Genomic DNA, 112,248 nt, shown 5'->3' with positions numbered 1-112,248 from the left:
GGTAGGCGTCCTCCCCCGTTCCGGTGGAGAACAGGGGCAGCCTGATGTCGGTGTCGAGCAGGATCTCGGTCCGTGGGAAGTCGTCCTCGGCGGCGTGGCCCGGGTAGAGAAGTCCTACGGTCGTCATGTCCACCCTTCCTGTACGTCGACGGCTCGCCGCACGGTGGGCGGCGGCCCCGCCAGGCGGTCGCCACGGCCCTCCGGGCGCTCCGGCGGCCGTGACCGCGCGACCGGTCACTCTTGCCCCGGCGTCTTCCCAGTATTCCCCCGGGCGAGCGCGGGGGCGCGCGGCCGGGCCTCGTTGACGGAGGGGGAGCCTGCTGCGAGCGTGGGCGGAGCCGTACGTCCGTTCCGTCACGGAGGGCTGACCAGCGATGCCGGATCCCGTCCTGCTCGTCCTCGACGCCTCGCCCTCCCCGCGGCTCGGCCGGCTGACCGGCCGGGTGGACGTGCGGCACGCGGACGCCTCCTCGCTCGCCGGGCTGCTGCCGGCCGCCGACGTCCTGCTCGTGTGGGACCTCGCGTCCGACGCGGTGCGGAGGGCCTGGCCCGGGCCGGGGGCGCGGCCGCGCTGGGTGCACACGGCGAGCGCGGGCGTGGACCGGGTGCTCTGCCCGGAGCTGGTCGCGTCCGGCACCGTCCTCACCAACGCGCGGGGCGTCTTCGAGCGGCCGGTCGCGGAGTGCGTGGCGGGTCTGGTGCTGGCCTTCGCCACGGATCTCCCCGGCGTCCTGGAGTGCCGACGGCAGCGGCGCCCGCACGAGCGGGAGGGGCAGCGGGTCGCCGGTTCGCGGGCGCTGGTCGTGGGCGCGGGACCGATCGGCCGGGAGATCACCCGGCTGCTGCACGGCCTGGGGCTCACCGTGGCGCTGGTGGGGCGGACGGCCCGGCGCACGATCCACGGGGTGGCCGATCTGGACCGGCTGGCCGCGCGGGCGGACTGGGTGATCGCGGCGGTCCCGCTCACGGAGTCGACGCGCGGGATGTTCGACAGCCGGTTCTTCGGGCTGCTCCAGCCGTCGGCGCGGTTCGTCGGTGCGGGGCGCGCGGCGACGGTGGTCGAGGCCGATCTGGTGGACGCGCTGAACCGCCGCTGGCTCGCGGGGGCGGCGCTCAGCACCTTCCAGGAGGAGGCACCGGCCGCCGGGAGCCCGTTGTGGGACGCCCCGGGGCTCGTCCTGACACCGGCCCTGGGCGGGAACACCGCGGGCTGGCGGGACCGGCTGGGTGAGCGTTTCGTGGCGATGTACGAACAGTGGTCGCGCGGCCTGCCGTTGCCGAACACGGTCGACAAGGCCCTCGGTCACGTTCCGTCGACCGATCTCATCGAGGACGACCGCGCACACGGACGCGCGCGCACGGAGTGACCGGCATTTCACTGACTTGCTGTCATGAACCGTTCGCCACCAGGGAACACGCCCCGCACACTCTCGGTCGCGCTCCGCCTCCTTCGGGCACGGGAAGGTCACCTTCCGGCCACTGTTGGGTTACATGCCTCCGGCTTCCTGCATAGACGTACGGGATCGGGCAGGGGGTCACTCTGTCCGGACTGTTCGACCTCCAGGAGATTGCGAACCATGGCTGAATTCCCGAACCTGTCCCGCCGGGGTTTCCTCAACGGATCGGCGGCCGTGGGCGGCCTCCTCGTCGTTCCCGGCCTCCTCACCGCGTGCAGCAAGACCGACTCCGGATCCGCGACCGGCGAGGGCGCCCTGGACAAGCTCCGCAAGCAGGGCTTCGTACGGGTGGCCTACGCGAACGAGGCCCCGTACGGCTACCTGGAGGGCAAGGAACTCAAGGGCGAGGCCCCGACGCTGCACCGGGAGATATTCAAGGCGCTCGGGGTGGACGAGCTGAAGCCGACGCTCTCCGAGTGGGACGGACTGATCCCCGGACTCCAGGCCGGGAAGTACGACGTGGTCAGCGCGGGCATGGCCATCACCCCGGAGCGCTGCGGCAACGCGATCTTCTCCGAGCCGGAGTTCATCTCGCCGACCGCACTGATGGTGAAGAAGGGCAACCCGAAGAAGATCACCGATCTCGCCTCCGCGAAGGAGGCGGGGATCACCGTCGGCGTGATGTCGGGTGCGGTCGAAGGCAGTTACGCCAAGGGCGCCGGCATTGCCGAGGACAGGATCAAGACGCTGCAGAAGCCGCAGGACGGGGCCGACGCCGTCAAGGGCGGCCGGGTCGACGCCTTCCTGCTCACCGGGATCTCGCTCCGCTGGCTGGCGAAGACCAACCCGGACACCGAGGTCACCGAGGCGTTCGTGCCGCAGCTGGACGGCAAGGAGCAGTTCTCCCCCGGCGGCGCGGTGTTCCGCAAGGGCAACGAGGACCTGCGGGACTCCTTCAACCGCGAGCTGAAGAAGATCGTGTCGGACCGCTCCCGCTATGTGCAGCTGCTGGAGCCCTACGGGTTCGGGGAGACGGAGATCCCGCCCGCCGACCTGAAAACCGCGGATCTGTGCAAGGGCTGACGGGGCGGACGCGCACGCATGAGTGACTTCTTCTCCCTCCTCGTCGAGGAGTTCCCCCGGGTCCGCTCGGGCCTGTGGGTGACGCTCCAGGCCACGGTCCTGGGCGCGCTGCTGGCCGGCGTGCTGGCCTTCGCGCTCGGGCTGATGGCGGGCAGCCGGCTGCTCCTGGCCCGGGGGGTCTCCCGGGTGGTCGTGGAGTTCTTCCGCGGCACCTCCCTCTACATCCAGCTGTTCTGGCTCTACTACGCGATGCCGCTGCTGACCGGCTACGAACTGACCCCGGTCGTCTGCGGCGTGGTCGCGTTCGGCCTCAACTTCGGTGCCTACGGGGCCGAAGTGGTGCGGGGCGCCATCAACTCCGTACCGCGCGGGCAGTACGAGGCGGCGATCGCGCTCAACCTGAGCCCGTCCAGGCGGCTGTGGAAGGTGATCCTGCCGCAGGCCTGGGTGCAGATGATCCCGAGCTTCACCAACCTGCTGATCCAGCTGCTGAAGGCGACCCCGCTGCTGTGGCTGATCTCCGCCGCCGATCTGATGACGGTGATCCAGCAGCTGCGCGACCGTACCGGTGAGACCCTCACCGCCTATCTGACCCTGCTGGTCGCCTACTTCGTCCTGGCGTACGCGCTGACGATGCTGATGAATCTGCTGGAGCGGAGCGCCAAGCGGCGGCTCGGCCTGGACACCGGCGCGAAGGGCCTGTTCAAGAGCCGCAGCGCGGCCACGACCGCCGTGGGAGGTACCCGGTGAACGGCTTCGACTGGAACGCCGTCGGGGAGTCCCTGCCCCTCCTCCTGGAGGGGTTCAAGGTCACCCTGCTCGCCACGGTGCTCGGCACCCTGGTGGCGGCCGTGCTGGGACTGGCCGTCGCCATGGCCGGGCGCGCGCCCAGCAAGTTCGTGACGGTCCCGGTGCGGCTCGTCACGGAGTTCGTCCGCTCCACCCCGCTGCTGGTCCAACTGGTGGGTGCGGCAGCCCTGTTCAACACGGTGGAGCCGCTGTACATCGGCATCACCGTGCTGGGGGTCCACTACGCCGCGTACACCTCCGAGGTCTACCGGGCCGGGATCGACGGCGTACCGAAGGGCCAGTGGGAGGCGTGCCGCGCGCTGTCGCTGTCGCCCCGGCGCACCTGGCAGGCCGTGATCCTGCCGCAGGCGGTGCGCAACGTGCTGCCCGCGCTCGGGAACTACGCGATCTCGATGTTCAAGGAGACGCCGTTCCTCGCCGTGATCACGGTGCAGGAGATGGTCTTCGAGGCCCGGAAGTACGGGGCCGAACAGTTCGCGTACACCGAGGTGTTCACTCTCGCCGGCCTGATCTTCCTGGTCGCGAGCTACCCCACGTCGCTGTTGATGAGAAAGCTGGAGAAGCGCCTTGGCCACTGAACCCCTCCCCCTGAAGAAGACGGAGTCGCCGGGGCCGGCCGCAGCTCCCGAGGACGCCGCCCCGGCCGCCGCGCGCACGGGCGAACCGCTGGTGCGGTTCGACAAGGTGGTGAAGCGCTACGGCGACCATGTGGTCCTGGACGAGCTGGACTTCACCGTGGACCGCGGCGAGCACGTCACCCTGATCGGGCCCAGCGGCTCGGGCAAGACGACGATCCTGCGGCTGCTGATGACGCTGGAGAAGATCAGCGACGGGGTGATCTGGGTCGACGGCTCCCCGCTCTCGCACGTCCGCGCGCCGGACGGTTCGCTGAAGCCCGCGGGCGAGAAACAGCTGCGCGAGTCCCGGAAGAAGATCGGGATGGTCTTCCAGCAGTTCAACCTCTTCCCGAACATGAAGGTGATCGAGAACATCACCGAGGCCCCGGTCAGCGTGCTCGGCAAGAGCCGCGAGGAGGCCGAGGTGCGGGCCCGGGAGCTGCTGGACCTGGTCGGCCTCTCCGCCAAGGTCGACGCCCATCCCTCGCAGCTCTCCGGCGGCCAGCAGCAGCGGGTCGCCATCGCCCGCGCCCTGGCCATGGAGCCGGAAATCCTGCTCCTGGACGAGGTGACGTCGGCGCTCGACCCGGAGCTGGTGGCCGGCGTGCTGGAACTGCTGGGGGACATCGCCCGGAACACCGACATCACCATGCTCTGCGTGACCCACGAGATGAACTTCGCCCGGGACGTCTCGGAGAAGGTGCTGATGTTCGACGCGGGACGGGTCGTGGAGGCCGGATCCCCGGAAAAAATCTTCTCCGATCCGTCACACGAACGTACGCGCGAGTTCCTCAACGCGGTCCTGTGACCTTGCAGTTGCATCTGTACCCATGACGCTGGCATATGCCAGGCGGGTGCGCCCCAGTTGACAGCTCCGGGGCGCGCCCACCGACCCGTCAACTGCCGCCCCGCAGGGGCCTTCCGGCGGCTATCGTGGGGCGAAAGCTTGCGGTCACAACCTGGTAGGGGGACACCGTGGCGTTGAAGCCCGAGCCGACCGCGCCGTTCCACTCGGTGCAGTACGCCCTGCGCGTGCTCGAAACGGTTGCCCAGCACGGCAACGGCGTGACCGATGCCCAGATCTCCCGCGAGACGGGGTTGCCCATCGGCCACCTCGCCTCCCTGCTCCTCACCCTGCGCCGCGAGGGTTACGTGGAGCAGATCAGCGACGGGGCGTACGTCATCGGCGCCTCGCTGCTGCTGCTCGGCTCCGGGGCGGCCCGCCGCCAGGCCCTGGAGGACCGCCTCCAGCACACCCTGGCCGAGCTGCGCGACTCCGTCGGCGCGGCGGTCTACCTCAGCCGGTATGTCGACGGCGAGGTCAGCGTGACCCAGGTCGCGGACGGGCCCCTGACACCGGCGGTCAACGAGTGGGTGGACTTCCGCTCCTCCGCGCACGCCAGCGCGGTCGGCAAGTGCCTGCTGTCCCAGCTCGACCACGACGGGCGGCGCGACCACCTCTCCCGGCACCGGACGGCCCGGCTCACCTCCCGGACGATCACCAACGAGAAGATCCTCTTCTCCCAGCTGGACGCCCAGTCCGCCACGGTCCCGATGCTGGATCTCCAGGAGTACGCGGTGGGCACCGTCTGCGCGGCCGTGCCGCTGACGGCCGGCTCCGCCGCGGGCTGCCTCGCCCTGTCGCTGCCGATCGAGGACGCGCACCGGCTGCGGGCGGCGGCCGACACCCTCAGCCGCCGGGCGGCGCCGGTTCTGCTGTCGCTGGCGCTGTAGCGGCCGGACCGGGCTTCGCCCGCCGTAGGGGCCGGAGGGCCGGTGCTCACGGGCGGTAGCGTCACCGCCATGTACGCACCGATTCCCGCGCTGAACCTCCTCAAGGAGTTCGAGGACGGCGTCGACGACTACTTCGCGCCCGGCTTCGAGCTGATCGCCTTCGGCGAGGACGACGGCGGCTACCCACGGCTCTCCGACCGGATCCGCCCCTTCGCCCGGGCCACCGGTTCCGGCTCGACGTACGCGATCTGGCTGCTGGACGACCGGGCCGACCTGGCCACGCTGCCCGTGCTCCTCCTGGGGGACGAGGGAGGCGTCCACGTCGTCGCCCGCGATGTGCCCGAGCTGCTGCGCGTCCTCGCCTCCGGCTGGTCCCCGATGTGCGGCTGGGAGGACGTGGACTACTACGACGAGCGCGAGGGGGAGGGCGGGGGCGACGAGGGCGGATACGACCCCTGCCCACGGAACCCCGCGTTCCGGGCCTGGCTGCGCGAGCACTTCGGCCTGGAGGCCGCCGAGGACCCGAACGCGGTCGTCCGTGCGGCCGGGGCCGAGCTGGGGGACGCCTTCGCCGCCTGGATCGGCCCGCTGGTCCCGGACGCGGTAGCCGCCGGCAGGACGGCGTAGGGGGCGCGGGGCGGCGGGGCCTCTCCCGGGGCCACGGAAGGCGGGGCCCCGAGGGATGTCGTCAGCACTCATCCGGACCAGGTATTATTTTCGAGTCAGCAGGCGCCGTTAGCTCAGTTGGTTAGAGCAGCTGACTCTTAATCAGCGGGTCCGGGGTTCGAGTCCCTGACGGCGCACGACACGCAGTGGGCGGTCTCCTTCACGGAGGCCGCCCACTGTGCTTTGCGCCTCGCCTTCTCCCTGCCTTCTCCCTGGTCAGAGCGGTCTGCCGTGCTCGGCGTACCGGGCGAGCAGGGCCCCCAGGCCCTCGGCGTCGAGCGGCACGTACGAGCCGTCGCGGGCCGGGTCCCACCAGACCGGATCGGCGCAGCGGAAGCCCTCGCGGCGGAGCGCCACCCGGTGGATCTTGTTCGTCGCGGTGACCGGCATCCGGTCGAGGATCCGGACGAACCGGGGGGCCATCTTCGTCCCCAGGTCCGGCTGGGCACGCAGGAAGGCGGCGAAGCCCGCCGGGTCGAAGGCCGCGTCCGCCCGGAGCGCCAGGGCGGCCATCACCTGGTCGCCGGTGACCGGGTCCGGGACCGCGTAGACGGCGGTGGCGGCCACCTCCTCCCAGCGGGCCAGGATGTGCTCGATCATCGCGGCGGCCAGGTTCTCGCTGTCGACGCGGAGCCGGTCGTCGGCGCGGCCGGCGAAGTAGAGGAAGCCGTCGGCGTCCCGGTAGAAGAGGTCCCCGGTCCAGTACCAGCCGCGGCGGGCCCGTTCCGCGTCCGCCTCGGGGTTGCGCCAGTAGCCCTCGAAGGGCGTCGGGCCCCGGTTGACCAGCTCGCCGATGGCCTCGTCTCCGTTGAGCAGCCGCCCGCCCGGGCCGAAGCGGGCCGGGACCCGCTCCTCACCGGTCTCCGGGTCGACGACGGCCAGGTCGTCCGCGGCGGCGGCCCGGCCGATCGCGCCCGGCGGGGTGCCGGGGGTGCGCTGGATGGCGGCGCCGCCCTCGGAGGAGCCGTATCCCTCGACGAGCCGCACCCCGAACCGTTCCCGGAACCGGGCCGCGTCCACCGCCCCCGCCTCGGTGCCGAAGCCCAGGCGCAGCGGGTGGTCCCGGTCGTCGGGGCGCTCGGGGGTGGCCAGCAGGTACTGCACGGCCCGCCCGACGTAGGTGAAGTACGTCGCCCCGTAGGCGCGTACGTCGTCGAGGAAGGCGGAGGCGGAGAAGCGGGGGCGCAGCGCTATCGCGGCTCCGGCGGCCAGGGCGGGGGCCCAGTCGGCGAGGACCGCGTTGCCGTGGAACATCGGCATGCAGATGTAGTGGACATCGTCCGGCCGTACGCCGAAGTGTCCGGCGAGGGACGCGCCGGCCCCCGCGAGCCGGCCCTGGGTGCAGATCGCGGCCTTGGGCGCGCCGGTGGAGCCGGAGGTGAAGTAGAGGAGCATGCGGCTGTCGGCGCCGACCGGGGCGACGACGGCGTCGCCGGGCCGGGCCCCCGCGTAGGGGGCGAGCAGGGCGGTGTACGCCTCGGTGTCGGTGACCAGGACCCGTACCCCCGGCAGCTCCAGGCCGTCGAGGAGCGGCAGGTGGGCGCGCTCGGTGATCAGGACCCGGGCTTCGGTGTGCAGGATGTCGCGGACCAGCTCGGGGCCGCGCCGGGTCGGGTTGATCCCCGCGACGGCGGCCCCGGCCAGGGCCGCCGCGCTGAGCCACAGCGGGAACTCGGGGGTGTTGTCCAGCAGCAGGCCGAGATGCGGCTCACCGCCTCGCGGAAGAAGGTCCGCGAGGAGCGCCGCCCGTGCGGCGGCGCCCTCGACCACCTGGTGATGACTGAGCACGGTGGGGCCGTGCTTCAGGGCGGGCCGGTGGTCACCCCATTGACGTCGTACGAGCTCCGCGACGGTGCCGGTACCTCTCATGGCGCCGCACGATAACTGAAGGAGCGTCAGAACTTAATGTCGGAGCAGGCGTAGAACGCGTTCTGGGTGTCCGCCACGTTCCACACCGCGAGGACGATGTGCTTACCGCTCTTCTGGGTGGGGATCGTGCCCTGGTGGGTCAGCGTGGCCGGCGGCTGCTGGTTCCCGTAGGGCACGGTCATGAAGGGCTGCGATTCGAGCGCGGCCCGGGTGAGCGGCTTGGTGGAGTCCCAGCCGTCCTTGGTGATGTAGTAGCGGAAGTCGCTGGTGGAGTGGCGGGCGGTGAACTGCCAGCGGAAGCTGTAGCCCTGGCCGCCGGTGACCTGGGTGGCGGGCCAGTTGCCGCCACGCGGGTCGTCGAGCTGGGCGAACTGCCCGTTGCCGCCGGAGCAGATCTTGCCGTCCGCCGGTCCTGCCGCCGGGAAGCCCTTGAGCCCCTCGACGCTCTGCGGCTCCCACTGGATGTTGCCGCAGCCGGTCACCGTCTTGTTGGCACAGAGTTTCTGACGGCTGATCGGGGAGTCCGTGTAGCCGTGGCCGCTGGCGCTCGTGGTCGCGAGCACCGAGACGCCCGCTATCGCCAGACCGATCACGGCCGCGCTTGCCTTTTTCCGCATGGGCTGTCGCTCCTCTAGAACGTGGGGGAGGTTCCATGAGCATTGCTCGACTACTGCGCGCTTGGTGCGTGTGCGTGGTGCTGTGCATGCGAGGTACTGCGGTCTAGACCAAGTCTTAGATTATTGACGCGACGTGAACATGTCCAGACCAATGAGGGTCATATTCCAGCGGGTCGACGAACTGCCCCGGAGCGCCGTCCCGCCCCTCTCCGACCTCGCACGGCCCTCCCCCGCGCTCTCAGGCCCCGGCCCCTCCCCCGCTGCGGCCGGTATAGAAGGCGACGGTCAAGTCCTTGACGAGTGCCTTGCGTTCGTAGTCGTCGAGTTCGACGATGCCGCGCGTGGTGAGCCGGTTGACCGTGTCGTCGACCGCGTCCACGACGGAGGTGAGCACGCTGTCCCGGTGCCTGGAGTCGATCGCGGCGATCCGCCGCCGCTGCATCGCCGCCGCGACCTCGGGGGCGTACTCGATGCCGGTCGGCTGCGCCGAGTACACCTCGACGCCCACGGGTTCGCAGTCCGCCTTCAGCATCCGGGTCAGGGCGTCGCCGACCGCCTCCGCGTCGCGCAGGCTCGGGGCGTCCTCGTGGAACGCGTCGGCGGGCAGCTGCGAGAGGACCCGGGCCATCGCGGCCTCGACCTGTGCGCTCAGATACGCCTCGTGGTCCTCGATGCCGAGGACGGCCCGGACCGTGTCGTCGATCCGCCACACCACGAGGACCACCACGCGCAACGCGGTGCCGTTCGCGTCGACGGCGGGCAGCGGTTCGCTGCGCCAGTGCCGCAGCCGTACGTCGACGCGGCGGCGCAGCAGCAGGGGCGAGACCCAGACGAGGCCGGTGCGCCGGACGCTGCCCCGGTAGTCGCCGAAGAGCGTCAGCACCCACGCGTACCCGACCCGGCCCCGGCCGAGGCCGCCGAGCGCGAGGAGCACCACGGTGGCGAGGAGGGCCAGCAGGGCCCAGGCGCCGAAGCCGACGCCGAGGTCGGCCCGGGGGGCCAGGCCGACGGCCGCCTGCCAGGCGGCCGGCAGGACACCGCGCCACCACAGGACGGCCAGTGCGCCGGCGATTCCGGCCGCGCCGACGAGGAGGGCGGCGGAGCCGGGCAGGGCGGGGCCGGGCCGTTCGGCGAGGCGGGGGTCGGCGACCGGGGCGGGCCGGGTCGACGGCTGGACCCGCGTCCGCGGCGAACGCGGCACGGGGGGCCGCCGGGTGGCGGGCGAGCCGTCCCCGGTGGCGGGGCGGCGGATGACGGCCGCGGGCAGCGCCGCCGCGGCGCCCGGCCCGGCCGGCCGCTCCTGGTCGTCGCGGAAGAGGAGGTGTACGGGGATGGAGGCGGTGGTCTCGTTGGCGATCACGGAGTGGCGGCGGCCGGGGTACGAGGGCGTCGTCGCGGCGGGAGCGGGTGTCGCGGCGGCGGTCGGGGACGCGGGCAGGGGAAGGGATACGGGCACGGGCACGGGCACGGAGAACGTGGCGGAGGCGGTCCGGTCGCCGGAGGCCAGGTCCAGGAAGAGGTCCAACTCGGTGTCGGGCCCGGGGTCGTCCCCCTGGGGCCCGCGTCCGGGCGGGGCCTTCCGGGTGGGGCCCTTGCCGGCCGCCGGCTCAGCCCCGTAGGACGGATGCGGGGTCCAGTCCGCCGAGGGTTCCGTCCTCAAACGCCGGACGGGCTTGAGGTGGAGGTTCCCGTCGAGCGGCACGGGGGGCGCGGGTGTGGGGCGGTCACCGTCAGAACCGCCGAGGGCGGGGCGGGCGCCGACAGGATCGCCGGGGGCGGGGCGGCCGTCGGAAGGACCGCCGGGGGCGAGGCGGTCGCCGACAGGACCGCCAGGGGCGGGGCAGTCGTCGGAAGGACCGGCGGGGGCGGGGCGGGCGCCGACAGGATCGCCGGGGGCGGGGCGGCCGTCGGAAGCGGCGGCCGGGGCCGGCCCGTCCGTTCGATGGTCCGGGGTGGGGCGGCCGGAGGCGAGTCGCTCACCGGCACGATCACCGGCAGCGGCGGCGAGGATCGGCCCGCCCGTCCGGCGGTCCGGGGACGGGCCGAGGTGCAGGCTCACGTCCGGGGGCTCCGGGGCTCCGGTCCGGGGGGCCGCGGGCGGGGCCTTACCGGCGTCCGGCGCGGCGGAGTCCCGGCCCGCTCGGCCGGACCGGGGCGGCGCGGGCTCCCCGTCCGGCACAGGAGGCGAAGACGGAAGCGCATCGTCCGGCGGCAGGGCCCTGTCGACGGCGGGGCCGAAGAGCGGGGGCGGGGAGCCCTTGCCCGGTGGGGCGAAGAGGGACGGCGGGAGGTGGTCGTCCAAGGGGTGGGGAGTGGGGCTGGTCCGAGGGGTCTGGTCGGCGTTGGGGGTCACCGGTTACCGCTTCCTTTCCGTTCCGTCACGTCCGTCACGTCCGTCACGTCCGTCATGTCCGTCATGTCCGCCATCACGCCCATCACGTCCGTCACGCGAAGAGCCGGCGCCAGGTCTCCGGCCCCGGATAACCATCGGCCGCCCCGCCACGCCAGCCCTGGGCCCGCTGGAACGCCTCGACGTTGCGGCGGTCGGCCTCGGTCCAGCGCGGGTCGGGGCCCGACACGTAGTGCTTGCCGTACCCCTTCTTCACCAACTGTTCGCCGAGCCGGTCGACATGGCTGTTGGACTGACCCGGCTTGAAATAGCCGCGCCCGGGGAACGCGACGGCTGTATTCGGGCCTCCCCCCGCGCCGGCGGCCCGGATGTTCCGTCCGCCGCCGGTGGCCAGCAGGCGCCAGGTGTCCGGGCCCGGGAGGCCGTCCGCCTCCTCGCCCTGCCAGCCCTGCGCCCGCTGGAACGCCTGGGTCGCACGCCGGTCGGCCGCGCTCCACACGGGCCCGGGGCCGACCGCGTAGAAACGCCTGCCGCCCCGCTCGACCAGCATCCGCCCGAGCTGGGTGACGTACTCGTTGTCGGCGCCGGGGCCGAACCGCTCGGCCCCGGGGAAGGCGGTGGAGGATCCGGAGCCGGGCGATCCACCCGCGACCCCCTTGTACCGGTACGCAACGTAACGGTCGGAGTTGTTCCAGTACGCCAGGGGCGTCGACTGCTTCCGCGTCCGCGGGCGCGCCTGCTCGTAGGCGACGTAATGGGTGCGCGTGGCGTCGGTCCAGCCACCGAAGATCGTGACGTGCGAGCCCTGGGAGGGGTCGGCCGGGTTGTGGAAGAGGAGGATGTCGCCGGGCTGGAGGTCGGCGCGGGCGATCCGGGTCCCGTAGGCGGCGAGGCTGCCGGTCCACTCGTTGCTGCCGAGGTTCCAGGCCATCGAGACATAGCCCGAGCAGTCCTGGCGGTAGCCGTCCGACCAGTACTTCTCCATGCTGTACGGGACCTTCGCGCCCACCCACCGCTTGGCCCGGTCGATGATGTCGGCCCGGGTCGTCTTCGGTGCGGCCGATCCGGCGGACGGCGGGCCCGAGGCGCCGGTGCCCCGCAGCGGCCCCTTCTCTCCCTGCGGGGTCGCCGGTTCGGGGTCGGCTCCCCCGTCGGCGCGCGGGGGCCCGGGGGCATGGCCGGCGGCGGCAGCACCCGCGGCTCCGCAGGAGAGCACCACCCCGGCGGCGGTGGCCAGCACCAGGGCGCGGCGCGCGCCGTGCGCGGCGGGGTGGCCGCCGCGCCGTACCGGCAGGGCCCTCGCGGCGGAGCGCCGCCGCACGGCGCACCCCGCGCATCCGCAGTCGATGGCGGGTTCGTACTCCTCGAAGACCGGCACAGTCATGCGATTCCCCTCCGCACTCGTCACTTGTCACTCGTCATTCGTCGAGATTTTTGGGCGCAGCCGCAACGGGCGTCAGCGTCTCAACTCTCCCGACATATCGCATTTTGACGGAACAAAGGAAAAAAACGACTATCTGACGGGGTGTGGCGTCCGGTAAATGGTTCGGAGCACCTCGGGGAGTCGGGTAGAGTTCTCCAGGTCAGCAGGCGCCGTTAGCTCAGTTGGTTAGAGCAGCTGACTCTTAATCAGCGGGTCCGGGGTTCGAGTCCCTGACGGCGCACGCACAGTCAAAGCCCCCTCACGGTCAGTGAGGGGGCTTTGATCATTCCCCGTCCGGTATCCGGTGACACCCGATGGCCGCGCACGCACAGCCACCCGCGGGGCACCGGATCATCACAAATCGGTGACGGAGGGGAGGCGGAGGAGCGGCCGAGCACGGGTCTCCACTCCATCACACCGCCTCCATCAGGTGGTTTCAAATCGTACATATGGCCGGTAAATAGTCCGTTCCACCCTTGCGATCCCGTTCGGACTCGGACAATCTGTCTGAGGACCGTCGGGTCCAAGGGGGCTGCTGATCCGTACAGTTGGCGCAGCAGAGCGTGACGTTCCGGTTGTCCGCGCCGCGGGGTGGGGGTCCCGCTCAAGGGCGGACGCCGAGGGGGGCATCATGCAACCGCAAGGCGGCCGACCCATGTCCGTGGGGAGGCGGCCTTCCACCGTGTGCGTGCCCGGTGAAGAACGGGGACCCACCGCGCACGAAGAGACCGACCAGTCACGCACCACGCGTGCGGGGGGATGACCCATGACGTCGACGCCGCCAGGCGACCGGCAGGAGAACGACGCTTCCCGGACGGCGCAGCTCCGGATACCCGCGGGGCTGCGGGCCGGTGCGGCGCGACGGCGTGCCAAGCAGGAGCTGCCGCGCTACGACTACGAGCACTACAGTCGGCTCGCCGGACCGCTGACGCAGCCCCCCGCGGGCAAGCCGTACCAGGTCCGGTACCGCTCTCTCATATCGCAGGAGCCGCACCGGGTGCGCGCGACGCTCCTGCTCGGCGCGGCTCCTCTCGTCTCGCTCGGCCTCTTCGCCTGGCTGATGCAGCCCAGCCACTGGACGGACCGCGATCCGAACCTGGACAACGACCTCCTGCTGGTCCTCGACATCGTCATGCTGGTCTCGATCGGTCTGATCGAGCTGTTCCGCACGATGAACGTCCTGTCGAACGCCCATGCCACCCTGGTCGCCCGCGACCCGGTCCCGGTGATCCCGGAGTCCGGCACCAAGGTCGCCTTCCTCACCTCCTTCGTCCCCGGCAAGGAACCGCTGGCCATGGTGACGAAGACCCTGGAAGCGGCCGTGAGGATCCGCCACCGCGGTCCGATGCACGTCTGGCTGCTGGACGAGGGCGACGACCCGGCGGTCAAGGAGGTCTGCGCCCGGCTCGGCGTGCACCACTTCTCCCGCAAGGGCGTGGCGCACTGGAACCAGGCCAAGGGCCCGCACCGCGCCAAGACCAAGCACGGCAACTACAACGCCTGGCTGGACGCGCACGGCGGCGACTACGACTTCTTCGCCTCGGTCGACACCGACCACATCCCGATGGCGAACTACCTGGAGCGGATGCTCGGCTACTTCCGCGACCCGGACGTCGGCTTCGTCATCGGCCCGCAGGTCTACGGCAACTACGACACCTTCGTCACCAAGGCCGCCGAGTCCCAGCAGTTCCTCTTCCACGCTCTGATCCAGCGCGCGGGCAACCGCTACGGCTCGCCCATGTTCGTCGGCACCAGCAACGCGGTCCGCATCTCGACGCTGAAGCAGATCGGCGGCCTGTACGACTCGATCACCGAGGACATGGCCACCGGGTTCGAGATCCACCGCCACCGCAACCCGGCCACGGGCCGGAAGTGGCGCTCGGTCTACACCCCGGACGTGCTGGCCGTCGGCGAGGGCCCGACCGCGTGGACGGACTTCTTCACCCAGCAGCTGCGCTGGTCCCGGGGCACCTACGAGACGATCATCGGGCAGTTCTGGAAGGGCTTCGGGACCATGCCGCCCGGCAAGCTCTTCAACTACACGATGATGATCATCTTCTATCCGATGTCGGCACTGAACTGGATCCTCGCGGCCCTCAGTTGCGCCCTGTTCCTCGGCATGGGCGCCTCCGGCGTACAGATCGACCCGACGATCTGGATGATGCTGTACGGCAACGCCTCCGCGCTCCAGATCGGCCTCTACGTCTGGAACCGCCGCCACAACGTCTCGCCGCACGAGCCCGAGGGCTCCGGCGGTCTGGCCGGCATGGTGATGTCCGCGCTCTCCGCGCCGATCTACGCCCGTTCGCTGATGGACACGGTGCTGCGCCGCAAGAGCTCGTTCGTGGTGACCCCCAAGGGCGACTCGTCCAGCCCGGACACGCTGTTCGGCACCTTCCGCATCCACCTGTTCTTCATCGTCGTCTTCGGGGCGTCGATGATCTCCTCGTTCTTCCTGGGCCACAGCCACCCCGCGATGATCACCTGGGCCACACTGGCGCTGCTGATCACCGCGGCGCCGATCATCGGCTGGCGGTACACGGTCCGCGCGGAGAAGAAGAAGCGCCGCGGCCGGCGCCGGGCGGGCTCGTCCGGCCCACGGCCGCCGGCCGGGCCACCGCCGGGTCCGCCCGGACCCGGCTCTGACCAGACCATGAAGATCGCCCTGGGGGGACAGCAGTCATGACAAGCCATTCGGGCCGGGGCGCCCGCCGTTCCGCAGGTCCGGCCTCCCGCCGCGCGGGGGCGCGGGTCCGCCGCTCCGGTCTGCGTACGCGCCGATTCGCGATCGGCACGGTCGCCGTGGTCGCCCTCGCGGGGGCGAACGGACCGTGGCTCTACCGCTTCGGCACCGAGCGCTACCACCACTACACGATCAACAAGCAGTCCTACAAGGAGGCCAACGGCCACTGGGACTTCCTGGACATCCCCGCCGAGCACCGGGTCAACGCCGTCCACGCCGCGCTGCTGCGCACCGGCAAGGTGCTGCTCGTCGCGGGCTCCGGCAACAACGAGAAGAACTTCGACGCGAAGAGCTTCCGGTCCGTGCTGTGGGACCCGAAGACGAACGTCTTCAAGGACATCCCCACGCCCAAGGACCTGTTCTGCGCCGGCCACACCCAGCTCCCCGGCGGCAATCTCCTCATAGCCGGCGGCACCAAGCGCTACGAGAAGCTCGGGGGCGACGTCACCAAGGCCGGCGGCCTGATGATCGTCCGCAACGAGAACCCCCGCAAGCCGATCACTCTCCCCGCGGGCACCCGCTTCACGGGCAAGGAGAGCGGCAAGACCTTCATCTCCCAGGACCCGCTGCTGGTGGAGAAGGCCACCAAGGTCTTCGACAAGAAGACCGGTGAGTACCAGCGCAACGAGGCAGGCGTCGGCCGCATCTACGTGGAGGCCGAGAAGTCCGGACGGAAGCACGAGACCGGCACCGAGGACAACTACCGCGTCGCGGGGCTCTCCGCCGAGGACACCCGCAACGTCTACGGGATCGCGCAGAAGCTGGCGCTGGACAAGAAGGACTTCCAGGGCATCAACGACGCCTACGAGTTCGACCCGGTCGCGGAGAAGTACATCCCCGTCGACCCCATGGACAAGGCCCGCTGGTACCCCACCCTCACGACGCTTCAGGACGGCAAGGTCCTCGCCGTCTCCGGCCTGGATGACATCGGCCAGATCGACGTGGGCAAGGCCGAGGTGTACGACCCGAAGAAGAAGACCTGGAAGGACAGCGGCATCGTCCGGAAGTTCGCCACCTACCCGGCGCTCTTCCTGCTCAACGACGGCAGGCTGTTCTACTCCGGCTCCAACTCCGGCTACGGGCTCCAGAACGAGGGCCGCACCCCCGGGATCTGGGACGTACGGACGAACGACTTCGACGAGATCCCCGGCCTCGCCGACCCGGACCAGATGGAGACCTCGGCGACCGTACGGCTGCCTCCGGCCCAGGACGAGCGGTTCATGGTGATCGGCGGCGGCGGAGTCGGCGAGTCGGAGAAGTCCACCCCCAAGTCCCGGCTGGTCGACCTCCAGGAGAAGGACCCGGCGTTCACCGAGGGCGCCTCCCTGGACAAGGGCACCCGCTACCCCAGCGCCTCCCTGCTCCCCGACGACTCGCTGCTCGTGGCGGGCGGCTCCGGAGACTACCGGGGCCGCGGCGGTTCGGACGTGCTGGAGGCCCGGCTGTACGACGCGAAGACGGATACGTACCAGCGGGTCGCGGACCCGGCGGTGGGGCGCAACTACCACTCGGGGTCCGTGCTGCTGCCGGACGGCCGGGTCATGATCTTCGGATCGGACCCGCTCTACTCGGACAAGATCAACACGCGTCCGGGCACCTTCGAGCAGCGCATCGAGATCTACACCCCGCCCTATCTCTACCGCGACTCCCGGCCGGAGCTCACGGCCGGCCCCAAGAGCATCAAGCGCGGCGGAACCGGGCTGTTCACCACGCGCCAGGCCTCCTCGATCGCCTCGGCGAAGCTGATGCGGCCCTCGGCGGTCACCCATGTGACCGACACGGACCAGCGCAGCATCGATCTGGAGCTCGAGAAGTCGGCGGACGGGATCACGGTCACCGTGCCGGAGAACCGGGCGCTGGTGCCGTCGGGCTGGTACATGCTGTTCGTCACCGACGAGGAGGGCACCCCGTCCGAGGGGATGTGGGTGGAGGTGCCGTAGGCGTACGTACGCGGGCGCGGTAGGCGGCTGTGGCCCTTGCGCTGCTTGGTGGCTTGCGCTACTTGGTGGCTTGCGCTACTTGGTGGCGCGGGCCAGACCCAGGGCGTACTCCGGCCACCACTCGCCCGCGTGCGGTCCGCCCTTGCAGTCGCCGTCGGACTCCCCGGGGCGCTTGATCCACAGATAGGCGTCGACACGGTCGTCGCCGGTCTTCGTGGTCGGGGGCTCGCCGAGCGCGCGGCCGGGCGGGTTGCACCAGGTCTCGGCCGGGTCGCCGCCCTCGTAGGGGCCGTTGCCGTTGCGGCTGGTGTCGATGACGAAGGGCTTGTCGCCCACCTTCACCGACAGCCTCTTTCCGAACTCCGTACTGACGGCCGTCGTACGGAAGTTGGACACGTTGAGCGAGAAGCCGTCCGCCTTGGCGATGCCCGCCCGCCAGAGCGGCTCGTGCAGGGCCTCGGGCGACTGCCAGCCCGCGTTGCCCGCGTCCACGTAGACCTTGGTGGCGGGCTGCCGCTTCAGCCGCTCGATGGCACCCTTGAGCAGGTCGTAGCGCTCCTGGTGGTGTTCCTGGGGGGTGCAGCCGTCGACCAGGTGGAGCAGGGCGTCCGGCTCCAGGACCACGGTCGCCTGGCGGTTCCCGATGCCCTTGGCGACGCCGTCCACCCAGGCACGGTAGGCGTCGCCGTCGGCGGCGCCGCCCTTGGAGAACTGGCCGCAGTCGCGGTGGGGGATGTTGTAGAGGACCAGCAGCGCGTACCGGTCGGCCTTCGCGGCCGCCTCGGTGACGCGCCGCGCCTCGTCCTCCGGGGCGTCCGGGCCGATCCACTCCCCGACCGGTTGCTCGGCGATCCGCCGGATCAGGTCGGCCTTCTCCTGGTCGCCGTCCTCCTGGTAGGCGGCGACCTGACGAGCCGCGGTGCCGTCGGGGTTCACCCAGTACGGGTCTTTCGCCTTGGGCTGCTGGCCGACGGTCGGCGCGCTCCTGGTGTCGCCGCCGTCCCCGTCGCCGGAGCATCCCGCCAGCAGCAGGGCCGCTCCGAGCGCCGCCGCCGTACCGGTCGTCCGCAGGCCCGCCGCGCGCCCGCGCGTGCGGGACCGGCCGGTGTAACTGCCGTACATCCACTCCCCCTTGGGTGCACTGCCTGCACTGTTCTCGCTGGTGCACCGATGTGCTGCCGGTCCGATCCATCCTGGCACAGTCGGGGCGCCTCGGGTCAGCCGCGGCTTCCGTGACCCACGGCCTGTACGCGCTCCCCGGCGTCCTGCGCGTCCTGCGCGCCGGTGAGATAGGCGGAGACGACCACATTCGCCGTGTAGGAGCGGGTTGCGTGGTCGTACTTTCCGCCGCAGGTGATCAGCCGCAGCTCGGCCCTGCCGTCCTCGCGGGGTCCGTACGCCTTCTGCGCGTCGAAGCGTTCGCGGGTGACGAGCTGGACGTCGTCCACGGTGAACTCCGCGACGCTGCCGTCGGTCCGGGTGACCTCGATCCGGGCGCCCGGCTTCACCGCGCTGAGCCCGTAGAAGACCGCCGGCTTGGTGTCGGTGTCGACGTGGCCGACGAACAGGGCCGCGCCCTTCGCGCCGGGCTGGGTGCCGTCGCCGTACCAACCGGCGGTCTTCGGCATGCCGTACGGGGGCGGGTCGATGGCCCCGTCCCGGTCGAGGCCGCGGGTGATGACGGGGGCCGAGATCCCCACGGAGGGGACCTCGACGCTTTCGGGGGCCACCCCGTCGAGCGGGTCGTGGGCCGGGGGCAGTTCCGCCCCGAGGGGGCGGCCGACCGCGGCCACATCGCCGGTGGTGGGCCCCGACAGGCCGCCGAGCCCGCCGGCCTCCCGGCCCCAGATCCACAGGCCGAGCAGCAGCACGGCCCAGGTCACTCCGGTGAGCAGTCGCCCGTTGCCTGCCGGGCGGTTTGGGGCTCCCATGTCAGCTGCCGGCCGGGTCGCGGCGCCGGCGCGAGGTGCGCAGGGCGACGGCGACGGCCGCGACGGCGGCGAGCACCAGACCGATCACCGCGTGCCGGGTGCCGGGCCCCTCGGCCTCGGCCTCGGCGGACCGTTCGGCGAGGGTGGCGGCGCCTCCGCCGCCCGCCTTGACGGGTGCGGCGGGCGAGGGGCGCTTGTGGTGGACGACGGTGAGGGTGCCGGTCGCCTTCCCGCGGCCGTCCTTGCACGTCACCCAGACGTCGTAGGAGCGGGGTTCGGCGTCGTCCCGGATCCGGGCCTCGGCGAAGAGGCCCTGGTCGTCGGCGGGGCGGAAGCGGGCCTCCGAGGAGAAGGCGTCGGAGTTGCCGGTCGCCTCGCGGCCCTTGCCGCAGACGTCGACCCACAGATCCACCTTCCCGCCGGGGGCGATGGTGGACGGGGTGACCGAGACGGTGCCGGTGCGCCGGTCGTCGTCACCGGCCGGGGCGGCTGGGGATGCCAGAGCGGCGGGTGCGGGCACGGCTATGAGCGTGGCCGCCGCTGCGGCACAGAACGTGAGGGGCATGGAACGCATCGTGAACCTCCTACGGGAAGGTTCACGCCTGCGGCGGCGGCCCGCATCCGCAGTCCTCCATTCGAGCGATGCCCGAGCGACGCCCGGGGCGACCGTTCGGGCAACGCTTCGGACGACTGCGGATGCGTTCCGCGCAGATCAGCGGCTGTCCGACTAAGCGGACCTGTCGGCCTTGCCTGCCTTGTCTGCCTTGTCTGCCTTGTCTGCCTTGCGGGTCCCGTCCGCCTGCTTCCCCTGGTCCACCTGGTCGGGCAGGTCGATGAGGTCCACCAGGTCGGCGATGGACTCGACGACGTGCGAGGGGCCGTACGGGTAGCGGTCGATGTCGGCGACGGACGTCAGCCCGGTGAGGACCAGGAAGGTCTGCATGCCCGCTTCCAGGCCCGCGAGGACGTCGGTGTCCATCCGGTCGCCGATCATGGCGCTGGTCTCGGAGTGCGCGCCGATGGCGTTGAGACCGGTCCGCATCATCAGGGGGTTCGGCTTGCCCGCGAAGTACGGGTCCTTGCCGGTGGCCTTGGTGATGAGGGCGGCGACCGAACCGGTGGCGGGCAGCGGGCCCTCGGCGGACGGGCCGGTCTCGTCGGGGTTGGTGCAGATGAAGCGGGCGCCCGCGTTGATCAGCCGGATCGCCTTGGTGAGCGCCTCGAAGCTGTACGTCCGGGTCTCGCCGAGCACCACGTAGTCCGGGTCGTGGTCGGTGAGGACGTACCCGATGTCGTGCAGGGCGGTGGTGAGACCGGCCTCGCCGATGACGTACGCCGTGCCGCCGGGGCGCTGGTCGTCGAGGAACTGGGCGGTGGCGAGCGCGGAGGTCCAGATGTTCTCCACGGGCACGTCCAGGCCCATGCGCTTCAGCCGGGCGTGCAGGTCGCGCGCGGTGTAGATGGAGTTGTTGGTGAGGACGAGGAAGGGCAGCCCGGAATCCCGCAGCCGCTTGATGAAGGCATCGGCACCGGGGATGGGGGTGCCCTCATGGATGAGGACGCCGTCCATGTCGGTGAGCCAGGATGAGATGGGCTTGCGCTCTGCCATGTGTCGGGACTCCTGCCGTACGCACTGCGTGCTGGGGGTGCCCGGACCACGCCGTCCCGGCACCCCCAGCATAATTAGCTCGCGGTGACGGTGACCCCGTCGATCACCCAGTACCAGTTGTTGCTGCCGGTGTAGTGGAACCGGAAGCTCACGTTGGCGGCCCCGGACGGGACGTCCAGGGTGAGCGCCTGAGGCTGGGAGATCACGTCGGACGTGTAGCGCTTCACCTCGACGGGCGTGCCGCCGTTCCAGGAGGCGAGGACGCGGGCGCTCTGGCTGCCCTCCTGCCGGTAGTGGGTGGTGAGGCGGAGCGTGACGGTGGACGTGCCGCCGACCGCGTACGCCGGGGTGACGAGCGTGGAGTCGTACGGTCCTGAGGACGCCTTGTCGTCCCACTCGTCGGAGTCGGCGACCGCGAAGATCCCGCGCGAGCGGACGTTCAGCTCGCGGGACTGGTCGCGCTGGCTTCGGCTCCAGAACTCGTCGGTGGCGAAGGACCAGCCGCGCCACTCGGCCACGCCCCCGGTGCCCATCGCGGAGTTCACGACCGACCAGCCGCTGGGCGCGGTGTGGGTCCAGCCGAGGACGCCGGCCGGGACGCCGGTCTCGTCGGCGCGTGCGGCGAGGGCGGGGTACAGGGCCTCGAACGGGTCGGTGGAGCGCTGCTGGATCGGTTTGCCGTCCAGGCCCCAGGCGGGGTCGGGTGTGACGCCGAGCTGCTTGAAGACGGTGGCGGCGACGTCCACGAGGCGGGTGTCGGCGGGGCGGGCGCCGGCCGCGATGCCGGGGCCCTGGGCGAGGACGAAGGTGCGCCGCTCCTCGATCGCGCTGCCGCCGTGGCCGCCGGAGTCGGTGTGGCCGTGGTCGGTGGTGACGATGACGGTCCACCGCTCGGTGGCGTACGAGGGGCGGGCCCTGATCGCGGTCAGGAGGCGGCCGAGGTAGCCGTCCTGGACGTCGATCGCCGCGCGGTAGGCGGCGCTGGCGGCACCGGAGTTGTGGCCGGCGATGTCGGTCTGGCCGAAGTAGACGAAGAGGACGTCCGGGTTCTGGTTCCGGAGGATCGACTCGGTCTCGGCGGCGATGGTGGCGTCGTGGCCGGTGTAGCCGTCGGCGTCGCCGTCGAGGACGAGCTTGGCGTCGGCGCCCGGGGTGACCGTGCCCTGGGCGTCCAAAGGCTTCCAGTCGACGGCGGCGTAGGTGGAGAGCTGGGGGCGGACCTGGGCGAGGCGGGCGAGGAAGCCGGGGTACTTCCCGTAGTTCTTCCCGGCGAAGGAGTTGTCCTTGACGCCGTGCTTGTCGGGCCAGACGCCGGTCGAGATGGTCGACCAGCCGGGGCCGGAGGAGGTGGCGGCCATCGGGTTGGCGTACAGCAGCGAGGTGCCGTACGTCCCGTTCACCATCATCGACTTGAGGTGCGGGGCCTTGGCGGCGGCGATGACGTCGTGGCGCAGCCCGTCCATGCCGACGACGAGCACCTTGTCCTTGCTGGTGCCGTCGGGGAGGGTGGGCGCGGCGTGCGCGGGGGTGGCGGTGGCGAGGGGGCCGACGGCGGCGGCCGTGGCCGCGGCGGCGGTGGTGGCGAGCACGGAGCGGCGGGACAGGGACCGGGACCGGGACACGTGATCCTCCAGGGAGGGGGCGGGTCGGACGGGGCTGGGGCGTGAACTGCCTTCTGAACTGCCTTCTGGATCTGCTGGACCTGCTGGACCTGCTGGAGCTACTGGAGCTACTGGAGCTGCTGGAGCTGCTGGAGCTGCTGCAACTCCTGCTGCTGGAGCTGCTGGAGTTTCTTCCGGACCAGACCCGTTACCTTCGCGAGACAATCGGGCCGAGTCCAGACCTTCGCAGGAATCCGTGGCGGCGAGGTGGCCGGTCAGCTTCCGGTGGCCGACTTCCAGGCGTCGATGTACGTGTCCAGGTTGGCGCCGATGTCCGCCCAGTCGGGCTCGAAGATCTCCACGCCCTCCATCAGCCGGGCCAGTTCGACGGCGTTGGCGTCGGTGGCCTCGATGTCCTTGCGGGCGGCGAAGCCCCCGCCGACCGCGCTGACGTCGCGCTGGGCCTGCTCGGAGAGCATGAAGTCGAGCAGCTTCTTGCCGTTCTCGCTGTGCGGGCCCTTCGCGACGAGGCCCGCCGCGTACGGCAGGGCAAAGCTGGTGGGCTTCCCGTCGCCCTTGGCGGGGAACCAGATGCCGAGGTTGGGCATGTCCTTGGACTGGGCGAAGTTCATCTGGACGTCCCCGTTGGCGGCGAGGAGTTCCCCCTTGTCGACCTTGGGGGCGAGCTTTCCGGTGGAGGCGGACGGGCCGACATTGTTGGTCTGGAGCTTCTTCAGGTAGGCCATGGCCGGCTCCTGGCCGCCGAAGTCGTGCATCGCCTTGATGAGGACGGCGGTGCCGTCACCCGCGACGCCGGGGGTGGAGTACTGCACCTTCTCCTTGTACGACGGGTCGAGCAGGTCCTCCCAGGTCCTGGGCGGGCTCTTCAGCTCCTTCTTGTTGTGGATGAAGCCGAAGTAGTTGTTGACGACGGAGGTCCACTTCCCGTCGGCCGCCCGGTCGGCGCCGTCGACCTGGTCGACGCCCTTCGGCTGGTAGGCCGTGAGGAGGCCCTTGGCGTCGGCCTGCTGGATGAAGGGCGGCAGGGTGACGAGCACGTCGGCCTGGGTGTTGGACTTCTCGCGGACGGCGCGCTGCACCATCTCGCCGGAGCCGCCCTCCACGTACTTCACCTCGATGCCGGTCTTCTTCTCGAAGTCCTTGAAGACCTTGTCGTACCAGCCGTCGCCGTTCTCGCCCTTGAGGCCGTCGGCGCTGTAGACGGTGACGGACTTCTCGTCGGAGGCGGCGGAGGAGCCGCCGCAGGCGGTGAGGGTGACGGCGGCGAGGCCGGCCATGGGGAGGGCGAGGGCACGGGCACGGTTGTGGTTGCGGTTGCGCATGTGGAGTTTCTCCAGGGGAAGTACGGGGCGGGGATCAGCGGTAGGAGGCGCGGGTCCGGATGCGGGAGACGGCGGCCAGGACGAGGAGCGTCGTCGTCATCAGGACCACGGCGAGGGCGGCGCCGGTGAAGAGCGAGCCCCGGTCGGTGGCGGCGAAGATCTGCACCGGCAGCGGGGTCCAGTCCGGCGGGTAGAGCATCATCGTGGCGCTCAGCTCCCCCATGGACAGGGCGAAGCAGAGCCCGGCGGCCGAGGTGAGCGAGGGCAGCAGGAGGGGCAGCCGGATCCGCCACAGGACCCGGGCGGGGCTCGCCCCGAGGCCGGCGGCGGCCTGTTCGTACATCGGGTCCAGACGGCGCACGGCGGCGGAGACCGACTGGTACGCGAACGCGGTGACGAGGACGGTGTGAGCGAGGATCACGATCCAGCGCGTCCCGTTGAGCAGCACGGGCGGCTGGCTGTAGGCCACCAGCACCGCGAGGCCGACGACCACCGAGGGCACGGCGACCGGCAGGATGAACAGGGCGTCCAGGAGCCGCTTTCCGCGCTTGCGGAGAGAGGCGGCGGCGAGAGCGGCCCAGCCGCCGAGGGTGAGCGCCAGCACGCTCGCGGCCACGGCCGTGACCAGGCTGGTGGTGAGCGCCTGGAGGGAGTCGCCGCTCGTCGCGGCGGCGTAGCGCTCGACGGTGGGTCCGGAGGGGAAGGCGCCGGACCAGTTCGTGGCGAGGGACGCGGCGAGGATGACGAGCAGGGGCACCGCGAACAGCGGGACGAAGAGGAGGAGGAAGACGGCCCAGGTGGCCCACTTCCCGGCCCGGCTATGCACCAGCACGACGGCTCACCACCCGGTAGAGGCTGTAGAGGCCCACGGAGATCGCGATGTTGACGACGGCGACGACGCAGGCGGCCGGGTAGTCCGACTCCAGGATCGCCTTGCTGTAGACGAGCATCGGCAGCGTCGTGACGTCCTTCGCCCCGGTGAACAGGACGATCCCGAACTCGTTGAGGCACATCACCAGGACGAGGCTGCCGCCCGCCGCGAGGGCCGGGAGCGCCTCGGGCAGGATGACCTGCCGGATGATCCGGACGGGCCCGGCGCCGAGCGAGGAGGCGACCTCCAGCTGTCCGGTGTCGAGCTGGGAGAACGCGGCGAGCAGCGGGCGCATCACGAACGGCGTGAAGTAGGTGATCTCGGCGAGCAGGACGCCCCAGGGGGTGGTCAGGAAGTGGAAGGGCCCCTCGGTCGCCCCGGTGACGTCGGTCCAGAGCCCGTTGGCCATCCCGACGGATCCGTAGATGAACAGCAGGGCCAGGGTGATGAGGAAGGACGGGAAGGAGAGGAACACGTCGATGAACCGGGCGACCGCCTTCCCGCCGGGAAACGGGACGAACGCGATGATCAGCGCGAGGACGAACCCGAGGACGAGGCATCCCACGGTCGAGCCGACGGCGAGCCACACGGTGGTGGTGAGCGCGTCGCGGAAGACCTCGGAGGCGAAGACGTCGGCGTACGGGTCGAGCGAGACGCCGCCCTCGTCGGGGGTGACGGACTGCTGGACGACGAGGGCCAGCGGGTAGAGGAACGCGAGCGCGAGGACGGCGACGGGCGGCAGCGCCCAGACCCAGGCGGGGACGGAGCGGGACCGTGCGGGAGCGGGCTGCCCAGGCCCCGTCGTCGTCTGCTTCCGGTCGAGGACGGCGCTAGGCACCGGGCACCCCCGCCTTCTCCCGCGCCGGCGCGGAGCCCGCGGGGCCGGCCGCGTCCGCTGCTCCTGCCGCCGCTCCTGCCGCTGCTCCTCCTTCTCCCGCTGTTCCCGCCGCTCCCTCTGTTCCCGCCGGGAGCAGCACCGCGTCCTCGGCGGCGAAGTGCAGGGTGACCGGGTCGCCGAGGGCCGGGGGCTCGCGCAGTTCGCGGAGGTCGGCCATGAGGCGGTGGCCGTCGACGTCGGCGTGGACGCGGTGGGTGGAGCCGCGCCACTGGACCTCGGTGACGCTGCCGGTGAGCGCGTTGGGCCCGTCGCCGAGGCCGACCAGGTGCGGCCGGACGCAGAGGGTCGCGGTGGCCCCGGGGGCGGCGGTGTCGGTGGGGACGGCGAGCGCGTGGCCGCCGAACTCGACGGCTCCCGCGCCGGTGACCGTGACCGGGAGGAGGTTGGCGTTGCCGACGAACGAGGCGGTGAACTCGGTGCGCGGGCGGCGGTAGAGCTCCTGGGGGGTGCCGCAGTCCTGGAGCCGGGCCCGGTCCATGACGGCGATCCGGTCGGCGAGGGTGAGGGCCTCCACCTGGTCGTGGGTGACGTAAAGGATCGACACGTCCGGCAACTCGCGGTGCAGCCGGGCCAGTTCGGCGAGCATCCCGGAGCGCAGCCGGGCGTCGAGGGCGGAGAGCGGTTCGTCGAGGAGCAGGACGCCGGGGCGGATGGCGAGCGCCCGGGCGATGGCGACGCGCTGCTGCTGGCCGCCGGAGAGCTCGCGCGGGTGGCGCTCGGCGTACGCGGCCATGCCGACGAGTTCGAGGGCCTCGGTGACCCGGCCGGGGATCTCGGCCTTCGGGGTGCGGTGGGCCTTCAGCCCGAAGGCCACGTTGTCCTTGACCTTGAGGTGCGGGAAGAGGGCGTACTGCTGGACGACCATGCCGATGCCGCGCCGGTGCGGGGGCAGGGCGGTGACGTCCCGGCCGCCGAGGAACACCCGTCCGGAGGCGGGCCGGACGAACCCGGCGACGGCGCGCAGGGCGGTGGTCTTGCCCGAGCCGGACGGCCCGAGGAGGGCCATCACTTCGCCGGGTTCGACGGTGAGGTCGAGCCGGTCGAGGACGACGTTCCCGCCGTAGGCGACGGTGACGCCCTCGAAGCGGATGCCGCTGGGGGCGGCGGGGGCGGTCCGACCGGGGCCGCGCCCACCGGCGGCGGGGGCCGGGGCGCTCACGCCTCGGCCCGCGCGATGAGGTCGGGCAGCTCGGCGACGGACCCGAGCACGTGGGTTGCGCCGTGCCGGGTCAGCTGGTCCTTGTCGTGGGCGCCGGTGAGGACCCCGGCGACGATCCCGGCGCCGGAGCGTACGCCGCTGAGCATGTCGTACGAGGTGTCGCCGGCCACCACGGTCCGCCGGACGTCGTCCACGGCTCCGGTGCGCAGGAAGGCGGCCAGCACCATGTCCGGGTAGGGCCGGCCACGGCCGCCCGCGTCGGCGGGGCAGAGGGTGAGCGGGACGAGGTCCTGCCAGCCGAGGGCGGCGAGGATGGCGTCCTGGGTGGTGCGGGCGAACCCGGTGGTCAGGACGACGGTGCGGCCCTCGGACGCGAGCCGTTCGACGGCCTCGCGGGCGCCGGGGAGGGGGGCGATACGGCCGCCGTCGACGAGTTCCCCGTACGCCTCCTCGAAGGCGGCGTTGGCCTGCTGGGCCTTGGCCTCGGCGCGTTCGCCGTTCTTGCCGTCCTTGCCGTCCTCGCCGTCCTCGCCGGCGAAGAGGTGCCGGAAGACGGTGATCTTGGATTCACCCATGGTGGCGCGTACGTAGGCGAGTTGCCGGGCATGCTCGTCGGATCCGCGGCGCACACCGAGGCGTTGGGCGGCCACGGAGAAGGCCTGCTCGACGAGGCCGCCGTCGGCGACGGTGGTGCCGGCCATGTCGAGAACGACGAGGCGGTAGGGGTCGCGCGTGATGTCGGTCGGGGAAGTCATGTGGTTCACCAGCCCAGTTGGTCGGCGGTCGTTTCGGCGATGGCGGGCGAGCACGTCATGCCGCGCCCGCCGGGCCCGGTGACGAGCCAGACCCCGTCGGACACCTGCTGCCGGTGGACGACGCGCGAGGTGTCGGTGCACTGGGCGTAGACGCCCGCCCAGCGGTGGCGTACGCGCGGCAGCGGGCGCCCGAGGAAGGCCTCGACGACCCGGGTGAGGTGCTCGTAGGGCTCCTCGACGGTGTCGAAGGCGAAGGGGTGCTCGTACTCGTGGGTGTCGCCGATGGTCAGCCCGCCGTCGCGGCGCTGCACCATGAGGAGCTGCATGCGGTGCTCGGCGGCGACCGGGTCCTGGGCCTGTCCGGCGTTGAGGGCGTCGAGCGCCTCGCCCCGGTAGGCGGGGTAGTAACGGAAGCTGTCGGCGTCGGCGACGGAGGTGGTGAGCGGTTCGCCGAGCGGGTCGGTCTGCATCATCTGGAGGCGGACGCGGCGCACGGGCAGCTCGGGCCCGGCGAGTTCCCGGACCAGCCCGCCGAGCCAGGCGCCGGTCGCGAGGATCACGGCGTCACCGGTGTGGACGTCGCCGTGGTCGTCGCGCACGGAGGCGGTCCCGACGACGTTCCGCACCTCACGGCCGGAGAGGTAGGTGTACCGGCCGGAGGCCAGCAGGTGCTCCTTCAGGGCGAGTTGGGCGGTGCGTGGTTCGACCGCCGCGTCCCGCTCGCACCACAGGGCGGCGGTGAACATGCCGCGCAGGGCGGGGTTGAGCGCCCGGGCCTCGCCGGCGGTGAGCAGCTTGTAGCCGCGCGCCGCCGCGTCGGGCCGGGCGACGGCCGCCTCGGCGACGGCGACCTCGCGTGCGGTGCGCAGCGGGGTGAGGGAACCGCAGGCCCGGAAGCCGAGTCCGGGCACCCGCTCCCCGACGGCCTCCCACAGCTCGCGGGCGCGCAGGGCCGTCTCCAGCTCCTCGCCGCCGGCCCGGCCGCTGACCCATATCTGTCCGAAATTGCGGAGCGATGCCCCGCGCGCCTCGCTCTCGCGCTCGATCTGTACGACCTCGTGGCCGCGGCTGACTGCGTGCCAGGCGTGCATGGTTCCCACCACGCCGGCTCCTACGACGATGACTCTCACGACGGCCACGCTCCTCGGGACGGGTGTCCCGCACGCGTCCGTTCACCGACGGGACGGTGAACGACCCCGCAAGTTTGGACCAGACCCGTTATCTTCTCGTGACCTTGGGGAGGGTCGGGCCGTGGCCGGGCCGCGTGGTAAAGCAGGCGACGGCCCCTCTCAGCTCCGCTCCTCGCCTCGCAGACGGGCGGAGAAGGAGAAGCGGTCGCCCCGGAACAGGGTCCGCACGCGCTCCAGCGGCCGGCCGTCGGCGTCCCGGGAGAGCCGGTGGATCAGGAGCATCGGCAGGGCGGGCGGGGTCCCGATGAGCAGGGCCTCGCGAGGGGTCGCGAGTACGGTCTCGATCCGCTCGTCGGCGTCGCCGAAGGCGATCTGGAGGCGGTCGCGGAGGTAGGCGTAGAAGGAGGAGTCCGGGTCGAACTCCGTGTCCAGGTCCGGGACGCGGGCGACACCGACGTACGTGCTCTCCAGGCCGACGCGCTCGTCGTCGGCGAGCAGCACCCGCTCCAGGTGCCAGACCGGCTCGCCCCGCCCGACCGCGATCTCGGCGGCGAGCGCCTCGGGGCAGGGGAAGCGGTCCAGGCCGATGAGGTGGCGGCCCGGCCGACGGCCCTGGCGGCGGACGCCCTCGGTGTAACTGGCCAGCGAGAGCGGCTGCTCCAGCTTGGGCCCGGCGACGACCGTGCCGCGCCCCTGACGCCGCAGCCGCCCTTCCAGGAGGAGTTCGCGCAGGGCCTGGCGGACCGTCTCGCGCGCGACCGCGTGCCGCTGGGCGAGCTCCCGCTCGGTGGGCAGGAGCCCGCCCTCGCCCAACTCGTCCAGCAGCACCGCGATACGGGCCTTGACCGCGTAGTACTTCGGGATACGGCCGTGCTCGGGGATGCCGGAGCGGATCGGTGCGCCAGGTGCCTGGTCGTTCGGGTAGTCCACGGCCCGATGGTTGCAGACGCGGGTGAACAGGCTGCGTCACGGCCCGGATCTCGCCGCTCCGCCGCGGCCGGTCAGTCCGTGGTGCGGCGGACGCGGCGGGCATACCGCAGCAGGGCGGACCCGCCGAGCAGGAGCGCCCCGGCGGCGACCCCGGTCCAGGCCAGTGACTCCGCTCCGGTGCGGGCGAGTTCGGGGAGCGGGCGGCCCAGGCCGTCGCGGGGCGGGCGTCCGGGGTGGTCCTCGTCGGCACCCCTGCCCTGCTCCCCGGTTCCGGGGCGGGCCGACGGCCGGGGGCCGGGGTCGCGGTCCGGCACCGGGTCGCGGCCGGCGCCGGGGTCCGTGCGGGTGCCGTCGCCCGCCTCGGTACGGGGGCCGTCGCCCGGGTCGGGGCGTTCCGGGTCGGGGCGAGTTCCGTCGCCCGGATCGGCGCGCTCCGGATCGGGGCGCTCCGGATCGGGGCGTACCGGATCGGGGCGTACCGGATCGGGGCGTACCGACCGGGGGCTCTCCGGCTGCGGGCGCTCGGACCGGGGCTGCTCCGGTTCGCGGATGCCGCCCGTGGCGCCGTCGACGATCACGAAGGGGTAGCCCTTCGACTCCCCCACCCATTCGCCGTCCTCGCGTCCACCACCCTTGGCCTTGTCCTGGTGGCGGCGCTGGACGACGGCGGCGTGGGCGGTGACCGGGCCGGGGGTGGTGTCGGAGGTGAAGGCCATCCGGACGCGCACGGAGACGGTTGCGCCGGCGGGAACGGTGAACCCGCGGAACGCGTCACCGGAGTCATCGTCATCGTCATCGTCATCGGAGCCAGTGCCCGTGTCCGTGTCTTCTGCGGCCGTGTCTTCTGCGTCCGTGCCACTCGATGTCCCCGCCTCGCCCTCTTCCCCCCTCTCCGCCTTCTCGCGCCGGTCGTCCCGCTCACCGCCGAAGACGCCGATCTGCTCGTCGCGGTCGGTGCGCTCCCAGGTGACCCGGTGCTCGATCCCTGGGCGGCCGGGCTCGGAGAACTCCAGCTGGATCTGGTCCGACGTCAGTCTGCGGTCGCGGTCGGCGAGGACGAGGACCGGGTGCAGGGCCCGGCAGGACGTGTCGGTGGTGTTGGTGAGGTCGAGGAACCAGGTGCCGTAGCCGCCGCCGGAGGCGTATCTGTCCGGGGCGTCCTGGATGCGGGTCTCGATGGGGAAGTCCTTGGCCGCCGGGTCGCCGCAGACGGGCTGCTGGTCGGCGGCTAAAGAGGCGGGGGCGGGGGCGGCCGCCTGGGCGGCGGCCTGCGGGCCGCCCAGGAGCGCGGCGGGCACCGTGATCCCGGCGGCCAGCCCGAGGGCGGCGAGCGCACGGGCGTCACGCAGCCGTGCGCAGGAGTCGGGGGGCATGGGGGTCACCCTTCACTGCTCGCGGACGACCGGGGCGGGGGCCTCGGCGGTGGCCTCCGACACCACCACGCGCGCGCGGACTCAGAGTGTCGACATGCCGACTTGATTCATAGGATCACCCGACTGCCCGTCCGTCTTGTCCCCGTCTCGCCCCCCCGCCTCGATTCCCGTCTCGTTCCCCGTCTCATTCCCCGTCTCGTTCCTCCACCTGCCCCCCTGCCTGGCTCCCCCGCCTGGCTCCCCTACCTGCTCCCCCACCCGTCCGAACACCGGCGCGAGCACCAGCTGCGCCGCGCCCTCCGCGACCGGCAGGTCACCGCCCCGGGCGACCGTGACGGTCACGCCCGCGCCCGCCCCGCCCCGCGCTGACCGCTCCTCGATCACGGCCCGGACGCCCCGTACGTACGCGTCCTCGTCGGCGGCCACCACCCTGCCGCCCAGGACCACCCGGTCGATGCCGAGCAGGCCGACCAGGTTCGCCGCGCCGGCGCCCAGGACCCGGGCGGCCTCCCCCCGGTCGCCGCGCGCCTCGGCGGCCAGGCACAGCGCCTCGATGCAGCCGCGTCCGCCGCAGCCGCAGAGCGGGCCGTCCAACTGGAGGGTCTGGTGGCCGAATTCGCCCGCCTCCGTCCGCGCGCCCCGGTGCACCTCGCCGCCGAGGACCAGGCCCGCGCCGAGCCCCGTACCGAGGTGGAGGTAGGCGAAGTCGCCGCGCGGCTCGTCGAGCGACAGGGCCAGGGCGAGGGCGGCGGCGTTGGTGTCCTTGTCCAGCACCACCGGCAGCCCGGTCCGTTCGGCCAGGGCGGTGCGCAGCGGGTACCCGTCCCACTGCGGGAATCCGGTGACCCGGCGCAGCACGCCGTCCCGGTGGTCCAGCGGGCCGGGCACGGCGACGCCGACGCCGAGCACCGGTTTGTGCGGTTCGGCAGCGCACAGGTCCCGTACCGCGTCCGCCGCGTCCGCGAGGACCCGGTCCGCCGGAGCGCCGAGGTCGAGGGGCGCGCGGGTGACCGCGACCGGCCGGCCCGCGAGGTCGACGAGCACGGCGGTGAGCCCGTCGCGGTCCAGGTGCAGCCCGACGGCGAACTGCGCCTCGGGGACGAGCCGCAGCACGGTACGCGGCTTGCCGCCGGTGGAGGGGCGCCGGCCCGCGCCGGCGGCGAGCCCGTCCTCCCGCAGCCGGGCGGTGATCTTGCTGACGGCCTGCGGGGTGAGACCGGTGCCCTCGGCCAGCTCCAGCCTGCTGATGCCGTCCGCCCCGGCGGCCCGCAGCAGATCCAGCACCAGCGCGGCGTTGTGGTGGCGCAGGGCCGGCAGACCCACCCCGGCCTGGGCCTTCGTGCGGCTCCCGTTCACGGTTCGCTCCTCTTCACCGCCCCATTGTGCCGGTCGCTTGCACTTTGGCAACAGCGTTGCTTAAGTGGATCGCATGACCCCCAACGCCTCCGACGCCTCCGGCACTCCCCTCCGCGTCGCCCTCGTCGGCTACGGCCTGGCCGGCTCCGTCTTCCACGCCCCGCTGGTCTCCGCGACCGACGGGCTGGTCCTCGACACGGTCGTCACGTCGAACGAGGAGCGCAGGGCCGAGGCCCTCGCCGCGTTCCCCGGCGTCCGCCTCGCCGCCTCGCCGGACGAGCTGTGGGAGCGCGCCGACGAGCTGGACCTCGTCGTGATCGCCACCCCGAACAGGACGCACGTCCCGCTGGCGACGGCCGCGCTGAAGGCCGGGCTGCCGGTGGTCGTGGACAAGCCGGTCGCCGGGACGGCCGCCGGGGCGCGCGAGCTCGCGGCTTTCGCCGAGGAGCGCGGGCTCCTGCTCTCGGTCTTCCAGAACCGCCGCTGGGACAACGACTTCCGCACGCTCGCCGGACTGATCGCCGACGGCGAGCTGGGCGAGGTGCAGCGCTTCGAGTCCCGCTTCGAGCGCTGGCGGCCGCAGCCGAAGGGCGGCTGGCGCGAGTCGGGCGACCCGGAGGAGATCGGCGGTCTGCTGTACGACCTGGGCAGCCATGTCGTCGACCAGGCGCTGGTGCTGTTCGGCCCGGCGGTCCAGGTGTACGCCGAGTCCGACGTACGGCGTCCCGGCGCGGCGGCGGACGACGACACCTTCGTCGCGATCACCCACGAAGGCGGGGTCCGCTCGCATCTGTACGTCAGCGCCACCACGGCCCAGCTCGGCCCGCGCTTCCGGGTGCTGGGCTCGAAGGCGGGCTATGTGAAGTACGGCCTGGACCCGCAGGAGGCGGCCCTGCGCGAGGGCCTGCGCCCGGTGGCCGGTGAGCCGTGGGGCGAGGAGGCTCAGGAGCTGTGGGGCCGCCTCGGCTCCGGCGAGTCCCCGCTGACGGGCGGCGGCGCCCCGGTCCGCACGCTGCCCGGCGACTACCCCGCGTACTACGCGGCCGTCGCCGCCGCCGTACGCGGCGCCGGCCCGAACCCGGTCACCGCGTCGCAGGCGGCCGCCGCGCTGGACGTCCTGGAGGCCGCACGCCGTTCGGCGCGCGAAGGCGTCTCCGTCACCCTCCTCCCCCACCACGACGAGGACCAGCAGGCGCAGGACCAGCAGACGCAGGACCAGCAGACGCAGGACCAGCAGGCGAAGGAGCTGCCCGCATGAGCACCATCTCTCCCACCGTCTCCGAGCTGATCGCCCAGGAGCGCCGGCTCACCCTCCCGCACTTCTCCTACGACGACGCGTTCGCGCTCGGCAGCCTGCTGGTCACGCTGGCCAGGGAGCGGCACGCACCGGTCGCGATCGACATCCGGCGCGGCGCGCAGCAGCTCTTCCACGCGGCGCTGCCGGGCTCGAGTGCGGACAACGACGCGTGGATCGACCGCAAGCGCAGGGTCGTCGAGCGGTACGGCGAGAGCTCGTACCTGGTGGGCACCCGGTTCCGGGCGAAGGGCACCACGTTCGAGGAGTCCTCGCGCCTGGACCCGGACACGTACGCGGCGCACGGCGGTTCGTTCCCGATCGCGGTGGAGGGGGCGGGCGTGATCGGCACGGTCACGGTGTCCGGGCTGCCGCAGGCCGAGGACCACGCGATGGTGGTCGAGGCGCTGGAGCGGTTCGCGGCGACGCCGGGGGCCTGAGGAACGTACGTACGGGGCCGGGGGCACGGTTACAGCGCCCCACGGCCGGGGGCTCGGTTGCAGCGCCCCCGGCCCGCTCCGGGCTACGCCCCCTTCAGCTCCTGCCGCTGCCGGCCGAGCCCCTCCACCTCCAGCTCCACCACATCGCCCGCCCTCAGATACGGCTTCGGCTCGGGCTGCCCCATCGCGACCCCGGCGGGCGTGCCGGTGTTGATCACGTCGCCCGGGTAGAGCGTCATGAAGTGGCTGAGGTAGCGGACGACCTCGCCGACCGGGAAGATCTGCTCGGCCGTGGTGCCGTTCTGCTTCAGCTCGCCGTTGACCCAGAGCCGCAGCGGCAGTGCCTGCGGGTCGGGCACCTCGTCGGCGGTGACCAGCCAGGGCCCCAGCGGGTTGAACGTCTCGCAGTTCTTGCCCTTGTCCCAGGTGCCGCCGCGCTCGATCTGGAACTCGCGCTCCGAGACGTCGTGCGCCGTCGCGTACCCGGCGACGTGCGCGAGGCCCTCCTCGGCCGTCTCCAGGTAGCGGGCCGTGCGCCCGATGACGACGGCCAGCTCGACCTCCCAGTCGGTCTTGCGGCTGCCGCGCGGCACCAGGACCGTGTCGTCGGGCCCGACGACGGTGTCGGGGGCCTTGAAGAACAGGATCGGCTCCGCCGGGATCTCCGCACCCGTCTCGGCGGCGTGGTCGTGGTAGTTCAGCCCGATGCACACGATCTTGCCGATGCGCCCGAGCGGCGGGCCGATCCGCAGCCCCGTCGCGTCCAGGGCGGGCAGCACGCCGGGCGCGTCGGCGGCCGCCCGTACCCGGGCGAGCGCGGAGGCGTCGGCGAGCAGCTCGCCGTCGATGTCGGGGACGATCCCCGACAGATCACGCAGAGTCCCGTCGCGATCGAGAAGTGCGGGGCGCTCGGCGCCCGCCGTACCGACTCGAAGCAGCTTCAACGGTCCAACTCCTCTTGGTCGAGGTGGTGGCCCTCCGGCGGGTTGCGGCCGACGGAGGACTTGGCTGATCGTCCAAGAGATGCGATCACTCCGCAAGACCTCGTTCACACACTGGACCGGCGTAGCGGGCGGGCCGTTTACGCCGCCGTGGCCATGGCGCCACCGGCGACCGGCATGTCGCGGTACAGCCAGGCGCGCTCGACGGCGGTCCAGGTGGTCGTGGTGACGACGTACAGGGCGGCGGCCAGCGGCACGACGGCCACGGTGATCAGCGTGAAGAACGACATCAGCGGCATCACCTTCGCCATCGCGCCCATGCCGGGCACGGCCTGCCCGTCCGGGCCCGCGGCGGGCGTCATCGGGTTGGCGGCCAGTTGCCGCTTGGTGCGTCCGTAGTTGAACGTGGAGACGGCGGTGACGATCGCGAAGAGCCCCAGGTAGACCCAGCCCTGGCCGCCGAACACACCACCGTGCGCGAGCGCGTCGTGCCAGCGCGCGCCGAGCGGTGCGCCGAGCAGGTCGTGGCTGAGCAGCGCGTTGGGTTCGCCGCCGATGGAGCTGCTGGAGAACAGGTGGTAGAGCAGGAAGAACGCGGGCATCTGGAGCAGGCTCGGCAGGCAGCCGGAGAGCGGCGACACCTTCTCGGCGGCGTGCAGCTCCATGATCGCCTTCTGCATCCGCTCCGGGTTCTTGCCGTGCTTCTGGCGGAGTTCGGCGATCTGCGGCTGGAGCCGGCCGCGGGCTTTCTGTCCGCGTGCGGCGGCCCGCGACAGGGGGTGGACGGCCAGCCGGACGAGCGCGGTGAACAGGACGATCGCGGCGGCGGTGGACGCGGTCTGGAAGAACGGCTGGAGCAGGTCGGCGAGGGAGCCGACCAGGCTCGCGAAAGCGGACATGAAGGCGGACATGGATGAGCCCTCCGGGGGTCTCGTCGTGCCGGGAGGTACCTGCGAGGAGGTACGGGGTGATCACTCGGCATGACGACCGGCGCGGGGCGCACCGCCCGCACGGAACGTACGTACGAACGCGAGAGACGCGAGTGAGGCAAGAAATGCGAGAGACGCGAGAGGCGCGCGAGGTACGTACGGGAAGACGTGCGGGAGAGGTGCGGGTTCGCTACGCGGCGGCCGTCAGGAGGGCGTGCCCGGGTGCCCGGGGCCGCGTTCGGCCCCGGGCGTCGGGGTCGCGTTGCGGGAGGAAAGCGGTGCGCTTCTCCCGGTCCCTGATGGCCGTACGGACCCGGGTGCGGGGCACCGGGGACGCGCAGCGGGCGCTGATGACGGAGCAGGCGAGGAGCGCGGATCCGGCGGCGGCGGTGGCGGCGAGCGCGACGGCCGCGGAGAGGCTGCCGCCCTCGGCGAGGAGGACCTCGGTGAGGAAGAGGACGAGGAGTCCGGCGGGCCGGAGCAGCCGGGTGAAGGCGCGGCGCAGGGCGTTGGCATCCCGCACGGTGCGCACCTCCTGCCCTTTGTCAGGCTCATTCCTGCCGTACGAGGACGCGTACGACACTCCGTTCGTTATACACGATGATCGGCTTCACCTCCCCGGATCGTTCCCGCTGAAAGACGAGGCCACAGACCACCGCGACGCCGACGGACCACCGCGACGCCGACGATCAGCCCGCTGAACGCGCGCCCCGGCCGGCCCCGGCACGCCAGAGGGCGGCCAGGCCGAGCAGCATCGGGACGAGGACGGGACGCCGTACACGGGCAGGCACATGGCGTTGCGGCGCACCGCATCGGCGTTCCTGGCCCCGAGGTGTCCGGCGACGAAACAGGTCCGCCACCGGAGCGTGACGCGGCGGGCCGAGTGTCGACGCTCGTGGGGCCGACCTGCGGATATGGGCTGCTGTCAGTGCTCCGCGGACCCATCCTGCTGCCCGAGCGGTCACTGCTCTCCGCCCTCGCGTACCTGGCGCGGCCGGGGAGGCGGCGTGTATTCGTGGAGGGATACCCTTGCCCGCTCCGGAAGGCCCCGATGCGCCCGCTTGAACCAACCCCCGCACAGGACAGGCCGGGTGCCCATCGAGTACCTGCACCTGCACGCAACCCCGCGAAGGCGCCGGACGCAGGCCCCATGGGCGGGCCGCAGTCGCTCCTCGCCTTCCAGGCCACCACGGGCAACGCCGCCGTGGTCCAGATGCTCCGCGCGGCGGGCCACCCCTGGGCACAGGCGCGGGACCAGCACCAGCACGGCGCCGACTGCGGCCACCAGCAGGCCGACCAGCCCGCGGTGCAGCGCTCCGCCGTCCACGACGTGCTGCGCCGAGGCGGTCGGCCGCTCGACGACGCCACCCGCACCGACATGGAAGCCCGCCTCGGCAGCGACTTCTCCGGCGTCCGCATCCACGACGACAGCGCGGCGAAGGCCTCAGCGGCCGAACTCGGCGCCCGCGCCTACACCTCCGGCAACCACGTCGTCATCGGCGACGGCGGCGCCGACAAGCACACCCTCGCCCACGAACTGACCCACGTCATCCAGCAGCGCCAGGGCCCCGTAGCGGGCTCCGACAACGGCTCCGGCCTCAAGGTCTCCGACCCCTCCGACCGCTTCGAACGCGAGGCCGAGGCCAACGCGACCCGGGTGATGTCCGGCGCGATCCAGCGCGCGGTGCCGACGGGCGAGACAGCCCAGCAGCACGGAGGCACCCCCTCGCCCGCGGTTCAACGCATGGCGGAGGAGCCGGACAAAGCGTCTGTGGACCAGGCGGTCGCGGCCGCCGTGACCGCCTTCCTCGGGGAGGGCAAACCGCGGCGCAAGATCTTCAAGCGGGACGACACCGCCATCACCCAAGCCGTCGATGCCCACTACCTTCCTGCCCACGGCGACAGGACGAAGTTCGAAAGCCTGGTACGGCGCGATTCCGCCCCACCGCCTCCGGACCCGATGGCCGCGTACAAGCAGGGCCTCAACGAGGAGGAACAGGCGACCCTCATGAGGGAGATCGGCAGCATCCAGACCCAGTTGAAGGCCTGGAAGAACGTCAAAAGCACGAACGGACAGTGGCCCGCCGGGTGCAATCAACAAGGCACCTGGGGCACCAGCGCAGGCGGCGCCGGCGCCGCCTACCAGGAGTCCCACGTCAACCTCAAGGTGGGAGAGAAACTCCGCCGATGGTGGCAGGGGGAGAAGGGGGGATATCTCGGGGACAGTCGGACGACGAGCATCACCCTCAAGAAGGATCTCGCCGGAGGAGGGGGCGGCGACCGGAGTCCCAAGTTCAACTACCACGTCAAGATCAGCTGAATCAGGAATCAGGCGGGTTCGTAGGTCCGCAGGTCCGTAGGTCCGCAGGTCCGCAGGTCCGCAGGTCCGCAGGTCCGCAGAAGTTCGCCCCGGACGACGGTGCCGAGGGCCTCGGGGAACGGTCGAGGAGATGACTGAAGCTGGTGCGGCCCTCGCCCGCCATCAGCACCCGGACGGAGACGGGCCCCGGACTCCGCCCGCCCGGGGTCTCCGTCACCGCGGGCGCATCGAAGTGAGCTTCCCCCAGACGATGAGCCGGTAGCGGGAGCTGAACTCGGGGGTGCAGGTGGTCAGCGTGAGGTAGTAGCCGGGCGCGCTGTAGCCGACGGAGGTCGTGATGTTGCTGCGCGGCACCGGCGCGATGACCCCGCTGTCCGAAGGGGCGGTCCGCGCGAGGCGTTTGCCGACGGTGTACGTGTAGACGGCGTCCCGGGTCTCGACGGTGATCCGGTCGCCGCTCCGCAGCCGGTCGATGCGCCGGAAGGGCTCGCCGTGGGTGTTGCGGTGCCCGGCGAGCGCGAAGTTCCCGGCCTGCCCGGCCTGCGCGGTGCGGGCGTAGTGCCCGACGTACCCCCGGTCGAGCACCCCGCCCTTGCTGGTGCCCTCGGCGACGGGGGCGGTGAGCCCGATCCGGGGGATGCGCAGCACGGCGTACGCCTGGTCCCAGCGGGGGGCGGACCGGGGACGGGCGGGGGCCCCGGACGGTGCCGGGGCCTCGGCCTCAGGGCCGGAGGCCGAAGGTCGAGGGCTCCCCTCCCTCGCCCGGTCGAGAGAGCCCCCCTCCCCCACCTGGTCGTCGACGACGGCCGGCTCGTCCCACTCCTGCCGCAGGCTCTGCACGGTGCGCCCGGCCTCGGCGCGGGCCTCGCGGTTGGTCCACCACAGCTGGTGGGCGACGAGGAGCAGCAGCACGACACCGAGGGTCACGACGAGCTCGGCCGACGCCCACAGCCCCCGGGCGAGGAACCGCGACGCACCACCGCCACGGCTTCGCACGACCGGCAGCGCCCGGACCCTCCGCCCACGCCCCCGGACCCTCCGCCCACGCCCATGTCCACGCCCGCGCCTGTATCCCCAGCCAGGTCCCCGTCCACGCCCCCATGCACGCCCCCGAGCCCACCCCCGTCCCCGTCCCCGTGCCCGTGCCCGTGCCCGCACAGCACCCCACTCCCGCAGCATCGACGCCACCTCTCCGCATCGCCTCGGCGCGCACGGCCGACCCCGAGCAGTCCCGCACAGCCGCGCACAGCCGCGCACAGCCCCGCACAGCCCCGCAACGGGCACTCCCACGAGCCGCGCAGGTCCCGCCCGCCGTACCCATCCCGTACGGATGCCGCACGGCGGGCACGGCCTCGTACGCCGCGCACGAGCCCCCAGACGGCGGGCACGGCCCCGCGCACAACGCCGTACGGGCTGGCGCGCACGGTAGGGGCAAACCTCACAACTCTCCAGACTTCTCCCCCTTCTCATCCCTCCTTCTCATCCCCGCCCTCTTCTCCACGCCGTCGCCGTCCGGCAGTACCGTGTGATCCATGCGCCCCGACACGCCTGCCGACCACACCACCGAAGCCGAGCGTCTGCTCCGCACCGCGGCGCAGTACCCCGAGGACCACGAACCGCTGATCCTCCAGGCCGCGGCCCACCTGGAACTCGCGGGCGACCGCGCCCGCGCGAGCACGCTCTACGACGACCTGCTCGGGGCCCCCGAGGCCACCGTCGACCACCCGCACCTGATCAAGTCCCTGAAGGCGGCCAACCTCTGGGAGTACGGCCACGAGGCCGAGGCCCGGGCGATCATCGAGGGCATCCGTACCGCGGGCCCGCTGGACGCGGCGCCGTGGCAGGTGGCCACGGAGACCCTGGAGGCGCACGACGAGCTGGAGTCGGCCCACGACTTCCTCTCGACCGCGCTGACCCTGCTGCTGGCCCCCGGCGAGGAGGTCCCGTACGCCGTCCAGTCCCTGCTGACCGGCCGCCACCGGGTGCGCAGGCTGATGGGCCTGGACCACGACGCCTGGGACGAGCTGGCCGGCGAGCTGCACACGGCCCCGGTCCCCCTGGACGAGCTCCACGACCCCAAGCGCCTGTGGTCGCTGGGCTCCTCGGACCCGGTCGAGCTGAAGGCCGAGATCACCCGCCTCCGCGCGGAGCTGGGCACCTACCGCACGGCGCTCTCCCGCCCGTTCCCGGTCGCCGTCCTGCACTGGCCCGAGGACGAACTGCGGGAACTGCTCACCGCGTACCCGGCCTTGACCGAGGAGTACGTGGACCGCGCCACGCACCTGGACCGCCTGGAGACCGCGCTCCGGGACCTCCACGCGACGGGCACCCCGAATCTGGGCATCGTCACGGGCACGGTCCCCTCGTACGAGGCGTTCGCCGCCTCCGAGGCCGCGTCCCCGGCCGACCCGGGCCTCCTCCCCCAGTACGCCACCACCCTCGCCGCCCGGGGCCGCGCCATCCCCTGGCCCCCGTCGCGCACGGCCGCCTGCTGGTGCGGGAGCGGGAAGACCTACGGGGGGTGCCACGGGGTGTGAGCCCCGTGTTCGACGGCTGCGGCCCGGAACCGCGCACGACGGGTGCGGGGTTCCGGGCCGAGTGGTTCGCGAGGGCCGACCGACGGCAGGACCGGGCGATTGACGCAACGATTCCCGGACACCCGACCTTTCCCATACGATCACATTTCAACAATCAACTCAGGGCCGACGTCCCCACACGGGCCCCGTTCATGTGTGCGAGGAAGTCTCCATGCCGCCCTATCAGCCTTCCGCGGACTGGCAGTACGAGATCCCGACCGCGGGAAGCAAGCGCCTGCCGCCCGCGGCCCGTTACGTCGAGTCGCTGACGCACCAGGGATACGGCTTCGAGGCGGCCGTCGCCGACCTCGTCGACAACTCCATCGACGCGGGCGCCCGTAACGTCGTGATCAGCTTCCTCCGGGACGACCAGCGGCTCGTGGGGCTGCTGGTCGTGGACGACGGCTCCGGCATGAACGACGAGACGCTCGACACCGCCATGACGGTCGGCGGATGCCAGGAGTACGGGGACAGCGCGCTCGGGCACTTCGGCGCCGGTCTCAAGGCAGCCTCGCTCTCGCACGCCGACTCCCTCACCGTGATCAGCCGCACCCGACGCAGTCCGTCGACCGGCCGCCGCTGGCTGACCGCCAGCGCCCGGGCCGACTTCACGTGCGACATCGTGGACCCCCGCTACTGCCAGGCGCTCGTCGACCGCTACGACGGCCTGATCGAGTGGCACGGCACGATCGTGCGCTGGGACCGGGTCCGGGCCTTCGAGACGATCACCGCCGGCCAGGCCGACCGTTTCCTGAACGACGCCATCGAGAAGCTGGAGACCCACCTCGGCCTCCACCTCCACCGCTTCCTGGCCCGCGACGACTTCAACGTCGACATCGTCGTCGAGGACGTGACGACGCGGGAGGAACTCGATCACCGCGGCGTCGAGCCGATCGACCCGTTCGGCTACCGGGTCTCCGGCCGGCCCGGCTACCCGCGCACCTACACCGCCCCGGTGGAGGGTGTCGGCGAGGTCCCGCTGACCGCCCACATCTGGCAGCCGAAGTCCCCGCTGGTGAGCTTCCGGGGAATCGGCCCGCTCGCCGAGCGCCAGGGGTTCTACATCTACCGCAACGACCGGCTCGTCCAGGCGGGCGGCTGGAACGGCACGCGCAGCCCGGAGGGCCACCTCGCCCTCGCCCGGATCGCCATCGACCTGCCCGCCGAGGCCAACGACGTCTTCAGCCTCACGGTCAAGAAGGACGGCGTGAGCGTCACCCCGGCCTTCGCCCGCGGCCTGGAACAGGCCCTGGACAGCACGGGGAACGACTTCGCGTCCTACGTCAAAGAGGCGGAGGCGACCTACCGGGAAGCGGCCCGGCGCGCCACCGAACCCCAGCGCAAGGCGGTTCTCCCCGCGGGCAAGGGCCTCGATCCGCGGCTCAAGCGCACGTTGCGCGACGAGCTGCCCGAGCTGGAGGGCGAGGACCCGATCACGTTCCGCTGGGACAGCCTGCGCTCCGACGTGTTCTTCGAACTCGACCGCGAGGAACGGGTGGTGAAGCTCAACAAGGAGTACCGCCAGGTCTTCAACGGCGGGCGTCGGGGCGGTCTGAACGACGCCCCGGTGGTGAAGAGCATGCTGTACCTCATGGTCAACGAGATCTTCCAGAAGGAACGGGTCCGGGCCACGCACATCGACAACATCGCCCTCTGGAACAGCGTCCTCGTGACGGCCGCGCGCTGCGAACTCGCGCGCTGACCCGTTCCGTCACGACAGCCCCGTTCCCGCCGGAGAAGAGATCCGCCACATGACCGACCACCTGCTCCACCTCCATGGCGACGTCCTCGCCGCCATGCGCCGCGGGCCGAGGAACTTCGCCAGGCTCGCCTTCGCCCTCGCCGAGGAGGAAGAGCCCGCCGACACGGAACAGGGCCGGTTCCGGGACCGTGTCGCGGGCTCGGGCCCGGGCGACGAGCTGACCGCCCTGTGGCACCGGACGCTCACCGCCTGGGACCTCGCGGAGCAGGCGGACTGGTCGTCGGCCCCGCCCCGTACGGACGAGCGGCGTGCGGACGCGTACGACCGCCTCGGCTTCGACGCCGACCTGCGCAAGGTGCTGGACCACGCGGTCCCGGTGTTCAAGGAGCCCGGCCCCACGATCATCAGCACCACGCCGACCTTGTGGTACTCCCGCGACACGGCGGCGGTCCGGTCCTTCTACTGGACCGCGTACGAACGGCTCCTGCGCCGCAAGGGCTGGCCGGACGCCGCCGTGGCAAGCCTCGACGAGGCGAGCCACGCCGTGGTCGAGCGGCTCGCGGACCCGATGCGCCCCGACGCCTACGGCGCCCGGGGCCTGGTCGTCGGATACGTCCAGTCCGGCAAGACCGCCAACTTCACGGGCGTCACGGCCAAGGCCATCGACGCGGGCTACCGCCTCGTCATCGTCCTCGGCGGCACGCTGAACCTGCTGCGCGGGCAGACCCAGCGCCGCCTGGACATGGAGCTGATCGGCCGGGAGAACATCCTGCGCGGGGCGGACCCCGACGACCCGGAGGCCCTGATCGGCGTCGACTACCAGGACGACGAGGACTGGCCGGAGAAGTTCGTGAGCCACCACGGCCGTCCGTCCACGCTCGGCGCCTTCGACATCGAGCGCCTCACCACCCGGGACGACGACTACCAGAGCCTCGCCACCGGGATCCGCGCCCTCGAATTCGACAAACAGGTCCGCACCCAGCCCCTGCACGTGCCGGACAACCTCCACCGCGCCGCCGCCCGCGTGATGGTCGTGAAGAAGAACAAGTCCGTCCTGGGCAAGCTCATCAAGGACCTCAAGAAGATCGGCGGCCCGCTGCTCTCCGAGATCCCGACGCTGATCATCGACGACGAGTCGGACCAGGCGTCCGTCAACACGACGGACCCGAAGAAGTGGGAGGAGGGGAAGGTCACCCGTACGGCGATCAACCGCCAGATCTCCGAACTGCTGGGGCTCCTCCCCCGCGCCCAGTACGTGGGCTACACCGCGACGCCGTTCGCCAACGTCTTCGTCGACCCGGGCGACGGCGAGGACATCTTCCCGCGCGACTTCCTGATCTCTCTGCCGCGTCCGAAGGGCTACATGGGCGTCCAGGACTTCCACGACCTGGACCGCACCGACGAGTCGGCCGTCGGGGGCGCCGAGCGGGCGCACGTACGCGGCATCTACGACGACGCCCACGGAGACCGGCTCCCGGAAGCCCTCGACGCCTTCGTTCTCTCCGGCGCGCTGAAGCTGTACCGCGCGGCCCACGACCCGTCTCTGGAGAGCCACTTCCGGCACCACACGATGCTCGTCCACGAGTCCGTACGCATGGCCGAGCACGCCGCCCTGGCCCTGCGGATCAGCTCGATATGGCACCAGGCCGCCTACACGAGCCAGGAAGGCCACGCCCGCCTGGCGGCCCTCTTCACCTCCGACTTCCAGCCCTTCGCCGACGACGGGCTGCCCACGCCCGCCTCGTACGAGGAACTGAGGCCGTACGTCTCCCGCGCCCGCCAACTGATCAACTCGGGCGGAACGCCGGTGCTCGTCGTCAACGGCGACACCGAACGCGACTACGACCAGCCCGAGCTGGACTTCGACCGGACCCCCCACGTGTGGAAGATCCTCGTCGGCGGTACGAAACTCTCCCGCGGCTTCACGGTCGAGGGCCTGACGGTGACGTACTACCGTCGCAGGACCCAGCAGGCCGACACCCTGATGCAGATGGGCCGCTGGTTCGGCTTCCGCCCCGGCTACCGCGACCTGGTACGCCTCTACATCGGCCGTGCGGAACCCGCGGGCAAAACCAGAACGGTCGACCTGTACGAGGCCTTCGAGGCGATCTGCCGCGACGAGGAGACGTTCCGCGCCCAGCTCACCCGCTACGCCACCCTGATCGACGGCAAGCCGCAGGTGACCCCGGCCCAGATCCCGCCCCTGGTCTCCCAGCACCTGTCCTGGCTGAAGCCCTCCGCCCGCAACAAGATGTTCAACGCGGAGCTGGTGGAGATCCGCTCCCCGGGCGAGTGGGTCGAACCGACGGCCTACCCGACCGCAGCGGCGGACCTGCGCCACAACGCGGAGGTGTGGCGGCCGGTGCTGGCGTCACTGGATCCTGACCCCCAGGTGTTCGTCACCCTGTCCGAGGGAGACCAGGGCAGCTACATCCGCTATCCGGCCAGGACCGCCGTGCTCAGCCACAGCCAACTGCTCGGCGTCATGCGGGAACTGGTCTGGGGCCGGCCCGATCTGCTCGCCCCGCACATGGAGTACCTGAGCGATCCCAGCGACGCCGGCTGCGCGACGGACGACTGGGTCCTGATTCTGCCCCAGACTTCCGGGGTCACCAGCGTCCGGGCTGAGTTGCCTGGAACCGAGCCGCTCACTCTCGTACAGCGCAAGCGCAATGCGCTGGGGGTGTTCAACCGCATCTCCGGCGTCTCCCATCGTCAGTCCGCGGAGCGGATCGCCGGCCGTCGGCCACTCTGTGAAGACGACCCGTTCGCCACCCAGTTCCACCAGCCGCGACGCGGAGCGCTGCTCCTTTACCCAACGGTGGACCCCGCACTCGGAGCCCCAGCGAACCTGCTGGCCCATGGGGCTATCGATCCGGCGAAGGTGGTGATGGCAACCGCCCTGATCCCTGCCGTCGGCTCGGCGCGCAATCAGATGACCAGCGTCCGGTTCCGCGCCATCGACTCATCCCGCCCAGGTGATGCTGTCGTCAACACCGTGAGATACGGAGACCAGGCCCCAGGCCTGGCAGCCCAGACGGACCGGTAAGGAGCGCGCCGTGGTGCCCCACTCAGACGATTGGACCCCTCCAGAGGGTTCATGGGCATCATCGGCCGCGCGGCGGCGGAACATGCAGGCGATCCGGAGCAGGGATACGAAACCGGAACGTCTGATCCGCAGGCTCGTTCACGCGAACGGTCTGCGCTATCGGGTAGCAGCAAGGCCCTTGCCTGACCTTCGCCGGACCGCTGACCTGGTCTTCCGTCCGGCGAAGGTGGCCGTCTTCATTGATGGCTGCTACTGGCACGGCTGCCCGGAGCACTACGTTTCCCCGAAGACCAACCCGGGTTACTGGTCAGACAAAGTAGCCAGGAACGTCGCCCGTGACCGGGACACCGACGAGCGGCTCTCCGCTGCCGGCTGGCTCGTCCTGCGGTTCTGGGAGCACCAGAGTTCAGACGCCTGCGCCCTGTCGATCATCAGCGCTGTCCGCGAGCGCCGGAACGACCTGTGCGAATAGCGACTTCTGCTGCGGCGCACCATCCCTGGCATCCCGCTCGTCGGCCGCGCGCAACACGTCCGCGATGGCCTGGCCTACCGCAGCGGCGACAGGGGGCGGGAAGGCGTTTCCGATCTGCCGGTACTGAGCGGTTTTTCCGCCCGTGAACTCCCACTCCTTCGGAAACCCCTGAATGATTGCCGCTTGCTCCACCGTCAGCATGGGGCCGTCAGGGCCGAACAGATCCCGTCCCTGACTCTTCTTCTTCTCCCCTTGCTCGTGGTTGTTCGCCACCCCCATACCGGAGACGCCGAGAGTGTCCCAGGCAGCCTTGGCCCTACTGGGGCCGAGGTCAGCCCCGCCGTGCTTCTTCGAGCCCCCGACCAAGGTAGGAGCAATGCCCCCATCCTTCTTCTCCAGGGCAGCCTTGAGCGCCCTGTCCATCCAGCGATCACGCGAAGCCTTGGCGAGTTTCCCAATTTCGCCACCCATCGAAATGTACGGCGCATAACGCTCTTCCATGCTCTTCTCCAGGGCATGGAAGACGCTGCACACGTCCCCTACAGGAGTAGGCCAAACAAACTTGATATCACCGAGCACATCCGCGCGGATGGCTACAAGAACTGCACGCGGACGCAATTGAGGTACCCCAAAATTGCTAGCTTCCAGAACTTCCCACTCGCAGATTTCGTAACCCATGCCAGCGAAATCTTCTTCAAGCCCAGTTTCCGGCCTCTGCGCTCGGCCGCCCGCCAGGCGCGCCTCAATATAGGTCCTATAGTCCACAAATTTTGCGTCCTTGATCCCACGGACGTTTTCAATCATCACCGCTTTAGGGTGCAACTCGTCAACCAGTTCCAGCATCCGCGGGAACAAGTCTCGCTCGTCGTCCTTCCCTAGCCGCTTACCGGCGTGTGAGAAGGGCGGGCAGGGCACGCCGCCCGCAAGAAGATCTAGGTCACCGCGCCGCAACTGCCGTCCGAGAAAATTAACCGGCTTATTCAGGCCAGATCCAGGATGCCTCTCCGACGGAATGGGGCGGAAATTGTTGACGTCATCAGAAATGACATCACAGTATTCTCGTTCCCAGCTCCAGTTCTGTCGGCGCTCGATGTTCCATTCCAGCGTCTCCACCGCATGCTTGTCGATCTCCACGAGCGCGAGATGCTTGAAGCCTGCCTGGTGGAGGCCGATGGCCTGTCCGCCGGCCCCTGCGCAGATCTCGATGGAGGTCAGCGGACGATCTTTAGGGGCCACGAGGCGCCTCCCGGTGCGACTGATACAGACACGCAAGTGTCGCATCCGCCAGTGACACCAGGAGTCCCCCTAGGCGAGCCCCGCCCCCTGCGACCCGTTCAGCTCTCCATCAAGTCCCGCAGGTCCTTCTTCATCTCGTCCCTGAGCACGGCAGGCAGCTGCCTGTACATACCCCAGGCGCGGTCCACCGGCCGCAGCGGCCGGGCATCAGCCCCCATCCACTCCAGCAGCTCACGCTTCTGCGCGAGGGGCAGCGCCTTGACCCGGGTCCACACCTGACCAGCGTCCATCTGCACCCCGGTCAGGTTCTTGACCAGCTCGTTACACCGCGCGCACTCGGTGAGGAGGTCCTCAGCCCCCGCGGAGCTGCCTGAAGCGTGCGGATTGACATGCCCAAGCGTGAGCCGGGCCACGGAACCCGGCTCGCCCGGATAGGCCTCGGCCGCGCCGACCCCACATCGGCGGCACCGGTGAAGATCCCTTTCAAGAACGAAGCGTCTGGTCTTCGCACTGATCTGGCGCTGCCCGGCCGCCCGGTGCTCCTTCTCCCAGACCGGCGCCCCGATTTTCTCAAGAAAGAGCTGCTCGGGCTGGAGGCTGGGCTTGTCCAGGTTCGTCCTGATCACCCAGCCAGCGGGCCGGAGATCACGCATCCTGCGGTCGACCTGTTCGGTACCAGCGATCGCGGCACGCAGCGCCGCTTTCGAGAAGACGTTCCCGACACCGACCTCGTCGCGCAACCACAGCGCCACCCGGACCCTGGCCCCAAGCGACCCGTCGCGCCAGTCCAGACCATCAGATGCCACGTACTACCTCCATAAAATTCGAACGCAAGAACGAAACGTGCCCCTTTCGAGTGACGAGGCTACCTTGCCGCCACTTGCCGCGGCAAGTGGCGGCAAGCTCGCTCTGGGCGGAGCGCCGCTCGTCACCCGTAGATCGGACCTACATGACCACCAGGACCGCTAGCCAAGGGCCGCCGCCCGCCACGGCCAGCTGCATCGAGATCTGTGCCGGAGCGGGAGGACAGGCTCTGGGACTGCAACGTGCGGGCTTCGAGCACACGGCTCTCGTCGAGCTAGACCCCGACGCGGCCCAGACGCTCCGGCTGAACCGACCTGGCTGGAACATCACGCAAGCCGATGTCCGTGGCATCTCAGCGAAAGACCTCGCCGTGAACGGCCAGGCAGTAGGACTGCTGGCAGCAGGAGTGCCATGCCCGCCCTTCTCCCTCGCGGGTGAGCAGCTGGGACCCGCGGACGAACGGGATCTGTTCCCCGACCTGCTCCGGCTCGCTGGCGAGCTTCGCCCGAGCGCGGTGATGGTGGAGAACGTCAAAGGCATCCTTCAGGCGAAGTTCGCCGCCTATCGCGCGGACGTGATCAGCGTACTGACACGCCTGGGATACACGGCCGACTGGCGGCTCCTGCGCGCCTGCGATTACGAGGTTCCGCAGTTGCGTCCCCGTGCCGTCCTGGTGGCCATGCGACCGGAGGTGTTCAGACGATTCCGCTGGCCCTCCCCGACCAGCACCCCCGAGACAGCGCCCGCGGTGGGCAGCGTCCTCTACGAGTCGATGGCTTCCGCCGGCTGGGAACTGGCCCGGCAGTGGGCCGACGGTGCGATGACCATCGCACCAACGATCTGCGGAGGCTCCCGAAAGCACGGCGGCGCCGACCTCGGACCGTCGCGCGCCAGGAAGGCATGGGCGCAGCTCGGTGTGAACGGATCCAGTGTCGCCGATGAACCCCCGCAGCCGGGTACGACCCTTCCCGTCCGGCTCACGGTCCGGCACCTGGCCCTGCTGCAGGGGTTCCCAGATGACTGGTACTTCGTCGGCAACAAGACCTCCGTCTACCGCCAGGTGGGCAACGCCTTCCCCCCGCCCGTGGCGGAAGCGGTGGGCCGAAGCCTGGCTGCCGCTCTCGGTCAGACGGCCACCGCTTCGCGATCCCGCATGTCCCAGACCCCACGGCAGCCAGACGATATGCCGGGCAACACACTCTTCCCACCTTCCATGATCAATCCGGGCGTCAGAGCCTGAGATGGCACGACCAGCCGGGCTGACTCCCACCTGCCACGGGACGACCGGTCATGCGGAACAGCTGAGAGCAGCCACGACCGGCTCACGGTGGCGACGCTGAGCGCACCCCCCTGCTCACCTACGAGGACGGCGCCCATGATCCATCCCGGATCGGCGTTCATCACCTCACTCTCATGACGCGTGAGGTGGACGACGAGTCGGGTCGGATCCGTCGTCGCTTTCACTTCAATATGTATCCGCTCGTCAGACGGGTTCGTGGCACCGATGTCGTACCCAAAGGCGTCTGACACCGCTGAAACGTGCTCCACCGCCGTCAGGTCCGCTTCCCGCAGAAGCGCAAGCAGACACCTCTCCCCCGCGGCGCCGATCGCTCTCCTCTTTTCGTCATCGGCCGCATTCCATAAAAGGCGGGGAACAACGGCGCTGTTCAGCGGCGAGCGATCACCGACCTGTACGACCGGAAGGTCTGCTGCGGTGATCAGGCCCGTCCGGCGCAGCCATTCCAGAGCCTCGGCGTACTGGACAGGGGTGAGGTCGGCATAGCGAGGGTGGTGGGTAAAGAGCGTGCGGACCCGGGGAACGTCGGCGATCCACAGATATCTCAGCCAGCGCAGTGCCGCCTCGCGGGTGCCGTCACCGGGCAGCAACAGCATCGACATGCCTCAGCAGCGCTCGGACGTCCGCCATGTCCATCCCTCCAGCGACCGGAGCCTCCTCCTGGAGGTCAGCGAGCTGCTGGACGGATGGATCATCAAGGATCCTGCCCATGAACTCCAGTTTCTGCTCGAGGCGCAGAGCGACCACCTCGTCCACCGTTCCGCGCGAAGCCAGCACCGTGACGTTGGTTTCCGTGCCTGGCGCGAGCCCCAGCCGGTGAATACGGTCCAGGCTCTGCAGGAATCGGCCCGCCATGAAGTCGCGGTCCACGTAGACAGCGTCGTGGCAGACATGGTGAAGGCTGATTCCCTCTCCCAGGGTTGCCGGATTGGACAACAGCACCGAACAGTCAGGATCCTCACGGAAACGGCGGATCTCCTCCGCCCGGTCGGGGGTTCCTCCATGGACCACGGCCGGCTGGTAACCCGCGAACATCCGCTCCATGGTGCTGAGGCTGCGCACGAACGTCGTCCAGACCAGCGTCTTCCGCCCCTGTTCAGCGTTGGCCGCGACGATGCTAAGCGCCTCCTGGTACTTCGGAGACAACTCGTAGTTGGGGAGGTCCCTCATCAAGGTGTAGAGGGAGTCCCCGTGCGGCACGTCCAGCGGGGGCACCTGATAGGTCAGCGGCTCGTACCGGCTGGTGCCCTCAGCGAGCAGCGCGGGACTCGTCGCCGCCATCAGAAGCCTCAGCATGGCCTTGCCCAGGGCGTCGAAGTCATCACGCGCCGCCTCGGCGCGAGCTGAGTACCGCCCCACAAGTGCGTCGTAGATCTCCTGATGCAGGCTGGGCATGTCGACGTACCGGATCTTCGGGTCGAAGGGCGGCAGGCCCAGTTCCGATTTCGTGGTACGAGTGAACAACGGGCGCAGCACCTGGCTCGCGTACGCCAGGTCGCCGCCGGCCACAGCCCCTGTGACGACGCGGCGGCCGTGCCCGGGCCAGACGAAGGAGAGCAGGTTCTCCAGGTCCCGGGCGCCGTTGGGAGCCGGCGTACCCGTCAGGATGAGGCGGCGTCTGCTGAGCGGGCCAAGTGCCATGCAGGCGGAACCGTAAATGCCGCGCGTTCCCAGCTTCATGCGATGTGCCTCGTCCAGGATCACCATCGACGGCGCTGCTCGCAGCCAGGAGGCCAGCGCCGCCAGCGAACGGTCCAGCCGCTCGTAGTTGATCACCATGATCTCCGCGGTGGCATCGGGGCTGCTGCCCATCACGCCGAAGCGGAGCGGTTCCTTGAAACAGACGGAGTTCTCGAACTCCCATGATTCATAGGCCGATTTAGGGCTCACAACGAGCAGCCTGAAGGCTTCTCCGCGCTCTCTCATCGCGGCGAAGACCGCCAGCCCCACGCGGGTCTTGCCAGCCCCCGGCACGCTGAAGTTCGCTCCGTGGCGGAGGGACAGCAGCCGGGCGATGTCACGCTGCTGGAAATCAGTGAGCGGTGCGGCCCATTCAGCTCCGAGAAGTGCCGGAATCTCCTCGTGCGTGATGGTCTGGAGGGAGCCGTCGCCGGCCCCCTCCAGCTGTTGCTGAGCAGCGTCCGCGTCATCCAGGACCCCACCCACCAACTGCGCGAGTTCGTCATCCCACTCAACGTCCTCGGGCGATGGCCAGGTCCCGAGTTCGCCAAGACCGACCAGAAACGCCTCAAGGTCGATTTCCGCGGACAGCGGGCCTCGCTGCCCGCCACCGGGGAACCGGGCAGCCAACTGGGCGAGGTCGGACTGACGCCCCTCCTGCGCGCGGAGGACCGCCCTCGTGCGGGTCACGTCGAAGGCGATCCGCAGAGACGGTTCTGCCTGGCCTGTCACGCCCCGCCCTCCCCGCGTACGGCATCGAGCAGCCAGGTGACCCCGTCCCCGGGCTCCTTGATGCTGCGGGCCGCCTCCACCGCCAGCTTGCCCAGGCTCTCGCGCAGTTTGAGTACCGCTTCGTCGAAGATCTCCTCGTCGAGACTCCGCGAGGCGCGGGAAAGAACGAGGTCGGTGATGCACTGGTCGATGTCGTGGGAGGCATCGACGATCCGGTCAGGCGCAGCCTGCTTACGCTTCCGGACTCGGGCATCCTTTCCCGCAGGCTCCAGCGCCTCTTCCACTGCCGCCGTCACTGCCGTGATGGTCTTGGCAGCCTCGGCAACCTGTTCCAGCGAGGCGCTGTCGCCCGCCGCCTCCACCGCCTTCACCCTGAGAACGGAGTCGGTGAGCGCACGCGCTTCGGCTACTTTCGGATCAGCAGCACGAACCGTACGGTTCAGCCCCGGGATCGCCACCGTCGCGGCAGGAGCAGCGGGCGGCACCTGAGACCTGACGGCTTCGGGGAGACGGGTGTCGAGGTACCGCGATTTGAAGTCCGGTTCGATGAGCCGCACATCAGTCTTCGAGAATCCGAGGATGATCGCGGTCAGCCGGCTCTCCTTCATCAGGTCAGCCTTCTCCTGGCTGGACGCCGACTCCTTGATCCAACGCCGGTGAAGCTCTTTCAGCTTCTCCTGGTGGTCTTCGAAGTCGAGCAGCCGCAACTGCGCACCGCCGGTCCTGCTCCGCTCGACCAGATCGTTGAGCGTCGCGAGAATCCACCGGTCCTGCTCGCAGACGCGCGCGGTCGTCCGGAACTCCCGGGCAATATCGGCAACCGTACGGCCCAGGCCGATCTGCTCGTCGATGGCCAGCAGGCGGTTGATGTAGGAGTAGTCACGCCGGTGGTCCTTGCGCAGCTGAAGCGCCAGCTCTACGCGGTTGATGTCGTCCCACGTACAGGAAGAAGGGAGGACTCCGACTCGGATGTTGGCTTCGCCCAGATCCTGGAGGGCTGCCCGCCGGGTGTTGCCATTGACGAGAATGCCGTCCCGCGTGATGAGCCCGGGGTCGTTCTGCTTGAAATCGCGAAGGCTCTCCAGGAGAGCGTCGAAGTCAGGGTCCCTCTTGGACGGGTCTGACGGCAGCGCCTTCAGCAAAAAGTGGAGGTAGTCCTGGCTGTCCCTGCTGAACGCGTCCTCGTCCAGTCCTCGGTCGCGAACCGGGTCGTGGGTGCGCTGGGCACGGATCCGGTGCGTACCCGGGTTGTAGTACAGCATGTTCACCGGCATATCGATGACTTCGACCTGGGTCGGCTGGCCCCGCCATTCGATGCGGAGCGTTTCCTGGACACCGCCGGCGTCGAGCAGCTCCTTCAAACGGCTCTCCACCAGATGCTGGTTCTCGGCGGCCAGAGGCGGGCGCCCGAAGTCTTTGCTCATCGTCAGTTCTCTCTCTGTGCTGAGGGGAAGCAGCTCAGGCGCCGGCCAGCTTGGCAGCGCCGGTCGTTCGCCATCCGTCACGTTCAAGCGGGCTAGGACAGTGCCTCACGGAACTTGGCCCGCGACTCAGCCGGAAGGGTCCGGTAGACGGCCCAGAGTTCTTCGGCGGCGCTGAACTCGCGCTTGTCCTGATCGATCCAGCGCAGGAGAAGGCCGCGTTCCAGCGATCCAAGGCGGCCCGCACGGACCAGAATCGCACTCAGATCGGCTGCCTGCCCACGTCCACCGACACGGCACCGCTTGCATTCGGCGACCAGCTCGACTTGCTCGCCGCCGGTCAGCTGCTTCACCACCCGTCGGGCGATGTCCAGCTGTGCGGCCTCGTAACTGCCGGCGTACACCTCTCCGGGGGAGATGCCGCAGGAGCGGCACAGGTGTCCGTCACGCGCCAGAACATCCCGGCGCTGCGTCTGCGTGACGGCGGTTCCGGACTTCGCTGCTTTGCCGGGTTCCCAGACCGGCAGCCCCGGCTTCACGAAGCGCTGTTCGTGCTGCCCCAGGCCCGCGTCCTCACGATTGGTGTCGATCTGCCAGCCGTGGTCACGGAGATCGCGCACCCGCCGGTCGGCCTGGCTCACCCCCGGAAAGGCACCCTTTACGTCTTCCTTCGTGAAGACGTTGCCTTCGCCTACGACGGTGACCAGCCACAAGGCGGCGCGCTTCATGGTGCCGAACTTGGGGTCCGTCCACGACGGCAGAGTCATCGGGGTCTCCTCGCTTCAGACTTCAGGTGCTTCGACAGGCGTCAAGTCCCGAGCGGTAAGTCCGCGAGGGTCCTCGTGAGAAACACCATGGAGGTTGTGGGCACCCCAGGGCCAGCCCTGACGAGGTTTCGAGGGCAGACGGAAAACCCCTCCCGCTTCCCCAGCCGCACCGTGGCACGGACAATCGCACTGACCTGTACTAGCGGCCCGGCTGCACTCTTGAGGAGCAGAGATTGCCGAAGAGATCCCACAAGTGGAAAGAGCTGCGCAGCTCGGTTCCCCCCGGTCAACGCGCTTTCGTTCTGATGCTGCGAAAAGTCCGGGAGGTCAGCGACCGCACTCAGGCGCAGATCGCCGGGGACGTGTACCTGGCTCCGACATCGCTCTCGAACCACTTCAACGGCGGCCGGATTCCCGAAGCCGAGCACGTCGAGAAGCTCTACAAGATCCTCGACGACGAGGCGGCGACATCATCGAGACCTATGCCCTGCTCGTTGCCCTTGCTGTTGGAGCTCCGCGACAAAGCGCTGGTGAAGCACTGTGACTGCTGCGCTGCCGGTTCGCCCGCAGCCGCCGCCAGCTCCCCTGAGGCTCAGCCGACGGTGACGGGTTCGCCGGCCCCCAAGCCCGTCCGCCGACGACCGCGCCGACCCCGCGTCCGGCTTTCCACTCTGCGCCACAGCATTCCGCGGGCACCGGCACAAACAAAGGTGCCGGTCCCCCTCCGAGGGGGGGACCGGCACCTCACCACACCTGCTGACGCCGCCTGGCCTGAGATCAGGACGCTCGCCGCGAGCCTGTCTGATGGCCGGTCGCGAGACGCCGACATCATGATGTGGAGCGCCGCGACCACGCTTTCTGCCCGCGATGTCCAGATTTTCGTCGCCCACTGCCGAGCGGTCGGCATGGAGGAAGCGGCAGATCAAGTGATCACGAACGTGGCCCGACGCGACGCACAGGCGGTTCTCAATATCGCGTCCGCGCTCCACGACAGCGAGCAGTACGCAGACGCCGGCCTCCTGCTCGCAGCAGCCGCTCAGGAGGACTGAACTGGCCTTCCATCACCTCAGGCCGCCTCAGCTTCGTAGTGCATCTGAGCGCGGCCAAGGGCGCCGTCCGGGTCTCCTCCCTGGGCAGCAAGCCAATGGAGGAGGTCAGTAATGACGTCAGTAACCGTCTCATCGAGCGCGGCAAGGTCGAGACTTGAGGTGCCGCTGCACTGGCCGTACACCGACAGCACCGCGGCCACACGCCCCACGCGGGCCTCGCACCCTGCCGGCTTCAAGGAGAGCTCACACCAGATGACCTTCCCGGTTGACGTGCGGGCTGCCCCCCAGTCGTGCGCCATCGCGGCGATGAGGTGCAGACCTCTGCCGCTCTCAGCACTGTCCGCACAGGTCTCACCCAAAGGCGCTGTGGGCAGGGCACGACTCCGGTCATGGACCTCAAGCCGGACTCGTCCCTCCCTCAGTTCAAGAACGAGCGAGGCGGCAACGTCCCGACCGACATGCTTGATGACGTTGGCTCCAAGCTCGGTAGCGACGAGTTCAGCCTCCTCCGTCACGGCTGACGCACCCCACGAGCCGAGCTGAGATCTCACCGCCCGGCGCAGCTCGGACAGCTGGGCCGGCGCCGCTTCGAACGGCACCACATAGCGATGACAGGCATCCTCGCTCTCGCAGTGACACATGCCGACTCTCCCCTCGCACCATGACGGAGCTGCGCCCACCGCATCCGAACGGCGACGCTGCGTAGTACTCCGATGACGAGTATGGCAGCGAGAAGTCTCGCCATGTAACTTCTCACGCGCCTCGATCGGGTGAATGCACCGTGCCTAACCTCGCCTGGCTTTAGCCTTGTTGCACGCCCAGCACGTCGTTTGCAGCCAGGAAAAGAGCCTTCGATGCCCGTCAGGACGACCACCACGCGTCGCCGTCAGCTCGGCGCGATGATGCGGAAGCTGCGAGCTAGCAAAGGCATGACCCTTGAGGAAGCTGGCCGGCTGGTGGGCGTATCGAAGGCCACCGTCAGTCGGTACGAGACTCAGGAGGGCCCAGTGAAGTGGCCCATCGTCGACGCCCTGTGCCGGCAGTACGACGCGACGGAGGCCGAGCGGTGCACAGTCGTAGCTCTCGCCAAGGACGCGAAGCGGCAGGGCTGGTGGGGGCCGTTCAGCGACTCGATCCCCGCCGACATGAACCTCCTCCTCTCGCTGGAAGACGAGGCGGCGCGGGAGGACCACTTCTCCTGCATGTACGTACCAGGACTCTTGCAGACGCGGGGTTACAGCACCGCGATTCAGCAAGCCAATGAGATGCGCCTGGCGCCAGAGAAAGTCGAACGGCTCGTCGACATCCGCATGAAGCGCCAGGAGATCCTCTCCCGGGAACGTCCTCCGCACCTCTGGGCCATCCTGGATGAGTCGGTCATCCGACGTGTGGTCGGCTCGCCCGCGATCATGCGAGAACAGCTCGACCACCTCCTCAGGGCGAACGAGTCGCCGGGCGTCACCCTCCAGGTCCTCCCGTTCTCCAAGGGCGCACACGCGGCGGCTCTGGGAAGCTTCGTCATCCTGGGAGGGGCGGAACCCTCGCTCGATGTCGTCTACGTAGATCTCCATGTCGGCTCTGTTTTCATGGAGAAGGACCACGAACTCGACCGGTACCGGCTCGCGTTCGACTACCTGCGCGCGCAATCGCTGGACATGGGCGCGTCATCGGCTGTGATCGAACGCGTCTGCAAGGAGATCTGAAGCATGCCTTCCACCTCGTCTATCGATACCTCGATCTGGTTCAAGTCCTCACACAGCGGCGGTAATACAACTGAGTGCGTCGAAGCCGCGCGCCTCAGTGAGGCGACGGCGATACGCGACTCGAAAGCCGTCGAAGAGGGCTCTCTGCTCTTCCGGCCGACCTCATGGGCTTCCTTCGTGTCGGCCCTTCAGGATGGACACCTTGAGGCATGAACCGTTCTTGATCACGCCATAACGGCTGATCTGCGGACCCAGCGGGTGCCCTTCCGGATGCGCTGCGGGCGCGTTCCGTGCGTCTGCTCCTTCTGCCTTTACCCGCTGTCGCCTAGCTTCGCCGCGAACTCTTCGTACGGCACGGCGTGGTGCCATGCCGCATCTCGGATGACGGAGTATCGGACGACTTCGGTCGGCTCGGTGATCAACTCGACGTCCACGAGGTGGTCCTCGTCGTCGAATCGGAGCTTCGCGGCAAGCCGACTGTCGAACAGCCAGTAGTCCTCGGACGGGAGTTGGAGACGATCGGCATCCACTCGCCATACGTTCCGAATATCCTCCCCCAGACCACTGTTCCGCTTCGCGTTGTTGAGGAGGTAAAGCTGCCCTGTGGTCGGCGGCTGATCAACGATCCGCACCCGTTCGACACGCTTTCCCTGTGCGGTCTGGGAGCGGATCAGCTCGCAGTACGGATCCTCCACGGACCAGTCGACTCTGCCGGTCTCGACGAACTGACGGTACGTGTCCGTGGCTTCGTCACTGGCGAAGCGCCGCCGGGCCTCCAACCGCCAAGCCGAGTGCCGAAACGTACGGAACAGGCCCTCGAACTCGTCCAGGCCGATGATCCGAGCCTGACGGGTCGCGCCCTTCGGCGTCCAGTCGACCAACAGCTCACGCGGGACGACCACCGCCACCTCGCCCTCGCCCTCGGCCAGGCGCTGGAGCTGGGCGATATCGTCGGCAGCGGTCAACGGCGGTCCGTGAACGATGGTCTCTCCACTCGCCGCGTCCTCATGGACAGATGAGCTTCCCGTGCCACCGCTACCCGTGCCGCTAGGCCTCAACTGCCGCGCCATCACGGCCTCCTCTCACTTCGAAGGGTGTTCCGCCCGCCGTTCAAAGGTTGTAAGCATTCAGTGCGCGTGGAAGCCGAGCCGAACAACCGCAGTCGGTCATCGATCTACCCCTTCATCCCCGCCACCTGCCGCGACCGCTCCTGGAGCTCGCGTGCAGCCCGGATCTTGCCGTACGGCGCGATGCGTTTGCTCATAGTGGTGAAGTGCTCGTCACCGCGTGCAGAGGAGAGCCCTACGTAGTCGTCCAGGAAGGTGCCCCACGTGGTGCAAGCCTCCTCGATATGGCCGAACTCGAACTGCCGCTGAGCCATGACCGCATTGGCGTGGAGTCGCCCTTGCCTCTCCTGCTTGGGCTGCGCGCGGAGTGAGCTCTTCAGTGCTGCGATGGAGCCCGGCAGATCACGTGTCTCGTACAGAACGTGGGCCACGTGGAACTGGTAAGCGGACTGGTCGTAGCCTCCGATCGACTCCCGCCTGGAATCGGCTTGGGAGAGCGCGGACTCCGCCTCACGCAACCTCTCAAAGGCGGCGCGGCGGTCCCCGACCATCGAGGAGGCGTGCGCCTGCTGGCCGCGGAGGAAGGCCACCAGGCGGGGCCCTGCATCCGGTGCCGCCTCGGCTGCCGAGTCGGCGAGCTCCAGGGCTCTCCGGCCGTACCGCAGATGGGATGCCTGGAGGCTCATGCCGCGCAAGGTACGGCAGTACGTCACGTGGTCGGACGCTTCCTGGGCGAGGCGCAATGCCTTCACGTAGTACTGCTGGCCGAGACCGTGAGCCCGCTCGTACATGGCCATCCAGCCGGTGAGGTAGGTCAGGTCGGACGCGGCGGAGAGCATGTCGCGTCGCACCGGTCCGGTCGCGGATGCCCGCAGGTAGGGCGCGACGGTGTTGACGAGGAACGCGGCGGCCATGGGTCGCGCGTGTCCCGCGCCGAGCTCGTCGAGGATGTCCGCGATGCGGTCCGTCATCGTACGGACGGTCGCCACCTCAGCCGCGCCGATGCGCCCGGTCGGCCGGACCGAACGTTCCCGTTCCTCGGCGTAGGCCTCACCTGCGAAGAGGGGGACGGCAAGGGCAGCCGAGTACAGGCCTGCTGCGACAACTCCGCGCCGTGAGGGGTCCATGTCAGCCCTTCCGAGGTCCAAGAGGGAGTCTGTGGTGTCCGCGGAGTCTGCTGCCAGGTCCGGCTTCGGCGAGCGCAGGCCCGCTTCGGCGTAAGTCACCGGACGGCCGAGCTTGCGTTCGAGCACTTCGACGATCACCGGCCGGACCTGTGCTCGCGGCTGCGTGCCGCTCAGCCAGTGGGAGACGGCGGACTGGTCGTACCTCAACGCCATTCCCGCTTCAGCAGCCGTGCGATTCACGGCGTTCGCGAGCTGCGTCCTGGACCATCCGGCCTGTTCCAGAAGGTTCTCAAGGCCTGAGTTGCGGTCGCTCCCAGGTGCCACGGGCACACCAACTCCCCGGAAATTCATGGCTTTCACGGTTACGCCTGTCTCCAACGGTACCGGGATGAGCACGCCGCGCAGTTATCTCTACACAGAACGCGATCAAAAGCGGCCATGAGCGGAGATGCCTGGTGACCGACGTAGTGAAGACAAGCAGCGCCACAGGCGCAGGCCGCCCCAGGGCGGTAGCGGCAGGTGAGGAGGCTGACACGGAGCACGAGGTGCGGCGCGTACTCGCCTTCCGTCTCGGTACGACCACCCGCGCGGAACTCGACGACGCGGCAGTTTCCTTGCGCGGCCGGGCGGTAGCCCTCGTCGGCACTCTGTCGGTCGGAGCGCGAGCCATGAGTGGGGCTGACCGTGGCTACCTGCTGGAGGCGGCCCACCTCCTCGACAACCCTCCGGCTCCGGAAGCCCTGTCGCATCAGGTCCACTGCCATGTCCGAGCGCTGGCCCGGGTTCTCCGGAAGCTCGCTGCGATGAACGATGCCGATGGTGCGGGAGGAGCGATCTCGTCCCGACCTCCCCTTCCTGTACGGCCGGTACCGGGGCGAGGGCAAGGTACGGGGCGGTGAGCGAGCGGACCCGGCAGATCGGATACGTCGTCTGCCTCGCCGCCATCGGCTCGTCGATCATCGCGGCGGTGTGGTCAGGCCGGTAGCCAGGCACCGCGCCCCTCCACGCGCCGCAGGCCAGAACAGCACATCCCATCAGCCTCACAGACTCCCGCCCGGCTGTCTCCATGGACGGTCGGCAGCCGGGCGGGGCCAGGAGCACGACGGTGCGGAGACCGAATCTCCGCGACATCAGCACCGAAAGGGACTCTCCCATGAACGGAAACCTCTACGCACTGCCGATCCCGCCGGCCGACGCCTTCGCCGCCTACTGCGGCGGCAACGCCGGTGGCTCCAACGAGACCTGCGTGAGCCTCGCCGCCATCCCCGGCGCGGAGGCCTCTTTCGTCATCCGCGACAGCAAGCCCGAGGGCGCGGGCAAGGAGCTGCGCTTCACCGAGGCCGAGCTCGACGACTTCGCCACCGGGTGGGTCAGGACGAGGGGCCTGACGCTCTAACCTGGCTCCCTTCCTGAGCACGAAGCACCACGTAGTGGGCCGGCCCGGACAGGTTCCGGGCCGGCCCGTCTCCCCTAGCGAAGGGCGCAGATGACCTGGTCAGGGCACTGGCACGGATACGGTCCGTGGACCGGCAGCAGGGACGCGTACGGCCAGGAGGCCCTACGCCGTCCGGGTGCAGAACTGAACTACGAACACACCCGCGCCTTCGTCGCCTCGACGCTGCCGCCCCTCATGACCGGCCATTGGCTCATGCGGCAGAACCAGACGGCTACGGACCGCACCTGGACCCGTGTGGTGGCCGCCGTCACGTGGTTGAAGAGCACGTACGAGGCGAATCCCCCTGCGGAGAGGGACGACGGCGGCCGCGCCTACGTCACCCTGGAACACAAGATCGCGCACGCGATGGACTCCCTCCCCCGAGGGGTCGACGTCTGCTGGGTGCACTACACCAAGTCCCAGAGCCTGCTCTCCTTCTCGGTGGTGTGCTGCCTCAACCACCACCATCCCGGCCTCCCGTGCCCCCTCCCGCCCGCCTGACCTCCGTACCCCTTCGGTGACGTGAAGCGAGGAAGCCATCCGTGTCACTCAACCTCTTACTGCCCGAACCGGGCGTGACAGCACTCCTGACCTCCTGGCCGGACGAGCCATGCGTGTACGAACGCGAGGCCGGCGAGCTCGACCGTGTGATCAACGCGGAGGCCATCGACCATTACCTGGACACCGGGTGCGTGCCCGCGGACGAGATCGCCGTCGTGAGTGACGGCACGGCGCTGCACCCCGACCGCCACCGCACGGCGGGTCGGACCGACCCGGCGAAGCTGCGGAGCCTCTACGAGGACGGCCACACGATCCGGCTCGGCAACCTCCAGCGGGTCGTCCCCTTCCTGGCGGACGTCTCCCGTGGCATTCAGCAGGAGACCGGCTACAGCAACTACCTGCACGCCTTCGTGACCCCACCCGGCCGTCAAGGCCTGCTCCACCACTGGGATCAGCAGATGGCCGTCATCGTGCAGATCGCGGGCACCAAACGGTGGCAGCTCTGGCGCCCGATGTTTCCCTCCCCGATGCGGGAGTACCAGGAATCCTTCCGCGTCTGGGACCCCGGCTTCATCCCGCAGTGGGAGGCCGCGGGCCCCGATCTGGAGGTCGATCTCCGGCCGGGTCAGTCCCTGGTCCTGCCGAGAGGGTGGGTGCACCACCCTCATACGCTCGACGCGCAGGACCGCAGCATCCACCTGACGTTCGCGATCCGGGAACGCACGCCGGTCTGGATCGCGGAGAAGCTCGTAGGCGGTGTGATCGAGAAGGACGTCTTCCGGCGCGTCATCCTTCCCGGCGAGATCACGGGCCAGCACCTACCCCAACGTGTGCGGGACGTCCGTCAGGCGCTGATCGAGCACTTGACTGGTCTCGATCTGGACGACTTCGCTCGGTTCCTGGCCCGAGCCGCCGTATCGGAGAAGGAATACACCACCTGAGCCGCTGAGAGCTGAGCCGACTGCTCCGGGCGGCGTGAGCGGCAGCCACCTCACGCCGCTCCGGTAACACTGCGGCATCCTCAGAATCGGTCGACCTTCTCGCCGTCCGGGACCTGATAACAGCCGGACACAACCATCAGGTTCAGGCTTGGCGTCTTGCCCTTCGCGAAATGAGTGATCTTGACGCTGTGCTTCTTCTTGTCGTTGTCGGCTGTGAGCTGCATGCTCTTGTTCTTGCTCGTATTGGGCCCGTACTCGACGACTTTCCAGCCGTGCTTCGGGAGTTCCTCCTTGAGCCGCTCCATCACGCCATCAAGTTGGTCGACCGATGCCGGAGTGAAGCTCCACGGGTGGAAGATCTGGAAGTATTTGTCCGGATCCTTGTTTCCACACTCTGTGACGCCCGCTCCACTGTTGGACGCCTCTCCCTTGATTCCGATCAAATCGTAGAGCTCACTGGAAACCTTCTTGGTCGTTTCAACAGCTTCCCTCGACGTGCTGGTCCCAGCGGAGAGGGGCGGGTTGGAGTTCTTGTCGTCAGCCATGCTGCATCCGGTGAAGGTAGCGAGAGCCGTGGATACGAGGAAAGCCTGCGCGCCCAGTCTAGTCTTCACGTCGAGCAACCTCGGTCTACCGGTCCGGAGCATGGGTTGTAATCTACCTGGTCGGTCGCGCCGCATCCTGTGAGTGCGGCAAATAGTGCGGCACCCGGAAATACGCTACCGAAGGTTCCATTCCTCAATTTCCACCTATCCGCACCGGCCCGTCACATATCGTCGGACCAGAGACCCAGAGGGCAAGTCGGAGCGTAGAACCGCCTTGCCCTCTGGGCTCGGGTACTGAACTCAGAAGTGCTGGACCTTCTCACCCGCAGGGACCTGATAGCAGCCGGACACCACCATCAAGCTCAGTTTCGGCGGGTTTCGCTTATCGTAGTGAGTGATCCTTACACTGTGCTTCTTCCCGTCGTTATCGGCCGTGAGACTGATGCTCTTGTTCTTGCTGGTGCCAGGTCCGTAGTCCGTTACTTTCCAGCCGTGCTTGGATAGTTTCTCCTTGAGCCCTTCCATCACACCATCGAGCTGGTCGGCCGATGCCGGAGTGAAGCTCCAGGGATGAAAGATTTGGAAGTACTTGTCCGGATCCTTCCCGCTGCACTCCGAGACACCGGGGCCGGTGTCTGAAGCCTTTCCTTTGATGCCGATCAGATCGTAAATCTCACTGGAGACCTTCTCTGCCTGGTCGGCGGCGGAGAGCGATGTACTCGTGCCGGCGGAGGGGAGTTCGTCAGAGTCCTTGGCGTCAGTCATGCTGCTGCATCCGGTCAGAGTCGTAATGGTGAGGGAAACGAGGAGCGCCTGTGCGCCCAGTGTGTTCTTCACGTCGAGGAGCCTCGGTGGTTCTGGCCGCAATACAGGCCGATCGGTTCGTACGGGAGATTGGACCAGGCGTCACACTGTCTGACGACCGGCCCCGGCAACGGCGTCGGTCAAAAATGGCTATCGGCCCCGCTGGTGAGCTGGCGGCATCGGTTCCAAGTCGGCCTCGTCGCCATGACCCGCTACCACCAGGCCTTGATTCTGGAGGCTCTTGGTGTTCTCTTTCCAGTAGTCACTGTGGCCATCGGTGTCCGTAGTCATCTGGTTAGCGCCGAAGATTGGGTCGCTAGGGATGACCCAAGCGCCGTCCCAGTCCGTTCCGCCGTGCCCGAATCGCCCGATGTCCGGGACCACGTCCCAGTCCGCTTCCTGGTTCCATACGTGCCCTTCGGATACGTCCAGATGTTCAGCTTTGCTCACTTGAACACCGGGGCTGCCTGCGAGGATCACGTCGTCCACGTTCAGCTCGCCCTGCCGAGCCGCGGACCCGATCAGCGTCGTACCGTACGAGTGGCCGATTGCCGTGCGGTGCGGGTCCGAATCGGCGGTACGCGAGGCGTCGAGGCCATCGAGGAATCGGTTGTAGGCCGGCGCGCCGTCGTCCGCGTAATGGCTGAATGCCGCGTCTTTCACAATGCTCTGCGGCGCATCGTAGCCGAGCCAGGTAATGGTGGAAACCGTGCCACCGTCCGCCTCGTCAGTGGCCACACGCCACACGTTCGCCATCCGGTTGATATCCCCGCTGACACTGCTCAGGTTCGATGTCGTGCCCGGGACATAGACCGCCTGATGGTCAGCAGTGTCCGGGTTTCCGTTCGCGACGATCGCTCGCCCGTTTCCATCAGTGCTGAATCCGAGTAGGTACGCCTCCGGAAGGCCCTTGGTGCCCGTCGAGTCGAACCGTGCCTGAATGCTCTTCATGCCCTCATTCGACTTGGTGAGCTCCGCGTGCCGCTCACCGTGCTTCTCGTTCCACTTGGACCAGCTGTCGTTCTGGATGACGGCCGGGTACGGGCCATTGGGGTTGGGCGAATACCTCGGAGGCTCTGGAATCTTGGCAAGCTCCTGCTCCACATGGCCCCTGGTCTGCGCCAGCACCATACGGTTCGCCTCGTCACGGGTCACAGCGGGCAGACCGTCGAGCGCTCCGACCGAAGCGGCGTTCAAGGCGAGGTGGGCCGACTGGTCCTCCGCGCTGAGGCTCTTCCACCAGGCTGCGTTGTCCTTCGGGCTGCCGTCCTTCGGGGGCTCCGGCAGGGAGTCGAGATAGGCCTTGCCCGCCTCGCGGACTCCGCCCGTGTCCGACTGCGCGTCCGCCCAGTCCGGGTGGGAGACCTCCAAGTCGTCGTCGGCCTTCAGTGCGCGCAGCTTCGGCGCCCACTTCGTGTCCGCGTCCGTGGCCTCTTCCAGAGCGTCGGCGATCCGGTTCGCGTAGGCCATCGCCCTGCCGTAGTACGGGTTCGGGTGGATGTTCATCGCCTGGCGCTCCAGCGCGTCGGACGTCGGGCTGCCTCCCGCGCTCCCGGTCACCGTGCCGCCGTCCGCCGTCTTCTCGTCGCCGGGCTTCCTGCCCGCCGGATACGAGACGGAGCCGTTCGCGTTCACCGTGCAGCCGTCGGCCCGGGCGTCCTCCATGGCCGCTTCCAGCTTGCGCTTGGCCACCGCGATGTCGAAGGCGAAGCCGTTCAGCGCGGTGCTCACCAGACCGCACTCGGTCTGCGTGTAGTGGAAGTTCTTCGAGAGGCTCTTCAGTTCCTCGACTGCCGCCTTCGCCGCATCGCCCTCCAGCTGGTTGCGGAGTTCCACACTGATCCGGTTGTCGAGCGCGTCCTTGGCCTCGGAGGCCATGTCACCGGTCGTCCGATAGCCGTCCGCGGCCTCTTCGTACTCCGTCGGCTTGAAGGCCTTGAGCGTCGCAAGGTCCATGACCGGGCTCACTTCTCCTTCGCCTGGCCACCGACGGGCTCGGTGTCCCCGTATGTCACCTTGAGCTTCTCCAGCTCCGCCTGGGCCTCCTCGTCGGACTTCGACAGATCGTGGCCTGCTCCCCGCAGAAGTCCACCCAACGCTTCACAGCGGCCGCTCACATCGCTCACGTACTTCTTCCACGAGGCGTAGAGCTCCTTCTGTGCCGCCGCGCTCTGCGACCCGGTGGTGTCCCCCAGCCCCGCCTGACCGTCGGCAAGCTTCGTCAGCGCCTTGCCGACGCCGTCCTTGAGGCCGGTGACTCCCTCACCGGCCTTGACCCACGTCTTCCTGTTCGACTTCAGATCCCCCGAAGTCGAGCCGCCCGTGGTTCCGCCCTCCGCCGGGGCCTGGTTCAGCTGCATCTGCGCCGACCCATTCACCGCGACGTCAGCTTTGATTTGTTCCCATTCGTCCCACGCCACCGTAAGAATTCTCCCCGTTGTCCCCGATATCCCCGTTCCCCGTGGCCCCGTTTCCGGGTGCCTCGGGTTGAGCCGACATGATCTCCGGGGCCTGCGGGCCAAATCAAATGCGGACCTGCTCCCTGTGCCCTGCTCCCTGCTCCCTGTGCCAGATCGTGATGGGAGGTCGGAACCCTGTTCGCCCGGTCACTCGTCCTGTAAGCGGGACCAAGCGGATGGGACGACATGGTGGAGCAGGCAGACCCTGGTACGGAGTCGGCGGCGGGGCAGGAGGTCCCCGGCGCGGGCGACGGTCGGCGGGGGCGCGTCCTCGCCGTGCTTGCCGTGGTGCTGGCCGGGGTGATGGCGTTCCACCGGGGTGTGCCCAACGCCGTCGGGCGGGTCGGGAGTCTGGTGGAGTCCTTTCTGCCGTGGGCCGGCATGATCGTCGTTCTGCTGCTGGTGCTCGCCCTGGTGCGGCGGTCCGCCGTCGCGCTGGTGGCGGTGCTCCTGCCCGTGGGGGTCTGGGTGCATCTCTTCGGTGGGCTGCTCCTGCCCGGTGCGGGAGGCGGTGGGCGGTCGCTCGTCGTCGTGCAGCACAACGTCAGCGACGAGAACCGTGATCCGGCGGCGACCGCCCGGGCGCTGATCGAGGCCGGGGGCGACCTCGTCGCGCTGGAGGAGCTGGTGGTTCCGCAGCTGTCCGGGTACGAGAAGGCTCTCGCCGCCGAATATCCGCATCACGTCGTCCGGGGCACCGTCGGGCTCTGGTCCAAGTACCCGCTCAGCGGGGAGCGGGTCGTCGACATCAAGCCGCCGAGCATCGCGGAAGGGTGGAGCCGTGGTGTGCGTGCCGTCGTCGATTCGCCGTACGGGGACGTCGCGGCGTACGTCGCCCATCTGCCCTCCGTCCGGATCGGGGCCGGTGGGCTCGCGTCCGAACGGAGAGACGAGAGTGCCGAGTTGCTCGGGCGCGCCATCGCCGCCGAGAGCGTCGATACGGTGATCCTGCTCGGGGACCTCAACGGGACCGTGGAGGACCGGGGGCTGGAGCCTCTCACCTCACGCCTGAACGTGGCCGAGCGCGGCTTCGCCTTCAGCTTCCCCGCCTCCCTCCCGCTGGCCCGGATCGATCAGGTCCTGGCCCGCTCCGCCACCGTCGGCCACCTCCGCACCCTGCCCGCCACCGGCAGCGACCATCTGCCCGTCGCCGCCCGCGTCGTCCTGGGATGACTGCGCGGCCCGGAGCGCGTCGGCTCTCCGTACCGCCTCGACGCGTTGCCTCCAGTTCATGTCCTCGGGGAAGTCGTACGTGTCCGTGTCGACCATCCAGCTCGCGTACGCCGCCGCCCTGCGGCAGCCCACGCACAGCGTCTCGTCGCCCAGCGGGCGGAAGACGTGCTGCTCCCCCTCCCCCGCGCAGGCGATCATCTCCCTGACGGGCGGTGGGGGTGGCGGCGCCGGGAGCGGGGCCACCGGGCATTTCTCGATCAGGCGGTGGCGCAGGAAGCCCACCGCCGAGTGCACCCCTCCCTCGGGCCTGGCGGCCAGGAGCGCGTGCCGCACATCCTCTTCCGACAAGCCGCCCTCCAGCCACTTCACCGCCTCCACCGCCAGCCCGCGCGCCTCCCGAACCCCCAGCAACAGGTCGCGGCGCGTGTGGCGCAGCGACAGCAGCAGCCGTTCCGCCTTGGCCAGTCGGGAGGCGGGGTGGGGCGCCGGGTCGAGGCGCGACGTCTGGGCCGCGTGGGGTGCCGGGGCGGAGTCGGCCGCAGAGGGTGGGAGTTCCGGTGTCGGCTCCGGCTCCCGTGTCGGCTCCGGTTCCGGTAGCGGTGTCGGCTCCGGTTCTGGTTCCGGTGTCGGCTCCCGTGTCAGTTCCGGTTCCGGTTCCGGCCCGGGTTGCGGTTCCGGCCTCGGTTCCGGTTGCGCTCGGCGCTGTTCCGGTTGTTCCGCTTCGGAGGGTGGGTGGGGAGTGGTCTTATCACTGTGGTCTTCCTCCGGTTCATAGCCACCGGCCGTCCGGGGAGTCGGTCCACCGACCGTCGGATACCGCTTACCCGGTGGCGGTGGCGGTGCGGCAGGCGCCTCTTCCGGCGAGCGCCTGCCGCCCCCCTCCAGCGTCGCCCGTACGATCCTCGCCTCGGCGCTCGTCAGCGGCGTGTTCGTGAACAACTGGTCCGTCGCCCAGCGTCCGCCATCGGCCTGGGCCCGCCACTCGTGGACGAAACCGTGCTCCATCAGTTGTTTCTTGGCCAGTTGGTACGGGCGGCCCTTGATCTCCAGCTTCCGTGCCAGCTCGCCGAGCGGGCGGTTCGTGGCGGAGTCGGGGAGGCCCTGGACGTACAGGAGGAGGATTTTCGCATCGCTGTTCATCCGCCGGTCGCGTACGACCGTGTGCGGGGCTTTGGTCCAGCCCGAAGAGGGCGCGATAACATGACGCAGCATTTCTAGTGGGCTCCTGCCACTGGGGGTGTTAGGCCCTCGGGTGGGTGTTCGCGCACCTCCGGGGGCCGCCCTATGCCCGCCTACGTACGCGCACAGAGCGTGATGTCGCCGTCACGGTACCGCACGCTTTCGACCTGGTACGACGTCCGGGAAAAGTGCGCCCCCGCTCACCACCCAGCTCGCAACCGGACTACCGCCGTGCGCCGTTGCGCCAGTCGTTCCCTGTCTCCGTGTACGCGCGTCTGCCCGCCCCGGAACAGGTTCAGCGCCCAGCCCGCGGCCACACACCAGGGCGTGCTGATCCCGGCGAGCCGCTGCGCGACCTCACCCGGAGTCCAACTGGACGACCACCTGGCGGCGAGGCCTTCGATCTCCTCGGGTGGCAGTTCGGTGCCGTCGCCCGGCAGTTGCTCGCTCATCGCAGGAAGCTACCAGCGGACACCGACGCCCGGGTCAGGACGCCGGTGACGGCGCGTAGTGGTGGGCAAGGCCGGTGGCGAGGTCGCGGAGGTGAGCCCTGACTTCGTCGGGGCCGTGCACAGTGATGGCGCTGCCGAACGGCAGGAGTGCTCGCACGTCCTCCAGATGCGGGAAGCGGATCGTGACCCGGCGGCCGGTGGCGGAGTCTTCATGGTCGCCCCGGATGAGGCGTAGGCCGAAGATCCGTTGCGCTCGCCCGATCTGGCTCTCGTCGATGGTGGCGCTGACCTCTATCGCGTGGCGGTGTTCCCACTGCTCGACGAGCGCCTCGGCGACGGTGGCCAAGCTCTGGTTCTCGCGGATCCGTCGTGGTTGGTCGACTTCCGTCCACGTCGTGATGCGTTCGATCCGGTACATCCGTGCCACTCGGTCGCAGTCCGCGACGAGGTACCAGCTGCCGGCCTTGGCGAACAGTCCGTAGGGGTCCACGACAAGGTCGCGCCGGCACGGCTCGCGTGGGCTGTCGTACTCGATGCGCAGCCGACGGCCTCTCCGCACCGCGCCGATCAGCGAAGCCGGAGTCGTGCCGGAAGCTCGTATCTGACGCCAGGGGCGGCTGTCCACGTGCACTACGTCGGTGAGCGGCAGGTGCTGCTCCCGCACTCGACGTGACGGTGCGCCGGAGATCTTGGAAAGCGCGCGCCGGCTTTCCACCGACACGTCGAGCTCCGCACGTTGCCTCTCATCCAGCCCGGTGAGCGACAGATGATCGCGTTCGCCCGGTGTGAGTCGCGCGAGGTCGAGCCCGGACCCGGGCAGCATGGTCACGCCTCCGAAGCGGCCCCGCTGTGCGGATACCGGCAGACCCGCGTCACGGAGCCAGTTCAGGTCCCGGTTGATGGTTCGAAGGGACACCCCGAGCGCCGAGGCAAGCTCCTGTGTCGTCACGGCATCCCTCGATTCGAGGAGCAGCATCAGGGCGAAGAAGCGGTCTGGGGTCACGCACCGATTTTTTCAGGAATGGCGACAGGATGCGGCGCATATACCGATCAGGCTGGTGGATGCGTACCTACGACCCGGGAAAAGGAATGATCATGACCGCATCCGTCGTGTCCATCGTCTACGTGAACGACTCCGCCGCCGCAGCTCGTTTCTACGGCGACCTCCTCGGTATGAGCCCCTCGTTCGAGACGCCGGGATACATCGCCTTCGACCTCGGGCCGGGCGCCGACCTCGCCCTGTGGTCCGGCCAGTTCGAGGATCTGTCACCGGACGTCCCGCGCACCAGTGAGATTTGCCTGGCCATCGACGGTGGACCCGGCGAGCTCAACGCGACGTTCCACCAGTGGCAGTCCAAAGGGGTCACGATCCTGCGCGAACCCCATGACGCGGGGTTCGGGCTGACCTTCCTCGCAGCCGATCCTGACGGCAACCGTATCCGCGTCGCACCGCAGGACTGAGAGACGGCACTGCGGCAGGCGCGCACGCCAGGCGTCGCGCCTGCCGTCGTCCGACTGCGAGAGGTCAGCGACGGGAGACCACGGTCAAGACCTGCGGAGGGGAGCTGTGCCGACCCAGCGGTGGTAGGTGTCTACGTCGACGTTGCTGCCGCACACGATGGTGACAACGTGTCGGCCGGCGAAGCGATCGCGATCTTCGAGGATCGCCGCGATGCCGAGCGCGGCCGAAGGTTCGACGACGAGACCGGCGTGGTCGAGAAGCATCCGCATACCGGAGATGATCGACGACTCCTCGACCAGGACGGCGTCGTCAGCGACCAGGAGGAGATCGTCCAGGACGGCCGGAAGGGGACGCCGGCCGGCGACGCCGTCAGCGATGGTGTCGGTCGAGTCGGTGGTGACGACACGCCGCTGGTGCCACGAGTGGGTCAGCGCCGGTGCGCCCCGCGGCTGGACGCAGATCACCTCGACTTCCGGTGCCCATGCCTTCACCACATGACCCACGCCGGTGGCCAGTGCCCCACCGCCGAGAGCGATCAGGACGGTGTCGAACGACGGCGCGGTATCCACGAGTTCCAGGCCGATGGTCGCCGCGCCCTCACAGGTCTCGATGTCCAGGCTGTCTTCGACCAGCCGGATGCCGTCGTACCGCGCGATGTCCGCCGCCCGCTCGCGAGCCATCTCATGGTCGCCGTCCACCAGCTCCAACCCGGCGCCCAGTGCGCGGATGCGATCAAGCTTGGTCCGCGTCGCGAAGCGGGATGCCACGACCGTGACGTCGAGCCCCCGGCCGCGCCCGGACCAGGCGAGGGCTTGGCCCAGGTTGCCCGCGCTCGCGCACACCGCGGCTGACGAGGCACTGTCGGCGAGCAGGCTCGCGACTACCTCCGTGCCGCGGGCCTTGAAGCTGCGGACCGGGTTCGCCGTTTCGAGTTTGATGCTCACCGTGCACCCGAGGCCGGGCTCCAGCGCCTCGCAGCGGTACAGCGGAGTGTCGAGAAAGACCGGGTCGATCACCCGGCGGGCCGCCCGGATCCGAGCCGTGTTGAGACGCGTCTCCTGCACGACACAGCAGCGTAGCGCCACTTGCACGGGTCCTCTGAGCAATTGGCCGCGGTTGCAGGCCGGTTGGGGTGTCTCGCTGCGGCGGGTACCTCGGGGCGTTCGACGGGGTGACCGTTCTCGAAGCGGGCGCCGGCCCGGACGAGGGCGACGGGGTGGGGTGCGGTGGTCGAAGATCTCGCATGCGGCGGCGGTCTCCAGTGGCTGCTTACGCGTGCCGTGTGAGGGCGTCGCCCCCGAGCTGCCACATTTCGTAGTTGCCGCATTCTGCCGTGACCTCGGCCGCCGAGTGAGCCGCGGCGATGAAGTCGTCGACGACCGGTGAGGTGTGCGTTGCCGCTACCGCGAGGTGCACGTGGTCGGGTGCCAGGTCCGGGATGGGCACGTAGGCGATGTCGGGATGCGAGTAGAAGACGGACGCCGACCGGGCCAGGAAGGAGATGCCGCGTCCGGCCGCCACATGTTCGAGGGTTTCGTCGACCCCGCGCACCGGGTATCCGGCGTTGGCGAACGGGCGCTTGGTGGGCTGCGAGTTCACGTCACCGTCCCACAGCAGCAGCTCACCGGCCAGGTCGGTCTCGGTGACCTCCGCCTTACCGGCGAAGCGATGCCCGGCCGGCAGCACCGCCACCCGCGGCTCGGTGTACAAGGGCGTCAGGCGCAGGCCGGTTTCGTCGATGGGCAGGCGCACGAAGGCTACGTCGATGCGCCCGTCGAGCAGCATCACGGCCTGGTCGTCGCCCTCGATCCGCTGCACATCGACGATCACGTCGGGGTGCCTGCCCTCGAACGCGCGGGCCGCCGGGGTGATGGGAATGCCGGCGCGGAAGCCGACCATGAGCCGCCGGCCGCCGGCGGCCTCGGACACACGGCGGCGCAGCGCGTGGGCGGAGGCGAGCAACGGGCCGGCGTCGGCCAGCAGTTGCCGGCCCGCGTCGGTCAGTTCGACGCCGTGGCGGTCCCGGGTGAACAGTGCCGCGCCGAGATCCTTCTCGAGTGCGCGGATCTGTCGGCTGAGCACCGGCTGCGCGATGTGGAGTCCGTCGGCGGCGCGGCCGAAGTGGAGCCGGTCGGCGACGGCGACGAAGTACCGCAGTTTTCGCAGATCGAGATCCATACGGCCTCCGACGTGGTGAGACCTTCAGGGTATCACCAGGGTCTCAAGAGGTCTTGGACGTTTCCTGGGGGCGGTGGCAGCATCACATACGCGCCTCACGGCGTCGAAAGTGAAATCGATGCGGAAATTCCCCCGGCAGGACCGGAAATCGGAAAGCAGGAATACTGATGAGCAGTATCAGCATCGTCGGACTGGGCAATATGGCCCAGGCTCTGGCCGGGCGGGCGCTCGCCGGCGGTAACACCGTTGAGATCCTCGGCCGCGACCAGGCCAAGGCGCAGGAAGTGGCCGCCGCACTCGGCGGCGCCACCGTGGGCACGGCCGGTGAGATCCCGGCCGGGGACATCGTGATCCTCGCCGTGCCCTACGCCGGCGCGGTAGCGGTGGTGAAGGAGTACGGGGACGCACTGCGCGGCAAGACCATCGTCGACGTCACCAACCCCGTCACCCCTGACCTGCAGGGCTTCGTCGTGCCCGCTGACAGCTCCGGAGCACAGGAGATCGCCGAGGCCGCTCCCGACGACGCGCACGTCGTCAAGGCGTTCAACACGGTGTTCTCCCACGTGGTGGCCGCCGGGTCCGCCGAGGGCCGCCCGGTGGACGTGTTCATCGCCGGCCACGACGCGCAGGCCAAGACCCGCGTGTCGGCTTTCGTCGAGAGCCTGGGGCTGCGCCCCTGGGACACCGGCGACCTATTCATGGCGCGGGCGCTGGAAAACGTCGGCCTGCTGGAGCTGGGCCTGATGAGCCACTCCGTCAAACACACCGATTTCTCCCTCAACGTCACCCTGCTGCGCTGAATAGCGCTCCTCACCTCTTTCCGTGTCGTCCGGGAATGTCTCGCGAGCGTCACGGAAAGCCCCAGTCCACCCCTTTAAGGAATATTCCAGATGCATGTATTCGTCGCCGGCGGGACCGGGCATTCCGGTTCTCACATCATTCCCGAGCTCATCTCCGCAGGGCACGAGGTCACCGGCCTGGCCCGGTCGGACGCGTCCGCTGAGACCCTCTCCGCGCTCGGTGCGAAAGTGCGCCGTGGTGACCTGGCGGACCTCGACGGGCTCAAGGAAGCAGCCGCCGCCTCCGACGGCGTCATCCACGTCGCCCACCGACAGGACCTCCTGCCCACCGGCGGTATGGACGCCGTGGCCGCCGCGGAGCTCCCCATCCTGCTCGCCTACGGCGAGGCCCTCGCGGGAACGGGAAAGCCGCTGGTCACCGCAGGAAGCATCGGCTCACCGGGTGACCTGGGACGGCCGGCCACCGAGGAAGACCCTGCCCTGCCGTCCGGCGAAGAGCACCGGGGCACCCTGCGGGCCCGCAACGTCGTGGAGCGGGTCGTGATCGACCTGGCCGGGCAGGGGGTGCGTTCCTCGGTCGTGCGGATCGCCAACATCGCGCACAGCACGAGTGATGTGGCGGGCTTCCTTCCCACACTGATCGCGCTCGCGAAGGAGAAGGGGTTCGCCGGCTACCCCGGCGATGGCGCCAACGTGTGGAACGCCGTCCACATCCGCGACACCGCCGCCCTGTTCCGCCTGGCCCTGGAGAACGGGCCGGCCGGCAGCTACTGGCACGCGGTCGAGGACGAGGGCACCCCCTTCCGCGACATCGCCGAGGCCCTCGCCGACCGTCTGGGCCTGCCCGCCGTGAGCATCCCCGACGACTCCCTGATGACACCGGGCTACTTCGGATTCCTCACCAACATCGTCACGCAGAGCTACCCGGCGTCCAACGCCATCACGCGCCGCACCCTCGGCTGGGAACCCGCCCAGCCCCGCCTTATCGCCGATCTGGACAACGGCCACTACTTCCCCGCCGCCTGAACGGTTGGCCGTCCACCGCCCGTGCGGGAACGCCAGCAGGCCATCGGCACCGCCATCGCCGCCAGCGAGGACGGGCGATCGGGAGGAAGTGCCAAGCTGACGTGGCATCTCTGCTCCGGTCTGTCCGGTGATCCGAACGAAAGGACCTAGGCCGTTTCCTTCGGATCATCTGATCGTTGGTTGATGTGTGTCGTTGACTGACGCCCAATGGGCGAGGATCGAGCCGCTGCTGCCGGACCGGACTCCGAAGCGGGGCGGGCGGTGGCGGGATCACCGGCAGGTGATCGACGCGATCGCGTTCAAGTACCGCACCGGGACGCCGTGGATGGACCTGCCCGAGCACTTCGGATCATGGAAGGGCGCTCATAACCGGCTGCGGAAGTGGGCCACCGACGGCACGTGGGAGAAGGTCTTCACCGCCCTGCTGGCCCAGGCCGACGCCGAAGGCGACCTCGACTGGGTCGTCGCGGTCGACTCCACCGTCGTCCGAGCTCATCAGCACGCTGCCGGGGCCCGTCAAAAGGGGCCCCGGCCGACGAGCCGGACCACCATGCCCTCGGACGGTCCCGCGGCGGGCTGACCACAAAGATCCACCTTGCCGCGGACAGCCGCTGTCGGCCGCTCGCCTTCGTTCTCACGCCCGGCCAGGCAGGTGACGCACCCGCGTTCACCCAGGTAATGGCCCGGCTACGGGTGCCCCGGCCGACCGGCCGTCCCAGGACCACGCCGGAGGTGGTCCTGGCCGACAAGGCGTATTCGTCCCGCGCGGTCCGCGCTCATCTTCGCCGGCGCGGGGTCCGGGCGGTGATCCCACAGCCCGCCGACCAGGCCGCGAACCGCAAACGCCGCAGCAGCCATGGCGGCAGACCACCGGCCTTCGACCGCGACGCCTACAAACAGCGCAACACAGTCGAGCGGTGCATCAACAAGCTCAAACAGTGGCGCGGTCTGGCCACCCGATACGACAAGACCGCCACCATCTACCAGGCGGCACTCCACCTCGCGGGCATCTTCATCTGGTCCGCGCGCTGACTCGAAGCCGCCCTTGGCACAGAATGATCGTGTGCTTCCCCCTCGACTGCTGTGGCGCGATCCTCGGCCCATTCCCCGGTTCAACCGTCAGGAACCGGTGACACTGATCGTCCGGGACCCCGGCTTCCACGAGCCGACTGACGAGGACGACTGCGCGGTGTTCTCCTACTTCTGTCAGGCGCATGACCGCTTCTACCAGCGCGAGGCTTGCGGGGCGGGGCCGCATCTCATCGCTCTGCACTGTGAGGAGCACGGGCTTGAATACATGTGGCCACAGCCATTCACGCTCATGTTCCCTGCAGGTTTTGAGCCGCCGCTCAGCGGGGTGCAACTCAGCTGGCTGCAAGCAGAGTGGGATGCCGCCTAACCATGATCCGAAAGAGGCGCCCTAGCGCCGACCGTCCGCCGGCGCGGTCACCGCGTCGACCAGGCCCTCCCACGCCTGCCGCGTGTCGGCCGTGTCCGGGTGCCGGGCGCCGAAGATGTCGAGCGCGGCGGCCATGTCGTCCAGGGCCCAGCGGAGTTCGTAGTACGCGAGCAGCTCCGGGTCCGGGCGGTGGCCGGTGAGTTCGGCGTAACGGGACAGGTCCTCCGGGGCGTCGGTGGCGAGCCAGAGGTCGCGCTCCGGCGGTGCGAGAGCGACGGTGTCCCAGTCGACCAGGAGGGTACGGCCTCCGGGGTCCAGGACGTTGCCGGGGTGGGGCTCGCCGTGGGTGACCACCGCGGCGGTGGCGGGAGAGGTCGACGCCTCGGACGTGAGCCTTGCCGTGCTGCTGTCGAAACGGCCCAACGCTGCGTGCAGCGCTGTGCAGTTGGCTGCCAGCAGGGCTTGGCACCGTTGCGCGTACGGGCCCGCATCCGCGCGGAAACGCTGTGGATCGGCCAGGCCGACTTCGATCACCCCGCGAGCCGGCAACGCCGGGTCATGCACTGGGGTCGCCAACGGGGCTCGCGTGATGTGTAGTTGGGTCAGGCGCTCCACCAGCATTCTTCGCGCCCCGGGGTCCAGCACTTGGCCGAAGTGGCCGGCGGGCGCGTCCACGTACGGGAAGACGCTCACGGCGTACCGGTCGGTCAGGCGGAGCAGCGTCCCGCCACCGCCGGTGCGTAGTGGTGCCACCGACGCCGCTTCACCGAGGGCGGATTCGAGCATCGCGGCCGTGTTCATGGCGCGGCTCAGACCTGTCCACGCCCCGGCCGCATCCCGTCCGCAGTGCGGCTTGTGCGCGAGGTCGGCGACCGTGACGAAGGTCTGCCGTCCTTCCGCGTCGGCCGCGACCCAGTGGTGGTCGCCGAAGGCGACCGGGGCGTGGGTGAGCAGGACGGGTTCGATGCCCCAGGCCCCGAGGGTGGCGGCCAGGACGGTTTCGTCGATATCGGACGGCCGGTCCTTCATACGGGACGCCGTGGTGGCTTGCCGTGAAGGACCGGGGGTGGTCGGCGCCGACCGCTGCCGTCACCCTGCCCGTCGCTCCCTTCGCTCCCTCGCCCCTTCGCTCTCTCGCTCCCGAACCTCGGCTCTTCTCTCGCCTCCCACGTCTCCCTCCGACCGCCCCTACACGCTTTGTACACGCTCTCATCACAATTCCGCTTCGCTTCCGACATGCCCCTGATGCGAGCCCGGGCGCGCTGCGAGCATCGGCTGCTCCACAGCACAGAGTTCGGCCTTGGGGGCAACACATGCAGACGAGGAAGCAGTCACGGCGGCCCAGGCACGGGTTCCTCCGCATACGGATATCGGCCGGAGCGGGCGCGCTCGCGCTGATCCTGACGGGGTGCGGAGGCGACGACGGCAACACGGACGCCCAGGGCGGGAAGGCCGCCGCGTCGGCCGGTTCTTCGGCCTCCGTGGATCGGGCGCTGGCACTCATGGACGACGAGCAGAGCACGGACGTGGGCAACAGCCTGGACGTGGACGTCCTCGACAACGACTCCGTCACCCTGGAGAACGGGGACCGGGCCGCGCTGCTCCACACCTACGACCCCGCCGAACTGACCCTGAGCATCGACACCGAGCCCGAGCACGGTTCCGCATCGGTGTCCGGGACCACGGTCACCTACACCGCCGGGGACGGGTACGCCGGCGAGGACGAGCTCACGTACGAGGTCCTCGTGAAGGGCACCGAGGTCCCCGCCGCCACCGCCGTCGTCCGCATCACCGTCGGCGCGGCCACCCCTGAAACGACTCCGACTCCCGTCTCGAATGCCTCGACCCCTGCCCCGGAGGCGACGGACCCGGCACCCGCGTACTACAAGAACTGCGACGCCGCACGCGCCGCCGGGGCCGCTCCCGTCGAGAAGGGTGATCCCGGCTACGCACCCCACCTGGACCGCGACGGCGACGGCGTGGGGTGCGAGCCGTGGGGCGAGTCCTCCTCTTCCTCCTCCTCCGACGGGAGCGGTACGCGTGGTGGTGGGGGTGGTGGCGGCAGCGTCTCCTACGCGAACTGCACCGCCGTACGGAACGCGGGCGCCGCGCCCATCCGGACCGGGGACCCGGGCTACGGGCGGCACTTGGACCGTGACGGGGACGGCGTCGGCTGCGAGTGACCGCCGCACCTCCTCCGGGCCGTGGCCCCCGCCTCTCCTGGGCGTCGCGCCACCGGATCGTTCACGCCGCGTCCTCCTGGGCGCCGCGCCGCCTCCTGGCGGTGAGCGCCAGGTGCGTCACCAGGCCCAGGACGAGTCCCCAGCAAGCGGACCCGATGCCGCCGAGGGTGACACCGGAGGCCGTGGTGAGGAAGGTGACCACCGCCGCGTCCCGGCCCTGCTCGTCCGCCACCGCCTGCGCGAGGCTCGTGGAGAACGTGGCGAGCAGGGCGATCCCCGCGATGACGGCGATGAGCTCGGGCGGCAGCACGGTGAACAGCCCGACTAGGGCGGCTCCGCAGACGCCCGCCAGCAGATAGAAGACACCGGACGCCAGACCGGCCACGTAACGGCGTCGCGGGTCACGGTGGGCCTCTTCGCCCGTGCTGATCGCCGCCGTGATCGCCGCCAGGTTGACGGCGTGGCCTCCCAGTGGCGCGAGCACCGTCGAGGCGAGCCCGGTCACGGTGATGAGCAGCCGGTCGTTCGGACGGTAGCCACAGGCCGCCAGCACTCCGAGCCCGGGCGCGTTCTGCGAGGCCATCGTCACCACGGCCAGCGGGACGGCCAGGCCCACGAACGCCGAAACGCTGAACTCCGGTGCCGTGAAGACGGGAAGGGTCAGCCCGACGTCGACGGACGAGGCGTGGATGCCCGGGGCGACGGAGGTGGCGGCCACGGCCGCCAGCAGGGCCCAGGCCACCGCGTATCTCGGCGATCGCTGCTTGACCGCGAGGTAGGTGGCCAGGGCGGCCAGAACCGGAAGAGGCGCGCCGTCCAGCGCCGAGAACAGGTCGACGCCGAAGGAGAACAGCACGCCCGCCAGCATGGCCGCCACGATTCCGGGCGGTACGCGGCGCATGACCCGGCCGAAGACGCCCGTCAGGCCGACCAGCGCCATGAGGAGACCGCTGACCAGGAAGGCTCCGATGGCCTGCGGGTAGGTGTAGTCCCCGAGGCTGCCGACGAGGACCGCGGCACCCGGCGTCGAGAACGCGGTGATCACCGGCATCCGGGTCCACCAGCTGAGAACGGCACACGTCACACCGCTGCCCACGCACGCCGCCCACACCCATGACGCGGTCTGCGCGTCGGTCAGGTGGCCGGCGGACGCTGCCGCGAGAACCACGAGGAGGGGGCCGGAGCACGAGACCACGACCGTGATCAGGCCCGCGAGGACGGCGGAGAGCGAGGCGTCCGCCAGCAGCCCCCGCCGCCCGGACACAGCCTGTGCGCCCCCGCCAGGGGCCCCTGCGCCCGGGGCCCCCGCATCCCCGGTCGCCACATCCGGGGTGCCTGCGGCCCGGGTCCCCGCGCGGGTCCCCGTATCCGGCCCGGGCGCCTCGTCCGTGCCGTCCCCGGCGCCCTGTTCGGCCGTGGCCATCGTGTCCCTTTCCCCTCCTCGTCCCCCCGGTTGCGGCATCCTCGCCGCTCCTACTCCGTCCGCTGCGCCACCGTGGCGAGCCGTGCGACGCCCTCGGCGAACTCCTCGCCGCTCAGGGTCTGGAACGGCAGCCGGAGGAACACCGTTCCGGACGGCGGTGCCGAGTCCGCCGGGTAGAACGCCGAGCCGCGGGTGAGGGCGATGCCCTCGGCGCCCGCCGCCGCGAGGAACTTCTCCTCCGCGGTCCGTACCGGCAGATGCACGCTGATGTAGTAGCCGCCCTCGGGCACGCACAGCGCGACGTCGCCGAGCGACTTCCGCACCGCCTCGACCGCCGTGTCGTGCCGCGGCCGCAGCAGGTTCCGGACCTCGTCGATGTTCCGCCGGACCAGGCCGCTCGCGAAGGCCCGCGCCGCGACCGCCTGGAGCAGCGGGGCGGGCGAGAGGTAGGTGCTCTCCGCGAGCGCCGCCAGGGCCCTCGGGGTGCCGGGTGCGCCGATGACGTAACCGACGCGCAGTCCCGGGCTGAGGACCTTGCTCAGCGAGCCGATGGTGAGCACCCGGGCACCGTCGACGGAGTCGGCGAGCTCACCGAGGAGCGTGGGGGCCGTGCCGGCGAAGCGGAGTTCCCGGTACGGGATGTCCTCCAGAATCGTGAATCCGAACTCCGCTGACAGCCGCACCAGTTCGCGCCGCTTCTCCTCGCTCGTCGTCACCCCGGCGGGGTTCTGGAAGTCCGGGATGACATAGACGAACGCGGGCACCTCCGTACGCACGCGCTCGCGCAGGACGTCCAGGTCGAGGCCGTCGTGCCGCAGCGGTATCCCGGACACCTGCCCCCCGTGCCGCTCGAAGATCTGGACGGCGCGGTCGTACGTCGGCGCCTCCGCGAGGACCTTCCTGCCGGGTGCGTTCTTGAGGAGATGGGCGGCGAGCAGGTCGAGGGCCTGGAGCGAGCCGTTGGTGACGAACACTCGGTCGGGGTCGACGGCGTGGAACGCACCAAGCTGGACGCGGAGTTCACGGTCACCGGTGTGGTGGCCGATGGGCGCGTACTGGAAGACCCGGTCCGGTTCGGAGGCGAGGATCGAACCGGTCAGCTCCGCGATGGCGGCGGATGGGATCGCTTCGAGCGGAGGGATGCCACGCGAGAAGTGGACGGTCGCGGAGGGCGCGGAAGCAGCAGCGGTCACTGAGAGAGCTCCTTGCCAAGTGACGTGTATGGAGGGCTGGTTCGGGAGGCCGGGGGCCTCAGCGTGCGGCCGTGCTCGTGGTTCCGCGGGCGTCGACGGCGAAGCCGGCGTCGATGTCGGCGACGGAGTCCGCGCCGAGCTGGAGCAGCGTGTCCTCGATCTCGCCCCTGAGGAGGTCGAGGACCGCTTCCACTCCCTGCTGTCCGGCCAGGCCGAGGCCCCAGAGGTAGGGGCGGCCGACGCACACCGCGTCCGCGCCGTACGCGAGAGCCTTGACGACGTGGACGCCGGAGCGGATGCCGCCGTCCATGAGGACCAGGGCGCGGCCGTCGACCGCGGCCGCCACCTGCTCCAGGGCGAACAGGCTGGGGACCGCGCCGTCGAGTTGGCGGCCGCCGTGGTTGGAGACGATGACGCCGTCGAGGCCCAGGGCGACGCAGCGTTCGGCGTCCTCGGCCCGCAGGATGCCCTTGACCACGATCGGCAACCGCGTACGGGACCGGATCCATTCCAGGTCGTCCCAGGTCAGCGGCAGGCGCTCGATGCGCGCGCCGTCCGGGATGTCGCCGGTGAGCACGCCCAGCGCGCGCAGGTTGCCGAAGTCGACGTTCGCGGGGGTGCGGAAGCCCGCGCGCCGGGTGCTGATGCGGCGGGCCGCGTAGTTGGCGTCGACCGTGACCACGAGCGCGGTCGCGCCGGCGTCCTCCGCCAGGGCGATCGTCGCGACGACGTCGTCGCGGGACCGGTAGGCGTAGAGCTGGAACCAGCTGTCGCTGCCGACCGCGCCGGTCACTTGGGGGAAGGCGTAGTGGCTGTCGGTGCTGACGATCGATACGGTGCCCGTCGACTCGGCCGCGCGGGCGGTCGCGATCTCGGCGTCCTCGTGGAGGAGGCGCTGCGGGCTGGTCGGGGCGAGCAGGACGGGCAGGGCCAGCCGCTGCCCGAGGACGGTCACCGAGGTGTCGGGTTTGACGCCCGTCCCGCCGAGGGCACGGGGGCGCAGCCAGACCCGGTCGAAGGCCTCCGCGTTGGCACGGACCGTGAGCTGGGTGTCGGCGCCGCCCGCCACGTACGCCCAGGTAGCGGCGTCGAGAACGGACGCTGCGGCCTGCTCGTAATCGGTCAGCGTCAACAGCCCGGATAATTCCCTTGCCATGGAACCTCTTCCGTAGTCGGATGAATTTCCGTCAGGCGAACTGATCGAATCCCATCTTGGCCACCATCCCGGTGACCACGAGGACCAAAACGACCCGGACGAATCCGGATCCTCTTTTCATCGCGGTGCGCGACCCGATCATCGCGCCGGCGATGTTACCCACGGCCATTCCCAGGCCGAGGGCCCACAGGACGTTTCCCTGCCAGGCGAAGATCGCGAGGGCCCCCAGGTTGGAGGAGGCGTTGATCACCTTCGCCATGGCCGCGCTCTCCAGGAACTGTGTCGCGAGGAGCGTGGTGAAGGAGATGATGAGGAAGGTGCCGACGCCGGGCCCGAATACCCCGTCGTAGAAACCGATGCCGACTCCCGCGATGAGGATGGCCGCATTGCGGCGGCGCGGGGTGACCACGATGTCTCTCTGCTGAACCCCGAAACTCGGCCGGAAGGCCACGAAGAGCGCCACCGTGATGAGCAGCCCCATGATGACGGGCCGGAAATAGCTCGTGGGAACGCTCGACGCGGACAGCGCGCCGAGTGCGCCGAAGGGGACCGCGAGCCCGGCGGCGGGCAGCAGGACCGAGCGGTCGAGCTTGGTGCGCCGCTGGTACATGTACGCGGCGGTCGCGGTGCCCATGACCGCCGCGATCTTGTTCGTGCCCAGCGCCACCGCGGGCGAATACCCGGGAAAGGCCAGCAGGAGCACCGGGATGAGCAGCACCCCGCCACCGCCGACCACCGCGTCCACCCAGCCGGCCGCTGTCGCGGCCACGAGCAGGCCAAGCACTTCGTACAGTTCCACTCTTCCTCATTCACGTGACGTGGCCCCGGCTCCCGGGGCCGGGTCCTGTCGCCGCCGGGGTCAGACGACCCCGCGGATGTCCGTCATCGCCGGCAGCACGCGCGGGTGCCGCATCATGCGCTGGGCCCACAGCGGGGCGCTGCGCAGGGAGTAGAACCGGCGCAGCCAGCGGTCCTGGCCGTCGTAGCGGGGGGTGAACGCGGTGCGGCCGTGGACCACGACGTGGTTGTCCAGGACGACGAGGTCGCCCGGCGCGAGCACCAGGTCGTGGCAGACCCGCTCCAGCGCAGCGGCCAGGGCCCGCAGCGCGGCCCGCGCCCGCGGGTGATCGCCCGCGGTGTTGTGCGAGTTGAAGCGCATGAACGGGCGGCCGGCCGGGCCGAAGATCACCGGGTGTGGGCCTGCCGAGGGGCGGGGGCCGGGGATGTTCCGGGTGAACGAGGTCGGGTAGAGGCTGTGGAACTGCGGCTTCCGCAGCTCCGCCACCTCGCCGTCCGTCAGCAGCGGCAGCGCGTCGCGCACGGAGGAGACACGGGTCGCGGCGATCTGCTCGTGGTCCTGGCGCAGGCAGAGCAGGCCCAGGTAGTCGGGACGGAGCGGGTGGTGCACGTTCTCGGTGTGGAAGTCGAAGGCGACCGATCCACTGTTCTCTATTCGGCTTTCCTCGCCGCGTACGGGATGCACGTCGTGGAAGAGCGCGCCCGATTTCTCGTCCTGATATCCGGTCAGCGAGCCGAGGAGATCCGCGACGAGCAGGAGGGTTCCGTTGGTCGGGTGGCCGTCGAGGACATGGGCCTCATGTGCCTGCGGAGTCTTCGGCAGTTCTCCCACCGAAACGCCGCGCAGCATGCAGTATCCGTTGGATTCCACGTCCGAGGCGAAATCCAGGACCCTTCTTCGCATTCCGCCGGGGAGGTCCATGAGGAGCCCCGAGACGACGATGGGTATCGAGTCCGATAAGCGTGCGGCGAGTGAGGATAACTCGCCCAATTTCTCCGCCTCCGACTCGCTCAATCGGTAGTCGTTCAGAGCCTGGGTAACCATTCCCATGATTCCTCACCGATATCCGCGTGCAGGATTGATCATTACGGTGGGAAAGGTATCCCGTGCCGATTCTTTCCGTCAACAATCGATTTCGGACAGTGACGACTCCGGTTAACAGGTCCGACATCGGTGACGTATTGCCCAGATGGCTGCAACTACATGAAAAGCGCGGCAAAACACCCCTCCGGACCAGGGGTGCGGACTCGGCCACTCCCGTCCGTTCACCGGCCTGAGCTGCCCCTATGGCTCCAGATGGCCGGAAGATGAACAGCCCGTATTGTCCCGCTGGGTGCCCTTGGGGCCGTATCCCAACGGTCTCGAGGGCCCCTCGGAGTTCATTTCCCGCCACCCGGACCGACGGAGCCAGGACGGTGACCGGTGTGAAGGGGGTCACACACGGCCGCGAGGAAGGCCGCCATCTCCCCGTACACCGCAGCCGTGTTGTCCAGGTGGGCGTCGTGGCCGGCTCCCGGGATCACGCCGATCCGCGTCCCGGGGTGCCGGGACCGCATCCGGTCCGCCTCGTCCGGCTTCATCGTGCCGTGCTCGCCGCGCACCACGAGCGCCGGGCAGCGCAACTCGTCCCAGTCGTCCCAGTAGTGCCGGTGCGCGTTCTCCTGCACGGTGGCGACCATCACGTCCCGGTCGACCCGGGGGTGCAGCCCGCCGGGGCCCGGCACGAGCCCCGCCGCCCAGGCCCGGCCCGCCGGCCCGCCGCCGAAGAACGCCTCGGCCGCCCCCGCGTCCGGGAACGGCACCGGCCACGAGTCGAGCCAGTCACCGATCCGGTCCGGCAGTTGGGGACTCGGCCCCGCCGGGCCCGCCTCGATCAGGACCAGCGCGCGGCACACCTCCGGGTGGGCCGCCGCCGTCAGCAGCGCGGTGAGGCCGCCCATCGACTGGCCGGCCAGCACCGTGTCCTCCCCTGCCAGTCCGAACCGGTGCGCGACCGCGAGGACATCGCGGACGTGCGCCGCCCGCGTCACGTCCCCGGGGCGGCGGGTGCTCGCCCCGCTGCCCCGGGCGTCGAAGGCGATCACCCGGTGCGTGGACGCGAACCGGGCGGCCAGCGCCTCCCACTCGCCGGAATGACCGGCCAGGCCGTGCAGCAGGAGGAGGGGCGGGCCCTCGCCGCCGTGGTCGGTGCAGGAGAGGCGTACGGGGCCGGATCCGCCCGTCGCTTCGCCGTCCTCGACCGTCACCGTCGTCGTGACCGCCCCCACCCGACACCTCCCCGTACCCCTCGGTCCGGCTCGCCGGCCCGACCCCACCGCCGAGGGCGGGCCGGCGGACCGCTCAGCCGCTCAGCGCGTGCGACACCGTGTAGATCGCCAGGCCCGCCAGCGCGCCGACCACCGTGCCGTTGATCCGGATGAACTGGAGGTCGCGGCCGATGTGCGCCTCGATCTTCTTCGAGGTCTGGTCCGCGTCCCAGCCGGCCACCGTCTCGCTGATCAGCGAGGTGATCTCGGCGCGGTACGTCGTCACGACGTACACCGCGGCGTCCTCCAGCCAGCCGTCCAGCTTGCCCTGGAGCCGTTCGTCGCTCGACAGCCGCGCACCCAGCGACATCAGCGAGGCACGGGCCCGCAGCCGCAGCTCGCTGCGCTCGTCCTCCGCCGCCGAGAGGATCATCGTCCGTACGGACGACCAGGCCGAGGCGATGACGTCCTGGACCTCACTCCGGCCCAGGATCTCCGACTTCAGCCGCTCCACCCGGGCCCGGGTGTCGGCGTCGCTCTGGAGGTCGGACGCGAAATCGGTCAGGAACGTGTCGATGGAGCCGCGCGCCGGGTGCTCCGGCATGTCCCGCATCTCCGTGATGAATCGCAGCAGTTCCTTGTAGACCCGCTCGCCCACTCGCTTGTCGACGAACCGCGGGGTCCAGCCGGGGGCTCCGCCCTGAACCGCGTTCATCACCGAGTCGCCGTGCTCCACCAGCCAGTCGTGTGCCCGGACACAGACGAGGTCGACGACCTTGCGGTGACCGCCGTCCGTGACGACCTTCTCCAGCATCTTGCCGAGGCCCGGGCCGACCTCCGCCGCGTCCGCGCGCCGGGTGATGGCCTCGCCGACCACCGCCTGCACATCGGAATCCCGAAGGACCGTGAGCGCGCCGCGCAGGGCCGTCGCCAGCTCGGCGGTGACCCGGTCGGCGTGGGCCGGCTCCGCGAGCCACACACCGAGCCTCCGGCCGACCCCGAGAGCGTGAATTCGGTCACGAATGACGTCCCCGGAGAGAAAGTTCTCGCCAACGAAGGAACCGAGTGACTGTCCCAGCTGATCCTTCTTGGTGGGGATGATGGCTGTGTGCGGAATGGGCAGGCCGAGCGGGCGCCGGAAGAGCGCCGTGACGGCGAACCAGTCCGCCAACGCGCCCACCATCCCCGCCTCGGCAGCCGCCGCGACGTAGCCCGGCCAGCCCTCCACGCCTGAGTTCTTCGCCCAGGTGGCCAGGACGTAGACGAGCGCGACGAGCAGAAGGAGGCCGGTGGCCGTGAGTTTCATGCGCCGTACGCCGCGCTGCTTCTCCTCGTCGGCGGCGGTGTACGCGAACGAGGCCAGCGGGCCCGCCCCCGCCCTCGACCCCTGTCCCTGCCCCGTCGCCTGTGCCGGCGGCAGCACCGATCGCTCCGATCGCTCCGACTTCTGCACCGCGTCCTCGCCCTGCTCCTGCTCGCCGGATCCGGTCCGTTCCATCCGCTCCACCCGTCCGCGTGCGCCTCGCCCCCGTGACGTACGCATTGTCCCTGCCTCCCCTACTCCCGGGCCGCACGTCGAGTTCCCGACGGCCTGTCGCATCATGGGACCAGCACGATCATCACAAGGAGAAACACCGCACATGCCCAGGCGCCAGGGGTATGCCCTGCTCATCGCCCTAGTGGCGGGCACAGCCGTGCTCGCCGCCGCCGTCGCCTTCGGTACGACGCTGCTCTCCGGCCCACGGTCGACACCGCTCCCGCCCGCCGAGACCCAGGCGGCGGCCCGTAACCCGGTCGCCCCCGCGACCTCGGGCGGCAGGTGGGTCACCACCTGGGCCGCCGCGCCCGTCCGCGCCGAACCGGGCACCGAGGACGGGCTCCCCGGGCGCACCATCCGTAACGTCGTGCACACCAGCATCGGCGGAGAGGTCGCCCGGATAACCCTGTCGAACCTCTTCGGCACGGGCCCCCTGGTCGTCGACCAGGCCACCGTCAACACCCGGCCGGTGACCTTCAAGGGCTCCGCCGTCGTCACCGTCGCGGCGGGCGGACAGGCCATCAGCGACCCGGTCGTGGTACCCGTGGCCCCCGACTCCGACCTCCAGGTCGGCTTCCGCACCCCGCGGGCGGGCGGGCCGGTCACCTACCACCCCCACACGCACCAGACCTCGTACCTGATCGACGAACGCGGCACCTTCAGCACCACCCACTGGCGCTATCTGACCGCCGTGGACGTCCGCAGCGAGAGCGCGCGCGGCGCGATCGTCGCCTTCGGGGACTCCCTGACCGCGGGCAGCGGCTCCACCACCGACGCCAACGCCCGCTGGACCGACGTCCTCGCCGACCGGCTGGGCGGACGGTACGGAGTCGCCAACGCGGGCATCGCGGGCAACCGGGTCGTGGGCATCGGCCGCGGCACCGGGGGCCAGTCGGGCACCGACCGGCTCGACCGTGACGTCCTGGCGGTCGCCGGGGCCCGGACGGTCGTCGTGGCGCTCGGCATCAACGACGTACAGCAGCGCCCCCACGAGGCCGACCCCCAGCGCATCGTGGACAGCCTGCGCGCCCTCACCGACCGGGCGCACGCGCGCGGGCTCACGGTCGTCGGCGCGACGCTGACCCCGTTCGAGGGCTTCGCCACCTGGACGCCCCAGCGCAACGCCGTGCGCCAGGCCGTCAACGAGCAGATCCGGGCGGGCACGGTCTTCGACGCGTACGTGGACTTCGACGCCGCGGTACGCGACCCCGCCGCACCGAACCGGATCCTCGCCGCGTACGACTCCGGTGACCATCTGCACCTCAACGACGACGGGTACCGCGCGCTCGGCGACCGGCTGGACCTGAAGGTCCTGGACCGGGCCGGCGCACCCCGGTCCGACGCGCTGTGAGGCCCTGAGGGGCCGCTCGGACCCCCGGACCCTCAGAGTTCCTTGCGGCGACCGCCGTCCGCGCCGCCGTCCGGGCCCTCCAGCTCGCGGCGGCGCGCCTCCCGTTCGGCCTCCTTCGCCTCCTTCAGCCGGCGGCGCTCCGCCTTCGTCCGCTTGCGGTCCACGCCGACGCCGCCCATCAGGGCGAAGCCGGTGATCCGCACGTACGGGGCGTCCGGAGCGGGCTCGCCCTCCTCGTTGGAGCCCTCCCCGAAGCCGCCCATGATGCCGACGCCCCTGACATCGACGTTCAGTTCGGGCGGTGCGGTCACATGGATGCCGCCCATGATGGTGATGCAGCGGATGACGGTCTCGCGGTCCTCGAAGTGCGCCTCGCGCAGATCGATCTCGCCGCCGCCCCACATCGCGAACGCGGTGAACATCCGGCCGACCGTCCAGCGGCCCTTTCGGTTGAACCCGCCCCACAGGGCGAACGCCCCCTTCGAGGTGGCGTTGCCGCCGATCCTCGCGGGCCAGTTCGCCGCGGAGCCCCGCAGCGGGGCGGGCGCGGACGAGCCGACCGGAGCGACCACCGAGCCCGGCGCCGGAAGGTCCTGGACCAACGGCTCCAACTCGCCGTGCGTGCGGGCCTTGTAGGCCGTTTCGAGGCGCTGGTCGAACTCGTCCATGTCCAGTCGTCCCTCGGCCACCGCCTCGCGCAGCAGTTCCGCGATCCGCTCACGTTCGGTATCGGAGGCACGCATGTCCGGACTCTCACTTGTCATACGGCGCAGCCTATTGAACGCACCCGTTCCCGGCCCAGACATGCAGGACCACGACCTGCGCGCGCCGCTCCGGTGGAGTGCCCGCCGCGCCGCCCCGAGTGGGTGTGCGCGTCACGGCGCGGACGCGTACATCCTGGCGATCACGGCCTCGATGTCCGGTTCCCGTACCGACAGGTCGACCAGCGGGTAGTCCGCGGCGATCCGCGCCACCAGCGGGGCGGCCGACGCGGCGGCGGGGAACGCCAGCCACTGGCGCGGGCCCTCCACCTTGACCGCCCGCAGGGCCGGCGCGCCGCCCGCCTCCTCCGACTCCAGGACGATCGGGGGGAGTTCGCTCTCCAGGTCCACCACGAGCATGCGTTCGCTCTCCCCCACCTCGTGCAGGCCCGCCAGCGAACCGTCGTACATCAGACGCCCGTGGTCGATCACCATCACCCGGTTGCACAACTGCTCGATGTCGGTGAGGTCGTGCGTCGTCAGCAGGACCGTCGTCCCTCGCTCGGTGTTCAACTCCTTGAGGAACTGCCGCACCTTGGCCTTGGAGGTCACATCGAGGCCGATCGTCGGCTCGTCCAGATAGAGCACCTCCGGATCGTGCAGCAACGCCGCCGCGATGTCGCCGCGCATCCGCTGCCCCAGCGAGAGCTGCCGTACGGGAACTTCCAACAGCGCGCCCAGATCGAGGAGTTCGACGCAGCGGTCCAGGTTCTCCCGGTAACGCCGGTCGGGGATCCGGTACATGCGGTGCATCAGCCGGTACGAGTCGCGCAGCGGCAGGTCCCACCAGAGGGTGGTCCGCTGGCCGAAGACGACACCGATGCGGTGGGCCAGGCGTGTACGTTCGCGGGAAGGGTCGATGCCCGCGACCCGCAGCCGGCCGCCGCTCGGGGTGAGGATGCCCGTCAGCATCTTGATCGTGGTCGACTTCCCGGCCCCGTTCGGACCGATGTAGCCGACCATCTCGCCGCGGGACACCCGGAAGCTGATCCCGTCCACCGCCCGCACCTCGCGGCGCTCGCGGCGCAGCAGTCCGGCGCGGCGGCGGACCTGGAAGACCTTCTCGACGCCGTCGAGAGTGATGAAGCCGTCGCCGTCGCCGCCGATGCCCGTGGTCGTAGTCGTGGCCGTACTCGTGGCTGTGGTCGTGCCCGCGCCTGTGCCCACTCCTGTGCCCGTGCCCGTGCCCGTGCCTGTGCCTGTGCCTGTGCCTGTGCCTGTGCCTGTGCCCGTGCCGTCACCCATGCCCGTACCCTCCTCCGTGATCGTTCCCGCTCAACTGCCCGTGCTCCGGTACGCCCGCAACCCCGCCCGCCACGCGATCCCCGCCAGCCCCCAGCAGGCCACCGCCACCAACGGCGGCAGGAACGCCACCCACTCCGGCAGGTCGACCGGGTACTCCCGGTCCAGCACGTACAGCGCGGGCAGCCAGCTGACGAAGGCCAGCGGCACCACGAACGTCACCCCGCGCACGAGGTCCGCTCCGAAGATCGTGGGCGGGTACTGGAGCAGCGTCGTCCCGCCGTACGTGAAGGAGTTCTGCACCTCCGAGGCGTCCTGCGCGACGAACTGGAACGCCGCCCCCGCGACGAAGATCGCCCCGAAGATCGCCGCACCGCTCACCACCATCATCGGCAGCATCAGCACCTTCAGCGGCGTCCACGCGATGTCCAGCGAGACCAGCGCGTAGCCGAGGACCAGCAGCCCCTGCGTGATCCGCCCCAGCCGGCGCAGCGCGAACCGGTCCGCCGCGACCTGCGCCAGCACCGGGACCGGCCGCACCAGCAGGGTGTCGAGCGTCCCGTCACGGACCCGGCGGCCCACCCGGTCCATCGAACCCAGCAGCAGGTCGCACAGCCCGAACGCGGTGGCCGACACCCCGTACAGCAGGGCGATCTCCTGCAACGTGTAGCCGCCCAGGGCGTCGACGTGCGAGAACATCAGCAGGATCGTCACGAAGTCGAAGGCCGTCACCGCGAAGTCCCCGAACACCGTCATGGCGAACGAGGCCCGGTACGCCATCGTCGAACGCACCCACATCGCCATGATCAGCCCGTAGGCCCGCACGCCCTCCAGCAGCCGGGGCCGCTCCGGGAAGGGGAACGCCTCCGGCGCCCCCCGTGCCCCCGGCACCCCGGCCTTCTTCTCCGTCCGCACCACGCTCTCAGCCACCCTGCACCACCACCCTCCTGGTCGCCGCGGTCTGCAGCAGACGGCCCGCCAGCAGCAGCACCACCGCCCAGCCGCCCTGGAACGCGTACGCCTCCACCAGCCCCCACCCCGTGTGCTTGCCGAGGAACACATCGGCCGGGACCTGGAGCAGCGAGGACCACGGCAACGCCCGCGCCACCTCTCCCAGCAGGCCGGGGAACAGGTTCAGCGGCAGCAGCATCCCGGAGAAGAACAGCCCGGCCAACGACACGATCCGCATCGCGCCCGCCCCGTCCATCAGCCAGAACGCCGACATCGCGACCAGGAAGCGCACCGCGAAGCTGACCACCACGCCCAGAAACACCGAGACGAAGAACGCCGGCCAGGTCCACGGCGATCCCGGGAGCGCCAGATCGAACGCGAGCGCCCCGAGGAACATCGGCACCACACCGCGCCCCAGCAGATGGAACGCCGCCCGGCCCAGGTCCGACGCCAGCCACCACAGCTGGAGGTCGACGGGACGGTACAGGTCGACGGCGATGTCCCCCGTACGGATACGCTCCGTCAGCTCGTCCTCGAAGCCGCCGCCCATCATGGCGCAGGCCATCAGCAGGGCCTGCCCGAGCCAGACGTAGGTCAGCGCCTCGGACGTGTCGTACCCGCCGAGCTGCGGACGTGCGTCCCACAGGGCGATGTAGGTGTACGCCACGATGAAGCCGAAGACCGTGTTGGTGAACACCCCCGCGGCCGTGGCCGTCCGGTAGGTGGCGTAGCGCCGGAACGCACCCCCCGCCACCACCGCGTAGAGCCGCACGTCGTCCCCTCTCCCCCGGCACCACCGGCTCCCGACACCAAAGCGCCCGAGCCTAGTGCAGGCGCCCCGGCCCCCGCGACCGCGTTTTCGGGACGACGGTGACGACCGGTGGAGGGAACGCCCCGGGGAGAACCGAAGGTTTCCCGGCAAAACGGGCACTATGGGAGAACTGACCACGCCCGAGGAGCCCCACGGACATGAGCGACGAGCCACAGCACTGGGCCCCCCGCGACCCCTCGGGCGCGGCGGCCGCACCCGGGAGCCACCGGGGAGAGCCGCCGGCGAACAGCGGGAAGAGCCGGAAGAACGGCAGGAAGCGGCGCACCGGCTGGCGGCGTGCCGTCCCCACCTGGCGGATGACCCTCGGGACCGTCCTGGGCCTCGGGCTCCTCCTCATCGGAGGGTTCGTCGCCGGATACCAGTTCGTCGACATCCCGGCCGCCAACGCCGCGGCCACCGCCCAGTCCAACGTCTACCTCTACAGCGACGGCAGCGTCATCGCCCGGGACGGCGACGTGAACCGGGAGAAGGTCAAGCTCTCCCAGGTCCCCGCGACCGTCCAGCACGCGGTACTGGCCGCCGAGGACCGGGACTTCTACTCCGAGCGGGCCGTGGACGTGAAGGCGATGGTCCGGGCCGGCTGGAACACCGTGACCGGCAAGGGCAAGCAGGGCGGCTCGACGATCACCCAGCAGTACGTGAAGAACTACTACCTCGGCCAGGAGCGGACCGTCCTGCGCAAGGCCAAGGAGTTCTTCATCGCGGTCAAGCTCGACCGCGAGGAGACCAAGAACCAGATCTTCGAGGGCTACCTCAACACCAGCTACTTCGGGCGCAACGCCTACGGCATCCAGGCCGCCGCCCAGGCGTACTACGGCAAGAACGTCGAGGACCTCACCACCGCCGAGGGCGCCTACCTCGCCTGCCTCCTCAACGCCCCCAGCGCCTACGACGTCGTCGCCCACCCCGACAGCAGGCGCGCCGCCCAGCACCGCTGGAACTACGTCCTGGACGGCATGGTCAAGGAGAACTGGCTCGATGCGGCCGAACGGGCGACGACGGAGTTCCCCACCCCCGGCGAGGCGAGACCGCCGACCGGGCTCTCGGGACAGCGCGGCTACATCGTGCAGGCCGTCGAGGACCACCTCGACCAGCGCGGCATTCTCGACGGGAAGACCCTCGCCACCGGCGGCTACCGCATCACCACAACTCTCGACAAGGCCAAGCAGAACGCCTTCGTCAAGGCCGTCGACGCCAACGTGATGTCCAGGACCAGCGCCGAACGCGAGGCCGACCGCAACGTCCGCGTCGGCGGGGCCTCGATCGTCCCCGCCACCGGCGAGGTCGTCGCCCTGTACGGCGGCATCGACTACACGAAGCAGTACGTCAGCAACGCGACCCGCCGCGACTACCAGGTCGGCTCCGTCTTCAAACCGTTCGTCCTCACCTCCGCCGTCGTCAACGACTCCACCACCCAGGACGGCCGGCGCATCACGCCCAACACCGTCTACGAGGGCGCCAACAAACGCATGGTCGTCGGCGCGCAGGGCCCCACCGACTACGCTCCCGCCAACGAGGACGACGTCGACTACGGCGACATCACCGTGCGCACCGCCACCGACAAGTCGGTCAACTCCGTCTACGCGCAGATGGCCCAGGACGTCGGCCCCGGAAAGGTCCGGGACACCGCGGTCGCCCTCGGCATCCCCACCGACACCCCCGACCTCATCGCCTCCCCCTCCATCGCGCTCGGCACCGCCAACGCCAGCGTCCTGGACATGACCGAGGCGTACGCCACCCTCGCCGACCACGGCCGGCACGGCCGCCACGTCCTCGTCGAGAAGGTCACCAAGAACGGCACGGAGATCGAGCTGCCCGAGCGCACGACCGACCAGGCCGTCAGCCGCGAGGCCGCCGACACCACCACCGCCGTGCTGCGCAGCGTCGTGGAGGGCGGCACCGGCACCGCGGCCCAGGCCGTGGGCCGCCCCGCCGTGGGCAAGACCGGCACGGCCGAGGAGGACCGGGCCGCCTGGTTCGCCGGGTACACCCCGGACCTCGCGACCGTCGTCGCCGTGATGGGCCAGAACCCGAAGACGGGCGCCCAGACCCCGCTGTACGGAGCCCTCGGCCTGCCCCGCGTCAACGGCGGCGGCGCCCCGGCCGAGACCTGGGCCGCCTATACGGAAGCGGCGCTGCGCTCCTCCCCGGCCCAGGAGTTCGACCTGGAGACGGCACCCGGCTCCGACGAGGAGGACGAGCCCCAGCTCGACGAGAACCCCGACGGCAGCACGGACCCGTCCTCCTCGTCGGAACCCACCACCGGCCCCTCCGGCACCCCGGAAACCAACCCGGCCGGCAGCAGCCCGCCCACGACCGGCACGGACACCGGCGGGACGAGCGGCACGGACGGCGGAACGAACAACACCGCCGGCGCCAACGGCGGCTCCCGAGAAACAGGGAGCACCGGCGGCACCGGCGGTGACGGCTACAGCGGAGAGAACGGTGACAGCGGGGGCGGCTGAGACGTCCGCCGAGGGCGTGCGCAGCACCGGCCCCGGAGGCCCCAGGTACGTATGACCGGGAGCCACCGAAACCCGTACGTCAGTGCCCGGAGGTCGCCTTCAGGCCGACCACGGCCACCAGCAGCAGACAGACGAAGAAGATCCGGGCAGCGGTCGCCGGCTCGTTCAGCGCGACCATGCCCACGATCGCCGCACCGGCCGCACCGATACCGACCCACACGCCGTACGCCGTACCGATCGGCAGCGTCTTCGCCGCATGGGACAGCAACACCATGCTCGCCACGATCCCGAGGCCGGTGAACACGCTCGGCCACAGCCGGGTGAACCCCTCGGTGTACTTCATCCCGATCGACCAGCCCACTTCGAGCACACCGGCAATGATCAACAGAACCCAGGCCATGACTGGCACCTCCGACGACGAAACCACGTGAACAGAACGGGTGCGTCGTCTTTGCAGGCCCGGTACGGCGCGTCTCGTCGGGGTGGTACCACCGTAGCAAAAAACGGGGAAAGGGCCTGGTGACACCGGTCACCAGCCCCTGAACAGCCACGGCCCCCCAGGGAGCCCTACAGATCCCTACAGATCCCTACAGATACAACCCGGTCGAATCCACCGACCCCTCGAACCGGTCGGCGGCCACCGCGTGCAGATCACGCTCCCGCATCAGGACGTACGCCACACCCCGCACCTCGACCTCGGCACGGTCCTCCGGGTCGTACAGCACCCGGTCGCCGGGCTCCACCGTCCGCACGTTCTGCCCGACCGCGACGACGACGGCCCAGGCCAGACGCCGGCCCACCGCGGCCGTCGCCGGAATCAGGATGCCGCCGCCGGAGCGCCGCTCCCCCTCGGACGCGTCGTTCCGCACCAGCACCCGGTCGTGCAGCATCCGGATGGGCAGCTTGTCGTCGTCGGCGGAGCCGGTGGCGCCGCGATGGCCCTCGTGGGTGTTGTCGCTCACGCCCGCAACCTACCTGCCGGGCCCCGGACCGTACGCCTCCGGGTGCCGAACGCCACCGGACGCGTACCGACCGCCGCCGGTCACCTGCGGCGACGCCCGGACACAGTGAGCAGCCCCACCACACCGACCACCAGCAGAGCCGCGGGAATCACCCGCTCCAACCGCGGGGAGCCGTCCTCCGCGACGAACTGCGCCTTCACCTCCGACACCGAACGGTTCACCGCGACGAAGGCACGGCCGGCCGTCCGGTCCACGGACTGGGCCGCCTTCGCCTTCGCGTCACCGATGATCGTCTTCGGGTGTACCCGCACCCCGATCTCGTCGAGCACCACGGCAAGCTGCTTGCGCCTGCTGATGATGTCCGCCTCGATCTGCGCAGGGGTCCTGGCATCCGACACTGCGCCGCCTCCGTGGTCGTCGTCCGGTAAACCTTCGTCTGAACCTTCATCGACAGTCTGTCAGCTCGAACCCCCGCACACCCGGCGGCACCCCTATTACCCTCGGTCCCGTCCGACCCGCGCACCACCCGAGGAGAACCACATGAGCGAGCGACTGAAGCCCGGCGACCCCGCTCCCGCCTTCACCCTTCCCGACGCCGACGGCAACGAGGTGTCGCTCGCGGACCACAAGGGCCGCAAGGTCATCGTGTACTTCTACCCCGCCGCGCTTACCCCCGGATGTACCAAGCAGGCCTGCGACTTCACGGACAACCTCGACCTCCTGACGAGCGCCGGGTACGACGTCATCGGCGTCTCCCCCGACAAGCCGGAGAAGCTCGCGAAGTTCCGCGACACGGAGAACCTCAAGGTCACTCTGGTGGGCGACCCGGCCAAGGAAACATTGGAGGCCTACGGCGCCTTCGGCGAGAAGAAGCTCTACGGCAAAGTGGTGACGGGCGTGATCCGTTCCACCGTCGTCGTCGACGAGGACGGCAAGATCGAGCACGCGTTCTACAACGTCAAGGCGACCGGCCACGTAGCCAAGATCATCAGGGATCTGGGCATCTGACGTCCACCGCCCGGGGCACCGACGGCCCCGGGCCACCCCTCACACGATTCCCGCAATTACGGCGATTCCGACCAGCGGCCGACCGCAGAACGTGTTCAGATCATGTGAGGGAGATCGCATCGGCCCACGAAGTCGGTTTGCGACCGCCATGACTGCGCAGAAGCTTTTCCTGGAACACACTCCGAGGAAAGGACCCGGCCATGGCGGCCCCCGACCCCCACCAGGCGGCCGACCCCGAAGCGGTCAAACGCCACCCCACGCTCTTCCGGGCCATCCGGAAACGGCGGAACCCGCGGCTGCGCCGGACGGACATCACGGTCACGGACGACGCGGCGGTCAAGCGGGCCGTCAAGGCCGCCTCCCTGGGCAACGCCATGGAGTGGTTCGACTTCGGGATCTACTCCTACCTGGCCGTGACGATCGGACACGTGTTCTTCCCGTCCGGGAACGAGACCACGCAGCTCCTCTCCTCCTTCGCGACCTTCGCGGTGGCCTTCCTCGTACGGCCGCTCGGCGGCATGTTCTTCGGGCCGATGGGCGACAAGGTCGGCCGCAAGAAGGTCCTCGCGCTGACGATGATCCTGATGGCCGTCGGCACGTTCGCGATCGGCCTGATCCCCTCGCACGACACGATCGGCGTCTGGGCCGCGGTCCTGCTGATCTTCTTCCGGATGCTCCAGGGCTTCTCGACCGGCGGCGAGTACGGCGGCGCCTCGACGTTCATCGCCGAGTACGCCCCCGACAAACGACGCGGCTTCTTCGGCAGCTTCCTGGAGTTCGGCACCCTGGCCGGCTACGTCGGCGCCGCCGGCCTCGTGACGGCCCTGTACGCCCTCCTGAACGACGCGCAGATGGAAACCTGGGGGTGGAGGATCCCGTTCCTCGTCGCGGGCCCGCTGGGCCTGGTCGGCCTCTACCTGCGACTGCGCCTGGACGAGACTCCCGCCTTCCAGAAGCTGGAGGGCGGCACGGCGCACGCGAGCGAGGCGGCGGACGGCGTCGAGTCCACGGCCAAGGGCGACCTGGCGAAGATCTTCCGGCAGCACTGGCGGACGCTGGTCCTTTGCATCTGCCTGGTCGGCGCGTACAACATCACCGACTACATGCTGCTGTCGTACATGCCGACGTACCTCTCCGACGAGCTCGGCTACAGCGAGACGCACGGGCTGTTGATCCTGCTGGCGGTGATGGTGTTCCTGATGACGATCATCAGCCAGATCGGCAAGCTGTCCGACCGCTTCGGCCGCAAACCGCTGCTGATGACCGGGATGCTGGGCTTCCTCGTCCTCTCCCTGCCCGCGTTCCTCCTCATCCGGGTGGACGGCATCCTCCCGATCACCATCGGCATGCTGATGCTGGGCCTCTCCCTGGTCTGCATGCTCGGCACGATGTCGGCCGCGCTCCCGGCCCTGTTCCCGACGAACGTCCGCTACGGGTCCCTGTCGGTCGGCTACAACCTCTCCGCGTCGATCTTCGGCGGCACGACCCCACTGGTGATCACGGCCCTGATCAGCTGGAGCGGCTCCAACCTGATGCCCGCGTACTACGCGATGGCGGCGGCCCTGGTCGGCCTGATCGCGGTCGCCTGCATGAAGGAGACGGCCCAGCAGCCGCTGATCGGCTCCCCGCCGTCGGTCGAGACGGACGAGGAGGCGGCGGAACTGGTCCAGGCGCAGGCACCGGACCCGAAGTTCTGACCCGCTCCCTTCCGGCCTTCTCTCGGAGGAACGGCCCGCACTGCTCGCGTCGAGCGGTGCGGGCCGTTCCTCGTTCTCACCGGATTTCGGGCGTGACTGTCCGATAAACGGTTTGTTACTCCGTACGAGGCCGCGAACGCGCGGCCGGGACGGAGGGGGCATGGGGTCGGTTCGCTACACGCGTGAGCTTCTGGAAGAAGCGGCGCGTATGACGAAGAACGCGTCGGACGCCGTGCGGTGGTGCGGTGGTAAACCAACGCCCGGCAGTCGGCGCTATCTACGCAAGAAGATGTCGGATGCGGGCATAGACATCTCGCACTTCGCCACCACATGGGTTCGCCACACGGAGGAGACGCTCCGCGAACTGGCTGCCCTCTCCACGAGCGTGGCCGAGGTCGTGCGCCGGTTGGGCATCAGCCCGGTCGGCGGCAACCAGGCGCACATCGGCCGCCGCATCGCCGCCCTGCGGATCGATACCTCCCACTTCACTCCGGTGGGTCCCGGCAGCCGCAGAACGAAGACCTCGCAAACGACTTCCTTGACGCTCCGCGCCCCGTCGGACGGCAGAATCCCCGGTGAGCGACTGCGTCGAGATCTCGTCCGCACGGGGGTCGAGCACGCGTGCTCCGAATGCGGCAACGTCGGGAAATGGCAGGGGCAACCGCTTCGGCTCAAGGTGGACCACGTCAACGGCGACTGGTGGGACAACCGACTGGAGAACCTTCGCCTCCTCTGCCCCAACTGTCACGCGGCGACGGACACTTATCGTGGCCGCAGGCGCAGGAGGGCGGCGTGATCACCAAGTACCCCTATGACCTGCTGGAGCGCAGCGCAGCAACATCGAGCAGCCTCGTTGACGTCCTGCGCCACCTCGGGGCACCCCTGGGCAGCCGATCGCTCCGCTACGTACGCGACCGGCTAGCGCACTACGGCATCGACACGACTCACTTTGTCGAGGAGAGTCTCCCGCCAAGAGAGCGCTGCCAGTATCCACGCGAACTCCTCGCCGAAGCCGCCGCCCGCTCGCTCGCACAGCATCAGAGAAATGTTCACGTACATGGGCCTGCCGCCGAGCGACAGCCCGTACGGCTACCTGCGCAAGAGGTTGGATCGGCTCGGCATCGACACCTCACACTTCACCAGCGGCCGCCGGTACGGAACGCCCTCCACACCCCGTACCGCACTGGTCGAAGCGGTCGCCGCGTCCCGCAGTCTGGCCGGCGTTCTGAGGACCTTGGGACTGGGCAACAACGGCACTGCTCGCGCTCGCGTGAAGCGGGACATCGAAACGTACGGGTTGTCCATGGATCACTTCACCGGACAGGGTCATGGTCGCGGGACGCGCTCTCCGAACCGTAAGCCCGCGACGGAGATACTTCGGCGCCTGGACACCGGAGCCTCCCGGACGAAAACGGCTCAGCTACGACGAGCCCTGGACGACCTCGGAGTTCCGCACGTCTGCGCGAAGTGCGGAACCGGTGACACTTGGCGTGGCAGGCGGCTCGTCCTGGAGATCGACCACATCGACGGCGATCGGCTCGACAACCGCCGCGAGAACCTCCGTTACCTGTGCCCCTCGTGTCATAGCCAGACGCAAACCCTCTCGAAGCCGCGCCAGGTCGCACAGTAGAGTGGGCCGCGCGGGTCCGTACCCCAGCTGGCCAAGAGGGCGCCGGTTTAGGTCCGGTGTGTCGTGGGTTCGAGTCCCACCGGGCCCACAGGTGCAGGGCGGCTGCGACCTTCGTTTCGAAGGAAGCAGCCGCTCGTACTCTTCGCTACCCCGCCAACTCCCGCACCACCGGCACCAGCGCCCGGAACGCCTTCCCCCGGTGGCTGATCGCGTTCTTCTCCGCCGGGGTCAGCTCCGCGCACGTGCGGGTCTCGCCCTCCGGCTGGAGGATCGGGTCGTAGCCGAAGCCGCCCGTGCCGGACGGGGTGTGGCGCAAGGTGCCGTTCAGGCGGCCCTCGACCACGCGTTCCGTGCCGTCGGGGAGGGCCAGGGCGGCGGCGCAGGCGAAGTAGGCGCCGCGGTGTTCGTCGGCGATGTCGCCGAGTTGGGCCAGGAGCAGGTTCAGGTTGGCCGTGTCGTCGCCGTGGGTGCCGGACCAGCGGGCGGAGAAGATGCCGGGGGCGCCGCCGAGGACGTCCACGCAGAGGCCGGAGTCGTCGGCGACGGCGGGGAGGCCGGTGGCGCTCGCCAGGGCGTGGGCCTTGAGGAGCGCGTTCTCGGCGAAGGTGACGCCGGTTTCCTTGACGTCGGGGATGTCGGGGTACGCGTCCGCGCCGACGAGGTCGAGGTCGAGTCCCGCGTCGGCGAGGATGGCGTGGAGTTCGGTGATTTTCCCGGCGTTGCGGGTGGCGAGGATCAGGCGCTTCATGGGGCGATTATCGCCCCGGGCGGCGGCCCGGGCGGGCCGTGCCGCCCTCGGTCCGGCCCGGACCGCCCGGTCGCGCCCCTGACCCGCCCCGCCCGGTCGCGCCCCTGGCCCGCCCCGCCCCCGGTGGTTACGGGGTGCAGACCTTGCCGATCTCCGTCGCCGCGTCCGTCACGGGGGTGATGTCGGGGGTGGCGTCGCCGGCCTCGATGGACTTGCGGACGTCTGTGACGCCCGTCTGGAGGTCGTCGACGGCCTTGGAGAGGTCGGCGTTGTCCGTGGAGTCGCCGAGCTTCTTGAGCTCGCGGTCGATCTCGTCCAGGGACTCGGAGGCCTGGGTGATGTCCTCGGAGGCGTTGGAGACGGCCTTCTGGAGGTTGCCGACGCTGGTGGCGATGGCGTCGGCGGTGCGGACGCAGTCGAGCGCCTTGTCGAGGCCGGCGCAGCCTGCGGCCGTGGTCAGCGTCAGCAGGGTGGCGGCGGTGGCGAGTGCGAGGCGTTGGTGGCGGCGCGATGCCATGGTTCGGTCCCTCCCCGGGGATCGTTACGTGGACGGACGCACGGTTCGACCCGTGCGCCCGTATCCGTAACGACGCTCTGTGGTGCGTATTTGGTTGCTTCTTTACCCGCGGAGGGTGGGTCGCTACGCGTCCTGGGTGCGGGCGAGTGCGTCGCGCTGGAGAGCGGCGAGGTCGACGCAGCCGGCGGTGGCGAGGTCGAGGAGTGCGCCGAGTTCCTTGCGGTCGAAGGGTGCGCCCTCGGCGGTGCCCTGGACCTCGACGAAGCGGCCGTCGCCGGTGCAGACGACGTTCATGTCGGTCTCGGCGCGGACGTCCTCCTCGTAGCAGAGGTCGAGGAGCGGGGTGCCGTCGACGATGCCGACGCTGATGGCGGCGACGGTGTCGGTGAGCGGCTTGCGGCCGGCCTTGACGATCTTCTTGCCCTGGGCCCAGGTGACGGCGTCGGCGAGGGCGACGTAGGCGCCGGTGATGGCGGCCGTGCGGGTGCCGCCGTCGGCCTGGAGGACGTCGCAGTCCAGGACGATGGTGTTCTCGCCGAGGGCCTTGTAGTCGATGACGGCGCGCAGGGAACGGCCGATCAGCCGGCTGATCTCGTGGGTGCGTCCGCCGATCTTTCCGCGTACGGCTTCGCGGTCGCCGCGGGTGTTGGTGGAGCGGGGCAGCATGGAGTACTCGGCGGTGACCCAGCCTTCGCCGCTGCCCTTGCGCCAGCGCGGGACGCCTTCGGTGACGGAGGCGGTGCAGAAGACTTTGGTGTCGCCGAAGGAGATGAGGACTGAGCCCTCGGCGTGCTTGCTCCAGCCGCGTTCGATGGTGACGGGGCGGAGCTGTTCGGGGGTGCGGCCGTCGATGCGAGACATGGGCCCGACTTTATCCGGTGGCGGGGGTGGCTCCGTTCGGGTGCGGTGGCGGCCGCCATGCCCCGACGCCCCCGGGTGCGGGGGCGCGTGGGCATGGCACAGGCCCCGTCCTCCGGTGGGGGGACGGGGCCTGTGGTTTCCGGCGTGGGGTCAGCCGGTCACATCATGTCTTCGATGTCGGCGGCGATGGGGTCCGCGTCGGTGCCGATGACGACCTGGATCGCGGTGCCCATCTTGACGACGCCGTGGGCGCCGGCGGCCTTGAGGGCGGCTTCGTCGACCTTGCTGGGGTCGTGGACCTCGGTGCGGAGGCGGGTGATGCAGCCTTCGATCTCGTCGATGTTGTCGATACCGCCGAGCCCGGCGACGATCTTCTCAGCCTTGGTGGCCATGTCCTTCTCCCTGGTTTCGCGCGCAGACGGCCGCCCGCTGCGGGTCCGTTTTGTCACGGTAACGCACGGTTGGCCCAACTTCACGGGCGGGTAACCGGATGATCCCGAAAGATGACGATCACCGGCGCCCTGCCTTCGGGACGGACCCCGGACCGTGACGCAACTGGTCTACACCAGTTTGCAACGACCGCCAAACGTGAAGTGTTCCCGGGAGGACGCCCATGAGTTCGAGCGCCGCTGCGGTACCGCAGCGAAAAGGGTGGAACGGACCGGTCCAGGGCCTGCAGAAGGTCGGGCGGAGCCTTCAGCTCCCGGTGGCCGTCCTCCCCGCCGCCGGCCTGCTCGTCAGTCTCGGCAACCTCTTCAGCTCGTACCTGGACGGCGCCTTCTGGGACAAGACCTCCAAGGTCCTGCTCAACGGCGGCGGCGCGATCCTCGACGGCGAGCTGGGCCTGCCCCTGTTGTTCTGCATCGGCGTCGCCATCGGCTTCGCGAAGAAGGCGGACGGCTCCACCGCGCTGGCGGCCGTCGTCGGCTTCCTGGTCTACCGGGGGGTGCTGACCGCCTTCCCCATGGACGGCACCGTGACGGAGGCCCTGCCCGACGGCGAGCCGCAGAATCCCGGCGTGCTCGGCGGCATCCTGATCGGGCTGCTGACCGCGGTCGTCTGGCAGCGCTACCACCGCACCAAGCTGGTCGACTGGCTCGGCTTCTTCAACGGGCGACGCCTGGTGCCGATCCTGATGGCGTTCCTCTGCGTGATCCTCGGCGTGCTGTTCGGACTGCTGTGGCAGCCGGTGGGCGACGGGCTGACCTGGTTCTCCAAGCAGCTGATCGACCTCGGCTCCTGGGGCGCGGCGATCTTCGGCTTCGCAAACAGGTTGCTGATCCCGATCGGCATGCACCAGTTCCTGAACACGTTCTTCTGGTTCCAGGCGGGCGAGTTCACCGGGGCGGACGGCCAGACCGTGCAGGGCGACATCTCCCGGTTCTTCGCCCAGGACCCGTCGGCCGGTCAGTTCACCTCGGGGTTCTTCCCGATCATGATGTTCGGCCTGCCGGCCGCGGCCCTGGCCATCACCCACTGCGCGCGGCCCGAGCGCCGCAAGGAGGTGGCGGGCCTGATGGTCTCGGTGGCGCTGACCTCGTTCGTCACGGGCGTGACCGAGCCGCTGGAGTTCTCCTTCATGTTCGTCGCGCCGCTGCTGTACGGCGTGCACGCAGTGCTCACCGGGGCGTCGATGGGCATCACCTGGCTGCTGGGGGTGCACGCGGGGTTCAGCTTCTCGGCCGGGTTGATCGACTACGTCGTCAACTGGCATCTGGATACGAAACCCTGGCTGATCATCCCGATCGGCGCGTGCTTCGCGGTGATCTACTACGTGGTCTTCCGTTTCGCGATCATCAAGTTCGACCTCAAGACACCGGGGCGCGAACCGGAGGAGGTCGAGAGGGAGATCGAGAAGGACCTCACCAAGTAGCGCGGCGCGGCAAGTGCTCCGGGTCTTCGAACCCGGTGCACACGGCACGCATGAGGCCCCCGGACCACCGGTCCGGGGGTCTTCGGCATGTCACCGATAGTGCCGGATCTGCTACTGCGAATAAGCAGGTAATTGCAGGTTCCTTATCTAACCCTCACCGTGCTAAAACTGGTCTACACCACTGAGTGGTCCAGACCACGGCTGTCTGCCGGCGTCTGTCGAGTCGCCGCCTCCCCACATCAACGACCTGGGCGGCACCGTGTCCCATGGAGGAAGTTGATGACCACGGCTGAGACCGCACCCGCGGCCGAGAAGAAGAAGGGCGCCGGCGTGATGGCCGTCATGCAGCGCATCGGCCGCAGCCTCATGCTGCCGGTCGCCGTGCTGCCGGCTGCCGCGCTCCTGGTCCGCCTCGGCAATGGCGACATGCTGGGCCGCGAGTCGTTCCCGACGTTCATAACGAAGCTCGCCGGCTACATGTCCGCGGGCGGCAACGCGCTCCTCGACAACATGGCGCTGCTCTTCGCCGTCGGCATCGCGATCGGCTTCGCGAAGAAGTCGGACGGCTCCACCGCGCTGGCCGCCGTCACCGGCTACCTCGTCTTCCAGAAGGTGCTCGCGACCTTCACGGACGGCAGCCTGCCGCAGAAGGCCACCGTGGTCGACGACAAGATCGTCATGGTGGACGCTCCCGTCAACGCCGGCGTCCTCGGCGGTGTCGTGATGGGTATCGTCGTGGCCCTGCTGTACCAGAAGTTCTACCGGACGAAGCTGCCCGACTGGGCCGGCTTCTTCAGCGGCCGCCGTCTGGTCCCGATCCTCTCCGCCTTCGCGGGTCTGCTCATCGGTATCGTCTTCGGTCTGATCTGGCCGGTCCTCGGCGCGGGTCTGCACAACTTCGGTGAGTGGCTCGTCGGCTCCGGCGCGGTCGGCGCGGGCATCTTCGGTGTCGCCAACCGTGCGCTGATCCCGGTCGGCATGCACCACCTGCTGAACTCCTTCCCGTGGTTCCAGGCGGGCGAGTACAACGGCAAGAACGGTGACATCGCCCGCTTCCTGGAGGGCGACCCGACCGCCGGACAGTTCATGACCGGCTTCTTCCCGATCATGATGTTCGCCCTCCCGGCGGCCTGCCTCGCGATCGTCCACTGCGCCCGCCCGGAGCGCCGTAAGGTCGTCGGCGGAATGATGTTCTCGCTGGCGCTGACCTCGTTCGTCACCGGTGTGACCGAGCCGATCGAGTTCACCTTCATGTTCGTCGCCCCGGTGCTGTACGCGATCCACGCGGTGCTGACGGGTGTGTCGATGGCCCTGACCTGGGCGCTCGGCATGAAGGACGGCTTCGGCTTCTCGGCCGGCCTCGTCGACTTCCTGCTGAACCTCGGCATCGCGTCGAAGCCCTGGCTGCTGGTCCTGGTCGGCCTCTGCTTCGCAGCGGTCTACTACGTGGTCTTCCGCTTCGCGATCACCAAGTTCAACCTGCCGACCCCGGGCCGGGAGTCGGACGAGGAGCTCGCCGAGCTGCAGAAGGCCGAGGCGAAGTAGCCTCCGCCACGCCCGTACGCCGGAGCCCCCGCTTCCCGAAGACGTCTTTCGGGAGCGGGGGCTTCGGCGTACGTACCTGTCGTATGTACGGTCGTGTCACATCGGGCGTACGGGCACGTCCAGCCGGTAGAGCTGGCGGGAGCCGCCCTCCGGTCCCGGGTCCCCGGGCTCGCCGGGGCGGAAGCCGAGCCGCTCGTAGAAGACGCGGGCCCCGCTCTCCACCGCCCCGGGGTGGTCGGGTCCGAAGGTGATCACCTCGACGGTGCCGGGCCCGGTGACGTACCGACGCATCGCCTCCGCCATCAGGAGCCGTCCCACGCCCGCGCCGCGGCGGTGTTCGGAGGCGACGAGCCAGTGCACGTGGTACGTCGGCGGTTCGGCGCCGAACAGCAGGCCGCCGACGGGGCCGGACACGTCGGCGGACTCGGCGACCAGGGCCGCCCCGTCACGGATGTGGGCTTCCACCGCGCGGTGGAAGCCCGGCTCCTCGACCATCGGCCCGAACCAGTGCTCGACCTGGGACGCCAGGGCCAGGAAGCCGTCGAGGTCGGCGTCCCGGGCGGGTCTGATCGTGATCATCCGAGCAGTCTCGCAGAGCGGCCCGGGGCCGGTGGCGCGTCCCGCGAAACCGGGCCGCCCGCCGCCCGCGCGGGGCTTCAGAGCTCGTACACCGCGCCCGGGGCCGCCAGTTCCACCGGGCCCGGGTAGGCCGCACGGGCGTCGGCGGCGTTGCGGTCGGCGTCGGTCCACGGCGGGATGTGGGTGAGGACGAGCCGGCGTGCTCCGGCGCGGGCCGCCGCCTCACCGGCCTCGCGGCCGTTGAGGTGCAGGTCCGGGATGTCCTCCTTGCCGTCGACGAACGACGCCTCGCAGAGGAACAGGTCCGCGTCCCGGGCCAGCTCCTCCAGCGCCTCGCAGGTTCCCGTGTCGCCGGAGTAGGCGAGGACGGAGCCGCCGTGCTCGACCCGGATGCCGAAGGTGTCGACGGGGTGGCGGAGCTTCTCCGTGCGGACCGAGAAGGGGCCGATCTCGAAGGACTGGGACTTGAGGGTGTGGAAGTCGAAGACCTCGCTCATCGCCCGGTCGGAGGGGGTGTCCCCGTGGGCGGCGGTCAGACGATGCTCGGTGCCCTCGGGGCCGTAGACCGGGAGGGGGACGGGGCGGGCGCCGTCGTGGCGGTAGTAGCGCACGACGAAATACGCGCACATGTCGATGCAGTGGTCGGCGTGCAGATGGCTGAGGAAGATCGCGTCGAGGTCGTAGAGACCGACGTGGCGCTGCAACTCGCCGAGGGCGCCGTTGCCCATGTCGAGGAGCAGCCGGAAGCCGTCGGCCTCTACGAGGTAGCTCGAGCATGCCGAACCCGTGGAGGGGAACGAGCCGGAGCAGCCGACGACGGTGAGCTTCATGGAGCGTGAACCTCCGGTACGCGGGAACGGGGAGGGTTCGTGCGATTCCGCCGGGGCTTCGTACGGGCCTGCGGAGCTTCGTACGGTGCCTGCGGAATGGGTTCTGCGGTTTGTCGAGCGTAAGGCGCGAAACTCCGCGTCGCTCCTCCGCTGCCCTCCGTTGTGGGGGAACTCACCTGCTCTGTCACCGGTTCGATGGAAGCGCGCCCACGGGCTGCCCCGCCGTGCCCGTCCCGGCCGCCGGTACGGTCGGGGGATGAACACGTTCTGGTGGGTGGCGCTGGTCGCCGTGGTTCTGCTGGCGCTCGTGGCCGCGGTGGTGGACGGCCGGGGGCGCTCGGACCGGGGGCCCCGCTCGCGCCGGCCCCGGCAGCCGGTGGGGTCGACCCGGCCGCCGTCCCGGCCCTCGGGCCCGTCGGGTCCGGAAGGCCGTGGGGACGGGCGTACCCCTCGGGCCGGCGAGGTGTGGTGGGCCGATGTGCCGTACGAGGACGGGCCCGGGTCGAAGGACCGGCCGTGTCTGGTGATCTCGGTACGGGGGCGGGGCCGGGGGCGCACGGCGCTGGTCGCTAAGATCACCAGCCGTCATCACGAGGAGCGGCCCGGGGTGATCGCGCTGCCCTCGGGGACGGTCGGGGACCGGCAGGGGCGGCAGAGCTTCCTGGAGACGGACGAGCTGCGGGAGGTCCGGATCGCCGGGTTCCGGCGGCGGGTGGGGACGGTGGATCCGGGGGTGTGGGAGCGGGTGCGCGGGCTGGGGGCGGGGTGAGGGGCGGGGCCTTTTCGGGGCTCCGCCCCGGGCCCCGCCCCTCAAACGCCGGAGGGGCTTGAAAGATGTCCTCAAGCGCCGGACGGGCTGGGACGGCCCGGACCGGCTGAGAGATGTCCTCGAGCGCCGGACGGGCTGGGTTGGCCCGGAACGGTCACGCCCAGAGCTGGCCCTGAAGCGTTTCGATCGCCGCTTCTGTCGTCTGTGCCGTGTAGACGCCCGTCGACAGGTACTTCCAGCCGCCGTCCGCGACGACGAAGACGATGTCGGCGCTCTCCCCCGCCTTGACCGCCTTGTTGCCCACGCCGATCGCCGCGTGGAGGGCTGCGCCGGTGGAGACGCCCGCGAAGATGCCCTCCTGCTGGAGGAGTTCGCGGGTGCGGGTGACCGCGTCGGCGGATCCCACGGAGAAGCGGGTGGTGAGGACCGAGGCGTCGTAGAGCTCGGGGACGAAGCCCTCGTCGAGGTTGCGCAGGCCGTAGACCAGGTCGTCGTAGCGCGGTTCGGCGGCGACGATCTGGATGCCGGGGCGGTTCTCGCGGAGGTAGCGGCCGACGCCCATGAGGGTGCCGGTGGTGCCGAGGCCCGCGACGAAGTGGGTGATGGACGGGAGGTCGGTGAGGATCTCGGGTCCGGTGGTGGCGTAGTGGGCGCCCGCGTTGTCCGGGTTGCCGTACTGGTAGAGCATCACCCAGTCCGGGTGCTCCGCCGACAGCTCCTTCGCGACGCGCACGGCGGTGTTGGAGCCGCCCGCGGCCGGGGAGGAGATGATCTCGGCGCCCCACATGGCGAGGAGGTCGCGCCGCTCCTGGGAGGTGTTCTCCGGCATGACGCACACGATGCGGTAGCCCTTGAGCTTGGCCGCCATGGCGAGCGAGATGCCGGTGTTGCCGCTGGTGGGCTCCAGGATGGTGCAGCCGGGGGTCAGCCGGCCGTCCTTCTCGGCCTGCTCGACCATGTGGAGCGCGGGGCGGTCCTTGATCGAGCCGGTGGGGTTGCGGTCCTCCAGTTTGGCCCAGATCCGGACGTCCTCGGACGGGGACAGCCGGGGCAGACGCACCAGAGGTGTGTTGCCCACGGCTGCCAGCGGGGAGTCGTACCGCATCAGCGCATGCCGCCGGCGACGGCCGGGAGGATGGTGATGTTGTCGCCGTCGCTGAGCTTGGTGGTGATGCCGTCGAGGAAGCGGACGTCCTCGTCGTTGAGGTAGACGTTCACGAAGCGGCGGAGCTGGTCGCCGTTCGCGCCGTCGACGAGTCGCTCACGGATGCCGGTGTGGCGGCTCTCCAGGTCGGCGAAGAGGTCGGCGAGGGTGTCCCCGTTGCCTTCGACGGCCTTCGCGCCGTCGGTGTAGGTGCGGAGGATGGTCGGGATGCGGACCTCGATGGCCATGGCGTGGGCTCCTGTCGAAAGCGTGGAGGTGGCGTGGGGCGCGCGTTTCTGACCCCGCGCAGGGGGTGGTGCGTGTGGATGGGGCGCGCGTACCGCGGCTCAGGCCGGGCGGCTCACGGGCAGGCTGCGGGCGGGACAGATCGCGCTGGCGAGCCTGCACAGGTCGACGTGCAGCCGCGCTACGAGCAGCGTGCCCGGCGTCTTGTTGCTCACGTCATGGGGAACCATGCGGGCATCGTATCGATTCCCTGTGCGGAAACCCGAGTGTCGTATCAGATGGTGGATGGCGAGTGACCACTATGTGGAAATGGAGGGCTTGGTGAGCCCCTCCGGCAGGTAGACGACCGTGGGTGCGCCGGTCTTGGGGTGGGTGCTGACCTCGGCGGCGACGCCGTACACGTCGCCCAGCAGTTCGGCCGTGAGGACCTCTTCCGGGGTGCCGGAGGCGACGACGCCGCCGTCCTTGAGGACGTAGAGGCGGTCGCAGTAGTACGCGGCGAGGTTGAGGTCGTGCAGGGCGAGGAGGTTGGTGGTGCCGAGGTCGCGGACCAGGGAGAGGACCTCCAGCTGGTAGCGGATGTCCAGGTGGTTGGTCGGCTCGTCCAGGACGACGAGAGACGGCTGCTGGACCAGGGCGCGGGCGACCAGGGCCCGCTGGCGTTCGCCGCCGGAGAGGGAGGCGAACGTACGGGGTTCGAGGGCGGCGATGCCGACCCGGGCGAGGGCCTCGGTGACCAGGGCGGTGTCGGCGGCGGTGTCCGCCTCCCAGAACCGTTTGTGCGGGGCGCGGCCCATCGCGACGACCTGGCCGACGGTCAGCTCGAAGCCGGCGTGGCCGTCCTGCGGGACGGTGGCGATGCGCTGGGCGCGGACCTTCACGGGGAGGGTGGCGAGGTCGTCGCCGTCGAGGAGGACCCGGCCGTGGGTGGGGCGCAGGGTGCCGTAGACGCAGCGCAGGAGGGTGGTCTTGCCGCTGCCGTTGGGGCCGACGAGGCCGACGGTCTCGCCGTCGGCGGCGGTGAGGTCGACGGCGTCGACGAGGTGGCGGCCCTCGCCGACGCCGTACGAGAGGCCCTCGGTGCGCAGGGTGGTCACGGGCGGGCTCCTCGGGCGTACGGAGTGGTCGGGCGGGCTTCCTCGGAAGGTGACGCCTTCATGCGGGCGCTGCTTCGGGGCGGCGGCGGAGCATCCAGAGGAAGAACGGGCCGCCGGTCAGCGCGGTGAGGACGCCGACCGGGATGTCCTGCGGGGCGGCGAGCGTCCGGGCGGCCAGGTCGGCGAGGACCAGGAACACCGCCCCGCCGAGGGCGACGACCGGGAGCAGGGCGCGGTGCGCGGCGCCGACGGCCATCCGGGCCATGTGCGGGACCATCAGCCCGACGAAGCCGATCGCTCCGCTGTACGCGACGAGCGCCCCGGTCATGAGGGAGGCGAGGACGAAGACGGCGGCCCGGAAGCGGGCGGTGTCGAGGCCGAGGACGGTCGCGCCCTCCTCGCCCATCAGGAGGAGGTCGAGCGGGCGGGCCAGGGTGAGGAGTACGGCGGTGCCGGCGGCCAGGGTGACCGTGGGGAGCGCGAGCATGTCCCAGCGGGCCGCGCCGAGGCCGCCGAGGGTCCAGTAGAGGACTTCCTGGAGGTGGTCGGCGCGGGCGGAGGTGACCAGGATCAGGCTGGTCAGGGCGGAGAGGACGTACGAGACGGCGACTCCGGCGAGGACGAGCCGGTTGGTGGTGAGGCCGCCTCCTCCGCGCGCCAGGGTGTAGACGAGGAGCAGCGAGAGCAGCGCGCCCGCGAAGGCCGCGGCGGGGATGGTGACGGTGGTGGTGAGGGTGGCTCCGATGCCGAGGACGATGACGAGGACGGCGCCGGTGGAGGCTCCGGAGGAGACGCCGAGGAGGAACGGGTCGGCGAGTTGGTTGCGTACGAGGGCCTGGAGGACGGTGCCGATGACGGCGAGTCCGGCGCCGACGACGATGCCGAGCAGGACCCGGGGCAGCCGGACGTCCAGGACGATCGTGCGGAAGGGGCTCGCGTCCGCCCGCCCGGTCAGGATGGAGAGGACCTGGCCGGGCGGGATGCGGACGGAGCCGAGGGCGAGTGCGGCGAGCACGGCGGCGGCGAGGAGCGCGGCGAGGGCGCCGAGCACCAGGGTGTAGCGGAGGAGCCGCCGCGGTGCGGGGGTGCGGCAGCTCACGGGGTGGTGGCCCCCGGGTGGAGCTGGGCGGCGAGTTTGTCGATGGCGGCGGGGGCGCGGACGCCGAGGACGGCGTCGGAGAGCGGCATGACGGCGAAGCGCTGGTTCTTGACGGCGGGGACGTCGGCGAGGGCCGGGTCGGTGAGGAGTCGCTTCTTCTTCTGTTCGACGGTGGTGGCCCCGTAGTCGTAGATCACGATGGCTTCGGGCTTGCGGGCGACGACGTTCTCCCAGGAGGCGTCGCCGAAGGGCTTGTCGAGGTCGGCGAAGACGTTGGTGCCGCCGGCCCGCTCGATCAGTTCGTTGCCGATGCCTTCGCCGCCCGCGGTGAAGGCGGTCTTGTCGCCGCTGTCGTAGACGAAGACGGAGAGGGGCTTCAGGCCGGCGAGCTTCTCGGCGGTGGCGGCGTTGTCGGCCTCGGCCTGCTTGATCCAGGCCTCGGCGCGGTCGGGGACGCCGAAGGTGCGGCCGACCTGGCGGATCTCCTCGTAGAGGGTGTCCATGGGCTGGTCGCCCTTGGTGCAGCTCTCGGTGTTGAGCCGGCTCTCGATGCCGGACTTCTCCAGGGCCTGCCGGCTGCGGCCGTCGCCGGCGGCGAAGGCGCTGCTGTAGCCGCCGTAGACGAAGTCGGGGTTGGCGGCGAGGACCTGCTCGTAGGAGGGGTACTCCTTGGCGATGACCGGGACGGACGCGTAGTCCTCTTTGTACTTCGGCAGGACCTGGTCGTCGAGGTAGGCGGTGCCGACGAGGGACTTCTTCAGGCCCAGTTCCAGCATGATCTCGGTGACGTGCTGGTTCATGGTGACGACGCGTTTCGGCGGGGCCTTGAACGTGGTGGTGACACCGCAGTTCTTCACGGTGTACGGGAATCCGTCGCTCTTGGCCGCGGCCTTGTCCCCGGTGGCGGCGTCGCCGTCCGGGGTGGTGGAGCAGGCGGTGAGAGCGAGCGGGAGCAGCACGGCGGCGGCTATGAGCGCGGGGGTGCGCCGGGACATGGCGAGGCCTCTCCGGGGGATTTCCGCGTCCCCTGGTCGATGCGAGAAGGCGGCGGGCCAGTTCCTGACTTCCGGGCCGCCCTCCGGTGCGACGTCGTCCGCTGGGGAGTCGTCCGCGTGGGAGGGGGCCCGGTCACAGTGGCGGGACCGTGCCGGATTCGCACCGGCTTCCTGGTTTCCTGCTGCCTTGATGGGTCTGGGGGCAGTGTGCCAGACCCGTGCGGGGGCCCTGCGGGGGCACCCTGGTGGGTCCCTGGTGGGCTTGATGGGTCCTGGTGGGTCCCTGGTGGGTCAGTACGCCTCGACGATCCGCACGTCTTCCTCGGTGATCTCGCCGTCCACGATGCGGTACGAGCGGAACTGGAAGGGTCCGGCGTCGTCGGTGTCGGCGGTGGAGACCAGGACGTAGTGGGCGCCGGGTTCGTTGGCGTAGGTGACGTCGGTGCGGGAGGGGTAGGCCTCGGTCGCCGTGTGCGAGTGGTAGACGATCACGGGCTCCTCGTCGCGGTCGTCCATCTCGCGGTAGAGCTTGAGGAGGTCGGCCGAGTCGAACTCGTAGAACGTGGGCGAGCGGGCGGCGTTGAGCATCGGGATGAAGCGCTCGGGGCGGTCCGTCCCGGCCGGGCCCGCGACCACTCCGCACGCCTCGTCGGGGTGGTCGGCGCGGGAGTGGGCGACGATCTGGTCGTAGAGCGTCTGGGTGATGGTCAGCATGGCGCCAGGATATGCAGGCGGCCCCTTCTGTACCGGTGGGTGGTACGGAAGGGGCCGCATGCTGGACACGTCGGCCGTTGGGGCGGCCGGAGCGGTCCGGGAGGGGGGCGGTGTGGGGCCCGCCCCCGGGGTCAGGGGGTGCCGGCGGTGGTCCTCTCCGGGGTGCGCGACTGGAGCACCCGGTAGGAGACGAAGAGGATGAGCGCCCACAGCGGTGCGCAGTAGAGCGAGATCCTGGCGTCCTTGTCGATCGCCATCATCACGATGACCATCCCGATGAACAGGAGCGCGAACCAGCTCGTGTACGGGGCTCCGGGGGCCTTGAACGAGGACTGCGGGAGCAGACCGGCGTCGGCCATGCGGCGGTAGCGGATCTGGCTGCACAGGATCATGATCCAGGCCCACATGCCGGAGATGGTGGCGAAGGAGACGACGTAGTTGAACGCCTCGCCCGGCCACTGGTAGTTGATCCCCACACCGACGAGCATCAGGGCGGCGGAGAACGTGGTGCCGACCAGCGGCAGGCCGTTCTTCGTCAGCTTGGTGAAGGCGCGGGGGCCCTGGCCGTTGAGGGCGAGGTCGCGGAGCATGCGGCCGGTGGAGTACATGCCGGAGTTGCAGGAGGAGAGC

General features: G+C 70.1%; 106 protein-coding genes, 3 tRNA genes, 2 pseudogenes and 2 riboswitches (2 of these 113 cut by a window edge). Of the genes and pseudogenes, 42 read left to right on the top strand and 69 right to left on the bottom strand.

The annotated features are described in order from the left end of the window. Positions 1-127, bottom strand: the 5' portion of a protein-coding gene (locus N7925_RS23590; protein ID WP_274345080.1) for a maleate cis-trans isomerase family protein. It extends 638 nt beyond the left edge of the window; 127 of the gene's 765 nt are visible here — the first part of the coding sequence; the start codon lies at positions 125-127; its stop codon lies off the left edge, out of view. A 247-nt stretch (positions 128-374) separates the two neighbouring features. Between N7925_RS23590 and N7925_RS23585 the strand changes: the two genes are divergently transcribed. From N7925_RS23585 to N7925_RS23550, 8 genes are all read left to right on the top strand, one after another. Continuing rightward, positions 375-1,367 (top strand): D-2-hydroxyacid dehydrogenase, encoded by a 993-nt coding sequence (locus N7925_RS23585; protein WP_274345079.1) that lies wholly within the window; start codon positions 375-377, stop codon positions 1,365-1,367. Positions 1,368-1,577: 210 nt separating this feature from the next. After that, complete coding sequence (gene ehuB, locus N7925_RS23580; RefSeq protein ID WP_265601443.1) at positions 1,578-2,480, top strand: ectoine/hydroxyectoine ABC transporter substrate-binding protein EhuB; 903 nt, start codon at positions 1,578-1,580, stop codon at positions 2,478-2,480. A gap of 18 nt (positions 2,481-2,498) precedes the next feature. Continuing rightward, entirely contained in the window at positions 2,499-3,230 is a 732-nt protein-coding gene (gene ehuC, locus N7925_RS23575; protein ID WP_265601442.1) for an ectoine/hydroxyectoine ABC transporter permease subunit EhuC, read from the top strand. Beyond that, positions 3,227-3,868: an ectoine/hydroxyectoine ABC transporter permease subunit EhuD gene (gene ehuD, locus N7925_RS23570; protein ID WP_190009174.1), complete on the top strand. Its 642-nt coding sequence runs from the start codon at positions 3,227-3,229 to the stop codon at positions 3,866-3,868. The genes ehuC and ehuD overlap by 4 nt, the downstream gene beginning before the upstream one ends. After that, positions 3,858-4,715 (top strand): ectoine/hydroxyectoine ABC transporter ATP-binding protein EhuA, encoded by an 858-nt coding sequence (gene ehuA / locus N7925_RS23565; RefSeq protein ID WP_265601440.1) that lies wholly within the window; start codon positions 3,858-3,860, stop codon positions 4,713-4,715. Before ehuD ends, ehuA begins: the two co-directional genes overlap by 11 nt. 167 nt (positions 4,716-4,882) lie before the next feature. Then, positions 4,883-5,641, top strand: coding sequence for an IclR family transcriptional regulator (locus N7925_RS23560; protein ID WP_265601439.1), 759 nt, complete (start codon positions 4,883-4,885; stop codon positions 5,639-5,641). A gap of 69 nt (positions 5,642-5,710) precedes the next feature. After that, positions 5,711-6,268, top strand: coding sequence for a hypothetical protein (locus N7925_RS23555; RefSeq protein ID WP_274345078.1), 558 nt, complete (start codon positions 5,711-5,713; stop codon positions 6,266-6,268). Positions 6,269-6,370: 102 nt separating this feature from the next. Further along, positions 6,371-6,444: transfer RNA gene (locus tag N7925_RS23550), tRNA-Lys, on the top strand. A gap of 79 nt (positions 6,445-6,523) precedes the next feature. On the opposite strand, the gene N7925_RS23545 is transcribed toward N7925_RS23550, so the two are convergent. The 4 genes from N7925_RS23545 to N7925_RS23530 form a co-directional block, all read right to left on the bottom strand. After that, on the bottom strand, positions 6,524-8,176 hold the full coding sequence (locus N7925_RS23545; RefSeq protein ID WP_265601437.1) for an AMP-binding protein: 1,653 nt from the start codon (positions 8,174-8,176) through the stop codon (positions 6,524-6,526). Between the two features lie 26 nt (positions 8,177-8,202). Further along, complete coding sequence (locus N7925_RS23540) at positions 8,203-8,793, bottom strand: lytic polysaccharide monooxygenase auxiliary activity family 9 protein (RefSeq protein WP_265601436.1); 591 nt, start codon at positions 8,791-8,793, stop codon at positions 8,203-8,205. Between the two features lie 238 nt (positions 8,794-9,031). Further along, positions 9,032-11,146, bottom strand: coding sequence for an SPFH domain-containing protein (locus tag N7925_RS23535; protein WP_274345077.1), 2,115 nt, complete (start codon positions 11,144-11,146; stop codon positions 9,032-9,034). Between the two features lie 91 nt (positions 11,147-11,237). Continuing rightward, on the bottom strand, positions 11,238-12,527 hold the full coding sequence (locus N7925_RS23530; protein WP_274345076.1) for a peptidoglycan-binding protein: 1,290 nt from the start codon (positions 12,525-12,527) through the stop codon (positions 11,238-11,240). Positions 12,528-12,733: 206 nt separating this feature from the next. Here N7925_RS23530 and N7925_RS23525 point away from each other — a divergent pair. The 3 genes from N7925_RS23525 (at position 12,734) to N7925_RS23515 (ending at position 17,249) form a co-directional block, all read left to right on the top strand. After that, positions 12,734-12,807 (top strand) — tRNA-Lys (locus N7925_RS23525). A 525-nt stretch (positions 12,808-13,332) separates the two neighbouring features. Next, positions 13,333-15,252, top strand: coding sequence for a glycosyltransferase family 2 protein (locus tag N7925_RS23520; protein ID WP_274345075.1), 1,920 nt, complete (start codon positions 13,333-13,335; stop codon positions 15,250-15,252). Further along, the gene (locus N7925_RS23515) at positions 15,249-17,249 is read left to right on the top strand and encodes a kelch motif-containing protein (RefSeq protein ID WP_274345074.1); all 2,001 of its coding nucleotides are present in this window, start codon (positions 15,249-15,251) and stop codon (positions 17,247-17,249) included. The genes N7925_RS23520 and N7925_RS23515 overlap by 4 nt, the downstream gene beginning before the upstream one ends. Before the next feature lie 75 nt (positions 17,250-17,324). Here the strand turns inward: N7925_RS23515 and N7925_RS23510 are convergent, their stop codons facing one another. The 14 genes from N7925_RS23510 to N7925_RS23445 all read right to left on the bottom strand — a co-directional run bounded on the left by N7925_RS23510 (position 17,325) and on the right by N7925_RS23445 (position 32,205). Further along, the gene (locus tag N7925_RS23510) at positions 17,325-18,371 is read right to left on the bottom strand and encodes a glycoside hydrolase family 6 protein (RefSeq protein WP_274345073.1); all 1,047 of its coding nucleotides are present in this window, start codon (positions 18,369-18,371) and stop codon (positions 17,325-17,327) included. A 95-nt stretch (positions 18,372-18,466) separates the two neighbouring features. Beyond that, positions 18,467-19,180 (bottom strand): class F sortase, encoded by a 714-nt coding sequence (locus N7925_RS23505; protein ID WP_274345072.1) that lies wholly within the window; start codon positions 19,178-19,180, stop codon positions 18,467-18,469. Position 19,181: 1 nt separating this feature from the next. Beyond that, positions 19,182-19,754, bottom strand: coding sequence for a hypothetical protein (locus tag N7925_RS23500; protein ID WP_274345071.1), 573 nt, complete (start codon positions 19,752-19,754; stop codon positions 19,182-19,184). 153 nt (positions 19,755-19,907) lie between these two features. Next, the gene (locus tag N7925_RS23495) at positions 19,908-20,750 is read right to left on the bottom strand and encodes an HAD-IIA family hydrolase (protein WP_443032354.1); all 843 of its coding nucleotides are present in this window, start codon (positions 20,748-20,750) and stop codon (positions 19,908-19,910) included. 113 nt (positions 20,751-20,863) lie between these two features. After that, positions 20,864-22,411: an alkaline phosphatase family protein gene (locus N7925_RS23490; RefSeq protein ID WP_265601427.1), complete on the bottom strand. Its 1,548-nt coding sequence runs from the start codon at positions 22,409-22,411 to the stop codon at positions 20,864-20,866. A 254-nt stretch (positions 22,412-22,665) separates the two neighbouring features. Continuing rightward, complete coding sequence (locus N7925_RS23485) at positions 22,666-23,733, bottom strand: 2-aminoethylphosphonate ABC transporter substrate-binding protein (protein WP_265601426.1); 1,068 nt, start codon at positions 23,731-23,733, stop codon at positions 22,666-22,668. Positions 23,734-23,767: 34 nt separating this feature from the next. Further along, complete coding sequence (locus N7925_RS23480) at positions 23,768-24,565, bottom strand: ABC transporter permease (RefSeq protein ID WP_265601425.1); 798 nt, start codon at positions 24,563-24,565, stop codon at positions 23,768-23,770. Further along, entirely contained in the window at positions 24,552-25,442 is an 891-nt protein-coding gene (locus tag N7925_RS23475; protein WP_416222926.1) for a 2-aminoethylphosphonate ABC transporter permease subunit, read from the bottom strand. Before N7925_RS23475 ends, N7925_RS23480 begins: the two co-directional genes overlap by 14 nt. Continuing rightward, positions 25,435-26,661 carry an ABC transporter ATP-binding protein gene (locus N7925_RS23470; protein WP_265601424.1) on the bottom strand — a complete coding sequence of 409 codons (1,227 nt, stop codon included), beginning with the start codon at positions 26,659-26,661 and terminating at the stop codon, positions 25,435-25,437. The genes N7925_RS23475 and N7925_RS23470 overlap by 8 nt, the downstream gene beginning before the upstream one ends. Beyond that, on the bottom strand, positions 26,658-27,416 hold the full coding sequence (locus tag N7925_RS23465) for a phosphonatase-like hydrolase (RefSeq protein WP_274345069.1): 759 nt from the start codon (positions 27,414-27,416) through the stop codon (positions 26,658-26,660). The genes N7925_RS23470 and N7925_RS23465 overlap by 4 nt, the downstream gene beginning before the upstream one ends. Before the next feature lie 5 nt (positions 27,417-27,421). Next, positions 27,422-28,546, bottom strand: coding sequence for a TIGR03364 family FAD-dependent oxidoreductase (locus N7925_RS23460; protein WP_265601422.1), 1,125 nt, complete (start codon positions 28,544-28,546; stop codon positions 27,422-27,424). Between the two features lie 159 nt (positions 28,547-28,705). Next, positions 28,706-29,476, bottom strand: coding sequence for a GntR family transcriptional regulator (locus N7925_RS23455; protein ID WP_265601421.1), 771 nt, complete (start codon positions 29,474-29,476; stop codon positions 28,706-28,708). A 71-nt stretch (positions 29,477-29,547) separates the two neighbouring features. Continuing rightward, the gene (locus N7925_RS23450) at positions 29,548-30,849 is read right to left on the bottom strand and encodes a peptidase (protein ID WP_274345068.1); all 1,302 of its coding nucleotides are present in this window, start codon (positions 30,847-30,849) and stop codon (positions 29,548-29,550) included. 81 nt (positions 30,850-30,930) lie between these two features. Next, positions 30,931-32,205, bottom strand: a complete 1,275-nt coding sequence (locus tag N7925_RS23445) for an ROK family transcriptional regulator (RefSeq protein ID WP_274345067.1) — start codon at positions 32,203-32,205, stop codon at positions 30,931-30,933. Positions 32,206-32,278: 73 nt separating this feature from the next. On the opposite strand from N7925_RS23445, the gene N7925_RS23440 reads away from it, so the two are divergent. Both N7925_RS23440 and N7925_RS23435 read left to right on the top strand, forming a co-directional pair. Next, complete coding sequence (locus tag N7925_RS23440; protein ID WP_274345066.1) at positions 32,279-33,463, top strand: Gfo/Idh/MocA family oxidoreductase; 1,185 nt, start codon at positions 32,279-32,281, stop codon at positions 33,461-33,463. Then, the gene (locus N7925_RS23435; protein WP_274345065.1) at positions 33,460-33,939 is read left to right on the top strand and encodes a heme-degrading domain-containing protein; all 480 of its coding nucleotides are present in this window, start codon (positions 33,460-33,462) and stop codon (positions 33,937-33,939) included. Before N7925_RS23440 ends, N7925_RS23435 begins: the two co-directional genes overlap by 4 nt. Before the next feature lie 83 nt (positions 33,940-34,022). On the opposite strand, the gene N7925_RS23430 is transcribed toward N7925_RS23435, so the two are convergent. The 3 genes from N7925_RS23430 to N7925_RS23420 all read right to left on the bottom strand — a co-directional run bounded on the left by N7925_RS23430 (position 34,023) and on the right by N7925_RS23420 (position 36,332). Next, entirely contained in the window at positions 34,023-34,883 is an 861-nt protein-coding gene (locus tag N7925_RS23430; RefSeq protein WP_274345064.1) for a fumarylacetoacetate hydrolase family protein, read from the bottom strand. A gap of 137 nt (positions 34,884-35,020) precedes the next feature. Further along, positions 35,021-35,791 (bottom strand): YidC/Oxa1 family membrane protein insertase, encoded by a 771-nt coding sequence (locus tag N7925_RS23425; RefSeq protein ID WP_274345063.1) that lies wholly within the window; start codon positions 35,789-35,791, stop codon positions 35,021-35,023. 208 nt (positions 35,792-35,999) lie between these two features. Then, positions 36,000-36,332, bottom strand: a complete 333-nt coding sequence (locus tag N7925_RS23420) for a DUF6412 domain-containing protein (protein ID WP_265601414.1) — start codon at positions 36,330-36,332, stop codon at positions 36,000-36,002. 627 nt (positions 36,333-36,959) lie between these two features. On the opposite strand from N7925_RS23420, the gene N7925_RS23415 reads away from it, so the two are divergent. Further along, complete coding sequence (locus tag N7925_RS23415; RefSeq protein ID WP_274345062.1) at positions 36,960-38,129, top strand: eCIS core domain-containing protein; 1,170 nt, start codon at positions 36,960-36,962, stop codon at positions 38,127-38,129. A 213-nt stretch (positions 38,130-38,342) separates the two neighbouring features. On the opposite strand, the gene N7925_RS23410 is transcribed toward N7925_RS23415, so the two are convergent. Beyond that, positions 38,343-39,125 carry a class E sortase gene (locus N7925_RS23410; protein WP_274345061.1) on the bottom strand — a complete coding sequence of 261 codons (783 nt, stop codon included), beginning with the start codon at positions 39,123-39,125 and terminating at the stop codon, positions 38,343-38,345. A 536-nt stretch (positions 39,126-39,661) separates the two neighbouring features. Between N7925_RS23410 and N7925_RS23405 the strand changes: the two genes are divergently transcribed. From N7925_RS23405 to N7925_RS23390, 4 genes are all read left to right on the top strand, one after another. After that, positions 39,662-40,666: an SEC-C domain-containing protein gene (locus N7925_RS23405; RefSeq protein WP_274345060.1), complete on the top strand. Its 1,005-nt coding sequence runs from the start codon at positions 39,662-39,664 to the stop codon at positions 40,664-40,666. Between the two features lie 211 nt (positions 40,667-40,877). Next, a complete protein-coding gene (locus N7925_RS23400; RefSeq protein WP_274345059.1) occupies positions 40,878-42,407 on the top strand; it encodes an ATP-binding protein in 1,530 nt (509 codons plus the stop codon). Positions 42,408-42,456: 49 nt separating this feature from the next. Beyond that, positions 42,457-45,456 carry a Z1 domain-containing protein gene (locus N7925_RS23395; RefSeq protein WP_274345058.1) on the top strand — a complete coding sequence of 1,000 codons (3,000 nt, stop codon included), beginning with the start codon at positions 42,457-42,459 and terminating at the stop codon, positions 45,454-45,456. 13 nt (positions 45,457-45,469) lie between these two features. Continuing rightward, entirely contained in the window at positions 45,470-45,928 is a 459-nt protein-coding gene (locus N7925_RS23390; RefSeq protein WP_274346540.1) for a very short patch repair endonuclease, read from the top strand. Here N7925_RS23390 and N7925_RS23385 read toward each other — a convergent pair. Together N7925_RS23385 and N7925_RS23380 are read right to left on the bottom strand one after the other, a co-directional pair. Further along, positions 45,863-47,164 (bottom strand): DNA cytosine methyltransferase, encoded by a 1,302-nt coding sequence (locus N7925_RS23385; RefSeq protein WP_274345057.1) that lies wholly within the window; start codon positions 47,162-47,164, stop codon positions 45,863-45,865. The genes N7925_RS23390 and N7925_RS23385 overlap by 66 nt on opposite strands. 98 nt (positions 47,165-47,262) lie before the next feature. Further along, positions 47,263-47,970, bottom strand: a complete 708-nt coding sequence (locus N7925_RS23380; protein WP_274345056.1) for an HNH endonuclease — start codon at positions 47,968-47,970, stop codon at positions 47,263-47,265. A 143-nt stretch (positions 47,971-48,113) separates the two neighbouring features. Between N7925_RS23380 and N7925_RS23375 the strand changes: the two genes are divergently transcribed. Further along, a complete protein-coding gene (locus N7925_RS23375; protein ID WP_274345055.1) occupies positions 48,114-49,208 on the top strand; it encodes a DNA cytosine methyltransferase in 1,095 nt (364 codons plus the stop codon). On the opposite strand, the gene N7925_RS23370 is transcribed toward N7925_RS23375, so the two are convergent. The 4 genes from N7925_RS23370 to N7925_RS23355 all read right to left on the bottom strand — a co-directional run bounded on the left by N7925_RS23370 (position 49,094) and on the right by N7925_RS23355 (position 53,865). Continuing rightward, complete coding sequence (locus N7925_RS23370) at positions 49,094-49,867, bottom strand: DUF3883 domain-containing protein (RefSeq protein WP_274345054.1); 774 nt, start codon at positions 49,865-49,867, stop codon at positions 49,094-49,096. The genes N7925_RS23375 and N7925_RS23370 overlap by 115 nt on opposite strands. Then, the gene (locus tag N7925_RS23365) at positions 49,842-51,677 is read right to left on the bottom strand and encodes a DEAD/DEAH box helicase (RefSeq protein ID WP_274345053.1); all 1,836 of its coding nucleotides are present in this window, start codon (positions 51,675-51,677) and stop codon (positions 49,842-49,844) included. Before N7925_RS23365 ends, N7925_RS23370 begins: the two co-directional genes overlap by 26 nt. Then, positions 51,674-53,101 (bottom strand): transcriptional regulator, encoded by a 1,428-nt coding sequence (locus N7925_RS23360; protein ID WP_274345052.1) that lies wholly within the window; start codon positions 53,099-53,101, stop codon positions 51,674-51,676. The genes N7925_RS23365 and N7925_RS23360 overlap by 4 nt, the downstream gene beginning before the upstream one ends. Positions 53,102-53,193: 92 nt before the next feature. After that, positions 53,194-53,865: a hypothetical protein gene (locus tag N7925_RS23355; RefSeq protein WP_274345051.1), complete on the bottom strand. Its 672-nt coding sequence runs from the start codon at positions 53,863-53,865 to the stop codon at positions 53,194-53,196. A 233-nt stretch (positions 53,866-54,098) separates the two neighbouring features. Here N7925_RS23355 and N7925_RS23350 point away from each other — a divergent pair, with 233 nt between their 5' ends. Continuing rightward, positions 54,099-54,914 carry a helix-turn-helix domain-containing protein gene (locus tag N7925_RS23350; RefSeq protein WP_274345050.1) on the top strand — a complete coding sequence of 272 codons (816 nt, stop codon included), beginning with the start codon at positions 54,099-54,101 and terminating at the stop codon, positions 54,912-54,914. A gap of 17 nt (positions 54,915-54,931) precedes the next feature. On the opposite strand, the gene N7925_RS23345 is transcribed toward N7925_RS23350, so the two are convergent. Then, complete coding sequence (locus tag N7925_RS23345) at positions 54,932-55,555, bottom strand: ATP-binding protein (protein ID WP_274345049.1); 624 nt, start codon at positions 55,553-55,555, stop codon at positions 54,932-54,934. Positions 55,556-55,768: 213 nt separating this feature from the next. On the opposite strand from N7925_RS23345, the gene N7925_RS23340 reads away from it, so the two are divergent. After that, the gene (locus tag N7925_RS23340) at positions 55,769-56,617 is read left to right on the top strand and encodes a helix-turn-helix domain-containing protein (RefSeq protein WP_274345048.1); all 849 of its coding nucleotides are present in this window, start codon (positions 55,769-55,771) and stop codon (positions 56,615-56,617) included. Between the two features lie 3 nt (positions 56,618-56,620). Continuing rightward, positions 56,621-56,830: a DUF397 domain-containing protein gene (locus tag N7925_RS23335; protein WP_274345047.1), complete on the top strand. Its 210-nt coding sequence runs from the start codon at positions 56,621-56,623 to the stop codon at positions 56,828-56,830. 98 nt (positions 56,831-56,928) lie between these two features. On the opposite strand, the gene N7925_RS23330 is transcribed toward N7925_RS23335, so the two are convergent. Continuing rightward, positions 56,929-57,687 (bottom strand): DUF6879 family protein, encoded by a 759-nt coding sequence (locus N7925_RS23330; protein WP_274345046.1) that lies wholly within the window; start codon positions 57,685-57,687, stop codon positions 56,929-56,931. A gap of 104 nt (positions 57,688-57,791) precedes the next feature. Next, a complete protein-coding gene (locus N7925_RS23325; RefSeq protein WP_274346539.1) occupies positions 57,792-59,162 on the bottom strand; it encodes a hypothetical protein in 1,371 nt (456 codons plus the stop codon). A gap of 802 nt (positions 59,163-59,964) precedes the next feature. Between N7925_RS23325 and N7925_RS23320 the strand changes: the two genes are divergently transcribed. The 3 genes from N7925_RS23320 to N7925_RS23310 all read left to right on the top strand — a co-directional run bounded on the left by N7925_RS23320 (position 59,965) and on the right by N7925_RS23310 (position 61,688). Next, positions 59,965-60,207, top strand: coding sequence for a DUF397 domain-containing protein (locus N7925_RS23320; protein WP_274345045.1), 243 nt, complete (start codon positions 59,965-59,967; stop codon positions 60,205-60,207). Between the two features lie 90 nt (positions 60,208-60,297). Continuing rightward, positions 60,298-60,747, top strand: a complete 450-nt coding sequence (locus N7925_RS23315; RefSeq protein ID WP_274345044.1) for a hypothetical protein — start codon at positions 60,298-60,300, stop codon at positions 60,745-60,747. A gap of 41 nt (positions 60,748-60,788) precedes the next feature. Further along, on the top strand, positions 60,789-61,688 hold the full coding sequence (locus N7925_RS23310) for a JmjC domain-containing protein (RefSeq protein WP_331617804.1): 900 nt from the start codon (positions 60,789-60,791) through the stop codon (positions 61,686-61,688). 80 nt (positions 61,689-61,768) lie between these two features. Here N7925_RS23310 and N7925_RS23305 read toward each other — a convergent pair whose 3' ends face one another. From N7925_RS23305 to N7925_RS23290, 4 genes are all read right to left on the bottom strand, one after another. After that, complete coding sequence (locus tag N7925_RS23305) at positions 61,769-62,335, bottom strand: hypothetical protein (RefSeq protein WP_274345043.1); 567 nt, start codon at positions 62,333-62,335, stop codon at positions 61,769-61,771. 198 nt (positions 62,336-62,533) lie between these two features. Then, on the bottom strand, positions 62,534-63,070 hold the full coding sequence (locus N7925_RS23300) for a hypothetical protein (RefSeq protein WP_274345042.1): 537 nt from the start codon (positions 63,068-63,070) through the stop codon (positions 62,534-62,536). Positions 63,071-63,187: 117 nt separating this feature from the next. Continuing rightward, entirely contained in the window at positions 63,188-64,993 is a 1,806-nt protein-coding gene (locus tag N7925_RS23295; protein ID WP_274345041.1) for an alpha/beta hydrolase, read from the bottom strand. 8 nt (positions 64,994-65,001) lie between these two features. After that, positions 65,002-65,397: a hypothetical protein gene (locus N7925_RS23290; protein WP_274345040.1), complete on the bottom strand. Its 396-nt coding sequence runs from the start codon at positions 65,395-65,397 to the stop codon at positions 65,002-65,004. Positions 65,398-65,799: 402 nt separating this feature from the next. Between N7925_RS23290 and N7925_RS23285 the strand changes: the two genes are divergently transcribed. Continuing rightward, positions 65,800-66,669 (top strand): endonuclease/exonuclease/phosphatase family protein, encoded by an 870-nt coding sequence (locus N7925_RS23285; RefSeq protein WP_443032353.1) that lies wholly within the window; start codon positions 65,800-65,802, stop codon positions 66,667-66,669. Between the two features lie 1,430 nt (positions 66,670-68,099). On the opposite strand, the pseudogene N7925_RS23280 reads toward N7925_RS23285, so the two are convergent. Both N7925_RS23280 and N7925_RS23275 read right to left on the bottom strand, forming a co-directional pair. Beyond that, positions 68,100-68,300, bottom strand: a pseudogene (locus N7925_RS23280) (hypothetical protein); the annotation flags it as partial. A 34-nt stretch (positions 68,301-68,334) separates the two neighbouring features. Then, complete coding sequence (locus tag N7925_RS23275) at positions 68,335-69,303, bottom strand: helix-turn-helix transcriptional regulator (protein ID WP_274345037.1); 969 nt, start codon at positions 69,301-69,303, stop codon at positions 68,335-68,337. A gap of 92 nt (positions 69,304-69,395) precedes the next feature. On the opposite strand from N7925_RS23275, the gene N7925_RS23270 reads away from it, so the two are divergent. Beyond that, the gene (locus N7925_RS23270; RefSeq protein WP_274345036.1) at positions 69,396-69,761 is read left to right on the top strand and encodes a VOC family protein; all 366 of its coding nucleotides are present in this window, start codon (positions 69,396-69,398) and stop codon (positions 69,759-69,761) included. 84 nt (positions 69,762-69,845) lie between these two features. Here N7925_RS23270 and N7925_RS23265 read toward each other — a convergent pair whose 3' ends face one another. After that, positions 69,846-70,826 carry a threonine ammonia-lyase gene (locus N7925_RS23265; protein WP_274345035.1) on the bottom strand — a complete coding sequence of 327 codons (981 nt, stop codon included), beginning with the start codon at positions 70,824-70,826 and terminating at the stop codon, positions 69,846-69,848. A gap of 205 nt (positions 70,827-71,031) precedes the next feature. Next, positions 71,032-71,940: a LysR family transcriptional regulator gene (locus tag N7925_RS23260; RefSeq protein ID WP_274345034.1), complete on the bottom strand. Its 909-nt coding sequence runs from the start codon at positions 71,938-71,940 to the stop codon at positions 71,032-71,034. 167 nt (positions 71,941-72,107) lie between these two features. Here N7925_RS23260 and N7925_RS23255 point away from each other — a divergent pair, with 167 nt between their 5' ends. From N7925_RS23255 to N7925_RS23240, 4 genes and pseudogenes are all read left to right on the top strand, one after another. Continuing rightward, complete coding sequence (locus N7925_RS23255; RefSeq protein ID WP_274345033.1) at positions 72,108-72,740, top strand: NADPH-dependent F420 reductase; 633 nt, start codon at positions 72,108-72,110, stop codon at positions 72,738-72,740. Between the two features lie 90 nt (positions 72,741-72,830). Continuing rightward, entirely contained in the window at positions 72,831-73,766 is a 936-nt protein-coding gene (locus N7925_RS23250) for an SDR family oxidoreductase (RefSeq protein WP_274345032.1), read from the top strand. 187 nt (positions 73,767-73,953) lie between these two features. Then, positions 73,954-74,798 (top strand): annotated as a pseudogene (locus N7925_RS23245) (IS5 family transposase). A gap of 97 nt (positions 74,799-74,895) precedes the next feature. Further along, positions 74,896-75,165 (top strand): hypothetical protein, encoded by a 270-nt coding sequence (locus N7925_RS23240; RefSeq protein WP_274345031.1) that lies wholly within the window; start codon positions 74,896-74,898, stop codon positions 75,163-75,165. A gap of 21 nt (positions 75,166-75,186) precedes the next feature. Here N7925_RS23240 and N7925_RS23235 read toward each other — a convergent pair whose 3' ends face one another. Continuing rightward, the gene (locus tag N7925_RS23235) at positions 75,187-76,194 is read right to left on the bottom strand and encodes a phosphotransferase family protein (RefSeq protein WP_274345030.1); all 1,008 of its coding nucleotides are present in this window, start codon (positions 76,192-76,194) and stop codon (positions 75,187-75,189) included. 284 nt (positions 76,195-76,478) lie between these two features. On the opposite strand from N7925_RS23235, the gene N7925_RS23230 reads away from it, so the two are divergent. Continuing rightward, on the top strand, positions 76,479-77,348 hold the full coding sequence (locus N7925_RS23230) for an excalibur calcium-binding domain-containing protein (RefSeq protein WP_274345029.1): 870 nt from the start codon (positions 76,479-76,481) through the stop codon (positions 77,346-77,348). 61 nt (positions 77,349-77,409) lie between these two features. On the opposite strand, the gene N7925_RS23225 is transcribed toward N7925_RS23230, so the two are convergent. The 7 genes from N7925_RS23225 to N7925_RS23195 form a co-directional block, all read right to left on the bottom strand. Then, the gene (locus tag N7925_RS23225) at positions 77,410-78,771 is read right to left on the bottom strand and encodes a benzoate/H(+) symporter BenE family transporter (protein WP_265601382.1); all 1,362 of its coding nucleotides are present in this window, start codon (positions 78,769-78,771) and stop codon (positions 77,410-77,412) included. A gap of 50 nt (positions 78,772-78,821) precedes the next feature. Further along, the gene (locus N7925_RS23220; protein ID WP_265601381.1) at positions 78,822-79,964 is read right to left on the bottom strand and encodes an aminotransferase-like domain-containing protein; all 1,143 of its coding nucleotides are present in this window, start codon (positions 79,962-79,964) and stop codon (positions 78,822-78,824) included. 58 nt (positions 79,965-80,022) lie between these two features. Then, positions 80,023-81,120, bottom strand: coding sequence for an alpha-hydroxy acid oxidase (locus N7925_RS23215; RefSeq protein WP_265601380.1), 1,098 nt, complete (start codon positions 81,118-81,120; stop codon positions 80,023-80,025). Between the two features lie 31 nt (positions 81,121-81,151). Continuing rightward, entirely contained in the window at positions 81,152-81,919 is a 768-nt protein-coding gene (locus N7925_RS23210) for a sulfite exporter TauE/SafE family protein (protein WP_265601379.1), read from the bottom strand. A 60-nt stretch (positions 81,920-81,979) separates the two neighbouring features. After that, on the bottom strand, positions 81,980-82,789 hold the full coding sequence (locus tag N7925_RS23205; RefSeq protein ID WP_265601378.1) for a TauD/TfdA family dioxygenase: 810 nt from the start codon (positions 82,787-82,789) through the stop codon (positions 81,980-81,982). A 509-nt stretch (positions 82,790-83,298) separates the two neighbouring features. Next, on the bottom strand, positions 83,299-84,186 hold the full coding sequence (locus N7925_RS23200; RefSeq protein ID WP_274345028.1) for an alpha/beta fold hydrolase: 888 nt from the start codon (positions 84,184-84,186) through the stop codon (positions 83,299-83,301). 73 nt (positions 84,187-84,259) lie between these two features. Then, complete coding sequence (locus tag N7925_RS23195; RefSeq protein WP_274345027.1) at positions 84,260-85,663, bottom strand: DUF445 domain-containing protein; 1,404 nt, start codon at positions 85,661-85,663, stop codon at positions 84,260-84,262. A 142-nt stretch (positions 85,664-85,805) separates the two neighbouring features. Between N7925_RS23195 and N7925_RS23190 the strand changes: the two genes are divergently transcribed. Continuing rightward, positions 85,806-87,053 (top strand): SGNH/GDSL hydrolase family protein, encoded by a 1,248-nt coding sequence (locus tag N7925_RS23190; protein WP_274345026.1) that lies wholly within the window; start codon positions 85,806-85,808, stop codon positions 87,051-87,053. A gap of 32 nt (positions 87,054-87,085) precedes the next feature. Here the strand turns inward: N7925_RS23190 and N7925_RS23185 are convergent, their stop codons facing one another. The 4 genes from N7925_RS23185 to N7925_RS23170 form a co-directional block, all read right to left on the bottom strand. Then, on the bottom strand, positions 87,086-87,796 hold the full coding sequence (locus N7925_RS23185) for a DUF1707 SHOCT-like domain-containing protein (RefSeq protein WP_265601374.1): 711 nt from the start codon (positions 87,794-87,796) through the stop codon (positions 87,086-87,088). Between the two features lie 132 nt (positions 87,797-87,928). Further along, on the bottom strand, positions 87,929-89,059 hold the full coding sequence (locus N7925_RS23180) for an ABC transporter ATP-binding protein (RefSeq protein ID WP_274345025.1): 1,131 nt from the start codon (positions 89,057-89,059) through the stop codon (positions 87,929-87,931). Positions 89,060-89,089: 30 nt separating this feature from the next. Further along, positions 89,090-89,986: an ABC transporter permease gene (locus N7925_RS23175; protein ID WP_265601372.1), complete on the bottom strand. Its 897-nt coding sequence runs from the start codon at positions 89,984-89,986 to the stop codon at positions 89,090-89,092. Next, a complete protein-coding gene (locus tag N7925_RS23170) occupies positions 89,979-90,779 on the bottom strand; it encodes an ABC transporter permease (protein ID WP_265601371.1) in 801 nt (266 codons plus the stop codon). The genes N7925_RS23175 and N7925_RS23170 overlap by 8 nt, the downstream gene beginning before the upstream one ends. A gap of 197 nt (positions 90,780-90,976) precedes the next feature. Between N7925_RS23170 and N7925_RS23165 the strand changes: the two genes are divergently transcribed. Then, positions 90,977-93,304, top strand: a complete 2,328-nt coding sequence (locus N7925_RS23165) for a transglycosylase domain-containing protein (protein ID WP_274345024.1) — start codon at positions 90,977-90,979, stop codon at positions 93,302-93,304. Positions 93,305-93,383: 79 nt separating this feature from the next. Here the strand turns inward: N7925_RS23165 and N7925_RS23160 are convergent, their stop codons facing one another. The 3 genes from N7925_RS23160 to N7925_RS23150 form a co-directional block, all read right to left on the bottom strand. Beyond that, positions 93,384-93,704, bottom strand: a complete 321-nt coding sequence (locus N7925_RS23160; protein ID WP_073801016.1) for a DMT family transporter — start codon at positions 93,702-93,704, stop codon at positions 93,384-93,386. 39 nt (positions 93,705-93,743) lie between these two features. Next, positions 93,744-93,807, bottom strand: a riboswitch (guanidine-III (ykkC-III) riboswitch). Positions 93,808-93,891: 84 nt separating this feature from the next. Beyond that, positions 93,892-94,266 carry a GroES family chaperonin gene (locus N7925_RS23155; protein WP_007450657.1) on the bottom strand — a complete coding sequence of 125 codons (375 nt, stop codon included), beginning with the start codon at positions 94,264-94,266 and terminating at the stop codon, positions 93,892-93,894. Between the two features lie 80 nt (positions 94,267-94,346). Further along, complete coding sequence (locus N7925_RS23150) at positions 94,347-94,664, bottom strand: DUF3618 domain-containing protein (RefSeq protein WP_274345023.1); 318 nt, start codon at positions 94,662-94,664, stop codon at positions 94,347-94,349. Between the two features lie 142 nt (positions 94,665-94,806). Between N7925_RS23150 and bcp the strand changes: the two genes are divergently transcribed. From bcp to N7925_RS23125, 5 genes are all read left to right on the top strand, one after another. Next, on the top strand, positions 94,807-95,274 hold the full coding sequence (bcp, locus tag N7925_RS23145) for a thioredoxin-dependent thiol peroxidase (protein WP_265601368.1): 468 nt from the start codon (positions 94,807-94,809) through the stop codon (positions 95,272-95,274). A gap of 200 nt (positions 95,275-95,474) precedes the next feature. Continuing rightward, on the top strand, positions 95,475-96,971 hold the full coding sequence (proP, locus tag N7925_RS23140) for a glycine betaine/L-proline transporter ProP (RefSeq protein WP_274345022.1): 1,497 nt from the start codon (positions 95,475-95,477) through the stop codon (positions 96,969-96,971). A 160-nt stretch (positions 96,972-97,131) separates the two neighbouring features. Next, positions 97,132-97,767 carry an HNH endonuclease gene (locus N7925_RS23135; RefSeq protein ID WP_274345021.1) on the top strand — a complete coding sequence of 212 codons (636 nt, stop codon included), beginning with the start codon at positions 97,132-97,134 and terminating at the stop codon, positions 97,765-97,767. A gap of 249 nt (positions 97,768-98,016) precedes the next feature. Then, on the top strand, positions 98,017-98,601 hold the full coding sequence (locus N7925_RS23130; protein WP_274345020.1) for an HNH endonuclease signature motif containing protein: 585 nt from the start codon (positions 98,017-98,019) through the stop codon (positions 98,599-98,601). A gap of 12 nt (positions 98,602-98,613) precedes the next feature. After that, positions 98,614-98,689 (top strand) — tRNA-Leu (locus tag N7925_RS23125). A gap of 57 nt (positions 98,690-98,746) precedes the next feature. Here the strand turns inward: N7925_RS23125 and rdgB are convergent. From rdgB to N7925_RS23105, 4 genes are all read right to left on the bottom strand, one after another. After that, the gene (gene rdgB, locus N7925_RS23120) at positions 98,747-99,349 is read right to left on the bottom strand and encodes an RdgB/HAM1 family non-canonical purine NTP pyrophosphatase (RefSeq protein ID WP_265601365.1); all 603 of its coding nucleotides are present in this window, start codon (positions 99,347-99,349) and stop codon (positions 98,747-98,749) included. 127 nt (positions 99,350-99,476) lie between these two features. Then, complete coding sequence (locus N7925_RS23115; protein WP_274345019.1) at positions 99,477-99,866, bottom strand: hypothetical protein; 390 nt, start codon at positions 99,864-99,866, stop codon at positions 99,477-99,479. 123 nt (positions 99,867-99,989) lie between these two features. Next, complete coding sequence (gene rph / locus N7925_RS23110; protein ID WP_274345018.1) at positions 99,990-100,727, bottom strand: ribonuclease PH; 738 nt, start codon at positions 100,725-100,727, stop codon at positions 99,990-99,992. A 158-nt stretch (positions 100,728-100,885) separates the two neighbouring features. Beyond that, the gene (locus N7925_RS23105) at positions 100,886-101,176 is read right to left on the bottom strand and encodes a glucose PTS transporter subunit EIIB (protein ID WP_078625861.1); all 291 of its coding nucleotides are present in this window, start codon (positions 101,174-101,176) and stop codon (positions 100,886-100,888) included. Positions 101,177-101,340: 164 nt separating this feature from the next. Here N7925_RS23105 and N7925_RS23100 point away from each other — a divergent pair, with 164 nt between their 5' ends. Further along, complete coding sequence (locus N7925_RS23100) at positions 101,341-102,600, top strand: PTS transporter subunit EIIC (RefSeq protein WP_274345017.1); 1,260 nt, start codon at positions 101,341-101,343, stop codon at positions 102,598-102,600. Between the two features lie 279 nt (positions 102,601-102,879). Beyond that, positions 102,880-104,145 (top strand): PTS transporter subunit EIIC, encoded by a 1,266-nt coding sequence (locus N7925_RS23095; RefSeq protein ID WP_265601362.1) that lies wholly within the window; start codon positions 102,880-102,882, stop codon positions 104,143-104,145. Between the two features lie 96 nt (positions 104,146-104,241). Here N7925_RS23095 and N7925_RS23090 read toward each other — a convergent pair whose 3' ends face one another. Both N7925_RS23090 and N7925_RS23085 read right to left on the bottom strand, forming a co-directional pair. Then, on the bottom strand, positions 104,242-104,724 hold the full coding sequence (locus N7925_RS23090; protein WP_265601361.1) for a GNAT family N-acetyltransferase: 483 nt from the start codon (positions 104,722-104,724) through the stop codon (positions 104,242-104,244). 77 nt (positions 104,725-104,801) lie between these two features. Next, on the bottom strand, positions 104,802-105,554 hold the full coding sequence (locus N7925_RS23085) for an MBL fold metallo-hydrolase (RefSeq protein ID WP_274345016.1): 753 nt from the start codon (positions 105,552-105,554) through the stop codon (positions 104,802-104,804). Positions 105,555-105,810: 256 nt separating this feature from the next. Here N7925_RS23085 and N7925_RS23080 point away from each other — a divergent pair, with 256 nt between their 5' ends. After that, positions 105,811-106,323, top strand: a complete 513-nt coding sequence (locus N7925_RS23080) for a type II toxin-antitoxin system PemK/MazF family toxin (RefSeq protein WP_265601359.1) — start codon at positions 105,811-105,813, stop codon at positions 106,321-106,323. Positions 106,324-106,477: 154 nt separating this feature from the next. On the opposite strand, the gene N7925_RS23075 is transcribed toward N7925_RS23080, so the two are convergent. The 8 genes from N7925_RS23075 to N7925_RS23040 form a co-directional block, all read right to left on the bottom strand. Further along, positions 106,478-107,428, bottom strand: coding sequence for a PLP-dependent cysteine synthase family protein (locus N7925_RS23075; protein ID WP_265601358.1), 951 nt, complete (start codon positions 107,426-107,428; stop codon positions 106,478-106,480). After that, complete coding sequence (locus N7925_RS23070; RefSeq protein ID WP_265601357.1) at positions 107,428-107,715, bottom strand: MoaD/ThiS family protein; 288 nt, start codon at positions 107,713-107,715, stop codon at positions 107,428-107,430. Before N7925_RS23070 ends, N7925_RS23075 begins: the two co-directional genes overlap by 1 nt. A 99-nt stretch (positions 107,716-107,814) precedes the next feature. Further along, positions 107,815-107,943, bottom strand: a complete 129-nt coding sequence (locus tag N7925_RS23065) for a putative leader peptide (RefSeq protein WP_018958487.1) — start codon at positions 107,941-107,943, stop codon at positions 107,815-107,817. Between the two features lie 69 nt (positions 107,944-108,012). Continuing rightward, positions 108,013-108,810 (bottom strand): ABC transporter ATP-binding protein, encoded by a 798-nt coding sequence (locus N7925_RS23060; RefSeq protein ID WP_274345015.1) that lies wholly within the window; start codon positions 108,808-108,810, stop codon positions 108,013-108,015. Between the two features lie 58 nt (positions 108,811-108,868). Beyond that, entirely contained in the window at positions 108,869-109,909 is a 1,041-nt protein-coding gene (locus tag N7925_RS23055; RefSeq protein ID WP_265601355.1) for a FecCD family ABC transporter permease, read from the bottom strand. Then, the gene (locus N7925_RS23050) at positions 109,906-110,904 is read right to left on the bottom strand and encodes an ABC transporter substrate-binding protein (RefSeq protein WP_274345014.1); all 999 of its coding nucleotides are present in this window, start codon (positions 110,902-110,904) and stop codon (positions 109,906-109,908) included. The genes N7925_RS23055 and N7925_RS23050 overlap by 4 nt, the downstream gene beginning before the upstream one ends. A gap of 53 nt (positions 110,905-110,957) precedes the next feature. Next, positions 110,958-111,123: riboswitch (cobalamin riboswitch) on the bottom strand. A 72-nt stretch (positions 111,124-111,195) separates the two neighbouring features. Further along, positions 111,196-111,618: a M67 family metallopeptidase gene (locus N7925_RS23045; protein WP_265601353.1), complete on the bottom strand. Its 423-nt coding sequence runs from the start codon at positions 111,616-111,618 to the stop codon at positions 111,196-111,198. Between the two features lie 131 nt (positions 111,619-111,749). Further along, positions 111,750-112,248, bottom strand: the final stretch of a protein-coding gene (locus N7925_RS23040; RefSeq protein WP_265601352.1) for an amino acid permease. The gene runs 947 nt beyond the window's last position; 499 of the gene's 1,446 nt are visible here — the last part of the coding sequence; its start codon lies off the right edge, out of view; its stop codon occupies positions 111,750-111,752.

Source organism: Streptomyces sp. CA-278952 (assembly GCF_028747205.1).
GTDB lineage: Bacteria > Actinomycetota > Actinomycetes > Streptomycetales > Streptomycetaceae > Streptomyces.
The sequence above is the reverse complement of the archived record's forward strand: the minus strand, read 5'-3'. Positions and strand labels throughout refer to the sequence as shown.

Excerpts from the sequence above, each read along its gene's own strand:
- N7925_RS23585 (WP_274345079.1), top strand. The coding sequence starts at position 375 with ATGCCGGATCCCGTCCTGCTCGTCCTCGACGCCTCGCCCTCCCCGCGG.
- ehuB (WP_265601443.1), top strand. The coding sequence starts at position 1,578 with ATGGCTGAATTCCCGAACCTGTCCCGCCGGGGTTTCCTCAACGGATCG.
- ehuC (WP_265601442.1), top strand. The coding sequence starts at position 2,499 with ATGAGTGACTTCTTCTCCCTCCTCGTCGAGGAGTTCCCCCGGGTCCGC.
- N7925_RS23555 (WP_274345078.1), top strand. The coding sequence starts at position 5,711 with ATGTACGCACCGATTCCCGCGCTGAACCTCCTCAAGGAGTTCGAGGAC.
- N7925_RS23545 (WP_265601437.1), bottom strand. The coding sequence starts at position 8,176 with ATGAGAGGTACCGGCACCGTCGCGGAGCTCGTACGACGTCAATGGGGT.
- N7925_RS23540 (WP_265601436.1), bottom strand. The coding sequence starts at position 8,793 with ATGCGGAAAAAGGCAAGCGCGGCCGTGATCGGTCTGGCGATAGCGGGC.
- N7925_RS23530 (WP_274345076.1), bottom strand. The coding sequence starts at position 12,527 with ATGACTGTGCCGGTCTTCGAGGAGTACGAACCCGCCATCGACTGCGGA.
- N7925_RS23520 (WP_274345075.1), top strand. The coding sequence starts at position 13,333 with ATGACGTCGACGCCGCCAGGCGACCGGCAGGAGAACGACGCTTCCCGG.
- N7925_RS23515 (WP_274345074.1), top strand. The coding sequence starts at position 15,249 with ATGACAAGCCATTCGGGCCGGGGCGCCCGCCGTTCCGCAGGTCCGGCC.
- N7925_RS23510 (WP_274345073.1), bottom strand. The coding sequence starts at position 18,371 with ATGTACGGCAGTTACACCGGCCGGTCCCGCACGCGCGGGCGCGCGGCG.
- N7925_RS23505 (WP_274345072.1), bottom strand. The coding sequence starts at position 19,180 with ATGGGAGCCCCAAACCGCCCGGCAGGCAACGGGCGACTGCTCACCGGA.
- N7925_RS23500 (WP_274345071.1), bottom strand. The coding sequence starts at position 19,754 with ATGCGTTCCATGCCCCTCACGTTCTGTGCCGCAGCGGCGGCCACGCTC.
- N7925_RS23495 (WP_443032354.1), bottom strand. The coding sequence starts at position 20,750 with ATGGACGGCGTCCTCATCCATGAGGGCACCCCCATCCCCGGTGCCGAT.
- N7925_RS23485 (WP_265601426.1), bottom strand. The coding sequence starts at position 23,733 with ATGCGCAACCGCAACCACAACCGTGCCCGTGCCCTCGCCCTCCCCATG.
- N7925_RS23465 (WP_274345069.1), bottom strand. The coding sequence starts at position 27,416 with ATGACTTCCCCGACCGACATCACGCGCGACCCCTACCGCCTCGTCGTT.
- N7925_RS23450 (WP_274345068.1), bottom strand. The coding sequence starts at position 30,849 with ATGCCCCCCGACTCCTGCGCACGGCTGCGTGACGCCCGTGCGCTCGCC.
- N7925_RS23440 (WP_274345066.1), top strand. The coding sequence starts at position 32,279 with ATGACCCCCAACGCCTCCGACGCCTCCGGCACTCCCCTCCGCGTCGCC.
- N7925_RS23435 (WP_274345065.1), top strand. The coding sequence starts at position 33,460 with ATGAGCACCATCTCTCCCACCGTCTCCGAGCTGATCGCCCAGGAGCGC.
- N7925_RS23425 (WP_274345063.1), bottom strand. The coding sequence starts at position 35,791 with ATGTCCGCCTTCATGTCCGCTTTCGCGAGCCTGGTCGGCTCCCTCGCC.
- N7925_RS23415 (WP_274345062.1), top strand. The coding sequence starts at position 36,960 with ATGGGCGGGCCGCAGTCGCTCCTCGCCTTCCAGGCCACCACGGGCAAC.
- N7925_RS23405 (WP_274345060.1), top strand. The coding sequence starts at position 39,662 with ATGCGCCCCGACACGCCTGCCGACCACACCACCGAAGCCGAGCGTCTG.
- N7925_RS23400 (WP_274345059.1), top strand. The coding sequence starts at position 40,878 with ATGCCGCCCTATCAGCCTTCCGCGGACTGGCAGTACGAGATCCCGACC.
- N7925_RS23395 (WP_274345058.1), top strand. The coding sequence starts at position 42,457 with ATGACCGACCACCTGCTCCACCTCCATGGCGACGTCCTCGCCGCCATG.
- N7925_RS23375 (WP_274345055.1), top strand. The coding sequence starts at position 48,114 with ATGACCACCAGGACCGCTAGCCAAGGGCCGCCGCCCGCCACGGCCAGC.
- N7925_RS23370 (WP_274345054.1), bottom strand. The coding sequence starts at position 49,867 with ATGTCGATGCTGTTGCTGCCCGGTGACGGCACCCGCGAGGCGGCACTG.
- N7925_RS23360 (WP_274345052.1), bottom strand. The coding sequence starts at position 53,101 with ATGAGCAAAGACTTCGGGCGCCCGCCTCTGGCCGCCGAGAACCAGCAT.
- N7925_RS23355 (WP_274345051.1), bottom strand. The coding sequence starts at position 53,865 with ATGACTCTGCCGTCGTGGACGGACCCCAAGTTCGGCACCATGAAGCGC.
- N7925_RS23345 (WP_274345049.1), bottom strand. The coding sequence starts at position 55,555 with ATGTGTCACTGCGAGAGCGAGGATGCCTGTCATCGCTATGTGGTGCCG.
- N7925_RS23340 (WP_274345048.1), top strand. The coding sequence starts at position 55,769 with ATGCCCGTCAGGACGACCACCACGCGTCGCCGTCAGCTCGGCGCGATG.
- N7925_RS23335 (WP_274345047.1), top strand. The coding sequence starts at position 56,621 with ATGCCTTCCACCTCGTCTATCGATACCTCGATCTGGTTCAAGTCCTCA.
- N7925_RS23330 (WP_274345046.1), bottom strand. The coding sequence starts at position 57,687 with ATGGCGCGGCAGTTGAGGCCTAGCGGCACGGGTAGCGGTGGCACGGGA.
- N7925_RS23325 (WP_274346539.1), bottom strand. The coding sequence starts at position 59,162 with ATGAATTTCCGGGGAGTTGGTGTGCCCGTGGCACCTGGGAGCGACCGC.
- N7925_RS23320 (WP_274345045.1), top strand. The coding sequence starts at position 59,965 with ATGAACGGAAACCTCTACGCACTGCCGATCCCGCCGGCCGACGCCTTC.
- N7925_RS23315 (WP_274345044.1), top strand. The coding sequence starts at position 60,298 with ATGACCTGGTCAGGGCACTGGCACGGATACGGTCCGTGGACCGGCAGC.
- N7925_RS23305 (WP_274345043.1), bottom strand. The coding sequence starts at position 62,335 with ATGCTCCGGACCGGTAGACCGAGGTTGCTCGACGTGAAGACTAGACTG.
- N7925_RS23295 (WP_274345041.1), bottom strand. The coding sequence starts at position 64,993 with ATGGACCTTGCGACGCTCAAGGCCTTCAAGCCGACGGAGTACGAAGAG.
- N7925_RS23290 (WP_274345040.1), bottom strand. The coding sequence starts at position 65,397 with ATGCAGCTGAACCAGGCCCCGGCGGAGGGCGGAACCACGGGCGGCTCG.
- N7925_RS23285 (WP_443032353.1), top strand. The coding sequence starts at position 65,800 with ATGGCGTTCCACCGGGGTGTGCCCAACGCCGTCGGGCGGGTCGGGAGT.
- N7925_RS23270 (WP_274345036.1), top strand. The coding sequence starts at position 69,396 with ATGACCGCATCCGTCGTGTCCATCGTCTACGTGAACGACTCCGCCGCC.
- N7925_RS23260 (WP_274345034.1), bottom strand. The coding sequence starts at position 71,940 with ATGGATCTCGATCTGCGAAAACTGCGGTACTTCGTCGCCGTCGCCGAC.
- N7925_RS23255 (WP_274345033.1), top strand. The coding sequence starts at position 72,108 with ATGAGCAGTATCAGCATCGTCGGACTGGGCAATATGGCCCAGGCTCTG.
- N7925_RS23250 (WP_274345032.1), top strand. The coding sequence starts at position 72,831 with ATGCATGTATTCGTCGCCGGCGGGACCGGGCATTCCGGTTCTCACATC.
- N7925_RS23235 (WP_274345030.1), bottom strand. The coding sequence starts at position 76,194 with ATGAAGGACCGGCCGTCCGATATCGACGAAACCGTCCTGGCCGCCACC.
- N7925_RS23230 (WP_274345029.1), top strand. The coding sequence starts at position 76,479 with ATGCAGACGAGGAAGCAGTCACGGCGGCCCAGGCACGGGTTCCTCCGC.
- N7925_RS23225 (WP_265601382.1), bottom strand. The coding sequence starts at position 78,771 with ATGGCCACGGCCGAACAGGGCGCCGGGGACGGCACGGACGAGGCGCCC.
- N7925_RS23215 (WP_265601380.1), bottom strand. The coding sequence starts at position 81,120 with ATGGCAAGGGAATTATCCGGGCTGTTGACGCTGACCGATTACGAGCAG.
- N7925_RS23195 (WP_274345027.1), bottom strand. The coding sequence starts at position 85,663 with ATGGAACGGACCGGATCCGGCGAGCAGGAGCAGGGCGAGGACGCGGTG.
- N7925_RS23190 (WP_274345026.1), top strand. The coding sequence starts at position 85,806 with ATGCCCAGGCGCCAGGGGTATGCCCTGCTCATCGCCCTAGTGGCGGGC.
- N7925_RS23185 (WP_265601374.1), bottom strand. The coding sequence starts at position 87,796 with ATGCGTGCCTCCGATACCGAACGTGAGCGGATCGCGGAACTGCTGCGC.
- N7925_RS23180 (WP_274345025.1), bottom strand. The coding sequence starts at position 89,059 with ATGGGTGACGGCACGGGCACAGGCACAGGCACAGGCACAGGCACAGGC.
- N7925_RS23165 (WP_274345024.1), top strand. The coding sequence starts at position 90,977 with ATGAGCGACGAGCCACAGCACTGGGCCCCCCGCGACCCCTCGGGCGCG.
- N7925_RS23160 (WP_073801016.1), bottom strand. The coding sequence starts at position 93,704 with ATGGCCTGGGTTCTGTTGATCATTGCCGGTGTGCTCGAAGTGGGCTGG.
- bcp (WP_265601368.1), top strand. The coding sequence starts at position 94,807 with ATGAGCGAGCGACTGAAGCCCGGCGACCCCGCTCCCGCCTTCACCCTT.
- proP (WP_274345022.1), top strand. The coding sequence starts at position 95,475 with ATGGCGGCCCCCGACCCCCACCAGGCGGCCGACCCCGAAGCGGTCAAA.
- N7925_RS23135 (WP_274345021.1), top strand. The coding sequence starts at position 97,132 with ATGGGGTCGGTTCGCTACACGCGTGAGCTTCTGGAAGAAGCGGCGCGT.
- N7925_RS23130 (WP_274345020.1), top strand. The coding sequence starts at position 98,017 with ATGTTCACGTACATGGGCCTGCCGCCGAGCGACAGCCCGTACGGCTAC.
- rdgB (WP_265601365.1), bottom strand. The coding sequence starts at position 99,349 with ATGAAGCGCCTGATCCTCGCCACCCGCAACGCCGGGAAAATCACCGAA.
- N7925_RS23115 (WP_274345019.1), bottom strand. The coding sequence starts at position 99,866 with ATGGCATCGCGCCGCCACCAACGCCTCGCACTCGCCACCGCCGCCACC.
- rph (WP_274345018.1), bottom strand. The coding sequence starts at position 100,727 with ATGTCTCGCATCGACGGCCGCACCCCCGAACAGCTCCGCCCCGTCACC.
- N7925_RS23100 (WP_274345017.1), top strand. The coding sequence starts at position 101,341 with ATGAGTTCGAGCGCCGCTGCGGTACCGCAGCGAAAAGGGTGGAACGGA.
- N7925_RS23095 (WP_265601362.1), top strand. The coding sequence starts at position 102,880 with ATGACCACGGCTGAGACCGCACCCGCGGCCGAGAAGAAGAAGGGCGCC.
- N7925_RS23090 (WP_265601361.1), bottom strand. The coding sequence starts at position 104,724 with ATGATCACGATCAGACCCGCCCGGGACGCCGACCTCGACGGCTTCCTG.
- N7925_RS23085 (WP_274345016.1), bottom strand. The coding sequence starts at position 105,554 with ATGAAGCTCACCGTCGTCGGCTGCTCCGGCTCGTTCCCCTCCACGGGT.
- N7925_RS23080 (WP_265601359.1), top strand. The coding sequence starts at position 105,811 with ATGAACACGTTCTGGTGGGTGGCGCTGGTCGCCGTGGTTCTGCTGGCG.
- N7925_RS23075 (WP_265601358.1), bottom strand. The coding sequence starts at position 107,428 with ATGCGGTACGACTCCCCGCTGGCAGCCGTGGGCAACACACCTCTGGTG.
- N7925_RS23070 (WP_265601357.1), bottom strand. The coding sequence starts at position 107,715 with ATGGCCATCGAGGTCCGCATCCCGACCATCCTCCGCACCTACACCGAC.
- N7925_RS23065 (WP_018958487.1), bottom strand. The coding sequence starts at position 107,943 with ATGGTTCCCCATGACGTGAGCAACAAGACGCCGGGCACGCTGCTCGTA.
- N7925_RS23050 (WP_274345014.1), bottom strand. The coding sequence starts at position 110,904 with ATGTCCCGGCGCACCCCCGCGCTCATAGCCGCCGCCGTGCTGCTCCCG.
- N7925_RS23045 (WP_265601353.1), bottom strand. The coding sequence starts at position 111,618 with ATGCTGACCATCACCCAGACGCTCTACGACCAGATCGTCGCCCACTCC.